Source organism: Novosphingobium sp. PC22D, from assembly GCF_002556635.1.
GTDB lineage: Bacteria > Pseudomonadota > Alphaproteobacteria > Sphingomonadales > Sphingomonadaceae > Novosphingobium.
Window position 1 is genome coordinate 1 of the sequence record NZ_MWMO01000014.1, and the last position, 110,548, is coordinate 110,548.

Below are 110,548 nucleotides of genomic sequence, written 5' to 3' on the forward strand. Positions count from 1 at the left end.
CCACAACAGCTCGCCACAGCCCGCCGCGAATGGCCCTGCGCCGTCCCAGAGCCAAAATCGCATTGTTCACGGACGACCATCTACTCCCCCCGTTCCAGCGCCGCTGGAAATCGCCGGCGATGTCTGACCATCCCACAGCATGCATCAACAAGGCGGCTTGGCATTCACCGTGTTTGATCCAGTAACAATCTCAATTCAGGCACGCAGTATTATACGAAAACCACAAAAATTACACCAAAAATGACGATGAATCGGCGACATTAAGTAGTTGTCCGTTCGCCAAGGCCAGTATTCACTGTGAAAATAGTGTGGATTGCCGGTTGAAGGGGCTCTTGGGTTACGGGCCAGACCCGAGGTTCAGGGGCGAATTATCTTCAACTCGCTTTTGCGCAATAGGGACAGCCCGAGAAGCCGGGCCGTTCCCGCCGACAATCCATGCTCCGTTTTACGGCCCAAAGGTTCGCGCTTGGGATTAGCTTTCATCACGTCTGCAGCTTCGCAATCCAGTGCTGCACGAAAGTTGCGCGCTCATCGGGCGACGCAAAGGGAAGGGGGACGAGGGTGTATCCCAGTTCCTGATAGACACGCGCCATCACGTCATGGGTCGCCACCGCCTCGTCCCAGTCCTGCTTGCGCTCGGTATCCTGGGCGTAGATCTCGGCCCAGGGCGGCGCGATAAACACATGTTGATTGTACCGATTGCTCTCCGCCGCGCGTGTGAGGTCGCCGGGTATGCCCAGCCCGCACAATATGCGGTAGCCGATGATGTCGGGAATGCCTCGGTCGAAGAACAAGACGCCCTCTTTCGTCCGTGCCTCCTCATAGGAGCTGAGGTCATGCGTAAGCATCCGCTCGGCAAAGGCGTCGCGGTCATCCCATGGTAGAGCGGTTCCGCCGGCGGCCACCTCGTCGCGGATCACCGCTCGTCCGGCCTCGGGCATATGCGGCAAGCCTTTTTCGGCCAGCGCCGCAAGGAGCGTGCTTTTGCCTGATCCCGGTCCGCCGGTTATGACGAAGAAGCGATCCATGCCGCCCCTCAACTTTCCCGCGCCTGCGCGAACGTGAGGACCAGCGTGTCCCGCCATGCGGGGGCGCCCGGTATCGCGGACTCGATCGGCGTCGTGCCGTGGCGGACGGTACGGTCATCCAGCAGCAGTGCTTCGCCGGGACGGGTTAGCCGATGTTCGAGGATGCAAGTATCGGAGCCATCCTCGACGCGGCTCTCGCCGCCGGCGTAATCGCTGCCGCCGACAAGCAGGATCAGCACCCAGTCGCGCCCGTCATGATGCATGCCCTCCGGCGTGGGAAGGCCGGGCTGTCCCGACAGCGCTTCGATGCGAAATTGATGCGCTTCCACCGTCCAGGAGTTCGGACCCCTCGCGCTCGCATCCGCGATCAGGGCGGCGGTGCCCAGCACCAGCGCCTGAAACAGCGGCGATCCGGTTCGAGCCTCGGCCATCGGCGCGAACCAGCGTTCGATGCCGCCATTCAATGGATTGTGATCGCGCTCCTGGTAATGCGCGCGATGCGGCAGGCGCATGCATTTCCCGTCTGCCACCTCAAAGGCGGCATAACGTCTGCGGCGATAGGTGCCGCCGTCGGCCATCCATGCGTCGCGCGGCAGATCATCCCAACTCCGCGCAAATGCTGTCCATTCCGGGTTGCCGGGATCAACCAGCTTACCCGGTGGCAGGAGCAGGGCGGGCGGTGTGGCGATGCACTCGCCGGAGGCAATAGCGAGCCGCCCGGTCATGTCTCGCCGTCCCAGTAGCCGACCGCATCGGCATAGCGCCCGACATGGTCCACCGAGCGGCTCGCCTTGTCGCCGCCGGGCGCAGCGCCTGCCATGACCGCGAACTTGCCGCTGTCGGGATAGTCGATCACGTCGGGCTCGTTCATCGTGCTGATGGCGAGATAACGCAGGTCCGTATCGCCGGTGTTGATGATCTGATGCGCACTTGCCGCGCCGCTTGCCGGGCACAGCGCGACATCGCCCGCCCGCAGCGCATGATCGCCATCTGCATAGCGCAGGCGGCCGCTGCCGGAGAGGATCACGAACAGTTCCTCATTCGCGTGATGGCCGTGGAACGGCCACGCCCGTTTGCCCGGCGGCACCACGACCAGCCTTCCGCCCAGCATGTGCGCACCCAGCGGCGAAGCGAAGGACGCCATACGCGCTTCGTAGAGATCGCCGTGCGCTTGTGTTTGCAGGTCGAGGGTATCCAGATGAAGAACGGGGAGTGTGATAACGGCCATGATTGAACCAATACAATATTTGATTTGATCGACGCATAATCTGATACAATGATGAGGCCCAAGGAGCAACCAGATGAGCACGAAGACCCCGGCCGATTTCTATTTCGATCCCGTCTCGCCCTTCGCCTTCCTGATGTGGAAGCGTCTTCGTGAAGACGATCTCGGACTGGAGATACGTCCGGTCCCGGTGCTTCTGGGGGCGCTGCTCAACCACTGGGGCCTGATCGGCCCGGCGGAAGTGCCGCCCAAACGGGCACAGACCTATCGTATGTGCCAATGGCTTGCCGACAGGAACGGTATCGCGCTGCGCTTTCCCGATACGCATCCGTTTCGTTCGGTCGAGGCCCTGCGACTGCTGATTGCGCTCGATGCCCGCGCGGATGTCGTCGATGCCGTGTTCGGGGCGGTTTTTGCGCAAGGCCGGGATCTGACCGACAGCGCTGAACTGGAGAGGCTTGGCGGCCAACTTGGTCTTTCCGATGTGCAGGATAGGATCGCAAGCGCGGATGTAAAGGACGGGCTCCGCGCCAACACCGAGGCGGCGATCGCGCGCGGCGTGTTTGGCGTGCCCACTCTCGCGATCGGGGAGGACCTGTTCTGGGGCTTCGATACGCTGGACATGGTGCGCGATTATCTGGCCGATCCCAAACTGTTCCAGACGGCTGAGATGCGACGCCTTGGCACTCTCGAATATGGTGTGCCCCGGAGGGCAGAATCGTGACCGGGGCCAATGACCCGCTTCTGCTCGAACGCGTTCGCGAGAGCTTCTCGCGTCAGAGCTTCATGGGGCTGATCGGGGCCGAGGTGATCCACGCCAGCCATGGCAAAGTGGTTCTCGATCTGCCGTTCCGGGCTGATCTTTGCCAGCAGAACGGCTTCCTTCATGGCGGCGTGATCGGTGCGATTGCCGACGTGGCGGGCGGCTATGCGGCCTATTCGGTCTTCGGGGATGGCGAGGATGTCCTGACGGTTGAATACAAGCTCAATCTTATCCGCCCGGCGGCGGGAGAACGCCTGCGCGCCACGGGCGAGGTGCTGCGCGCCGGACGCGCGCTGACGGTCTGCGATCTCAAGGTCGATGCGATGCGCGAGGGAGAGGAGGTGCTGTGCGCTTCCGGCCAGCAGACACTCATGCGCATGGAAGCACCCCGGCCATGACGCTCCCAATCCTTTTGCTTCCCGGCATAGGCGGTTCGGGACCGGACCATTGGCAAAGCCATTGGGAGCGGACCGATCCCGACATGACCCGCTTCGCGCCGTCCGATTGGGGGCGGCCGGAACTCGCCGACTGGTGCGAGGCGCTGGATCGGGCGGTGAAGTCCCTGGACCGCCCGCCCATTCTGGTCGCGCATAGCCTGGCCTGCCTGCTGGTGGCGCATTGGGCCGCCGCGCGAGGAGCTCCGGTAGCTGGCGCGATGCTGGTCGCCGTGCCAGACCCGTGCGGACGTGCGTTTCCGGATGAAGCGCGGTCCTTCGCGCAAGTGCCGGAGCTGCCCCTGCGGTTTCCCAGCCTGATCGTCGCCAGCGCGAACGATCCTTACGGAACAGTCGATTACAGCAAACGACGTGCCCGGCAATGGGGTTCGCGGCTGATCGCGTTGGGTCCGCTCGGCCATATCAACGCGGGCAGCAATCTGGGCGATTGGCCCGAGGGCCGGGATATCCTCTCTTCATTTCGCGCTGAAATCGAAGGGAATGGAGCATGACCATCTGGACTGCACTTGCCGGATTCACGCTGGCGGCCGGGCTTCTCGTCATCACACCCGGGCTCGACATGGCAGTGGTCCTGCGCACGCTCGCCGTCGAGGGGGCGCGTCAGGCTCTCGCAGCGGCGGCAGGCGTGGTCGCGGGCGTTCTTGCCTGGGGACTGGTGGTGGCGCTGGGGCTTGGCGCGCTGCTGGCACTGTCGGGCACTCTCTATAGGATCCTGCAATATGCAGGCGCCGCCTATTTGCTATGGCTTGGGCTGGGCATGGTCCGTGCGGCACTCAAATCGGGTGCGCCCTCCGATGCAGCAAGTCCGGCATTGCCGTCTGCTCCATCACGATCGGGCAACTGGTTCATGAAGGGCCTGCTCACCAATCTGCTCAATCCCAAGATGGGGGTCTTCTATGTGAGCTTCCTCCCGCAGTTCGTTCCGGCGGGAGCATCGGTACTGGCCTTCAGCCTGTTGCTGGCGGCGCTTCATGCCACGCTCGGCATGGCCTGGTTTGCGCTCCTGATCCTTGGCAGTCGTCCGCTGCGGCACTGGTTCGCGCAAGGGGTCGTAGCGCGCTGGCTCGATGGCCTGACCGGCGGCGTGCTCATCGCGCTGGGCCTGCGCATCGCCTTCCATCCGGCGCAGCGATAGCGCCGTTTCCATATCGAGAGAGACATGCAGATAGCCGTTCTGACTTTCGACGGGTTCAACGAGTTGGATTCGTTTATCGCGTCGACGATCCTCAATCGCCTCAGGCCGCTGGGCTGGAATGCCTGGATCACGTCGCCGACGGAGGAAGTGACGTCGATGAACGGTGTCACGATCCGCCGTCAGCGTCCGCTTGAATTTGCGGAAGAAGCAGACGCCGTCCTGATCGGCAGCGGTGTCCGCACGCGCGACGTGGCTCGCGATGACGCGCTGTTGGCGCGACTTCGGCTCGACCCCGAGCGCCAGCTGATCGGTGCGCAGTGCTCAGGCACGCTGCTGCTGGCGAAGCTTGGTTTGACTGGCGATCTGCCTGCCTGCACCGATCTGACGACAAAGCCATGGGTCATCGAGGCTGGCGTGAATGTGATCGACGCGCCTTTCGTCGCGCATGGCAATGTCGCCACAGCGGGCGGCTGCCTGGCCTCGCATTATCTCGCGGCCTGGATGATCGCGCGCGGTGGTTCAGTGGAACAGGCGCGCGAAGCGATCCACTATGTCGCGCCGGTCGGCGAAAAGGACATGTATGTCGAACGGGCGATGGCTGTCATTGCGCCGTCTTTGGCCGAGGCGGCTGCACCCGCCTGATCCGTCGCCTCAATCGCTTCCGGCCTGCTCGATCACCAGAATGCGCGCTTCGCCAAGGGGGCGGGCGACATGTTCATCGCCAGGTTCGGCGTGAAAAATGTCCCCTGTTTCAAGATGCAGAACCTGTTCGCCGCCAGCGGTCCGAACATGCATGTCGACACGCCCGTCGAGGATAGCGAAGACTTCCGGGCCATCGTTGATGTGCCAGCGGTAGGGCTGGTCGGTCCAGTGCAGCCGCACCGTCGCGTCGTCGATCCTCTCGATCGACAGCGCGTCCCAGGCTGATCTGCCGGTGAAGTCGCGGGCGCGGATAACCTGCATTTCTATCCTCTTGCTCACCGCTGTTGTGACGGAGATTTGGGATCAGTTACCAGGCGAAGTTTCCTGCGCGCTGTAGAAGCTCTCGCCTTCGACCTGCCGGTCGTCCACGAAGCGCATCGTTTCGAGCGCCCGCTTGGCCTTGCCTTTGCGCCGGGCCACATAGTGGACGCCGAGCACCTGGCGTTCGATATCGCAGACGGCAGCGATCAGGGTAAAATGCAGTTCAGACGAAGCCTCCAGCGCCTTTGACCAATAAGCGCGCAAACTGGCCTTGCCTTCGATGATGGGAGATCCCGTCAGTTCCGCGGCCAATGGGCTGATGAAGCGCGCGTCATCGGCAAAATGCGCCAGAATGGCGTCGAGATCGCGCGCGTTCCAGTTGGCGATCCAGTTCGCCGCAAACATCTCCATGTCTTTCCGGTTCATTGCGTTGTCCTTCAAATCAGAAACAGTAAAGCGGTGAGCGCGGTCAGAACCGCCATCACGCGTACGAACACGATCATGCCCTTGCGGCTTTCGAGCAGTTCGCGGGCCCCCGCGCCCATCGCCGCCCAGGATGCGATGGAAGGCAGGCCGACCAGCACGAAGGCCGCGACGATAACGCCGAGCTGCAGGGCGAGTGGCCGGCCGGGCACGGTAAAGCTGGCGATGGCGGGCATGGTGATCGCCCAGGCCTTGGGATTGACGAACTGGAAAGCAGCCGCCTGAAAGAAAGTCAGCGGATGCGCGCCCTCGCGGCGTTCGACGCCTTCCGATTGCCACAGTTTCACCGCCAGCCAGGCAAGATAGACAGCACCGAAGATCCGCACTGCCCAGCGCAGTACCGGCCATGCCTCGAACAGCGCGCCCAGACCCAGCCCGCTGAGCACCAGCATGAGCGCGCAACCGAAATTGATCCCGAAGATGTGCGGGATGGTCCGGCGGAATCCGAAAACCAGCCCCGATGAGGCGAGCATGATGTTGTTGGGGCCGGGCGTGGCCGTGCAGACGAAACTGTACAGCGCAAGCGAGGCAAGCAGACTCGTATCCATGATGTTCTCCTGCAAAGCTGGATGATCATCATTGAACTATGAGTCAAACGTGATATTGAACCGGTGCAATGTAGTGCAGGAAAGATGATGAAGGACTGGCAGCCGGATATCTCGAAGGGCAGCGTGCCGGTGTACGAGCGTCTCGTGACCGCACTGGAGGGCGATGTGCGCGATGGCCGCCTTGTGCCCGGCGACCGTTTGCCACCGCAGCGCGATCTGGCGCACCGCCTGTCCCTGAGTGTCGGGACGGTCAGCCGGGCCTATGTCGAGGCGGAGCGGCGGGGGTTCATTTCCAGCCATGTAGGCCGAGGATCGTTCGTCGCCGACCGCGCGCGGCCGCATTCCTCGCCGCATGACGCTGGCCCGCTCGACATGGCGCATAATGTGCCGCCGCTCGATCCCGCCGAGCGCTGGATCGGGGAGGGGCTGTCGCGCGTGCGCCAGCGGGCCGATCTCGCGACGGCGGTAAACTATGCGCCGCCCGAAGGCTTGCCCTCGATCCGCGAGGCCGGCGCATCCTGGCTGAAGCGCCGTCATGGCGTGACGCGCGCGACGGCGGATCGGGTCATTCAGTGCAACGGCGGGCAGCATGGCCTTGCGCTGGCCTTCGCGGCGCTGGCGCGGCCGGGCGATACGATCCTATGCGAAGCCGCGACCTATCCCGGCATCCGGACACTGGCCGATCATGCGGGCTACCGCCTGCGGGGCGTTGCCATGGATGCGCGCGGCATCGATCCCGAAGCGCTTGCCCGCTGTGCCCGCGAAACTGGCGCCAGGGTGCTGGTCATAATCCCGACCCTGCAGAACCCGACCACGATCACCCTCGATGCCGCGCGCCGCGCTGACATCATCGAGGTCGCCCGCGCCCATGATCTGATGATCGTGGAGGACGATGCCTATCGCGTCTTCGCCGATGCCGGGGCGGCGGACTGTTTTGCCGATCTTGCGCCGGAACGGACGTTGATGGTCGCGGGCGTTTCCAAGGCGGTCGCGCCCGGCTTGCGGCTCGGTTTCCTGTTGCCGCCTGATAATGAAGATGTTCGCGATCGACTGCTGTTGGGCGTCCGCGCTTTTGGCTACAGCCCGCCCTCGCTGGGCGGTCTGGTCTTCAGCCAGTGGGAACAGGACGGAACGGCCGACAGGATCGCCGACGATGTGATCGCCGAAAGCGAGACGAGGACGCAGTTGGCGTCGTCGATCCTCGGCAAGGCGATGGCAGTGCCGGGGGCGGGGCGCAGCCTCCACGTCTGGATGCCGATGCCCATGCTCGATGCCGAACGGCTGAGCGCCCGCGCCTTGCGTGCCTCCATCGCGCTGACGCCGCCTGACGGGCCGATTGTCGATGCCGTGGCTCCCTCTGGGGTTCGCCTGTGCCTTGGCGGCCTGCGCTCGCGCGATGCTCTCGAACAGGCGCTTCGCGATATCGCTGCCATGCTGTCGCCTGCCGGAGGCAGCGCCGCACGCGGCTTGGTCTGACATGCGGGGCCAGCCATGCACATGAAGCGATCCCCGGCGAGTGGTACGGCTCGCTGGTCTTACGCCACGCTCTGCATCGTGATCCTGTTCTGGTCGGGCAACTTCATTGTCGGTCGCGCGGTGAACGGTGTCGTTCCGCCATTCACCCTGGCGCTGGTCAGGTGGAGCGGTGCGCTTGCGATCCTTCTGCCTTTTGCGTGGCGGCATTTACGCGCCGATCGGCAACGGCTCCTGTCGCACTGGAAGGCGGTCCTGCTGCTTGGCCTGACGGGCGTGGCTGCCTTCAATGCCTTCATCTATTCGGGCCTGCAATTCACCACCGCCAGCAACGGGCTTTTGCTTCAGGCGGCGATCCCGGCGCTCGTCCTCCTGTTCAATCGCCTCTTTTTCGGCGACCGGGCGTCGGCTTTGCAGATCGTCGGCGTGACCCTCTCCATGCTGGGCGTGGCGGTCATCGTGCTTCGCGGCGACCTTGCGGCGCTGGCGCGGCTGACACTCAATTTCGGGGATTTCCTCGTGCTGTGCGGCGTCGTCTGCTGGGCGCTTTACACCGCGTTGCTGCGCCTTCGCCCCGATTGCCATCCGGCCAGTTTCCTGGCGGTGACATTTGCGATCGGCGCGGCGGCTATGGCGCCGCTCGCCGCGATGGAAGTGGCTGGCGGGGCGGGCATCCCGCTGCGGGCCGATGTGCTGGGCGCCTTTGCCTACGTCGCTCTCTTCCCGTCGCTGGTCGCCTATGTGCTCTACAACGCGGCTGTGAAAAATCTCGGAGCAGCACCCGCAGGCCAGATGATTACATTGATGCCTTTGTTCGGCGCCGGTCTCGCCGCCCTGCTATTGGGCGAGGCTCTTTTCCGGTTTCACATCATAGGAATGGTGCTGATCCTCGGTGGCATCGTGCTGGGCGCGGTGGGCGTGCAGCGCCAACTGCGGCGGATTGATGATTTTGGCTCGCCTGTGTCGCGCGGCCGAACCAGCTGAGTACGCATGTAATGTGGAATTACCGGCGGGTCGGAGCGATAGAACTGGCGTCGTGCGCAGGAAATGCTCTGCCGGATTTGCGCCTCCATTTTCACGAGACTGCCCAGCTCTGTCTGGTTCAGAGCGGGAAGCGCCGGGCGGAAACCCGTTACGGGATCGTCGAAGTGACCGCAGGCGAATGGCTTTACCTTCCCGCCGGTCTGCCGCATCGCTTTACCGATAGCGCAAGCGCCGAAGGGCGCTGCCTGAATGTCTATGCGCCCCTTGACCTGGGCGCCTATCCCCGCTGCCTTCCTGTCGAGAGCATTCGGCCAATGCTGCAATCACTGGCCTTGTCAGGATCCTCGCTGGCCGGATCAGAGCGGTCTGGCACGCAAAGCACCGGGCCCGGAAATGGTCCACTCCCAATACAGGCGCTGGCACGCGCGGCGGGGGTCTCGCGCGAGCATTTCAGCCGGACCTTTGTGCAGCAGCATGGTCTCCCCCCGCATCGCCATCGCATCATGTGCCGCCTCAACGGTGCGCGCCAGGCGATCGCTCGGGGAAATTCGCTGGCAGATGTCGCCGCCCGGTTCGACTTTGCCGATCAGAGCCACGTTGGTCGCCTGTTCCGCTAGGCTTTCGGGACGACGCCGGGAGCCTACCGCAAAGGCTGCTGCTGATCACAAACATTCCAGACTTGCTCGCGCCTCTGGTTCAGGCTCGCGGGCATGATCGACTGGACAACAGTAATCCTGATCCTTGCAGGCTTGGTCGGTGGGATCGTCAACGCCGTGGCCGGCGGCGCGACCCTGATCACCTTTCCGGCTCTGCTGGCTACAGGACTACCCCCCGTAGCGGCCAATATCGCCAATGCCATCGCCGTGTCGCCGGGGCATCTGCTGGCGGTGCTTGCGGATCGGCCGAGCCTGCCACTTGACTACCACCTTTGCCGGCTCCTGTTGCTTTCTGCCGTCGGAGGCCTGGCTGGCGCCGGACTTTTGCTCATTATTCCTGATCGCCTTTTCACCATGCCGATCCCTGCACTGATCGCAGGCGCAACGCTGCTGTTCGCGCTGGCGCCGCGCATTGCGAGGACGGCGGACAGCAGCGAAAGCAGGCACCATGGCGCAAAGCGGCGGAAAGCAGGGCTGCTGGCGTTGACGGCAATGTATGGCCGGTTCTTTGGCGCAGGCCCGGACGGAAATCGGAATCGATGGTGCGGCGTTATGCGCACACATGTCGGTGAAGCATCTCCAGCCCTATGCCGACCAGCTGACTTTACGGGCACTGAATAGCCCCTAGATTTCTGGACGCCTTCGATCCTAATTTTGAGGACAGGAGGCGATGATGGGGAAGTACAATTTCAGCGAAGAGTTCAAGCGCGATGCGGTGGCCCAGATCACCGAACGCGGGTATCCGGTAGCGGAGGTTTCGCAGCGGCTCGGCGTCAGCCCGCACCCGCTGTATGCGTGGAAGCGGCAGCTGGCGAAGGTCGTATCCGGCGATGGATTGCGTTGAACCGTTTAAACAAATCAGCTGTGGCAACTCCAATTATCGCAGTGCAGTGGAAGAATGCCTCAATCGTTTCCGCAAAATCCTCTATTTCTTGCTTTGGATCGGTGGCCCCTATGAAACCCTCCACATCGCCAGTTTCTTCGTTGGTCAATCGAATGGCCGCGTGCATGTGACGATTCGAAAAGTGAATCACGCCACTCGTATTCTTGTAAACCGCATCTACCCACGCGTTACGATCTTTAACCTTGTCGATCAGGTACCGATCCGACATTTGCTGGCCATCCGCTGCTTTGAGACGGTTGACCTGCTCGCCCGCAAAAACGCGTCCGGCGAATTCCTCTGGGTCAGATACCCAATACAAGGCGTAAAGCCGTAGAACTGTATCGAGCTGCAATCGAAGTAGGGCAGCGGCGACAAGCCAGTTAAGATCCTCGATACAAGAACGAAACGCTTTCGCCTGGGCGAGTGCGCGCCTCGCAATGCCCATCAGGTACAGATCTTGGTAACCAAATGGCCGGTTCGCCAAGTGGTGCTGGAACGTGTCTAGCAGCTCGCCTTCCGAACGTTTCAGGTTCATCAGCGACTGTGCGGCGGTAGATTCGGAGTCATCGACCATTGGGGCATACTTGCTGATCGCTGCTGTGCCGTCCAGCCGAACGCGCTAGCATAGTGCTAGCACAACTGGGCGGTCGCCTTTCGTAGCAGCCAGCCTTGTCGGTAAATGCTGCTATTGCTATGAAAAATGGTGGACGCACTAGGGCTCGAACCTAGGACCCGCTGATTAAGAGTCAGCTGCTCTACCAACTGAGCTATGCGTCCACTCTGGTGCCGCTTCCGGACCGTGGCCGCAGCGATTCGCTGCGGGAGGGGTCCGTATAGCGATTGTTCTTCCGATTTGAAGTGCAAATTTTCACGAATTTTCAGCCGAAGCGCGAAGGGGACCGGCGCCAGCGGTCGGCGGCCATGATCGCGCCGAGGCAGATCATGTTGGTCATCATCGAAGACCCGCCGTGGCTCATGAACGGCAGCGGAATTCCGACCACGGGCGCAAGGCCCATCACCATCATGAGGTTGATCGCGACGTAGAAGAAGATCGTCGCGGTCATGCCCGCGGCGAGCAGCGAGGTGAAGCGGTCCTCGCTCGCGCGCGCGACGCGCATGCCCCAGGTCATCACGATCGCGAAGACGAGAAGCACGAACAGTCCGCCCACCATGCCCCATTCCTCCGCCATCGTCGCGAAGACGAAGTCGGTATGGGCCTCGGGGAGGTATTCGAGGTGGCTTTGCGAGCCGTTGCCGAAGCCCTTGCCGAACAGCCCTCCCGATCCGATCGCGATCTTCGACTGAGTGATGTGGTAGCCCGTCCCGAGCGGATCGTTCTCGGGATTGAGGAAGGTGAGCACGCGCTTGCGCTGGTAGTCGTGCAGGAAGGCGAAGAAGGCGACCGGCGTGAGCAGCGCGGCGCCACCGCCCGCCAGCAGGAACCAGGTGAGCGGCAGACCGGCGAGAAACATGATCACCGCGCCGCCGAAGCAGATCGCGAGAGCGGTGCCGAGGTCGGGCTGGAGGATGACGAGGCCGGCGGGAATGCCGATCAGCATTCCGGCGGGCACGAGACCGCGCCAACTCGCCGTCATCGACGCGGGCAAGGTCTCGTAGAACCGGGCGAGGACCAGAATGATCCCCGGCTTCATGAGTTCCGAGGGCTGGAGCGTCATGAAGCCGAGGTCGAGCCACCGCTGGCTGCCCCCGCCAACCGCGCCGAGCAGTTCCACGAGAACCAGCAGCAGGCAGATCGCGGCGTAGACCGGGTAGGCGAGGAAGCGGTACCACTCACGCGGGATGTGCGACATCACGATCGCCATCGCCAGGAAGACCAGGAACCGGTAGACGTGCGAGGCCGCGTAAGGCTGGAGGTGGCCGCCCGCCGCCGAATAGAGCACCGCCGCGCCCAACCCGACGAGCGCGAAGAGCGGCACGATGACGAGCCAGGGCTGGCGCCCGATCGCCTCGGGCACGAGTTGCCGGTTTCTCATTGTCCGCTCCCGGCCGATCCGGGCGGTTGCAGTGGAATGAACGGAGCGCTTGCCGTCGCGGTCGTCGACGTGGCGTCGGCCGAGGGGGCTGGCGAGGGCGGGGCGCCGGTCGGCTCGGGCCGCGGCGATTGCGCGGCGTTGACGATCGGCTGATCCTCCTCCTGCGCCGCGTCGGCTTCCTGGACCTTCTTTTCCTCCTCGCTCGGAACGCGCGGCGCGTTGCCGCCATATTCGGCAGCGTAGGCCGCATAGCGCGCGTCGAGCCGCTGCTGCGCGGTTCCGCCCCAGCCTTCCTCGAACTCGTGGAGCTTCTCGAGCGCCTTCTTCGGGTCCCACAGGAAGGTCATGACATCGCGCGCGATCGGGTAGGCCGCGCCCGAGCCGCCGCCGTGCTCGACCACCACCGCGCAGGCATAGCGCGGCTTGTCGAAGGGCGCGAAGCAGATGAAGTGGCCATGGTCGCGATACTTCCACGGTCCGCCCTTGCCGCTCGAGACATTGAGGCTGACGACCTGCGCGGTGCCCGTCTTGCCCGCCATCAGCACGTCGTCGATCGGCAGACGCGCACGGCCGGCGGTGCCCGGGCCGTTGATCACGTCGGACATCGCCTGGTGGACGTAGTCGAGGTGTTCCTGCGGAATGCCCAGCGACGGCGCGTTCTGCGGCTTTTCGCTGTAGATCAGCCGCGGCATGAGCTTGCGTCCGCTCGCGATGCGCGAGGCCATGACCGCCTGCTGCAGCGGGTTCACCAGCATGTAGCCCTGGCCGATCGTGGCGTTGACCGTATCGAAAGTCTGCCACTCCTTGTCGTACTTGCGCAGCTTCCAGGCGGGATCGGGCACGGTCCCGTAGGACTGGCCGACCACCGGAAGATCGAATTCCTGCTGCAAGCCCAGGTGCTTGGCCATCTCGGCGATCTTTTCCATCCCGACCTTCTGGGCGAAGTGGTAGAAATAGACGTCGCAGCTCTGGTAGATGCCCTTGGCCATGTTGGTGCGGCCGTGGCCGCGCCGGTTCCAGCAGTGGAACACGCGGTTGCCCACGCGCAGGCCGCCGGTGCAGGTCACCGTCTCTTCCGGATCGAGACCCGCCTCAAGGAACGACAGCGCGACCATCGGCTTGACCGTCGAGCCTGGCGGATACAGCCCGCGCAGGACCTTGTTGCGCAGAGGCACATGGTCGTCGTCGGCCAGCATCTTCCATTCGAGGCGGCCGATGCCGTCGGAAAAGCTGTTCGGATCGAAGCATGGCATCGACGCCATCGCGAGGATGTCGCCGTTCTGGCAGTCCATCACCACGACCGCGCCCGATTCGGTCCCGAGGCGGCGCGCGGCATAGTCCTGCAATGGCCCGTTGATGGTCAGCTTGATCGGTGCGCCGGGATCATCCTCGCGGGTCTCGAGATCGCGCACGATGCGTCCGCCCGCGGTGACCTCGACGCGCCGCGCGCCGGGCTTGCCGCGCAGGCGGTGCTCGAAGACCTTTTCGAGTCCGTCCTTGCCGATCTTGTAGCCCGGCGTGACGAGCAGCGGATTGCGCTCTTTCTCGTAGTCCTCGGCCGAGGCCGTGCCGACGTAGCCGACAAGGTGGCCGACGGTGCATCCAGTGGGATAATAGCGTGAGAAACCGCGCTGGGTGACAACGCCGGGAAGGTCTGGCAGGCGGACGCTGACCGCCGCGAAGCGATCCCAGTCGAGCCCGGAGGCCACTTCGACCGGCGCGAAGCCGTGCGACTTCTCGAGCTTGTCCAGCAAGTCGCGGATCTCGACGTCGGACAGTTCGAGCAGGTCGCCCAGCGTGGCGATCGTTTCGTCGGTGTCGTCCATCCGGTCGGGAATGACGTCCACCCGGAAATCCGCCCGGTTGGATGCGAGCGGGGCCCCGTTGCGGTCTAGGATCCAGCCGCGCCGCGGGGGGATAAGCGACAGATTGACGCGATTGCTTTCGGCCTCGAGCTGATATTTCTCGTTCTGCGCGACCGCGAGATAGCCGAGCCGGCCCGCAAGCACGAGGCCGAGGCCGCCCTGCGCGGCACCGATGAACAGGCTGCGCCGGTCGAAACTGTTGCGCAGCGTCGCCATGCTGACATGGCGCGGTCGAAACAGTTTCATCGGATTTCCCGGAACGGGATCAGGCGAATCCGGTCAGCTATGGCGACGAGGCGGCCGACGAGGGGATAGCACAGGAGAGAAATGACGGTCTGCGGCACGATAACATGAATGGGCGCCGATGCGCCGGCGATATTGGCGACGAGGAGGCTCAGCACGATATAAGCCAGGATCAGTCCCATGGCCACCAGCCATTCGGTGAGAAAGTTGCGCCACGGCAGCCGTGCCTCGATTTCGTCGAGGACGATGGCCGCACCAGACCAGAGCATGACCGCCGAGCCGAACGGCTGTCCGGAATAGAGGTCGTCGACGAGGCCGAGCGGCAATCCGGCCCAGACCGGCATGAGCCCCGGGCGCAACTGGCGCCAGGCAACGAAGGCGAGGAACCCCAGGGGGGGAAGAACGGGCGCCGAGGCGATCGTCAGCAATCCGGGAAGGATCGAGCAGAACACCACGCTCAGCCAGGGCAGCCCACGGGCGAGGATCGGCGAGGGGACCCGGTTGATGCGTTTGCGCGGCCCCGCCTTGCCGAGGCTGAACGGCGCGCGCCTCACGTCTCCGGTTCCGGCTGCCCGGTCGAGGCGGCGCCGGGGCTGGTCGGTTCCTCGCGGTTCGAGGGAACGACGGGCGGCTCGGGGGCCCAGGTCTTTTCGACGATCACGTATTCGGCATGGCTGGGATTGCCGAGCACGCGGGCGATCGCGCCGTCGCGGGTCAGCGATGTGACGATCGCCATCGCCACGCCCGGACGGTAGAGCCCGCCCGAGCCCGAGGTGACCATGATGTCGCCCTTCTTCAGCGGATTGATGCCGAGGTTGATGAGGCGGATCTGGATCGTGCCGTCGCCCTTGCCCTGCGCGAAGGCGGGAACGCCGTCGGTGGCGCGGCGCACCGGCACCAGGCTTTCGGTGTCGGTGACGAGAAGCACGCGCGAACTGGTGATGCCCACTTCGAGCACGCGCCCGACGAGGCCCATCGTCGAGCGGACCGGCATGCCCTTCTCGATGCCGCTGGTCCGGCCCGCGCCGATCGTCGCGAAGCGGCGGATGCTCGCCGCGGTGGAACTGGTCATGCGCGTCACGGCAACTGGCGGAGGGTCGCGCTGCTCCAGCCCGAGCAGGCCCTTGAGCCGCCGGTTCTCCTCGCGCACGGCCTCGGCCTCGGCGAGGCGGACCCGCGCTTCCTTCACCTCGCGCTCCAGCTTGGCGTGGCTTGCACCGGCCTTGAAGTAGCCCGCGATCGTCTCGAAAATGTCCTGCCCGGCATGACGCGTGCGCGCCGCACCGCCGCTCACGGGCGCGACCGCGTCAGCGGCAAGCGCACGCGCGCCGGAAAACACGCTCGGCCCGAAAATCGAGACGACCAGCAAAGCCGCTCCCAGCAGCACGCCAGCGACGCCGGCGGCGTACGTGAAGAACGAATTGTACTGCGCCCTGCGCGAATGGCCGGAGCGCCGGTTCAAGGGCGGCGCCATGCGCTGTGCTCTCCTAGCTCGCGACGCGGATGGAAATGCGCCGCTTCCCCTAAGTCGCGCGTCAAGCGGTCATCAAGACGCCGCGATAGATCGGATCTTCCATGGCCCGGCCTGTGCCCAGCGCAACGCACGAGAGCGGGTCTTCGGCAACGCTCACGGGAAGGCCGGTTTCCTCGCGCAGGTAGACGTCGAGGCCCTGGATCATGGCGCCGCCGCCGGTCAGGACGATGCCCTGGTCGACGATGTCGGCGGCAAGCTCGGGCGCGGTGTTCTCGAGCGCGATGCGCACGCCTTCGATGATCGCACCGATCGGTTCGGACAGCGCCTCGGCGACGTTCGCCTGATTGATCGTGATCTCCTTGGGCACGCCGTTGACGAGATCGCGGCCCTTGATCTGGATCGTTTCGCCGACGCCGTCCTCCGGGATCATGGCGATGCCGTAATCCTTCTTGATCCGCTCCGCGGTCGAATCGCCGATCAGCAGGTTGTGATGGCGACGCACGTAGGAAACGATCGCCTCGTCCATCTTGTCGCCGCCGACGCGCACCGAGGTGGTGTAGGCGAGGCCGCGCAGCGAGAGTACCGCGACTTCGGTGGTGCCGCCGCCGATGTCGACGACCATCGAGCCGACCGGCTCGGTAACCGGCATGTCCGCGCCGATCGCGGCGGCCATCGGCTCGAGGATCAGGTAGACCTGGCTGGCACCCGCGTTGCTCGCCGCGTCGCGGATCGCGCGGCGTTCGACCGAGGTTGAGCCCGAGGGTACGCAGATCACGATCTCGGGATAGCGGAACATCGAGCGCTTGCCGTGGACCTTGCGGATGAAGTGCTTGATCATCTCTTCGGCGATCTCGATGTCGGCGATGACGCCGTCGCGCAGCGGACGGATCGCCTCGATGTTGTCGGGCGTCTTGCCCATCATCATCTTGGCGTCGTCGCCCACCGCCTTGACCTTCTTGACGCCGTGCAGCGTTTCGATGGCCACCACCGAGGGTTCATTGAGGACAATTCCGCGGTCCTGGACATAGACCAGGGTATTGGCCGTACCCAGGTCGATCGCCATGTTCTGGGAACCAAATTTGAAGAATCGCGACATCATCGAGGCCATCAAGGAATCCGTAAACTTTCCGGGCATTTGCACCGAGGATCGGAGCAGGTTTCTACCCATATGCTAGCATGGAAGGCGGCTCCTTAGCGTAGGCTTGTAACAAACGCCAAAAATTTGTGCGGATTTGGTCGGGGTTATTCCGTGGCTCTGTCTCGAATCCGGGCCATTTCGTCGATAGAGGTGTTCCATGCCCGAAATTCGCCGCCTCCCCGACGATCTCGTCAACCGCATCGCCGCCGGCGAAGTGGTGGAACGACCGGCCTCGGCGCTCAAGGAAATGGTCGAGAATGCGCTCGACGCGGGCGCCGGCGCGATCGACGTGCGGATCGTATCGGGCGGGCTGGACATGATCGAGGTGACGGACGACGGCTGCGGGATGAGCGCGGCAGACATCGCCCTGGCGCTCGAACGGCACGCCACCTCGAAGCTGCCCCACGGCGAGATCGAGCGCGTCGCCACGCTGGGCTTTCGCGGCGAGGCGCTGCCCTCGATCGCGAGCGTTTCGCGGCTGACGGTCGAGAGCCGTCCGCGCGAGGCGGGCGAGGGCTGGCGGCGCATCGTCGATCACTCGCAGCTTGCCGGCGACGGGCCAGCCGCGCTCCCGCCGGGCACGCGCATCCGTGTCGAGAACCTGTTCGGCAAGGTCCCCGCGCGGCGCAAGTTCCTGCGCACGCCGCGATCGGAATACGCCGCCTGCATCGACGTCGTGCGCCGCCTCGCGATGTCGCGGCCCGATGTCGCCTTCACTCTCGAGCACGACGGGCGGCGCACGCTCGGCGTCCAGGCCGGGGAGACGCTGGCGGCGCGCGTGGCAAGGCTCGTGGCCAGGGAACTGGCCGAGGATGGGGTGGTGATCGACGCCGAACGCGGCGCCTCGCGGTTGACCGGGGTGGCGGGGCTGCCCACGTTCAATCGGGGCGTCGCGGATCATCAGTACCTGTTCGTCAACGGCCGGCCGGTGAAGGACCGGCTGCTGATCGGTGCGGTGCGCGGCGCCTATGCCGATATGCTGGCGCGCGATCGCCATGCGGTGCTCGCACTGTTCCTCGAGGTTCCGCCCGAGGACGTCGACGTCAACGTCCATCCCGCCAAGACCGAGGTCCGCTTTCGCGACCCCGCCTTCGTGCGCGGGTTCCTGGTCGGCGCGCTGCGTCACGCGCTCGAAGCGGCCGGACAGCGTAGCGCGCAGGCGCCGGCGGCGGGGGCCATGGCGAACTGGCAGGTCGAGCCCTCCGCGCCCGATCCGGGGCGGGCCGCGCCCTCGCTCGGGTCGCTGTTCGCGCGGCAGTATTCGGCGCCGCAGACCCGCGTGAGCGAATCTGGTCCGGCCTGGCGCGCCTACGAACAGAACGTGATGACCTCGCCGTCCGGCCGGGCGGAAGCCGCCGAGCCGGCGGGCGATGATGCGCGAGACTATCCGTTGGGCGTGGCACGCGGACAAGTGGCCGAGACCTACATCGTCGCCGAGGCCGAGGACGGGCTCGTCATCGTCGATCAGCATGCGGCGCACGAGCGGCTCGTGCTCGAGCGGCTCAAGGCGGCGGGGGCGGGCGATGCGGTGGCCCGCTCGCAGGCCTTGCTGCTGCCCGAGGTGGTCGAACTCGAGGAAGTCGACTGCGACAGGGTCGAGGAGAAAGCCGCGCAGCTCGCCGAGCTTGGCCTCGCCATCGAGCGCTTCGGCCCCACCGCGCTGCTGGTGCGCGCGATCCCCGCCGCGCTGGGGCGGGCGGATGTCGGGGCGCTGGTGCGCGACATCGCCGACGATCTCGCACGCCACGGCGACGCGCTGCTGCTGGGCGAAAAGCTCGATCTCGTACTGGCTACGATGGCCTGCCATGGCTCGGTGCGGGCCGGGCGCACGCTTACGGTCGCGGAGATGAACGCGCTCCTGCGCGAAATGGAACGAACGCCGCGTTCGGGCCAATGCAACCATGGACGCCCGACGTGGGTTAAGCTCGCACACGAGGATATCGAAAAACTTTTCGGACGAAAGTGATGCGATGCGAAATGCGGTTGCCGTCGCGCTGATCGCGACGTTGATGCTGGGCGCTTGCGGCCAAGGCCCGGAGAAGAAGGCCCGCAAGGCCGCCGACGCGGAGCAGGACGTCGCCATGGTCGAGCGGATGAATCAGATTCCCTTCACGCCGATTTTGCCGCAGCCGTTCTCGCGCGCGGACATCGCCCGCTACGATCTGGCGCGCGGCTGCGTGTTTCGTCTCGAGAAGGGCGACGAGCCGATCTTCGTCGCGCAAAGCGATCGCGGTTACCTCAAGCTCGACGGAGAGCTGCAGCCGGTAGCGGCAAAGGCGGGCAGCGCGGAACTGCCGTCGGGCGCCCGCTCGATCTACATCGGGCTCGACCACTGGGTCGAACTCGTGGCGCAGGCCGGGGAGGGCGGCGATGCCGACAGTTGGCCGAGCCGTCTGGTCATCCACGACGCGCAGGAACGCGTCGCGTTCGACAAGCTCGGCCGGGTGACTTGCGCGGCGTGAACGCGCCTCAGGGGCGGGCAAGCATCCAGATCGCCATGCCGAGCATGGCCAGGTTCTCGGTCAGCGATACGAATCCCAGCGGCACGTTGCTGCCGCCGCCCACGCAGGCGCACTTGAGCTCGCGCTTCTGGACGTAGACCGCGCAGAACACAGATGCCGCTCCGATCGCGCCGATGAAGCCGGCGACGGGTATCGAGATCCACGGCAGCGCATGCGCCGTCATCAGCGCGCCCGCGAGCCACTCGCCGAAAGGATAGACGTAGGAATAGGGCACGTAGCGACGCGCGAGCAGATCGTAGCTCAGGAACATCGAGGAGAAGCTCTCGACATCCTGCAGCTTCAGCATGGCCAGCAGCATCATGGTGATCGAGACGAACCATTCGGCGGCGCGCACCGTAAACGGGGTACCGAAGGCGAGGAGGCTTACCGCGAGAGCAATCGCGGCTCCGGTCGCGAAGACGGCGAGAACGGGCTTGTAGCTCGTCGCGTCGGGGTCGGGCAGGGGCTTGCCGAAGTGTTCGCGCAGGTCGGTATAGCCGCCGATCCGTTCGCCGCCGATGAAGGTCTGCGGCGTCGTATCGACATCGTGTTCGCGCTTGAAGGCGTCGGTTTCCTCGCGCGTGCGCAGCCAGTGGTCCTCGATCTCATAGCCCTCGGATCTGAGCAGATGCTTGGACTTGAGGCCGAACGGGCAGACGTGTTTCTCCATGACCATGCGATAGAGCACGGCTTTGCGGGTCCGGTCGGATGAGGTCATCAGCATAAGCTAATCTCTGGCATCAGGCGTGGCTGGGATGTCCCTTTGGTGTGGGGTCGGGGATGACGCGATACCGCGCGACGATTACGCTGAAGACACCGAACATCAGCAGTCCGAGCGCGACCAGCGTGTAGAGCAGGCCCATATCGCGCAAGTCGGTGAGGGCGCTGCCGAGCGAGAGCACCTCGCTGCTCCGTTCGAACCAGGCGGAGCGCAGCAGCGACCAGCCCATCACCAGGAAGACGACGCCGCGCGCACCGTATCCGATGCGTCCGATCCAGCAAGTGGCCTGCGGCGCGCGAACCGAAACGCGGTTCATGAACTTGGCGGTGAGGGCGTCCTTGCCCTGCATGAAGCCGGCGACGAGCAACGCGAGGCCAGCGATCCCGAGCGCTACGCTCCCGAAGTCGATGGTGAGCACGGTGTTCGCCATGTCCTGCGTGCTGTCGTCCGCCTGCCGCTTGGCGCCGTAAGCGAACTGGGCGGCGGTCCAGGCGAGGAAGACGTGGATCAGGCCGCTGCAGAAGAAGGCGATACGGTGGCCGATGCCCTTGACGTCGGTGCCGTGCCGTTCGGTGTCGAACAGGGCGCAAGAGAAGCGGAAAAGTGCGTATCCGAGCAGGCCGATCGCCGCCACGAAGAGGATGACCGTGCCGCCGGGAACATGCTGGATCCACTCGAAGGCGCCGCTCGGGCCGTCCTGCGCGCGCGATGCTCCAGTGCTGCTCAGCGCGAAATAGCCCAGCAGCACGTAGACCACGCCGCGCGCCACGAAGCCCAGCCGCGCGAGCCAGACCACTTTTTCGGATTTGTCGACCATCGTGCCCGTCGTCCTGTCTTGCCCCCTGAAAAGGCAACGCACGGACGCGGAATTGGTGCCGGGCCGGTTCAGGCCCGCACCAGACGGGGCCTTCGGTCAGACGTTGAACTTGAAGTGCAGGACGTCGCCGTCGCGCACCACGTAGTCCTTGCCTTCCTGGCGCAGCTTGCCCGCCTCCTTGGCCGGTCCCTCGCCGCCGAGCGACACGTAGTCGTCGAAGGCGATGGTCTCGGCGCGGATGAAGCCGCGTTCCATGTCGGAGTGGATCTCGCCCGCCGCCTCGGGCGCCTTGGCGCCCGTATGGACTGTCCAGGCGCGCGCTTCCTTGGGGCCGACGGTGAAGAAGGTCAGCAATTCGAGCAGTTCGTAGCCGGCGCGGATGATCCGCGCGAGCCCGGTCTCGTGCAGGCCCATCTCCTCGAGAAAGGCGATCCGGTCCTCGGCGTCCATGCCGATCAGCTCCGCCTCGATCGCGGCCGAGACGATTACCGCGCTCGCGCCTTCGGCAGCCGCTTTCTCGAAGACCTTGGCGGAAAAAGCGTTGCCCTCCGCTGCGGCCTCTTCCTCGACGTTGCAGACGTAGAGCACCGGCTTCGCCGTAAGGAGTTGCGCCTGGCGGAAGATGCGCGCTTCCTCCTCGTCCCTGGGCTGGGTCAGCCGCGCGGGCTTGCCTTCGCGCAGCAGTTCGAGCGCCTGGCCGAGCACGCTTGCGGTGATCTTGGCCTCCTTGTCGCCGCCGGTCGCCTTTTTCTGAGCGGCGGGGACGCGCTTTTCGAGGCTTTCGAGATCGGAAAGCAGCAGCTCGGTCTCGACCGTCTCGGCGTCGGCGATGGGATCGACGCGGTTGTCGACGTGCTGGATGTCGTCGTTCTCGAAGCAGCGCAGAACGTGGATGATCGCGTCGACTTCGCGAATGTTGCCGAGGAACTGGTTGCCCAGACCCTCGCCCTTCGACGCGCCGCGCACCAGCCCGGCGATGTCGACGAAGGCGAGCTGGGTCGGGATGATCTTCGCCGAACCGGCGATTCCGGCGAGCTTTTCAAGCCGCGGGTCGGGCACGCCGACCTGACCGACGTTCGGCTCGATCGTGCAGAACGGATAGTTCGCGGCCTGCGCCGCCTGCGTTTCGGTCAGCGCGTTGAACAGCGTCGACTTGCCGACGTTGGGCAGGCCGACGATCCCGCAACGAAATCCCATGAATTCCTCCGGTGGTAAGTGAGCGCGCCCATAGCGCCCGCTTGCCCGGTTGGCCAGATTCGCGCGACGGTCATGCCGGTTTCATCCATTTTTCAGGCATCGCCGCTAGACCGGCGCCATGAAACTGACGACGCGCATCGCGATGCAGCTTCTGCCGATCGCCCTCGCGGCAGGGTGCCGGGACGATCCCGGCGCCGAGTTTTCGCGCGCGAAGGAGCGCTTCGCCGCGCAGGACTACGACGGCGCGCGCATCGCGCTCAGTGCCGCCCTGCGCGCCGAGCCGGACAATCGCGAAATGCTGGTCCTGCTGGCGAAGGCGCAACTGCGCGCCGGCGACGCGGACGGCGCGGGCTTCGCCATCGCGCGCGCCGGGCGTGCGGGAGTTCCGGCTTCCCGACTGGCGCCGCTCAAGGCGGAACTCGCGCTGATCGAGGGCAAACCCGCCGAAGCGCTCGATCACCTCGAAGCGGTGCCAGCCGCCCAGAGCCGCTATGTCCGCGCCGAAGCGCTGCGCAAGCTTGGAAGACGGGGCGACGCCATCGCCGAATTCGAGCGGGCACTGGCCGAGGGCAGGGATATTCGCGCGGCTACGGCCTATGCGCGCATGCTGCTCGTCGCCAACGACGTCTCGGGCGCGCGGCGTGTCTATCGCCGGATGCGCGAGGTCGCCCCCGCCGCCTACGCGACGCGCGTGCTCGAAGGCGATATCGCGATCGCTGCGAAGGATGGCGATGCGGCGATCAATGCGTTCGCGGGTGTCGTGCGCGATTTTCCCGATCGTGTCGCACCGAGGCTGGCGCTCGCCAGCCAGCTCGATGTCGCCGGCGACGTCGAGCGCGCGCAGGCAGAGCTGGAGAAGGCGGAAAAGCTCGCGCCCGACGATCCGCGCGTGATCGACCTGAAGATCCAGCTCCTGTCCGAACTCGGCCAGTGGCGGGAGATTCGCGATGCCCTGCAGGGCCGCGAAGCCGATCTCGACCCCGAGTCGGCCACCGGGATGAGCTATGCCGAGGCGCTGCTGCGGCTCGGCCAGGCCGAGCATGCACGGGTGCTGTTCGCACGCGCTGCCTTGCTCATGCCCGACAACCCCTATGCACAGATGATGCTGGGCGAAGCCCAGCTCGCGACTGGAGACGCGAAGGCTGCGTGGGAAACGCTCCGGCCGCTCACGACGCGGCCCGATCTCCCGCCCCGGCTGCTCGAACTGGCGATACAGGCGGCGCGGCAGGTCGGCGATCCCGCCGCCGCGAGCCTTGAAGCGGGGAGCAGGACCGCAAAAGGCGCCCCCGGCTGATCCCGACCGGCGGCGGCGCGTGGATGCAGCGTTCGGTCGCGCGCCGCGATCAGCGGCGCGGACGGCGGCGACGCGCGGCGGCAAGGCCGATGAAGCCGAGACCCATCATGCCCAGCATGCCCGGCTCGGGCACCGGATGACCGCCCGAACCGCCGGTCGTGGTCGAGCCGCCAGAGGTGGTGGTGGAGCCGCCCGTCGAACCGCCCGAAGTGGTGGTCGATCCGCTCGAAGAGCCGGTCGAGCCGCAGGAGTTCGATCCTGCCTGGTGTCCGCAGTTGCAGTAGTGGGTGTGATACCACTTGTTCTTGCTCCACGCCAGCGCGGGCGAGGCCGAGAGGAGCAGCGCGGCGGTGGCCGATGCGGCGGTCAGTGCGATCTTGCGGGTCATTACAGGTCCCCCCTGGGTTGGAATGGTTGATGGCTTATAAAGCAATCCCCATGCCAACCCAGGAATTCTGGGGCTTACAGTGGTTAACGGCTCTTCGAACGTCCGTGTGTTGTAATGATAACCGACGGTTAACCGCGATCTCCGGATGGTCGCCCGACGGGGTCAGGCACAAGCGGCGAGCTTCTCAACCCTGCTGGCGTAGCGCGACGTCGCTCATGAAACGGGCATCGTCGCCGCGGACGAGCCATTCGGCTTCGGCGGCGACGGCGCCCAGCATTTCGGCGAGATCGTCGGTCTCGGCCTTGGCGAAGTTGCCGAGGACATAGCCGGTCACCCGGTCCTTGTGTCCTGGATGGCCAATGCCGAGCCGAACGCGGCGGAAATCGGAGCCAAGGTGCTTGTCGATCGAGCGCAGGCCGTTGTGTCCGGCGGTGCCGCCGCCCTGTTTCACCTTGACCTTGAAGGGCGCGAGATCGAGTTCGTCGTGGAAGACGGTCAGCGCGTCGGGGCCGAGCTTGTAGAAGCGCATCGCCTCGCCGACCGCGCGGCCGCTTTCGTTCATGAAGGTGGCGGGCTTGAGCAGCAGCACTTTTTCGCCGCCGCCGGTCCCGGGGATGCGGCCTTCCTGGAGCCAGCCCTGGAATTTCTTCTGCACCGGCCCGAAGCCGTGAACGGCGGCAATCGCATCGAGCGCCATGAAGCCCACGTTGTGCCGCTGCATCGCATATTGCGGACCGGGATTGCCGAGGCCAACCCAGAGTTGCATCGTCCAGACCCGCTATACGAACCCGGCGGCCCCTCCCGCGCGAGAGGGGCCTGCCGCAATCAGTCTTCCGATTCGCCTTCTTCGGCGCCCTCGGCTTCGGCACGCTCGGCGCCCTCTGCCTTCTTGAGCGCCGACGGGGCGACGATCGTGGCGATCGTGAAGTCGCGGTCGGTGATCGCGCTTTCCGAACCGGTCGGGAGCTTGACGTGGCTGATGTGGATCGAATCGCCGACGTCGAGACCAGTCACGTCGATCGCGATCTCGTCGGGAATCTTGTCGGCATCGCAAACGAGATCGAGTTCGTGCCGCACGATGTTGAGCACGCCGCCGCGCTTGAGGCCGGGCGAGGCTTCCTCGTTGGCGAAGATCACGGGCACGTTGACCTGCACCGTCGCATCCTTGGCGAGGCGCATGAAATCGACGTGGAGCGCGCGGTCGCTGACCGGGTGGAACGCCACATCCTTGGGAAGCGTGCGCAGCTTCTTGCCGCCGACCTCGATCATGACGATCGAGTTCATGAAGTGGCCGGTGCCGAGCTGGCGGGCCAGTTCCTTGGCTTCGACGTGGATGGGCAGGGGGTCTTCCTTGCCGCCGTAGATGACGGCGGGGACACGGCCTTCGCGACGCAGTGCGCGGGAGGCTCCCTTGCCAGCCCGCTCGCGTGCCTCGGCCGGCAGGGTCAGCGAATCGCTCATGATCTCTACCTTTCGGGACGTATTGAATGAAATTACAATGCTCGCCCGTCGCGCCTCCAGGGATGACCATGACGGGAAGCGCGGGCCGTTAGCGGTAATTCGCGCGAAACGCAAGCGGAACGCTCGCGCGGGTGCCCGCCGGCTTGCCGAACGCACGCCCGACCTCAGCCGATCCGGGTAACCTTGAATCCCCGTGCCTCCAGCATCGCCGGAAGTCCGTCCGGCCCGGCCAGATGCGCGGCGCCGACGGCCACGAAGGGGTGGTGGCCCTCGCGGATCCGGCGTTCGATGGTGGCGGTCCAGCGCCGGTTGCGGCCCGTGTAGAGCGCGGCGCGCAGTTCCGGATCGGCGAGCAGTCCGCGCCGCGTCTCGCGCGTGATCGCGGTCATGTCGCCCCGGGCCCAACTGCGCACCAGCGACGCGTCCTCCGAGTTCTCCGCCCCATCGAGGACGGCGCCGAGCAGGTCGAATTGCTCCCGCTCGGGCAGTGCGTCGAAGATCCGGAGCTGCGCGTCCGCGCCCTCGAGTTCGCGCACCGGCTTGCCCGCGGCGGCGGCGATCACCGCGCGGTCGACGCCGTGATCCGGGTCCGCGTGGTCCGCGGCGGCGCGGGCAAGGGTGAGCGCGGCGGCCCAGGTCTCGACGCCCGCGAACGCCCCGCGCTCGATATCGAGATCCTCGAGCCGCGCGGCGAGCGCCGCCCGCTCTGGCGACGGAACGCGATCGATCAGCGGCGGCAGGCCAGATGTCCGCGACAGCGCGGCGAAGCGGCGCGCCAGGTTCGCCTGGTCCATGTCCGCCACTTCGACAATGATCTCGTCGGCGGCGACCAAGGCCGCATCGACGGGAGGTGAACGCCAGTTCAGCGGCCGGTCAGCGGCGTGGATCGTGCCGAAGAGCCAAGCCTTCTGTCCGTCCGGTCCCTCGACCCGCCAGATCGCCGGATCGGCGTCGAGCGGTTCCGGCGCGCAGGCGAAGAGCGCGAACGCCAGCAGCGCGGCGCGCAGGCCGGCTGTGAAGCGCGACACGGCTACTGGACCCGCTCGGTCTCGATCTCGGCGCGGGCGAGCTGTTCCTGAACGCTGCCGCTGCCGGCGAGATGTCCCGCGCCCACCGCGACGAACACGGTGCCCGGCTGCTCGAGGCGATCGGCGAGCCATTCGGCCCAGGCGCGGTTGCGGCCGAGCAGCAGCGCCTCGATCAGTTCGGGGTCGGATTCGTCCTCGTTCATCATCCGCGCGAGTTCTTCCGCGTTGCCGGCCTTCCAGGCCTCGATCATGGCCTTGAGCTCTTCGCGGATGCCCGGTAGCTGTTCGAGGACGTTGGCGAGATAGCGGCGCTGGACGGTCTCGGGCAGGGCGTCGAACAGGCCGATCTGCGCCTCGGGCGTTTCGAGCCCCTTCTGCGGCATGCCTTTCGCCACGGCGCGGGCGACGAGCGTGCGCTCGACGCCGTTCTCGGTCGCGAAGCCTTCCCGCATCAGCGGCAGCGTCGAAATGCCCACCGCAGCGTACCAGGGCTTGTAGGCGTCGAACATGGTCACAGGGGCGCCCAGATCGCCGAGCGCGCCTTCGTAGGCGGCGAGTTCGATCGGTGCGAAGGTGTCGCGCAAGTTGGTTCCGGCCGGGCGCATCGCCTTGTTCGCGATGATCGCGGCCATTTTGCCGGGCCCCGGATCGACGATCTCGGTGACGAGCGTGTCGGCGCTGTCGAACGCGGCGGCGACCGGGCCGTTGAACCAGTCGATCCCGGCCGGGAGGATATGCACCGTGCCGAAAAGCCAGATCGTCGTGTCCTCGTCGGCGATCTTCCACAGCGCGGGATGCGCGCTTGCCGTAGCGACGGTCTCGGCCTCCTGTGGATCGGCCGGAACGGTGAGGGGCAAGGCCGGCTTTTGGGCGACCGGGGGCTCCGCGTGCAGCGCGAAGCCGGGCGAAACCAGCAGGAACGCGGCCAGGAGGGCCGCCATGCGATTCAGCGTGAACATGGCGCGCCTTATAGCGCCGCGCCCCATGGCGTCGACCTGAACGCGGCGCTTCGCGGGCATTGCGATGTTGACCCACCTCCGCCCTTGGGTAAAGGCGCGAGCCTATGACCGGCAAAGATCCCTTGAGCTTTCAGGACATGATCCTCACGCTCCATTCGTTCTGGAGCCAGCAGGGGTGCGCGATCCTGCAGCCCTACGACATGCGCATGGGCGCGGGCACGTTCCATCCCGCGACGACGCTGCGCGCGCTCGGCCCCGAGCCGTGGAAGGCGGCCTACGTCCAGCCCTCGCGCCGCCCCACCGACGGCCGCTATGGCGAGAACCCGAACCGCTTGCAGCACTACTACCAGTATCAGGTGATCCTGAAGCCCAACCCGGAGAACCTCCAGGAGCTGTACCTTGCCAGCCTCGCCGCGATCGGCATCGATCCGCTGGCGCACGACATCCGCTTCGTCGAGGACGACTGGGAAAGCCCGACGCTGGGCGCCTGGGGGCTGGGCTGGGAAGTCTGGTGCGACGGCATGGAAGTGACCCAGTTCACGTATTTCCAGCAGGTCGGCGGGTATGACTGCAAGCCCGTGGCGGGCGAGCTGACTTACGGCCTCGAACGCCTGGCGATGTATATCCAGGGCAAGGACCGCTACCACGATCTCGCCTTCAATTCCGCCGGGGTGACTTACGCCGACGTCTTCCTCGAGAACGAGCGCGAAATGTCGAAGTACAATTTCGAGGTGGCCGACACCGCCGCGCTCTTCGACGGCTTCGCCAAGGCCGAAGCCGAGTGCGCCCGCTGCATCGAGGCGGGCGTGCCGCTCGCGGCCTACGAACAGGCGATCGAGGCCTCGCATCTGTTCAACCTGTTGCAGGCGCGCGGCGTGATCTCGGTGCAGGAGCGCGCGAGCTACATCGGCCGCGTGCGCGATCTCGCCAAGGGCTCGTGCGAGGCGTGGATCGGAAAGAACTCCGAACGCTGGGCTGCCGAGTTCGCGGGATGGTCGGCATGACGGTCAAGGTCTACAAGAACGCCACCCACCACAACGGCCACGCCAGCGCGCCCAAGCTGCTTCGCCGGGAAAAGCTGGAACAGCGCGGAACCGACACCGTGTTCGAGAACGCCGTACTGCGCGTCACCGCGCTCGGCGATCCCGACGCGCCGGGGGTGTTCGTGTGCTTCACCGGCACGCTGCTGGCAATGGGCGGGATCGACGCCGAGGAGTTCGTCGGCTCGACGCGCCTGCCCGGCTTCAGCGCGCTGTTCGTGAGCGATCTCGCGCGCTCGTGGTACAACGCCTTCGCGCCCGAGACCTTCACCGAGGCGATCGCCGACCGGATCGCGGGCAAGCGCGTGATCACGCTGGGCAACTCGATGGGCGGCTATGGCGCGATCTGGGCGAGCAAGTACCTGCCGGTCGAGACCGTGATCGCCTTCGCCCCGCAGTTCTCGATGCACCCCGAGGTGATGCCGGGCGAGAAGCGCTGGCGCAATTTCCGCCGCAAGATCGGCCAGTGGCGCCATCGCAGCATGGAAGACCACTTCCGCGAGGACGTGCGCTACTACACCATCAACGGCGACGCGCCCGAGGATCGCGAGCACTGGACGCAGTTTCCCTCGGGCGCGAACATGGAGCACCTGCTGGTCGCCGACACCGGCCACTATCCGGCAGCCCGGTTCAAGCAGGCGGGAATCCTGTCCGAAGTCATCGCCCAGTGCACCGAGGGCAACAGTCCGCTCGACGTGATCCGCGAGGGCGGTTTCGAGGTTTCGCGGATCGGAGACGGCAATGCCTGATTTTCTGTTGGAACTGCGCTCTGAGGAGATCCCCGCCCGGATGCAGGCGGGCGCGCGCGCCGATCTCGAAAGGCTGTTCCGCAAGGAGCTGGACGCCGCCGGGGTCGCCTGCGGCGCGGTCACCGTGTGGTCGACCCCGCGCCGCCTCGCGCTGATCGCGGAGGGCCTGCCCGAAGCCACCGAAGCCGTGCGCGAGGAAACCAAGGGCCCGGCCACCAGCGCGCCCGAACAGGCGCTCGCGGGCTTTCTCGGCAAGGTCGGGCTGACCAAGGACCAGCTCGAAGTCCGCGAGGTCAAGGGCAAGGAAACCTGGTTCGCGGTGGTCGAAAGGCCGGGCAGGGCCGTCGCCGAGGTGCTCGCCGAGGCGATCCCGGCGATCGCCCGCGCCTTTCCCTGGCCCAAGTCGATGCGCTGGGGCGCGCAGTCGCTGTCGAGCGCCTCGCTGCGCTGGGTGCGCCCGCTCTCGGGCGTGGTCGCGATCTTCGGCGAGGACCTCGTGCCCTGCGAGATCGGCGGCGTGCGCTCGGGCTATGCGACGCGCGGCCACCGCTTCCACCACCCCGACGAGATCACCATCGGCGGAGCGCACGACTATGCCGACAAGCTGCGCGCCTGCCACGTGCTGGTGAATCACGAGGAACGGCAGGACATCGTGCGCGAAAAGGCGCGCGCCGCCGCCGCCGAAGCGGGGCTGGTGCTCGTGGAGGACGAGGGGCTGGTGATCGAGAACGCCGGGCTCACCGAATGGCCGGTGCCGCTGCTCGGCCGCTTTGACGAAGCCTATCTCGAAGTGCCGCCCGAAGTCATCCAGCTCACCGCGCGGGTGAACCAGAAGTACTTCGTGTGCGAGGACTCGGCCGGAAAGCTCGCCAACGCCTTCGTGTGCACCGCCAATATCGAGGCGCACGACGGCGGCGCGGGCGTGGTCGACGGCAACCGCAAGGTCCTCGCCGCGCGACTTTCGGACGCGCGCTTCTTCTGGGATCAGGACCGTAAGGTGCCGCTCGCCGAGCAGGCGAAGAAGCTGGAACGGATCACCTTCCACGAGAAGCTGGGCACCGTCGCCGACAAGGTGGAACGCGTGGCCAGACTGGCGAGGTGGCTCGTCGAAGAGGGCATCGTGAAGGATGCCGATCCGGACATGGCCGAACAGGCCGCGCGGCTGGCCAAGGCCGATCTCGTGACCGAGATGGTCGGCGAGTTCCCCGAACTGCAGGGCCTGATGGGCGGCTACTACGCCCGCGCCGAGGGTCTGCCCGATGCCGTCGCCGATGCCATCCGCGATCACTACAAGCCGGTCGGGCAAGGTGATGAAGTGCCCACGGCGCCGGTGACGGTCGCGGTGAGTTTGGCTGACAAGCTGGATACGCTGGTTGGGTTTTTCGCGATTGACGAGAAACCGACGGGCTCGAAAGACCCATTTGCCTTGCGGCGTGCGATACTGGGGCTAGCCGCGCTCGTGTTGCAAAATGGACTTCGAGGAGAGTTTCGGAAGCTCGTACTTAGCAGTTATGAGGATTTTCCGGGGCATCGGGCGCACGATCTGACGCACGATCGTTATTCCGATCGAATGCGAGTGGCGGACGAGATTTTGGCTTTCGCCATTGACCGCCTCAAGGTCCAGCAGCGCGAAGCCGGTGTCCGTCACGATCTGATCGACGCGGTGTTCGCGCTCGGCGGCGAGGACGATCTGGTGCGCCTCCTCGCCCGTGTCCGCGCCCTGCAGGCCTTCGTCGAGACCGAGGACGGCAAGAACCTGCTCGCCGGCTACAAGCGCGCGGCGAACATCCTCAGGAAGGAGGACTGGCACGGGCTCGAGGGCGAGATCGCGCAGACCGGCGAGGAAGACCCGCTGGCCATGGTCGACGATCCCGATCTCGCACCGGTGATCGCGGCCAAGATGTCCGAGCGCCATGCGCACGAACTGTCCTACACCCCCGAACCCGCCGAAAAGGCGCTGCTGGAAGCGCTCGACAAGGCCGAGCCCGAGGCCGCGCGCGCGGTCGGCGCGGAGGATTTCGAGGATGCGATGAAGGCGCTCGCCTCGCTGCGCGCGCCGATCGACGCATTCTTCGACGAAGTGACGGTCAACGATCCCGATCCCGACAAGCGCCATGCGCGGCTCGCCTTGCTTGATCGTTTCCGTGTTGCAGTGCACAATGTCGCGGATTTCTCGCGGATCGAGAACTGAAAGACAAGCCTGCAACCTGTCAGGTTGCGGCCCATTCAACGATCCGGCAGGAAGTCGCGAAATCTATCCAAGGGCGGCGCCCGGCCGCCTCCAACAACCGCAGGTGAGGAACAATGGCAAGCGTCATGACCAAGCAGGTCTACACTTTCGGCGGCGACGCCCGGCACGATGATCCGCGCGCGCGCGACAAGGTCGTCACCGGCGGCAAGGGCGCCAACCTCGCCGAAATGGCCAGCATCGGTCTGCCGGTTCCGCCGGGCTTCACCATCACCACGGACGAATGCGTCAAGTATCTCTCGGAAGGCGGCGACTTCTCCGCCGAGCTTCGCGCCGACGTTGCCGAGGCGCTGACGCACATCGAGAAGACCGTGGGCAAGAGCTTCGGCGATGCCGCCGATCCGCTGCTCGTCTCGGTCCGCTCGGGCGCGCGCGTCTCGATGCCCGGCATGATGGACACCGTGCTCAACCTCGGCCTCAACGACGGCACCGTCGAAGGCCTCGCCGCGACCTCCGGCGACGAGCGCTTCGCCTGGGACTCCTACCGCCGCTTCATCCAGATGTACTCGGACGTCGTGCTCGGCATCGACCACCACCTGTTCGAGGACGCGCTGGAGATCGCCAAGGAAGATAACGGCTACCACACCGACACCGAGCTGACCGCCGACGACTGGCGCAAGGTCGTCGCGCAGTACAAGGGCATCGTCGAGAAGGCGCAGGGCAGTCCGTTCCCGCAGGACGTGCACGAGCAGCTCTGGGGCGCGATCCGCGCTGTGTTCGATTCCTGGGATTCGGACCGCGCCAAGGTCTACCGCCGCCTCAACGACATACCCGGCGACTGGGGCACCGCGGTCAACGTGCAGGCCATGGTTTTCGGCAACATGGGCGACACCTCGGCGACCGGCGTCGCCTTCACCCGCGATCCCGCCACCGGCGAGAAGGCCTACTACGGCGAGTGGCTGGTCAACGCGCAGGGCGAGGACGTCGTCGCCGGAATCCGCACCCCGCAGTATCTCACCAAGCGCGCGCGCGAAGCCGCCGGCGCCAAGCCGCTGTCGATGGAAGAGGCGATGCCCGAGGCCTACGGCCAGCTCGCCGAGGTCTTCGAACTGCTCGAGGCGCACTACCGCGACATGCAGGACATCGAATTCACCGTCGAGCGCGGCAAGCTGTGGATGCTCCAGACCCGCTCGGGCAAGCGCACCGCCAGGGCCGCGCTCAAGCTGGCGGTCGACATGGTCGGTGAGGGGCTGATCGACGAGCCGACCGCGATCAGGCGCGTCGATCCGATGGCCCTCGACCAGCTTCTGCACCCCACGCTCGACCCCGAGGCGCCGCGCGACGTGCTCGGGCGCGGGCTGCCCGCCTCGCCGGGCGCGGCCTCGGGCGCGATCGTGCTCGATGCCGACACCGCCGAGAAGCGCGCCGAGATGGGCGATGCGGTGATCCTGGTGCGGGTCGAAACCAGCCCCGAGGACATTCACGGCATGCACGCGGCCAGGGGCATCCTCACCGCGCGCGGCGGCATGACCAGCCACGCCGCGGTGGTGGCGCGCGGCATGGGCCGCCCCTGCGTTTCGGGTGCCTCGGGCATTGCGATCGACATGAAGACCCGCACCGTCAAGATCGGCAACCGCGATCTCAAGGAAGGCGACGTGATCACGCTCGACGGCGCTTCGGGCGAGATCATGAACGGCGAGGTGCCCACCGTGGAACCCGAGCTCGCGGGCGATTTCGCCACGCTGATGGAGTGGGCCGACAAGCACCGCCGGATGAAGGTGCGGACCAATGCGGAAACGCCCGCCGACTGCCGTATGGCGCGCCAGTTCGGGGCCGAGGGTATCGGCCTGTGCCGTACAGAGCACATGTTCTTCGACGCGGCCCGCATTTCCGCCGTGCGCCAGATGATCCTCGCCGAGGACGGGGCCGGCCGCCGCGCCGCGCTCGAGAAGCTGCTGCCCGAACAGCGCAGCGATTTCCACGAGATCTTCGACGTCATGGCCGGACTGCCGGTGACGATCCGCCTGCTCGACCCGCCGCTGCACGAATTCCTGCCCAACGGTGACGAGGAGTTCGCCGAGCTTTCCGAGGCGATCGGCATCGGCGCCGATACGCTCAAGCGCCGTGCGGGCGAGCTGCACGAGGCCAACCCGATGCTCGGCCATCGCGGCTGCCGCCTCGGCATCACCTTCCCCGAGATCTACGAGATGCAGGTGCGCGCGATCTTCGAGGCGGCCTGCGACGTCGCCGCGGCTTCCGGCGACGCGCCGGTGCCCGAAGTGATGATCCCGCTCGTCGCGACCCGGCGCGAGCTGGAAATCCTCAAGACGCTCGTCGACACGGTCGCCGCGCAGGTCTTCGCCGAGAAGGGCCGCACGCTCGACTATCTCGTCGGCACCATGGTCGAACTGCCGCGCGCCGCGCTGATGGCGGGCGAGATCGCCGAAGAAGCGATGTTCTTCTCGTTCGGCACCAACGATCTCACCCAGACGACGCTGGGCGTAAGCCGCGACGATGCCTCCAAGTTCCTCGGCCCCTACGTCGAGAAAGGCATCTATCCGCGCGATCCCTTCGTCAGCCTCGACATCGACGGGGTCGGCCAGCTCGTCGCGATGGGCGCCGAGCGGGGCAGGGCGACGCGCCCCGAACTCAAGCTCGGGATCTGCGGCGAGCACGGCGGCGATCCGGCGAGCATCGCGTTCTGCGAGGCACAGGGGCTCGACTACGTCAGCGCCTCGCCGTTCCGCGTGCCGATCGCGCGCCTCGCCGCGGCGCAAGCGGCGCTGGGCTAGGCCTCGATCCGCAGCTTGCCTTGCGGCGGCGGCCGCAGGCCGGAGAGTGTGAGGATGGTGAAGCGCTCGCGCGTGCGGCCATCCTCGCGCGCCGCTTCGAAGGCACTGCGGGCGCGGTCGCGCGCGGCCCGGCCCAGGGCGGGCGCACGGTCGGCGAGCACGCCGGTCAGGCCTTGCGCGCGCAAGTCGGCGATGAGCGTGTCGAAGGCGCGATAGGCGACGTCGATCTCGCGCAAGTCGGCGACGGGTTCGCCGAAGCCGATGCGCTGCACGAGCTGACCGCCCGCGCGCGCGTCGACCTGCGGATGGATGCGCGCCGCCGGGCGCTCGCCGTCGGCCGCGAGCATCGCGGCGCGCAGCGCCGGCAGGCTCCCCGCGCCGCAGAAGCTAGCGATCATCCGTCCGCCCACGGCAAGCGCCTCGCGAATGTGGACCAGCGCGCCGGGCAGATCGTTGACCGTGTCGAGCGTGCCGAGGCTGGCAATGACTTCGAACCCGCCTTGCGGGTAAGGACGCTCCTCGTCGAAGCCGTCGGCAGGCTCGGCCTGCGTAACGCGGCATCCTTGCGCATCGAGCGCGGCGGCGAGCGTGCCGGTCCAGTCACCGACGACGAGCGCGCTGCGCGGCTCGCAGCGCAGGAATGCGAGGCGTTCGCGAACGTCCTCGACCATGTCGGCGAGAATAAACGCCGGGGCGTTGCCGCGCGACTGGAGAGAAACCGCCCGGCGACGGACGGCGGCGCGCCGCGCTTTGTCGAAGATCCGGGGTGGGGCTGCGGCGGTCATGCGCGCCTCCTGCCGATCATCGCGCCGGGAAGCAACCGCTTGCGGTCATCACGCATTCGGCTAAGCATCATGCTTGTCATGAGCATCCTTTCGCCCATCATAGACAAGGTGCTTCCGCCGCGCTGTCCCTTGTGCGGCGAGGGCATCAGCGCGCAGACAGGCTTGTGCAGCGCGTGCTGGAACAAGCTGGTGATCCCAGGCGAACCTTGCTGCAAATTTTGCCAGCGCCCGTTCGACGAGGACGAGGTGAAAGACGATTCGATCTGCGCGGTCTGCACCGCCAAGCCGCCTCAGCACAACGGAATAGCAGCCGCGACGCTTTACAACGAGGCGTCGAAGCAGCTCGTGCTCGCGCTCAAGCACGGCAATCGCATCGCGCTGGCGCCGATGATGGCGCATCAGATCGCGGCGAAGCTGCCGGTGCTCAAGCCCGGCACGCTGATCGTGCCGGTGCCCTTGCACCGCTCGCGGCTCTGGTCGCGCGGGTACAATCAGGCGGCGATCCTCGCCGAGGAACTCGCGCGGCTGACCGGGATGATGCTGGTGGTCGACGGGCTGGTGCGGCGAAAGTCGACGCCGTTTCTCGGCAATCTCGACAGGCGCGCGCGCTCGAGCGCGCTATCGGGCGCGATCACGGTCAATCCGAATCGCCGGGAAATGATCAAGGGCGCCAACATCGTGCTTGTCGATGACGTGCTCACCAGCGGGGCGACGAGCGATGCCTGTATCTCCGCGCTCAAGCGGCGCGGCGCGAAGTCGGTGGTCATCGCCTGTTTCGCGCGCGTCCTCGACGAAATCTTCTGATCGTCCGCCCGGGTCGCTTGATGGGCCCCGCCGTTTCCGGAACAATTCGCTTGTGCTTGGCCAAGAAGGCCTGGCCAGGCACGCCCCTTCGCCGAACGCTCGGCAGCGGATACGAAAACGCCCGGGATCAGCGATCCCGGGCGTCCTCGTGACGAAACTTGCGAGGCCTTGCGTCTGCAATTCGGCGGTACCCCTGAAAACCGCCTGGCCCGATCCCTCATGTCTCGCATCGCCGATCCTGGACGGATCGAGGCGACTTTCTCCCTGAACCGTGGCGCCTATTGGTGAGCACCTTTTGGGTCCAGTGCAGCCCCCCCGAGCTGCGCCTTCTAATTCGACCGAAAACGCTCAGGTTAAAAGGGTGTTTGCGATACGGCCCCGATTTTGGTCTACGGCTGTTGTCAGTTTGCAACAATTTGCGCATTTGGCACTCAAGGAAGCTATCAAACGTCGCCATGACACCTGATTCGAAGACAGAAATTGAGCTGGGGACGGCTTTCCGGCCCCGTTTCGACGAGAAGGGCCTCCTAGCGGCGATCGCCGTCGACGCCGAATCAGGGGAAACCCTGATGTTCGCCTTCATGGATGCCGAAGCGCTGGCAAGGACGCGCGAGACCGGTCTGGCGCATTTCCATTCGCGCTCGCGCGGCAAGCTCTGGTGCAAGGGCGAAACCTCAGGCCATTTCCTGCGCATTCGCGAGATCCGGGTCGATTGCGATCAGGATGCGCTGGTCCTGCTCGTGAGCCCGGAGGGACCGGCCTGCCACACCGGCCGACGGAGCTGCTTTTACCGGCGCCTCGATGGCGAGACTCTCACGATGATTTGACCGCAGGATTGGCTCAATTCGTCGTGCCAAGGCTATATCGCTCGTTAACCCATTGATTTTCAATACTTTGTGCACTGCAATGAAGGCTTGCGGCGGGCGGCCGACTATGATCTAATATAAGGGAATTTACGGATTTGGACTTTCTTCAGTCCTTCAGGCCTAGAACCAAGCCGTGAATGACCGCCGCCATGCTCGGGCAAGGCTTATCCGGGAAGGGTGGCGGGAACCAAGCGCCTGGCAACAGGTTGAATAGTAGTAACCGAGCCGACACGTAACTCGTTTGATTTCAGGAGTGTCGATATGAAGCACGCCAAGACTCTCAAGCTGGCCGCATTCGCGACCGCTTTCGCTTCCGTTGCCGCGGTGCCCTTCGTCACTTCCGGCGTCGAGGCTGTTCCCCGTTATAGCCCGCGGGTCATCCGCCAGATCGTGTTCAATTACCGTCCGTCGCCGCCGCCGCTTACCCGCGCGGACCTGTGCCGGACCGGTCGGGCTGCGTTCTGCGGCGGCTTCAGCACGCGCGGACGTTAAGGTACCCGTGATCCTATAGAGCGGGCTTTCGGGTCCGTCAGCTAAATCGCTCCGGTGAGGCCTTCGCGGTCACTCCGGAGCGATTTCGCGTCTGGTGTCTCCGCGAACCGCACTTGCAAGGCGATTCCTTGGTCGCGAATGAGGTTGGATCAGGCCAAACCGTCATGACCGCTGCACAGAATCGCGGGGGAGGGTTGCGGCCGTTGGTCCGTTGGTCCGTGCAGCGCGCGAGCATATCGCGTCGCCGCAAGAACCGGTGAGCCTCGCCGGCGCATGGCGCGAATTCGCATGTCGGTCGATATATCTTGATCGATTCCGGTAGAATTCAGGCGAACCCGAAAAAACGCTCGTCTTATCGATAGTTACTGGTGCGGCTGGGATGAGGAGCTACCTCTGATGGTGACAGGGGGTAGCTAGATAGGAGCACCCGATGACCATCTATAAGACTCTCATTCGCACCGCCACCATCGCCGCGATCACGCCGCTCGCCATCGGCGCCGCCTATGCGCAGGACAGCACGATGGCCGAGCCCGAAGCGGCTCCGGCGGAAACAGCGCCTCCGGCGACGATGGACACGACCGGTGACGGCAAGATGGATGCCTGGGACCGCGACGCCAACGGCGTGGCCGACGCCTGGGACACCAACGGCGACGGCGCGCCCGATGCCGTCGATGACGACGGCGACGGTCAGCCCGACGCGGCTTCGCCCGAATAAGATCGACAGTCCATCGGGAGAGGCGGAGCGCCGCGAGAGCGGGTCGCCTCTCCCCATCGGCTGATCCGCTGCGATCGAATGCAAGAATGCACATCAAGGCCCTCGGCGCTGGTTTCCCTTACGCGAGTATTTCAGCGAGAAGCGATTGCATCGCGGCCCAGCTTTGCCGGTCCGCGCTTGCATCGTAGGCAACCGCATCGAAATCGCGCAGGTCGCTCGCGGGATCGGTGAAGCCGTGCCGGACCCCCGAATAGGCGTGAAAATGCCATTCGGCCCCCGCGCCATCCATTTCTTCGAAAAACGCGCGCACCTGGTCACGCGGAACGAGCGGATCGGCATCGCCGTGACAGACGAGGATCCGTGCCCGTACAGCGCCCGGCTCGGCCGCCCGACCGGTCGAAAGAATGCCGTGAAAGCTCACTGCGAGGACGAGGTCCTGCCCATCGCGAGCGGCTTCGAGGGCCGCCTGGCCGCCCAGGCAATAGCCGATGGCCGCCATGGGCAGACCCGCGGCGCTGTCGACTGTCCGTAGCGTATCGATCGCCGCCGCAATCCGCGCCCGGTAGTGCGCGGGCTCCGCCCGCAGGGCGCCGGCCAGAGCCGTGGCCTGCTCGTTGTCTTTCGGAGTCTCGCCGTAGTGATCCGCGATCATCGCCAGATAGCCGAGTTCGGCAAGCATGGTCGCGCGGCGCTCCATCGCCGGGTTGGCGTTGGCGATGGTCGGATAGATCACGATCGCCGCGCGTGGCGTGCCGGTGGGACGCGCCAGCCAACCGGTCAGCGCGACGTCGTCGTGGTGGTAGGAAACGGCCTCGAGGCCGCTCATTCGGGAAGGAAATCCGGCACCGAGAGATACCGCTCGCCGGTATCGTAGTTGAAGCCGAGCACGCGCGAACCCGCATCGAGATCGGGCAGCTTCTGCGCGATCGCCGCGAGCGTGGCGCCCGAACTGATGCCGACGAGCATGCCTTCCTCGCGCGCGCACCGGCGCGCCCACTCCTTGGCCTCGTCGGGCGGGACCTGGATCGCGCCGTCGATCGACTGGGTGTGAAGGTTGGAAGGAATGAAGCCCGCGCCGATGCCCTGGATCGGGTGAGGTCCGGGCTGTCCGCCCGAGATCACCGGCGAGAGCGTCGGCTCGACGGCAAAGGCCTTCATCGCGGGCCAGTCCTGCTTGAGCCGTTCGGCGCAACCCGTCAGGTGGCCGCCGGTGCCGACGCCCGTGATCAGCACGTCGATCGGCGTGTCGGAAAAGTCGGCGAGAATCTCCATCGCGGTGGTCGCGACATGGACAGCGACGTTGGCGGGGTTGTCGAACTGCTGCGGCATCCACGCGCCGGGCGTTTCCTGCACCAGCTCGCGAGCGCGCTCGATCGCGCCCCTCATGCCCTTTTCCTTGGGCGTGAGGTCGAACGTGGCGCCATAGGCGAGCATCAGCCGGCGCCGCTCGATCGACATCGATTCGGGCATGACGAGAACGAGTTTGTAGCCCTTGACCGCCGCGACCATGGCGAGACCGATGCCGGTATTGCCCGACGTCGGCTCGATTATGGTGCCACCGGGCTTGAGGCTGCCGTCGGCTTCCGCCGCCTCGATCATGGCAAGGCCGATACGATCCTTGATCGAGCCGCCGGGATTGGCGCGCTCGCACTTCACCCAGACTTCGTGGTCGGGGAACAGCCGCGCGAGGCGGACGTGCGGCGTGGCGCCGATCGTGGCGAGGATATTGTCGACTTTCATGTCTCGCTCTCCCTGAGTCGGTACTGCGGCGCGAAGCTGCGGGCCCGGAGTAGCTCGGGAAATAGCATCGCCCAGACAACGGTCACGAATATGGCGCCCGCGCCGCCGAATACAACCGCTCCGGTCGCGCCGAGCAGCGCCGCGGCGAAGCCGGACTGCAACTCACCGAGTTCGTTCGACGCGGAGATCGCCAGCCCGGAGATCGCCGAAACGCGGCCGCGCATGTCGTCCGGCGTGTTGAGCTGGATCAGCGAGCTGCGAATGAACACCGAGACCATGTCGGCGGCGCCCAACAAGGACAGCAGGCCTAGTGACAGCAGGAAGTGGCGCGAGAGCCCGAAGGCTAGCGTCATCGCCCCATAGGCGCCGACCGAGAGCAGCATCTTGAGCCCGACGTCGCGCGCGAGCGGCCGCCACGAGAGCACCAGCGCGACGATCGCCGCGCCGACGGCGGGCGCCGCGCGCATCTGGCCGAGGCCTTCCGGGCCGACATGCAGGATGTCGCGCGCGAAGACCGGCAGCAGCGCGGTCGCGCCGCCGAGCAGGACCGCGAAAAGGTCGAGCGAGATGCATCCGAGCAGGAAGCGCTCGGACCAGACGAACTGGAAGCCGCCGACGATTTGCCGGACCGGATGGGCGCGCCGCGCCTCGCTGGGCGGCGGGGGCATCGTGCTGATCGCGAGCACTGAGATGATGGCGAGGACAAGGAGCCCGGTCGAGGCCCAGTAGGGCAGGGCGCGATGGCTCGCGAAGAGAAAGCCGAAGCTGGCGGGCCCAGCCACCGCGCCCGCCTGCGTGCCGATCGAATTGAGCGCGATCGCGCGCGGGATCAGCCCGGCGGGAACGACGTTGGGAGCGATGGCGCCCATCGCCGGGCCGACGAAGACACGGACCGACCCGTGCAAGGCGGCGAGGGCGAAGAGCACCGGCAGGCTGCGCAGCTCGGTCGCGGTGACGATCGCCAGACCAAGCGCGACGAGGAAATCGACCGCCATGGCCGAGGCGGCGACCTTGCGCCGGTCGAACCGGTCCGCGACCACGCCGGCGACGGGCGTGAGCAGCATCAGCGGAACGAACTGCGCAAAGCCGAGCAGGCCGAGCTGGAATGAGGCCGCGGCGATGCTCATGCCGTAATCGGCGCGCGCGACATCGTAGATCTGGTAGCCGATGATCACTACCATGCCCGATGTCGCGAGCACCGAGGCGAAGCGGGCGAACCAGAACTTTCGGAAGTCGGCAATTCGAAGCGGAGACGCGGGCTCTTTCACTCGTGCCCCATGCCACCGGCGGGGCCGGTTTCCAAGTCAGTGTTACGCGATTGTCCGTGCCACGGCCTGTCTGCCTTCAGCCGCTTCTTGTCCCTCGCGTCAGCGGCGCGGGCGCAGACGGGGATTGGGCTGGAGGTTGTCGACCAGCTTGAGGAAATCGTCGAGCCGGATGATCCGCTCGAACTGGAAACCGGAGCGGTCCTCGTGCGACCAGATCAGGTGCGCCTCGATCCGGCCGATCACCGGGAGGCGCAGGTTGAGGCGCTCGCCGCGCTCGAGGGCCTCGCCGCCTTGCGCCATGAAGCCCTGGGCGGAGACGTTGACGATGTGCAGATGCACGTCCCCGAGCGTGCGATGCTCGGCGATCGCCTTGAAATCCACCGGATGACGTGCCGCCCGCCGCTTGTCAGTGACGGTCAGCTGTGCGCCTGCGACCATGCTTCGTTCCTGTTCTGGAGTAACCCTGCGCGATATCTTGCGCTCCAATGGGAAACAAAGGGTAAACCGGCAGTCCGTTGCCGTCCGGTCCCGGCAAAAAAATGCCGGGTCTGCCCGGAGCGATTGGTTATCCGGCCTGCAGCACGCCGTGCTTCTTCTTGCCCAGGCTGATCTTGGCGCTCTGCCCGGCGGTGATATCGATCAGATAGCTCGGATCGGTGATCACGATATCATCGATTCGCACCGCGCCTTCCGCCACCTTGCGCTTGGCTTCGCCGTTCGAGGCGGTGAAGCCGATCTCGGTGCAGGCCGCGACGATGCGGATGCCGCCCGGCGGCACGGTGAGCACCGGAAGGTCCTCGCCAAGACCGCCGCCGGCGAAGGTCGCGCGGGCGGTCTGCTCGGCGCCGCGCGCGGCGTCATCGCCCCGGCACAGACGCGTGACCTCGTTGGCGAGCACGACCTTGGCATCATTGATCTCGGCGCCTTCGAGCGCTTCGAGTCGGGCGATCTCGTCGAGCGGCAAGTCGGTGAAAAGACGCAGGAAACGGCCGACGTCGCGGTCATCGCAATTGCGCCAGTACTGCCAGAAATCGTAGGCCGGAAGCTGGTCCTCGTTGAGCCAGACGGCGCCATTCGCGGTCTTGCCCATCTTCGCCCCGTCGGCGGTGGTGAGCAGCGGGGTGGTGACGCCGAACAACTCGGCGCCGTCCATCCGGCGACCCAGCTCGATGCCGTTGACGATGTTGCCCCATTGGTCCGATCCGCCCATCTGCAACCGGCAGCCGTGCCGCTGCGACAGCTCGCGGAAGTCGTAGGCCTGGAGGATCATGTAATTGAATTCGAGGAAAGTCAGCGGCTGCTCGCGATCGAGCCTCAGCTTGACCGAATCGAAAGTTAGCATGCGGTTGACGGTGAAGTGCGGCCCCACCTCTCGCAGCAGTTCGATGTAGCCCAGTTGCGAGAGCCACTCGGCGTTGTCGATCATGACCGCGCCGGTCTCGCTATCGTCGAAGTCGAGCAGGCGCGCGAAGACGGTGCGGATCGATGCGATGTTGGCCGCGATCACTTCGGGCGTCATCAGCTTGCGGCTCTCGTCCTTGCCCGAGGGATCGCCGATAATGCCGGTGCCCCCGCCCATCACCGCGATCGGCTTGTGTCCGGCCTGCTGGAGCCGGCGCAGGAGCATGATTTGCACAAGACTGCCGACGTGGAGCGATGGCGCGGTCGGATCGAAGCCGATATAGCCGGGCACGATCTGCTTGCTCGCCAGCGCATCGAGCCCCTTGGCATCGGTGAGCTGGTGGATGTAGCCGCGCTCGTCGAGCAGGCGGAGCAGGGTGGAATCGTAAGTCATGGCAGCCTTCCTGAGCGAAGCGCGCGCCTAGCATGGAGAAACCGGCTTGCAAACGCAGAGCCTGCATCATCATCCCGCATTTCCGCCGCGTTCGGTGACTTCGGTCTCGGCGCGGATCACGCCCGAGGCCGAATGGATACGCCTGCGCTGGCGCATCGACGGCGCGCGCGACCTGGTGGTTCCGGCCTTCGCGGGCAAGGGCCGCGCGGACAATCTCTGGCGGACGACCTGCTTCGAGCTGTTCCTGCGCGCGCCCGGCGCTTCGGCCTACGTCGAGGTCAACTTGTCGCCCTCGGAGCGCTGGGCGATCTACGACTTCAGCGGCTATCGCGAGGGCATGGCCGAGCGCGCCTCGCCGCGCGAGCCGACCTGCGCGATGCGCAAGGGCGAGGCCATGGCGATCTTCGACGCCGCCGTGCCCGCCGCCGCGCTGCCACCGCTCCCGTGGGAGTGCCAGATGACCGCGGTGATCGAGGAAACGGGCGGGATCAAGAGCTTCTGGGCGCTCGGACGTGCCGACGACAAGCCGGACTTCCACGATCCGGCTTGCTTCACCTGGACGGTTGGGGCACCGGAAGAAGCATGAAATTCGGTATCGATCGGCTCCTTGGCGAGTCTGAATTGCGCGCTCCGCTCGAAGGCAAGCGCGTCGCCCTCGTCGCCCATCCGGCCTCGGTCACCGACCGCCTCGAACACAGCCTCGACGCGCTGATCGCCGCTGGGCTCAACGTGAGTTCCGCGTTCGGCCCGCAGCATGGGATCAAGGGCGACAAGCAGGACAACATGGTCGAGACCGCCGACGAGACCGATCCGGTCTACGGCATCCCCCTATTCAGCCTCTACGGCGAAGTGCGGCGGCCATCCGGTCAGATGATGTCGAGCGCGGATGTCTTCCTGTTCGACCTGCAGGACCTGGGTTGCCGCATCTACACCTTCGTGACGACACTGCTCTATCTGCTCGAGGAAGCGGCCAAGCACGGCAAGAGCGTTTGGGTGCTCGACAGGCCCAATCCCGCCGGACGCCCGGCCGAGGGAACGCTGCTGCAACCCGGACAGGAAAGCTTCGTCGGCGCGGGCCCCATGCCCATGCGGCACGGGCTGACGCTGGGCGAAATGGGGCGCTGGTTCATTCGCCATCTCGGTCTCGATGTCGACTATCGGGTGATCGCGATGGAGGGCTGGCGGCCCGGCGAGCGTCCGGGATACGGGTGGCCGGGCGAGCGCGTGTGGATCAATCCGAGCCCGAACGCCGCCAATCTCAACATGGCGCGCGCCTATGCCGGGACGGTCATGCTCGAAGGCACGACGCTGAGCGAGGGCAGGGGCACGACCCGCCCGCTCGAAGTGCTGTTCGGCGCGCCGGACATCGATGCGCTCAAGGTGCGCAAGACGCTCGATGAGATCGCCGGTCCCTGGACGCGCGGTTGCGCGATCCGCGAGTGCTGGTTCACGCCGACCTTCCACAAGCATGCCGGCGAGCTATGCCACGCGCTGATGATACACGCAGAGGGCCGCTTCTACGATCACGCGGCCTTCAACCCCTGGCGGCTTCAGGCTGCGACTTTCAAGGCGATCCGGCAGCTCTATCCGGACTACGAGATCTGGCGCGATTTTCCCTACGAGTACGAGTTCGAGCGGCGTGCGATCGACGTCATCAACGGCGGTCCCGGATTGCGTGAATGGGTCGACGATCCGCAGGCCCAGATGGGCGATCTCGATGCCATGGCCCTGCGCGACGAGACGGCCTGGAGCGAGGACGTGCGCGACCTGCTGCTCTATTGACCCTCCAGCCGTATCGGACGCCGGGTTTCTAGCGCTGCATGTTCCCGATCATCCGGTCGAGCGTGCGCTGCATCGTCGCGACGTCCTCGCGCAAGCGGATGAGGTTTTGGCGGCTCGCCTCGTCGGGGCTGAGCGCGGCCGGGCCGCGCACCCGCTCCACGATCGCACCGAACCATGCGCGCAGGCGCACCGTTATCGGCGTATCGGGGCCGATGAGCGAGCGATTGCGCGGCAAGGGCGCTGCGTCCTGCGTGCCGTCGTCCTGCCAGGGCGGGCTCGCGGATTGGCCCGACCCTGCGGCCACCTTCGGCGCATAGGTTTGTTCGGAGGACTGTTGGTTGTGTTGAGCCGAAGCGATGGCCTGCGCGGCGCGTTCGGCCCGCGCCCGTTCGCGCAGCGCCTTGCGGCGCGTCCGGCGATTATCGACGGCTCCGGTCACCAGCGGTTCCGATTGCTCGGGGAGCGGAACTCCGCGCAACTCGTTCGTCTGGCCGCGCGGCGGCGTGGTTGGCAGATTAGGCGGCGGAGGCAGGCAAATGACATCCTGCCGGGACGTGCGGTTGTGCTTGCGGCGACGCGAACGGCTCTTCCCCATGATCGTATCCTCCTGCTCTTGTGGTTATCGTCCTTCTTCCCGTTCGGTCCGCCCCGGCATGGCGCGTAGCCAGCCGGCATCCGAGTTAATGCCTGTCAACTCACAGTCATAACGGCGCGCCTGCGACTCGCGAATACGCGGGATCGCCCCGGCGCGCCGGTTTTCCACACTTTTACAATAGGTAGGAGTGCTTAGCTCTTCTTACGCGTGAGCTCGCGCATGGCGCCATCGAGGCCGTCCAGCGTTAGCGGGAACATCGCGTCGTGCATCAGTTCGCGGATCAGGCGGGTCGATGTCGAATAGTCCCACTGGCGCTCCGGCGTGGGATTGAGCCAGACCGTGGCCGGATAAGTCTGCCGCACGCGCTGAAGCCAGGTCGCGCCCGACTCCTCGTTCATGTGCTCGACCGAGCCGCCCGGGTGCGAGATCTCGTAGGGGCTCATCGCCGCATCGCCGACGAAGATCACCTTGTAGTCGTGCCCGTACTTGTGGAGCACGTCCCAGGTCTTGGTGCGCTGCGACCAGCGGCGGCGGTTGTCCTTCCACACGCCTTCATAGAGGCAGTTGTGGAAATAGAAGAACTCGAGGTTCTTGAACTCGGCGGTGGCGGCGCTGAACAGCTCCTCCACCAGCTTGATGAACGGGTCCATCGAGCCGCCGACGTCGAGGAACAGCAGCACCTTGACCGCGTTGTGCCGCTCGGGCCGCATCCGGATGTCGAGCCAGCCCTGCTTGGCGGTGCCCTCGATCGTCGCGTCGAGATCGAGCTCCTCGGCCGAGCCCTCGCGCGCGAAGCGGCGCAGGCGGCGCAGCGCGACCTTGATGTTGCGCGTGCCCAGGTCCCTGGTGTTGTCGAGATTGGCGAACTCGCGCTTTTCCCAGACCTTGATCGCGCGCCCGTGCTTGCCTTCGCCGCCGATGCGCACGCCTTCGGAGTTGTAGCCCGAATGGCCGAACGGCGAGGTGCCGTTGGTGCCGATCCACTTGTTGCCGCCCTGGTGGCGCTTTTCCTGCTCCTCGAGCCGCTGCTTGAGCGTCTCCATGATCTCGTCCCACGAGCCGAGCGACTTGATCTGCTCCATCTCCTCCTCGGAGAAATAGCGCTCGGCCAGCTTCTTGAGCCAGTCCTCCGGGATCTCGACGGGGGCCTGACCGTAGTCGGTGAGCACGCCCTTGAAGACCTTCTGGAACACCTGGTCGAAGCGGTCGAGCAGGCCCTCGTCCTTCACGAAGGTGGCGCGGCTGAGATAATAGAACGCTTCGGGCGTTTGCTCGATCACCTGCTTGTCGAGCGCCTCGAGCAGGACGAGGTGCTCCTTGAAACTGGCGGGGATTCCGGCCGCGCGAAGCTCGTCGACGAAGTTGAAGAACATGGCGGCAAGGCTAATCCAGCCCGTCGCCCACTTCAAACGCAATCGATGCGTGGCGGGCGATTGAGGGTGCGCGGCCCCCGGCTATAACGCCACGATGACCCTCACAGCGAATCAGGCGGCGCAGCTTCGCGAAGACGCCCAGCGCGCGCTGCAGCGCCGCGACGGCCGGGCCGCGCTCGCCGCGCTCGACCAGTTGCCCGACGCGCCCGAACTGACGCGTGCACAGGCGCACCTGATGCTCGGCGATCTCGCGGGCGGTGAAGCCGCGATCGACCGATTGCTCGCCGCCGAACCGCGCAACATCTGGGGCCTCATCATCAAGGGCGACTGCCGGGCGCAGCAGAGCGACAGCCGCGCCGCGACCGCCTTCTTCAAGGCCGCGCTCGATGCCGCCGCGCGGCTGCCTTCGCGCACGCCGGATCTCGAGACCGCGCTGGGCCGGGTGCAGCAGCGCCTCGCCAGCCTCGCCAACCGCTTCGAAGACGATCTGCGCGCACGGCTCGCCGAAGCGGGCGTGGGCGAAAGCGGTGCGAGCCCGCGCATCGCCGAAGCGCTCGACATTCTCACCGGCCGCCGCGAGGTCTTCTTCCAACAGCCGCAGAGCTTCTTCTATCCCGGCCTGCCGCAGATCCAGTTCTACGAACGCGAGCAGTTCGACTGGATTGCCGAATTGGAAAGCCGCACCGCGGCGATTCGCGGCGAACTCGAAGCGGTTCTCGCGCAGGATGGCGAGACGTTTCGTCCCTACGTCGAGAGCGATCCGAGCCGCCCCGCCAAGCAGAACGCGATGGTCGGCGATCCGCGCTGGGGCGCGTACTACTTGTGGAAGGCCGGTAAGCCCGTCGCCGAGCATGCCGTGGAGTGTCCCGCGACCATGGCCGCCCTCGAAAGGCCGCCGGTGCCGGTCATCGCGGGGCGATCGCCGCTCGCGCTGTTCTCGATGCTGCGCCCGGGCATGCATATTTCGCCGCACACCGGCTTTCTCAACACGCGGCTGATCTGCCACTTGCCGCTGATCGCGCCGCCCGGTTGCACGCTGCGCGTCGGCAACGAAACGCGGGCGTGGGACGAGGGCAGGGCGCTGATCTTCGATGACAGCATCGAGCACGAGGCGTGGAACCGCTCGGACCAGACCCGCGTCGTCCTGCTGTTCGAGATCTGGCGCCCCGAGATCGGCGAGGCCGATCGCGCCGCTCTGACCGTGATGTTCGAGTATATCTCCGCCTACGCCCACTGAGGCGGGATCAGGTCGCGGTCCCCGGCGCCGGTGGCTGGCGCGCGAACCGTTCGAGCGCGGGGTCGAGCAGGGCCCACGCAGGCGCCTCGTCGGTCCAGATGATCGAGGTCGGCGCCAGCTCGGCGGCCTCGTCGAGCACACCCAGGCGCACCACGCAGGCGATCGAGCGGGCCGAGTTCCTGCCGAGCAAGTGCGTTCCGCAGTTGGGGCAGAACCCCTGGCCGATCACGTTGCCGCTCTGTGCCTCATACTCCCACCAATGGATTTCGCCTCGCGTCGCCAGCTTGTCGGTCATGACGAGCGCGTTGCTGGTCGCCGAGCCGCCGGCGATCCGCTGGCACTGCCTGCACCAGCACTGGCGGACCCAGACCGGCTCCGCTTCGATCGAGAGCGTCACCGCCCCGCAGTTGCATCGGCCGTGATAGGGCGCGGGCATGGTCAGCCGGCCTCGACCAGCGGGCTGTCGGGACCACGGCCGTGGTGCGGCAGGCCGGGATCGAGGCAGGCCCACGAGGGCGCGCTCGAAACCCAGATCAGCGAGCTCGGCGCGATCAGTTCGGGGTCGTCGAGCGTTCCCGCGCGCACCCGCATCGGCATGCCCGAAGGCTCGACCGTCTTGCTGTAGAGCTGCGCCCCGCATTCCGGGCAGAATCCGCGTTCGACGGTGTTGCCGCTGTCGGCGGTCATGCGCAGTGTCGAAATTGCGCCCGAATAGACGACCGCCTCCTCGGCGAAGAGCACGTTGACCGTGGCCGAACCGCTGGCGATCCGCTGGCAGTCACGGCACCAGCACGCGCGCGCGCCCGAGGGCTCGGCGGTGACGGTAAAGCGGACCTGCCCGCACAGGCACTGGCCGGTGTGCACGGTCAATTGCCCCGCCGCGCCATGAAGGCGAGCCGCTCGAACAGCATGACGTCCTGCTCGTTCTTGAGCAGCGCGCCGTGGAGCGGCGGGATCGCCTTGGACGGGTCCTGATTCTGCAGCACGTCGAGCGGCATGTCCTCGTTCATCAGCAGCTTGAGCCAGTCGAGCAGCTCGCTGGTCGAGGGCTTCTTCTTGAGGCCGGGCACGTCGCGCAGTTCGTAGAAGATCTCCATCGCCTTGGTCACGAGCGTCTTCTGGATGCCGGGGAAGTGCACGTCGATGATCGCCTGCATCGTCTCGCGATCGGGAAACTTGATGTAGTGGAAGAAGCAGCGGCGCAGAAAGGCGTCGGGCAGCTCCTTCTCGTTGTTCGAGGTGATGACGACGATCGGACGTTCCTTGGCCTCGATGCGCTCCTGCGTCTCGTAGACGTCGAAGCTCATGCGATCGAGTTCCTGCAGCAGGTCGTTGGGAAACTCGATATCGGCCTTGTCGATCTCGTCGATCAGGAGGACGGGAAGCTGCGGCGCGGTGAAGGCCTCCCACAGCTTGCCCTTCTTGATGTAGTTGCGGATGTCGTGGACCCGTTCGTCGCCGAGCTGGCCGTCACGCAGCCGCGCGACCGCGTCGTATTCGTAGAGGCCCTGGTGCGCCTTGGTGGTCGACTTGACGTTCCATTCGATCAGCGGGGCGTTCACCGCCTTGGCGATCTCGTGCGCGAGCACGGTCTTGCCGGTGCCGGGTTCACCCTTCACCAGCAGCGGTCGGCGCAACAGCACCGCGGCGTTGACCGCGACCTTGAGGTCCTCGGTGGCGACGTAGTTGCTGGTGCCTTCGAAACGCTGCATGAAATGGTCCTGCCCGATTGATCGTTGGCGCGAACCTATGTTGTGCGTCGCAGCGAAGCAAGCACGGCGGACGGTCGCGCGGGGACTGTTCATGGTTTCGCGGGCGCGATGGACAGGGCGCGGGGTGGCATGCACAAGCCCTTCATGGCGATGGATTTCCTCAAGACGGCGCGCTGGCTTAACCGGGGCCGGGTGGCCGGCTATCTCGTGCTGCTCGCGCTGCTCAATGCGGCGACGCTGGTATTCCTCGTCGTCACCGCGAGGAACGGCGTCGATCGCAACGGCTTCCTCCTCGGCACCGATTTCCTCAGCTTCTGGACCTCGGGCCGGATGCTGGCGGACGGCGCTTCGGTTTATGACCAGGCGGCGCATATTGCCGCACAGCAGACCTACTGGGTGCAGCAGGACGAAGCCTTCACCGCGTTCTTCTATCCGCCCTCGTTCCTGCCGTTCTGCTATCCGCTCGGACTCGCGCCCTACTTCGTCTCATTGGCGCTCTGGCTGCTCGCGACGGGCGCGTTCTACGTCTGGACCGGCTCGCGGTGGCTGCGCGAATTCGCGCTGGACCGGCCCTCGCGCTGGATCCTGCTCGCCGGGTTTCCGCCGGTCCTCATCACGATCACGCATGGACAGACCTCGTTTCTGGTGGCTGGCCTGCTCGGCCTGGCGACGCTCTGGGTGCCGCGCAGGCCGATCGCCGCGGGCGTGTTGTTTGGGCTCGCGACGATCAAACCGCAGTTCGGCCTGCTGATCCCGCTCGCGCTGCTGCTCACCGGCGAGTGGCGCGTGATCGCGGCGGCGGTGGCATCGGCGCTGGTGCTGGCGCTGGTCTCGACGCTGGCGTTCGGGCTCGAGACCTGGAGCGCCTGGGCGGCGGTCAGTTCCTCCGCGCAGGCGGCGATGAGCGAAGGGGCGGTCGGCTTCGCCAAGATGATGAGCGTGTTCGCGGGGGCGCGACTGCTCGGCCTGCCGGTAAGCGCCGCCTATGCGCTGCAAGCGGTGACGAGCCTCGCGGTGGCCGGGGTAGTCGCCTGCGTCGCGTGGAAAGCGCGATGGCGCCACGGGCTCGGCGCGGCGGTGCTGGCGGGCGCGCCGCTCGCGACGCCGTTCGTGCTCGATTACGACTTGGTTCTGCTCGCCTTTCCGCTGATCTGGCTGGCGACGCGCGAGGATCGGCTGCCCTGGGAGCGGATCGCGATGTTGCTCACCTTCGCCGGCGCCGCCTTCGCTCGCCCGCTGGCGATGAACCTCGGCGTGCCGATCATGCCGATGATCCTCGCCCTGTTCTTCGCGGTCGTGGCGCGCCGCGCGCTCGCGCGCGGGTCAGAACCGCGCGAACAGGTTGGGATGACGGTCGACGAAGCGGCGTAGCCAGTGGTCGGTGCGCTCGTGCCGGGCACGGCGCATGTAGCGCCAGCCCGCCAGCGCCATGACCAGCGCGCCCAGCGTATCGACGATGAGGTCCCACATCGTGTCGGTGAGCCCGGAGGGATCGCCCCACATCGCCTTCTGCATGTCGGTGCCCGCGAGCTGATCCATCGTGAACTCGAAGATTTCCCACACCGCGCCGAGGCTGACCGCAAAGTGAAAAGCGAACAGCGCGACGAAGCTGGGCGGCATGCGCATGTCGACCAGTTCGTTCTCGTTGAGCACGTAGACCACGAGAAAGCCGAGCAGTCCGAGCAGGATCCCAGAGGTGCCGTGCAGCGCCAGGTCCCACCACCAGATGCGATGATAGAAGTCCCGCACCTCGCCAAGGAACAGCGTCGCGAACAGGAACAGGACGACGAAGATCTGGATTTCCGACGGGATCTGGATCGGCATCCTCGCCGGAAACAGCGCCGGAAACGCGATCATCGCCATCAGCAGGATCGTCACGAAAACGTGCATCCACTGCTGCGAGAAGCACAGCGCCACCGCCTCGGCCCCCATCACGAATTCGAGCACGGCCAGCAGCAACAGGTGCAGTCGGCTCGGAAGGAGCGTGCCGTGCCTGCCGTCCGGGTCTTCGCCTTGCGCCATTGCCTTGCCTTTTCACGATCTGCCGCCATCTCTCGGGGAACCGCGGCGCGGGTCATGCGCTACGACAGCCAGGGCCGCATGGCAAAGTCGCATTCCGGGGGAAGGGGTTCCACATGGCCGAAAAGGTTCGGCAAAATCGCAACATCGCGCTGCTCATCGACGCGGACAACGCATCTCCCGCCAGTCTCGAGGCGGCGCTCACCATTCTGGGCGATCTCGGCACCGTCAACGTCCGCCGGATCTATGGCAACTGGGCCAAGCCGGGGCTCAAGGGCTGGTCCAAGATCGTCCACCGCCACGCGATCGAGCCGCAGCAGCAGTTCGATCTGACCAAGGGCAAGAACGCCACCGACATGAAGATGACGATTGACGCCATGGATCTGCTCTACGGCGGCCATGTCGACGGCTTCGGCCTGATGACGAGCGATTCGGATTTCATGCCGCTCGCCATGCGCATTCGCCAGAACGGCACGCCGGTCTACGGCTTCGGCACCGACCGGACGCCCGAGGCGTTCCGGCAGGCCTGTACCCGCTTCATCGATATCGACTCGATCTATGAGGACGAGAACCGGCCCGATTCCAGGCCTTCGCCCAAGCCCGCGGTCGATGACGAAATGATCAAGCTGCTCGGCGACGCCTGGCGCGCCAGCAAGCGCGACGACGAGGGCTATGCCAGCCTTTCCGAAGTCGGCCAGCGCGTGGCCAACCGCTCGAGCTTCGATGCCAGGAGCTACGGCTTCTCGCGGCTCTCGGAACTGGTGCAGAGCCTCCCCAACTTCGCGACGCAAAAGCGCGAGAGCGGATTGTTCGTGAAGCGGCTGCGATAGCACGCTGGCATGAACCAGCGACTGTCGCGCCATGCGGTGATCGATCGAAACGGTTCGACAGGCTGGGTGAACGGACGCCCGAGCGGAATTGGCATGCGTTCGGCCAAGTGTCCACTTTCGGCAAACTTCTTAAGAGCCTGGAACGCCGCGAATGTCTTGGAAAACGGACAAGCGGCAAGCACCTCCACCCGCTCAGCCTGAGCTTGTCGAAGGCTCCGCGCTGAGGCCTTCGACAAGCTCAGGCTGAGCGGAGGTTGGGACTTTGCTCCGACCGCTTAGTCGTCGTGCCCGGAAAGTGCGCTTCCGAAGTAAATTGGCAAATTGCTGCCCGTCGAACAGGCCGACGTGCAATCACGCATCAATCATATCCGGATCGAGTTCACCGGCGCGGTTCTGGATGAACATGAAGCGGTGCTCGGGGTTGCGGCCCATGAGGCGGTCGACGAGGTCCTTCACCGCGGCGCGGCCTTCGTATTCGGGGGGCAGGGTGATCCGCACGAGCGAGCGGGTTTCGGGATTCATCGTGGTTTCGCGCAATTGCTGCGGGTTCATCTCGCCCAGGCCCTTGAAGCGCCCGACTTCGACCTTCTTGCCCTTGAACTGCGTCGCTTCCAGCTCGGCGCGGTGGGCGTCGTCGCGGGCATAGGCGGAGGTCGAGCCGGCGGTGAGGCGATAGAGCGGCGGCTGCGCGAGGTATAGGTGCCCCTTGCGCACGATCTCGGGCATCTCCTGGAAGAAGAACGTCATCAGCAGCGTGGCGATATGCGCGCCGTCGACGTCGGCGTCGGTCATGATGATGATGCGGTCGTAGCGCAGGTTGTCGGGGTTGCAGTCCTTACGGATGCCGCAGCCCAGCGCGAGCTGGAGGTCTGCGATTTCCTGATTGCCGCGAATCTTGTCGGCGCTGGCGCTGGCGACGTTGAGGATCTTGCCGCGGATCGGCAGGATCGCCTGGGTCTTGCGGTCGCGCGCCTGCTTGGCCGAGCCGCCCGCGCTGTCACCCTCGACGATGAACAACTCGGTCTCGCCGTCGCCTTCGCCCGAGCAGTCGGTGAGCTTTCCGGGCAGGCGCAGCTTCTTGGCGTTGGTCGCGGTCTTGCGTTTGACGTCGCGCTCGGCCTTGCGGCGCAGGCGCTCTTCCATCCGCTCCATGACGTGGCCGAGCAGGGCCTTGCCGCGCTCCATGTTGTCGGTGAGGAAGTGGTCGAAGTGGTCGCGCACCGCGTTCTCGACGAGCCGCGCGGCCTCGGGCGAGGTCAGCCGGTCCTTGGTCTGCGACTGGAACTGCGGGTCGCGGATGAAGACCGAGAGCATGATCTCGCTGCCCACGAGCATATCGTCCGGCGTGATGTCCTTGGACTTCTTCTGGCCGACGAGATCGCCGAAGGCGCGGATGCCCTTGGTCAGCGCGGCGCGCAGACCCTGCTCGTGCGTGCCGCCGTCGGGTGTCGGGATGGTGTTGCAGTACCAGGAATAGGCGCCGTCCGAATAGAGCGGCCAGGCGACGGCCCATTCGACGCGGCCCTGCTCCTGCCCGCCCTCACCGGCGGGAAAGGCCTGGGTCCCGGAAAAGAACTGGCTGGTCACGCATTCGCGCGCGCCGACCTGCTCTGCCAGGTGATCGGCCAGACCGCCGGGGAACTGGAACACCGCTTCGGCGGGAACTTCCTCGCTCGCCAGTTCGGGGGAGCACTTCCAGCGGATCTCGACGCCGGCGAAGAGATAGGCCTTGGAGCGCACCAGCTTGAATAGGCGCAGCGGCTTGAACTTCTGTTCGCCGAAGATCTCGGTGTCGGGAATGAACGAGACGCTGGTGCCGCGCCGGTTGGGCGCGGCGCCGATCTTCTGGAGGCCGCCCTGCGGCAGCCCGCGCGAGAATTCCTGCGCGTAAAGCTCCTTGTTGCGCGCCACCTCGATGCGCGTCAGCGTCGAGAGCGCGTTGACCACCGAGACACCGACGCCGTGCAGGCCACCCGAGGTCGCGTAGGCCTTGCCGGAGAACTTGCCGCCCGAGTGAAGCGTGGTGAGGATCACCTCGAGCGCCGACTTGCCGGGATATTTGGGGTGCTCGTCGACCGGAATGCCGCGCCCGTTGTCGACGATCGTCAGCCGGCCCGCCGCGCCCGGCTCGGCCTCGAGCGTGACTTCGATGCGGTTGGCGTGGCCGGCCACCGCCTCGTCCATCGCGTTGTCGAGCACTTCGGCGGCGAGGTGGTGGAGCGCGCGCTCGTCCGTCCCGCCGATGTACATGCCCGGCCGCCGCCGCACCGGCTCCAGCCCCTCGAGCACCTCGATCGCAGAACCATCGTAGGATTCCCCGCCCGGGGAGGGGAGCTTGTCAAACAGGTCGTCGGCCATGCCCAAGCCTATACCTGCGTGCGAATCCGCCGTGCAAGCGCGGGTTTTCGCTTATCCTCAGCGGCCGAACTTGGCGGGAGCGGGACTGACGACGGTGGTTCCGCCCGCTGTCACCTCGCGCACTTCGAAGGCGCGCTCGATCTTGCCGTCGCGGGAAAAGCGGAACGGCCCGTCGAGGCCGAGGAACCCGCCGGGATCGAGCAGGCTGCGCACCGGGAATACCGTTCCGGGCTTCCAGCTCTTCGCCACCCGCAGCGAAAGCAGCACGGCGTCGTAGCCGAGCGTCGCGATGCGGTAGGGCTGCGCGCCGAAGCGCGAGCGATAGCTCTTGGTGAAACGGGCGAAGTTCTGGTCGCTGACCGCCGCGAACCAGGCGCCGCGCAGCGCCGGCGAGGCGGCGACGTCCTTTTCGCCGCTCCACAGCTCGGTGCCGAGAATGCGCGGGCCGGCTTCTCCGGCAGGCTTGAGCTGGGGGGCGGCGCGCGCGGCGAGGCTGCCCCCGTCGGCGATCAGCACGCCGCCGTAGCCGCCCTTTTCGGCGAGCCGCTTGGCGGCGCTGACGATCGAGGTGTTGGATCGGTCGTAGGCCTCCATCGCCACCACGCTGCCCCCGCCGGCGCGGACCGAGGCCATCAGCGCGTCGGAAGCGCGCTGGCCGTATTCGCCGCGCGGCACGAGCGCGCCGAAGGCACGAACGCCCGTGCCGATCGCGTAGTCGATCGTGCGGGCGACCGACTGGCCCGGCAAGTTGCCCATGATGAACACGTCGCGCGCCGAAGCGGTTTCGTCGTTGGAGAACGAGATCAGCGGCACGTCGGCCGGGCGCGCCGCGGCGACCACGGCGGGAATGTCGCTCGAAAGCAGCGGGCCGAGGATCAGCTTGTTGCCGTCGGAAACCGCGCGCCGCGCGGCCTCGCCGGGATTGGCGCTGGTGTCGTAGGTCGTGACGCGCAGGTTCTGCGCGTTGGTATCGAGCACCGCCATCGTCGCGGCGTTGGCCAGTGACTGGCCGACCGCCGCGTTCGCGCCGCTCAGCGGCACGAGCAGGGCGACGCGGTGGCGCTCGGTATCGGTGGGCAGATCGGTCGGGGGGGGCGTCGGCGCGGGCGGCGGTGCCCGATCGACCGGGCCGGACTTGGGGATCACGCTACAGGCGCCCAGCAGGGCAAGCGCGCCTACCGCCATCAGCTTGCGCCGTTCAAGCCGCTTTCCGAACATCACTTGCCGCTCCCAGTCAAAATGCGCCATGGCATGAGGCCATGGACGAGCACCTTTCGCCGGGCCTCTACTTGGTGGCAACCCCTCTTGGCAATCTTGGCGACATCACGCGCCGGGCCGTGGAGATTTTGCAGCAGGTATCGATAGTTGCATGCGAGGACACGCGTGTGACGGGCCGCCTGCTGCATCATCTCGGCATCGACGCGAGGATGGTGCGCTATGACGATCACGCCTCGCCGGCCGACCGCGACCGTTTGCTCGAGACGATGCGCGGCGCGCCGGTCGCCCTGGTCAGCGACGCGGGGACCCCGCTGGTCTCCGACCCCGGCTACCGCCTGGTGCGGGCGGCGCGCGAGGCCGGGATCTACGTCACCGGCATTCCGGGGCCGAGCGCGGCGGTGCTGGCGCTCACGCTCTCGGGGCTGCCCAACGACCGGTTCCTCTTTGCCGGATTCCTCCCGGTGAAAGCCAAGGCGCGCGGCGACGTGCTGGCCGAACTCGGCGGGGTGCCGGCGACGCTGATTTTCTACGAGACCGCGCCGCGCCTGCTCGCCGCGCTCGCGGCGATCGCAGAGGTCTTGCCTGGTCGGGACGTCGTGGTGGCGCGCGAATTGACCAAGAAGTTCGAGGAGTGCCGCAAGGGCCCGCCTGCCGACCTGATCGCGCATTACGAGGCGCATCCGCCCAAGGGCGAGATCGTGCTGCTGGTCGCCCCTCCGTCCGACCAGCCTTCGGCCGAGGTCGACGTCGACGCCTTGCTGCGCGCGGCGCTGGCGGAGGCGAAACCGTCGCAGGCCGCCGCCTCGGTGGCGAAGGCGACGGGGCTCGAGCGCAAGACGCTCTACGCCCGGGCGCTCGACCTCAAATGACCAAGGCGCGGCGCCGGGCCGAAGCGCGGGGGCGGCGCGGCGAGACGCTGGCGGCATGGTTCCTGCGTCTTCAGGGCTGGCGCGTGCTCGGCCGCCGGGTGCGCACGCCGCGCGGCGAAGTCGATCTTGTGGTGCGGCGCGGACGCACCGTTTGCTTCGTTGAGGTCAAGTGGCGCCGCGACCCGACCTCGCGCGACCTGGCGATCGATTCGCGGCGCTTGCGGCGGGTGGAATCGGCGGTGGAGGTGATCGCGGCCCGCTATGCCAGGCCCGGCGACAGTGTCAGGATCGATGTCCTGCTGCTGTCGCCGGGGCGCTGGCCACGCCGCATCGAGAACGCGTCTCAATTCGGCGCATGACTCATGCGCGGGGGGACACGCGGCGGGGCGGGCCGCGAGGAAGGACGCATGGGTCGGCGGACTCGGTGACTGTCCGACCCGAAAGCTATCGCGATCTCGCGCGAATCCGATTAAGCGGCCCTCGGGCGAAACCCTCGGACGGGAATTGAGATGAAATTACGCATCGCGGTCCAGATGGACCCACTGGAAACGATCAATATCGCCGGCGATTCCTCGTTCGCGCTGATGCTCGCGGCGCAGGCACGCGGGCACGAGGTGTTTCACTACGACGTCCGCTCGCTCGCCTACGACACCTCGATCGGGGCGGCAGGCGCGCTCACCGCCTGGGCCGCGCCCGTGACTCTGCAGCGCGAGGAGGGCGACCACTTCACGCGTGGCGACTACCGCATCGTCGATCTCGCGCACGACATCGACGTGGTGCTGATGCGACAGGACCCTCCGTTCGACCTGGGCTACATAACCGGCACGCACCTGCTCGAACGGCTTGCCGGACGCACGCTGGTGGTCAACGACCCGGTCTCGGTGCGCAATGCGCCGGAGAAGGTCTTCGTGCTCGATTTCGCGCAGTTCATGCCGCCGACCTTCATTGCCCGAAGGATCGATGACGTGCGCCGATTCCATGCCGCGCATCCCGGCGAACTCGTGGTCAAGCCGCTCCACGGCAACGGCGGCAAGGCGGTGTTTCGCGTGCCCGCCGACGGATCGAACCTCGGCGCGCTGACCGAACTGTTCGGTCAGGTCTGGCCCGAGCCGTTCATGGTCCAGCCCTTCCTTCCCTCGGTCTCCGAGGGCGACAAGCGCATCGTGCTGGTCGACGGCGAATTTGCCGGCGCGATCAACCGCAAGCCGGGCGAGGGCGAGTTCCGTTCCAACCTCGCGGTCGGGGGCTATGCCGAGGCGGCAACGCTCACTTCACGCGAAGAGGAGATCTGTTCGACGCTCGGTCCGGAACTCAAGGCCCGGGGCCTCGTTTTCGTCGGTATCGACGTAATAGGCGGCCAATGGCTTACCGAAATCAACGTGACCTCGCCCACGGGCATCGTCGCGATAGACAAGTTCAACGGCACCGACACGGGTGCCGCGATCCTCGAGGCGATCGAGCGGCGCCACGCCGCGATGTGACCGGCGGGGCCGCCTGATGGACGGCCTCGTCATCCGATTCATCGAGATGGGCGGCTACTGGGGCATCGCGTTCCTGATGGCGCTGGAAAACATCTTCCCGCCGATCCCGTCCGAACTCATCATGGGCATCGGCGGGATCTCGGTGGCACGCGGCAACATGGATATCGTGCCTTTGCTCATCGCCGGAACCATCGGCGCGACGCTGGGCAACTACGTCCTGTTCCTCGCCGGAGACCGCCTGGGCTATGAGCGGCTGCATCCGCTGATCGACCGCTGGGGCCGCTGGCTGACGATGACCTGGGAGGATGTCGAGGGCGCAGGCCGATTCTTCCGCAAGCACGGCCAGTGGGTCGTATTCCTCATGCGTTTCATGCCGCTGTTCCGCACGATCGTGTCGATCCCTGCAGGCCTCGCGCACATGAACCACGTCCAGTTCCTCACCTATACCGCGCTGGGCTCGGCGATCTGGAACATCGCGCTGATCAAGGCGGGCGAGTGGCTCGGCGGGCAGTTCGCCGAGGCCGAGAAGTGGCTGGGCTGGGCGACCGTGGCGGTCGCGGTCGGGGCACTCGCCTGGTATCTGTGGCGCGTGATCCGCTGGCGCCCGGCGAACTGAGGCGCGCGTATCAGTCCGCCTCGCGCGGGTGCGCGCTGCGATAGACGTCGAGCAGCGTCGCCGCGTCCACCTTGGTGTAGATCTGCGTCGATCCCAGGCTGGCGTGACCCAGCAGTTCCTGCAGGCTGCGCAAGTCCGCGCCCGCGCCGAGCAGGTGCGTCGCGAAGGAGTGTCGCAACGCATGCGGAGTGGCGCTTTCGGGCAGGCCGAGCATCACCCGCGCCCGCGCCATCGCGCGCTGGACCATGCCTTGCGACAACGCGCCGCCCTTGGCGCCGCGGAACAGCGCCTTGTCGGGTTCGAGCGGCCAGGGGCACTTGGTGACATAGTCGGAAACCGCCTCGCGCACGACCGGCAGCACCGGAACCGCGCGCTGCTTGCCGCCCTTGCCGGTCACGACCAGCGTCTCGCCGATCGGATGTGCGCGGCCCTTGAGCGAAAGCGCCTCGGCAATGCGCATTCCCGCGCCGTAGAGCAGGAACAGCACCGCCCGGTCGCGCGCGCCGATCCAGGGCTCGCTGGCATCCTCGCCAACCGCGAGCATGAGGTTGACCGCCTCGTCGGGCGTCACCGGGCGCGGCAGCCCTTTCTTGACGCGCGGACCGCGCAGGCGCGGCCGGCTCTCGGCATCGCGCCCCGCCTGTTCGCGCGCGAAGGCAAGGAAGCCCTTGAGCGCGGACAGTTCGCGCGCCGCCGAGACGTTGCCGATCCCCTCGCCGCGCCGGGTGGCGAGCTGCCGGCGCAAGTCGCCCGTACCGAGCCGGGCCAGCGCGTTCCAGTCGGTCTCGCCCAGCGCATCGAGGAGGCGCGCGGCGGTCGCGACATAAGCGCGCACCGTGTGCGGGCTGCGGCGGCGCCCCTGCGCCAGATGCGCGCCCCAGGCTTCGAGAATGTCTGCCCGCGTCATGCCGCGAGCAGGTCGGCGGGGACCAGTTCGCCGAGCAGTGCGTCGAGCAGCGGCATGCCCGCCCCGGTCACGCCGAGCCGCGAGCCCTCGCGCCAGATCAGTCCCCGCGCGGCGTAGAACGCGGCCTTGTCCCCGTCGACGAGCGCGGTGGACGCCACGCCGAGGCGGAGGGCGAGACGGTCGAGATCGACGCCTTCGGCAAGCCGCAGGCCCATCAGCATGGCTTCGGAGGCCTGTTCGCGGGGATGCAGCGGTCGCGTCTTGCTGGTGCCGTGGCCACTCGCGGCGATTGCCTCGAGCCAGTTCTCGGGCTTGCGGTGGCGCTGCGTGGCGAGGCCGCCGCGGCGTCCGTGCGCGCCGGGTCCGATCCCGAAATAGTCGTGATAGCGCCAGTAGGTGAGGTTGTGCCGGCTCTCCTCGCCCGGGCGCGCATGGTTGCTGATCTCGTAGGCGGGCAGCCCCGCTTCGGCGGTGACCGCGCGGGTCAGGTCGAACAGGTCGGCGGCGGCATCGTCGTCGAGCGGCGCGAGCGCGCCCGTACGCGCCAGCGTGGCGAAGCGGGTCCCCGGCTCGATGGTGAGCTGGTAAAGCGAAAGGTGCCCCGTGCCGAACCCCAGCGCGCGGTGGAGCTGGGCTTCCCAGTCGGCGGAGGACTGGCTTGGAAGCGCATAGATCAGATCGAACGAGACCCGCGCGAAGTGGCGCTGCGCCACCTCGAGCGCGGCAAGTCCTTCGGCGGCGTCGTGCACCCGGCCGAGAAAGCGCAGCGCCGCGTCATCGAGCGACTGGAGCCCGAGCGAGACGCGATTGACCCCGGCGCTCGCCAGCGCGGCGTAGTTCGCCGCCTCGACCGAGGAGGGATTGCCCTCCAGCGTGATCTCGATGCCCGGCGCGAACCCCCAGAGCCGCTCGGCCTCGGCAAGCAGTCCGGCGACGAGGGCAGGGGGCATGAGCGAGGGCGTGCCGCCGCCGAAGAACACCGAGCCGAGCGGCGCGCCGTCCGATAGGGCGGCTTCGTGGCGCATGTCCGCGATCAGCGCGTCGCGCCAGCGCGCATGATCGACGCTCTCGCGCACATGGCTGTTGAAGTCGCAGTAGGGGCACTTCGCCAGGCAGAACGGCCAGTGGATATAGAGGGCGCCCCGGGGCGGCGATTCGCGTGTCATCGCGGCCTTATGCCCGATCGCAGATCGCGCGGGAAATCGGCGCGGATCGACAAGCCGTGCGGGCCTGCGGCGGCGTGCCCGGCGAAGCGGTCAGAAATTCGCGGCGACGAGCTTGGCGAAGGCGTCGGCGCGGTGGCTCATCGCCTGCTTCTCGGCCGGGTCGAGCTCGGCGAAGGTGACGTCGCGGCCCCTGGGGACGAACACGGGATCGTAGCCGAAGCCCATCGTCCCGCGCGGCGGCCAGGAGAAGGTGCCGTCGATCCGCCCCTCGTAGACCGCCTCGTCGCCCTCGGGCCAGGCGATCGCGAGAACGCAGGAGAACCAGCACGAGCGGTCGGTCTGCGGCCCAAGCTCGCACAGCATGCCCTCGACCTTGCCCATCGCCATGTACCAGTCGCGCCCCTGCGGCCCCTCGAACCATTGCCGCTCGGCCCAGTCGGCGGTGTAGACCCCCGGCCGGCCGTCGAGCGCCGCGACCGAGAGGCCGCTGTCGTCCGCAAGCGCCGGAAGCTGCGAGGCCTTCGCCGCCGCGTGCGCCTTGATCAGCGCGTTCTCGACGAAGGTCGTGCCGGTCTCGGCGGGCTCGGGCAGGCCGAGCGCGCCCGCCGAGAGACACTCGATCCCGTAGGGCGCGAGCAAGGCGCCGATTTCGCGCAGCTTGCCCGCGTTGTGCGTGGCGATGACCAGCTTGCCGCCGCCGAGCCGCCGTGTCACTGGCCCACCGCCTTGGCCTGCTCCGCGAAGATCTTCTCGCAGCCGATGCGCGCGAGCCGCAGCAGGCGCAGCAGGTTCTCCTCGTCGTATGGCGCGCCCTCGGCGGTGGCCTGCGCCTCGGCGATCAGGCCGCCCTCGATCAGCACGAAGTTGGCATCGGCATCCGCCGAGCTGTCCTCGATGTAGTCGAGATCGAGCACCGGGGTGCCCTCGTGGATGCCACAGGAGATGGCGGCGACGCGGCCCGAAAGCGGGTCGTCCTTGATCTTCCCCTCCGCGATCAGCTTGTCGACCGCGAGGCGCAGCGCGATCCATGCGCCAGAAATCGAGGCGGTGCGAGTGCCGCCGTCGGCCTGGATCACGTCGCAGTCGAGCACGATCTGGCGTTCGCCCAGCTTCTTCATGTCGCAGACCGCTCGCAGCGAGCGGCCGATCAGGCGCTGGATCTCCTGAGTGCGGCCCGACTGCTTGCCCTTGGCCGCCTCACGGCTGCCGCGCGTATGCGTGGCCCGCGGCAGCATCGAGTATTCCGCGGTAACCCAGCCTTCGCCCTTGCCGCGCAGGAAAGGCGGTACCTTCTCCTCGACGGACGCGGTGACGAGCACGCGCGTTTCGCCGAAGGAGATCAGCACCGATCCCTCGGCGTGCTTGGTGAAGCCGGTCTGGATTTCGATGGCGCGCATTTCGTCAGGCGCGCGGCCGGAAGGTCGCATGGGCAATACTCGTTGTGGATGTCGCGCGGCTCCTTCGCGCATTGCTCTTGAGGCTGCAAGACCGATGCTTAAATTGGCGGGCATGGCGAGCCTCCCGATTTCAGACCTCAACGATCGCGCTCGCGAAGTCTTCCGGCTCGTGGTCGAGGGCTATCTCAGCACTGGGCAGCCGGTCGGCTCGAAGGCGCTCGCGGGCGGGGGCGGGCTCAATCTTTCGCCCGCCTCGATCCGCTCCGTGCTCGCGGACCTTGAACGTATCGGCCTGCTCGCGGCGCCGCATACCAGCGCCGGGCGGATGCCGACCGAGTCCGGCCTCCGACTCTTCGTCGATGGAATGATGCAGGTGGCCGAGCCCACCAAGGAAGAGCGCGCGGTCATCGAAAGCCGCCTGTCGGAGCCCGGCCCCATCGAGGCGGCGCTCGAAGCGACCAGCGCGATCCTGTCCGATCTTTCGGCCTGCGCGGGCGTCGTGATGGTGCCCCGGCGCGAATCGCGCATCTCGCAGCTCTCGCTCGTGCCGATCTCGGACAACCGGGTGCTCGCGGTGCTGGTCGGGTCGGACGGGTCGGTGGAAAACCGGATCGTCGAACTCTCCGGCCCGCCGCGTTCCGGCGCGCTCGAGGAAGCCTCGAACTACATCACCGCCCATCTTTCCGGCAAGACGCTGGTCGAGGCCGCGCGGGCGATGCACGCGGATCTCACCTCGGGCCGCTCGGCGCTGGACTCGGCGAGCAGCGATCTCGTCGCGCGCGGCCTCGCGGTGTGGAGCGAGGACGCGGCCAATCGCCCCGTGCTGATCGTGCGCGGGCAGGCCAACCTGCTCGACGAATCGGCGATTTCAGACATCGAGCGCGTACGCTCGCTGATCGAGGATCTCGAAAGCAAGCAGTCGATCGCGGAACTGCTCGACCTCGCGCGCGAGGCCCGTTCGGCGCGGATATTCATCGGATCGGAGAACCGCCTCTTCGCGCTTTCGGGCTCGTCGGTGATCGCCTCGCCGTTCCACGACCGCAACGGCAGCGTCGTCGGCGTGGTGGGGGTTATCGGGCCGACGCGGTTGAATTATGCGCGAGTCGTCCCCATGGTGGACTACACCGCCCAGAGCCTGGGCAAGCTCATTGGATAGCTGGAATTCGCAGGAAATGACCGAAAACAAGACGCAGCCGCAGGACGATCCGGCGGTCGCCGAGGAATTGAAGGGCGTCCCCGAGGATCTCATCGAGGAAACCACCACCGCCGAGATCGGCGGCGAGCTCGAGCGCCTCAAGGAAGAACTCGAGAAAACGAAGCAGGACGTGCTCTACGCACGCGCCGAAACGCAGAACGTGCGTCGCCGCCTCGAGAAGGACATCGCCGATGCGCGCACCTATGCCGCGACCGGCTTCGCGCGTGATATCCTCTCGGTCGCCGACAATCTCTCCCGGGCGCTGACCGCGATTCCCGACGAGATGCGCGAGGACGAGAAGATGAAGGGCCTCGTCGCCGGGATCGAGGCGACGGGACGCGAGATCGACAAGGTGTTCGGCACGCACGGCATCAGCCGCATCGCCGCGATGGGCCTGCCGCTCGATCCGAACCAGCACCAGGCGATGCTCGAAGTCCCCTCAGCCGATGCCGAACCGGGAACCGTCGTCCAGGAACTGCAGGCGGGCTACATGATCAAGGACCGCCTGCTGCGCCCGGCGATGGTCGCGGTGGCGAAGAAGCCCGACTGACAGAGGCGACGTCCCTGAGCTTGGCGGCGATGGCCTCGACCGTCGCCGTCAGCTCGCCGAACTGCCTGTAGTTGAGCAACCGGAACGTGGGATAGGGGTGCCAAAGCACGGCCGCGTTCGCGAACCGAGCATGCACGTCCCCGTCGATCGTGACGATTTCCATCCGGGCATGCACGATGTCGGCGCGGACGCAGAGCAGCGGCCGCAACTTCTCGAGCTCTCCATCGACCGTCTTCTTGGCGTTATTCGAGTAGGTCGGGTCCGGCTTGAGCTTCGCGAGCGCTTCCACTTTCGCGCCCAGCGGCACGGTCAGGTTGCTCTCGCCGGTTCGCGCCATGATCATGACGACCGCCGCCTCCGCTCCGGCGAAAGCATCGAGGCAGCGGCTTCGCGCGCGGTGGAACGCGTCGATTCCCGGTCCCGGCGGCGAAGGCTTGATGGTGGAAACGGCGTTCATGATCGTCCGGGAGAATGGGCCTATAATTGTTCGTAAACCGTAAATCGCGCGACGTCTCGCCCCGGGGGAAAGACGAACGATGCATCGCATCTGGAACAATCTGCTGGATCGAAGCGTTCCGCCGGGGAGAGAGCCACCTGATTCGACGGAGATTTTCAATGCGTAAGCTCATCGTTCCCACACTCGCCGCCGGAGCCCTCGCGCTGGGTGGCTGTGCGAGCAACTATTCGGGCGAAGGCGCCCTTGCCGGCGGCGCGCTCGGCGCGGGTGTTGGCGCGGTGACGGGTGGCGATGTCGGCACCGGCGCGGCGATCGGCGCCGCGGCGGGTGCCGCGGTCGGCTCGCAGGTCAAGAAGGACAAGTATGGCGGCTGCTACCGCTACGACCGTCGCGGCGACCGCTACTACGATCGCGACTGCTGATAACGCCTGGCCGTTACGGTCAGTATTTCAGAGGCGCGTCCTTGCCGGCCGGCGGGGCGCGCCTTTCCTGTTGGGGCGGCTCCTCGTCAGCACGGCACGGTCAGCGCGGCGGCCCGAACGGGATGATGCCGCGATAGCTTCCGCGCGGCGGCGCGCCGGGCAGGTGCAGCCCCCGATCGAGCAGGAAGACGTGCCGCACGATCTCGGCCTGCTGCTCGATGCCGTAACGTTCGAGCCGCCAGCCCGGCCGCAGCGCATAGTCATAGCGGCAGAAAGGGTGGCGCATGACCGGCAGATACCAGCGGCCGCGCTGCTGGGACTGCCAGACGTGAGTCATCTCGTGGACGAACAGTCCCTGACGGCTGATCGAGGCCTTGCTGAAATCGTCGCAGTAAAGCTCGGTGCGCGGGTGGAAGTGGACATGCCCGGTCGGCGCCATCAGCGTGCTCACCGGCTGAAAGGGAAACCAGCGCCGTCGCTTCATCCGCACCGGCGCATAGTCAATCGCCTCGCCGAAAACCGAGCGCAGCAATTCGGTTTCGCCCGGCGTCAGCGGCCGTTCGCCGCCTGCGGGGCAAGCGTGGACGGTTGCGGGCCGGCTCAGTGCTCGCCCTCATGGTCCATGCCCGCCATGCCGCCGGACATCCCCGAGCCCATCGCTTCGATCGGGACCGGCACCGAAAGCTTGTCGCCGCCCTCGAAGGTGATCGTCATTTCGGTCGTGCCGCCCGCCGCCAGCGCCTCGCCGATGTCGAAGGCCATGACATGCAGGCCGCCGGGCGCGAAGGTGACGTCACCACCGGCAGCGACCGGGACCGTCTCGACCGACGCCATCTGGCCGCCTTCGGTCCGGTGCATCTCCGTCTTGCCGACCCCGTCGATGTGGATCGCGGCGATCGAGGTCGGCTTGCCGCTGCCGTTGTGAAGGCTGAAATAGACGACGCCGGGGCGGCCCGGAACCGCCGGCAGAACCAGGCGGCCCTCGCTTGCCGAAAGGCCGGGCTTGGCGTCGGGCTCGGCGGTGAAGGCTCCGCTCTCGGCCGGTTCGGGGCTCTTGGCCTCCTGACACGCGCCAAGCGCCGCAAGCGCGGCGGCAAGAATAAGCGCGGAGCCTGTGCCGGACCGGATCATGTCGGAAATCCTCTCTTCTGCATTGCCGGAAATTGGCGTGTGTAATGCCGTCAGGCGGCTCTTGTGCCAAGCAAAACCACACCTATATCGCCCCTCGACGACTTGGAACGTCATCGAGCCGCCAAGCCGCCTTGCCGAGTTGCGGGAGGCGATCCGCGCGGTGTCACCAACTGACGTGAGGAATGGGGATAATGGCAAAAGTAATCGGTATCGACCTCGGCACGACCAATAGCTGCGTGGCCGTCATGGACGGCGGCAAGCCCAAGGTCATCGAGAACGCGGAAGGCGCGCGCACGACGCCTTCGATCGTCGCCTTTACGAAGGACGGCGAGCGTCTGATCGGCCAGCCGGCCAAGCGCCAGGCGGTCACGAATCCGGACAACACGATTTTCGCGGTGAAGCGCCTCATCGGCCGCCGCTTCGACGATCCCATGACCAAGAAGGACATGGAACTCGTCCCTTACACGATCGCCAAGGGCAAGAACGGCGACGCCTGGGTCAACGCCGGGGGCGAGGATTACAGCCCCTCGCAGATCAGCGCGTTCATCCTGCAGAAGATGAAGGAAACCGCCGAGAGCTATCTCGGCGAATCCGTCTCGCAGGCCGTGATCACCGTGCCCGCCTACTTCAACGACGCCCAGCGCCAGGCGACCAAGGACGCCGGCCAGATCGCGGGCCTCGAAGTGCTGCGCATCATCAACGAGCCGACCGCGGCCGCGCTCGCCTATGGCCTCGAGAAGAACGACGGCAAGACCATCGCGGTCTACGACCTCGGCGGCGGCACCTTCGACATCTCGATCCTCGAGATCGGCGATGGCGTGTTCGAGGTGAAGTCGACCAACGGCGACACCTTCCTGGGCGGCGAGGACTTCGACACCAAGCTGGTTGAATGGCTCGCGGACAAGTTCAAGGCGAAGGAGAACATGGACCTTCGCAGCGACAAGCTTGCCCTGCAGCGCCTCAAGGAAGCGGCCGAGAAGGCCAAGATCGAGCTGTCGAGCACCGCTTCGACCGAGATCAACCTGCCCTTCATCACCGCGCGCATGGAAGGCGGCAGCACCACGCCGCTGCACCTCGTCGAGACCGTGACTCGCGCCGACCTCGAAAAGATGGTCGCCGACCTGATCAAGCGCACGATCGAGCCCTGCAAGAAGGCGCTCGCCGACGCGGGCGTTTCGGCCGGCGAGATCGACGAAGTCGTGCTCGTGGGCGGCATGACCCGCATGCCCAAGGTCCGTGAGACGGTGAAGGACTTCTTCGGCAAGGAGCCGCACACCGGCGTGAACCCGGACGAAGTCGTCGCCATGGGCGCGGCGATCCAGGCGGGCGTGCTTCAGGGCGACGTCAAGGACGTGCTGCTGCTCGACGTGACCCCGCTTTCGCTGGGCATCGAGACGCTGGGCGGCATCATGACCAAGATGATCGACCGCAACACCACGATCCCGACGAAGAAGAGCCAGGTCTACTCGACCGCCGAGGACAACCAGCAGGCGGTGACGATCCGCGTGTTCCAGGGCGAGCGCGAAATGGCGCAGGACAACAAGCTGCTCGGCCAGTTCGACCTCGTCGGCATTCCGCCGGCGCGACGCGGCGTGCCGCAGATCGAGGTGACCTTCGACATCGACGCCAACGGCATCGTCAACGTCTCGGCCAAGGACAAGGGCACCGGCAAGGAGCAGCAGATCCGCATCCAGGCTTCGGGCGGTCTTTCGGAAACCGACATCGACCAGATGGTCAAGGATGCCGAGAAGTTCGCCGATGAAGACAAGAAGCGGCGCGAGGCGGCCGAGGCCAGGAACAACGCCGACAGCCTCGTCCATGCCACCGAGCAGCAGCTTGCCGAGCATGGCGAGAAGATCGACGCATCGCTCAAGTCCGAGGTCGAGGCCGCGATCGCCGCGACCAAGACCGCGCTCGAGAGCGAGGACAGCGCCGAGATCACCGCCAAGTCGCAGGCCCTGACCGAAGTCGCGATGAAGATGGGTCAGGCCATCTACGAGAAGGAGCAGGCCGCGGCCGGATCGCCGGAAGGCGAAGCGGCGGGCACCTCGGGCGGCGACGAGGATGTCGTCGATGCCGAGTTCTCCGAAGTCGACGACAGCAAGAACTGATCGACCTGATGAAAACCGCGGCCGCCCCGGTGCGTTACGCGCCGGCGGCGGCTAGGTTGTCATAATGGGTGAAGACATTGTCCGCTGCTGAAATAGATTTCTACGAGCTGCTCGAGGTGGATCGCACCGCTGACGACAAGACGATCAAGTCGTCTTATCGCCGGCTGGCGATGCGCTACCATCCCGATCGCAATCCCGGCTGTCAGGATTCGGAAGCCAAGTTCAAGGCGATCAGCCAGGCTTACGAGTGCCTCAAGGACCCGCAGAAGCGGGCCGCCTACGATCGCTTCGGCCACGCCGCCTTCCAGCAGGGCGGTCCCGGCGGGGGCGGGGGCGGCGCCGAGTTCAGCGATATCGGAGACATCTTCGAATCGATCTTCGGCAGCGCCTTTGGCGGCGGCGGGCGCCAGCAGGCGCGGCGCGGCGCCGACTTGCGCTATGACCTCGAAGTCTCGCTCGACGACGCGTTCCACGGCAAGCGCGCCGAGCTGAACATCGAGGTCTCACAGACCTGTGACCCTTGCGGCGGGTCGGGGGCCGAGCCGGGCACCGGCACGCGGCGCTGCAACATGTGCGGCGGCCACGGCAAGGTCCGGGCGCAGCAGGGCTTTTTCGTGGTCGAACGCACCTGCCCGACCTGTCATGGGCGTGGCGAGGTGATCGAAACGCCATGCCGCGCGTGTCGCGGCGAGGGACGGGTCGACCAGCCCCAGCAGCTCGAGGTCAATGTCCCGGCGGGCGTCGATTCGGGCACGCGCATCCGCGTGACCGGGAAGGGCGAGGCCGGGCCGTTCGGGTCGCCTCCGGGCGATCTCTACATCTTCATCCACGTCAAGCGCCATGCGGTGTTCGAACGCGAAGGGACCACGCTGATCACGCGTGTGCCGATCACCTTCACCACCGCCGCGCTGGGTGGTTCGATCGAGATCCCCGGCATCGACGGCGAACGCATCGCGCTCGAAATCCCCGCCGGCATCCAGTCCGGCAAGCAGTTGCGCAAGCGCGGGCAAGGCATGCCGGTGCTGCAGGGCCGCGGCCGCGGCGACCTCGTCATCGAGATCACGGTGGAGACGCCGACCAAGCTCTCGAGCCGTCAGAAGGAACTGCTGCGCGAATTGCAGGAAACCGAGACCGGCGACGAATGCCCGCAGTCGAAGGGTTTCTTCGAGCGCATCAAGGACGCCTGGAGCGACTTGACCGAATAGGCCGGCTCAGCGCCGCATTGCCAGCACTTCCTCGCGGATCGCGCCGATCAGCGCGGGATCGGCTGTGAGGCGGTCTTCCTCCTCGTCGAGGATCGCCAGGAACGCATCGTGGCGGAAGCGGTCGAACGCGCGGTCGTGTTCGGGCCCCTCCGCGTCGTCGAGCATCGAGGTGATCAGGTCGATCATCCGCTCCGCGCCGTGAAGCCGTCCCCACAGATAGTCGTTCTCGCGATAGGCGCGGCTGAAGAAGGCACCGAAGTTGTGGAATTCGATCCCCCGCAACGTCGCCTTGGCGCCGCCCGAGCGGATCGCCGAGCAATCGTCGGGCGATATCCGGTCGACCTTGACCGGGTTGAACTCGTTCATCGTGTCGCCGCGCAGGAGCGGCATCGTCACCGTGTCGTAGAACGGGAAGCCGAGATAGCCGAGCAGCAAGCGGCGGCGAAAACTCGCCGGAAGTTCGCCGAGCACGTCGGACAGCATCGCATCGACCTGGCCGTCGGCCTCCGCGAGCGCGCGCCGCTCGGCGATCCGCGCCGTCACCGCGCCCGTGTCGGTCATGACATCGCGCGCCAGCAGCGCGAAATCGTCGCCCAGAACCGCCGTCGATTGCCGGTCGATGTAGAGCGACAGCGCGTCGAAGATTACGTCGCGGGTGTGATCGCGCATCGCCTCGTCCGCTTCGTCGTCGTCCTCGCGCTCGTGCGTTACCTGCCGTGCAAGGAGACGCAACCGGCGCACGCGGAAATCGATGTCGAACGAGCGGAAGAAGGTGATCGCCTCGCTCGAGGCGCCGCCACGCAGCGAGGACATGCGGTCGAGCCCGCGCCCGGCGAAGTAGGCGTGGAGCCTCGCGACGATCGTCTGCCACGACAGATCGCTGTCGGACGCGAACGCCTGCGCGACCTCTCGTCCCATGCTCTCGACGATCGCCATGTACTTGAGTTGCGAATAGCCGTGATAGGCGAAACCGGCCTGCTCCCACGCGGCCTGCTGCGACTTGGCGCGCCAGTTCGCGAGGCGCTTGGGCGTGGGCCGATCGAAAAACAGCGTGCGGCCGAACAGCTTTTCCACCGCGTCCTCGACTTCGGGCCGTACGGCGTCGATCACCGCGCGCAGCGTTGCCGTTTCGCGCGAGCGTTTTTCGAGCGCCTCGAGGTTGTCGCGGATCGGCTGCTCGCGCGGGATCGCCGAAAGTGAACCGAAGATCGTGGTGAAGAACCCCGGCGCTTCCGCGCGGGACGAGCGGTCGGGGTCGGTATCGGCCGGCACCGGATCGATATAGACGAAACGCCGGTCGAGTTCGCGGTGCGCGGGCCTTTCGCGCAACACCGAAATCGCGTCTCCGAAGGGCGCATTGACCAGCACCGATCCGTCGATCAGCGCGATCGCATCGACATCGCCGACGCGGACGTGCTCGGGCATCGTCCGCTTGAGGAACGAGGTTCTGGTCGGCCAGCCCTTGCCGGTCTCCTCGGCGAGACGATCGATCTCGGCGAGCATCAGCGGCGGGAACGCGCCGGGAAAGCTCGCGGTGGCGCGCGCGGCGAGCACGAGTTCGAACGGAGGCGCGAGCCGCCGTCCCGCCTCGGGGGGCACGTGCGCGCGAAAGCCGATCGTCAGGCGATGTTCGCTTTCGAGCACCAGCGGCGGGCTGTGGAGATACAGCGGCTGCAATTGCCCGGAAAAATCGGTCGCGGTGGCGAACAGGTCGAGCGGATGACCGGGCGGCAGAAGCGGCGGGCCCTCGGGGCTTGCCGCCATCGCCTCGAGCGCTTCGAAGATGAGGCGCGAAAAGCCGATGCCGCTGAACGGCGGCTCGAACCAGCGCGATCGGATCAGCCGCGAGAGCTTTTCGCGCACCTCCGCCGCGGTTTCGGGCGCCACGCTGCGCGACACTTCATTGCCGGGGCGATTGAGCAGATAGGAGACGAGAGGCGTCGCCCAGAACTTGGCCGCGCGCGAGACCGGCCGCGCGTCCGGATCGAGCAGCACGTCGACATCTGCTTTCGACAGCCACAGCTCGGTCAGCGGTTCGAGCGACTCGCCCGAATGGATCGCCTGGGCGAGGAACACCGAATTGATGCCCCCGGCGCTCGCCCCCGCGACGATGTCGGTCATCACTCGCAGGCGCAGGCCGTGCTCGTCCCGCAGCGTCTCGAACAGGCGGTTGTAGACTTGCTCGACCCCGCCACCGGGATTTCCGCCCGACCAGCTCGCCCGGCTCGCGCGCAGCACCTTCCACAATTCCTTGGTGACGCCGTGCATGTAAACCGCGAGGCTGATGCCGCCGTAGCAGACGAGTGCGATCCTCAGTTCCTTCTGGCGCATCCGCGATTCTTGGCGCATCTGTCCGCCGCTGGCAATTGCGTTCGTGCAATGTTCCGGTTAGGAACGCGCCCATGGCGAAACCGAAACGGCGATATGTATGCCAGGCCTGCGGCGGCGTGAGCACCCGCTGGCAAGGCCAGTGCGGCGATTGCGGCGAATGGAATTCGCTCGTCGAGGACGCGCCGCAGACGGTCTTTTCGGCCAAGCACGACTTGTCGAGCGGAGGCCGTCCGATCGCCTTCGAACCGCTCGACGCGCCCGGCGAAAAGCTCGAGCGGCGCACCAGCGGGCTCGCCGAATTCGACCGCGCTCTCGGCGGCGGGCTGGTGCCCGGATCGGCGATCCTGATGGGCGGCGATCCCGGCATCGGCAAGTCGACGCTACTGCTTCAGGCCGCCGCGCATGTCGCCAAGAGCGGCGCCGACGCGGTCTATGTCAGCGGCGAGGAAGCCGCCGGGCAAGTGCGGATGCGCGCCGAGCGGCTCGGGCTTTCCGACGCGCCGATCCGTCTCGCCGCCGCGACCTCGGTGCGCGATATCCTGACGACATTGGGGAGCATGGAGGCGCCCGCGCTGCTGGTGATCGATTCGATCCAGACGATGCATTCGGACCAGATCGAGGGCGCGCCCGGAACCGTCAGCCAGGTGCGCGGCTGCGCCTTCGAACTGATCCGCTACGCCAAGGAGAACGGCACGACGCTGGTGCTCGTCGGTCACGTCACGAAGGACGGCACGATCGCGGGACCGCGCGTGCTCGAACACATGGTCGACGTGGTGATGAGCTTCGAAGGCGAACGCAGCCACCAGTACCGAATCCTGCGCAGCATCAAGAACCGCTTCGGGCCGGTCGACGAAATCGGCGTCTTCGCGATGGAAGGAGCCGGCTTGCAGGAAGTCGCCAATCCCTCCACGCTGTTCCTTTCGGGCCGCGAGGAGCCGGTGCCCGGCAGCGCGGTGTTTCCGGCTATGGAAGGGACGCGCCCGGTTCTGGTCGAGATCCAGGCGCTGATCGTTCGCCTGCAGAGCGGGGCGACGCCGCGCCGCGCCGTCGTCGGTTGGGACAACGGCCGCCTCGCAATGCTCCTCGCCGTGCTCGAATCGCGCTGCGGGCTCAACTTCTCGAGCGCCGAGGTCTACCTCAACATAGCCGGAGGCTACCGCCTCGCCGATCCGGCCGCCGATCTGGCGGTGGCCGCCGCGCTCGTTTCCGCGCTCACCGACAAGCCGCTTCCGGGCGACGGCGTCTGGTTCGGCGAAATCTCGCTGGCCGGCGAAGTGCGCCCCGTCGCCCATTCATCGATCAGACAGCGCGAAGCGGCCAAGCTCGGGTTCGGCAAGGCCTTCGGTCCGGCCGGGCCGTCGGCGGTCGAGAAGGGGGTGCGCTTCACCGGCCTCGATCTTCTGCCCAAGCTCGTTGACCGAATATTGGCGAGTGCATAGTTGTCCTGACAATGGCTGGTTTCGACATTGCCGCATTCCTCTTCGTCGGACTCGGCGCGATTACCGGGTTCTTTCGCGGATTCGTTCAGGAAGTTCTGGGACTTGCCGCCTGGTTCCTGGCGATCGTCGCGATCCGCTATGGCCACGAGCACCTGACTGCCGCGATCGCGCCCGGTTTCGGATCGGACTCCGGCGCCGCCGTCCTCGCCTTTGCGATCCTGCTGCTGGTGCCCTACGCTGCGGTCAAGTTCCTGTCGCGCTGGGCGGGCCAGCGCAGCCGCTCCTCGGTGCTGGGCCCGGTCGACCGCGTGCTCGGCTTCGGGTTCGGCGCGGTCAAGGGCGTGATCATCGTCGTTCTTGCCTTTTCGGTGCTCGTGCTCGGGTACGACACCGTCTGGGGCGTTGCGGGGCGTCCCGACTGGATCACCCGGGCGCGGACCTATCCCTTCGTCAACGCGGCGAGCGAGGCGATGGTAACGATGATCGCCGAACAGCGCCGGGAGGGCGCCGACAACGCCATCGGCGTGAAGGGCGAATGACGGAATGAGCGCCACGGTCCTCTACACCCCCGACGTGCTGATGCTCGCGACCGAACTGTCGCGCTGGCGGCTCGAACCCGGCTTCGTCCTCGCGGGCGAGGCGCGCTCGCGCAGTTGCGGCAGCATGCTGCGCATGGGCGTCGATCTCGACGACCAGAACCGCATCGCCCGGCTCGGGATGCAATGCCAGGCCTGCGCGGTGGGCCAGGCGGCGGCCGCGATCTTCGCCGGGGCGGCCGTGGGACGCTCGCTCGAAGCGGTCGCCGACAGCGCCGATGCGATCGCGCGCTGGCTGCGCGGCGAGGGCGAACGCCCCGACTGGCCCCGGCTCGAAATCATAGACGCCGCCGCCGCCTATCCGGGACGCCACGGCGCGATCATGCTGCCGTGGACGGCGGCAAGCAGGCTGCTTCCCTCCGACTGACGAGCCGTTTAAAGGCTCGAGGCAGGGGACGCGAGGGAGCGACGATGCAACAAGGCACTGCGCACGACACCACCAAGGACCTGAGCACGTCCGACATCCGCCTTGTCATCGCGGCGAGTTCGGCGGGCACGATCTTCGAGTGGTACGACTTCTTCATCTACGGGACGCTCGCGGCCTTCGTCGGCAAGGCCTTCTTCCCGCAAGTCGGACCGACGCTGCAACTCCTGCTCGTATGGGCGGGCTTCGCCGTCGGGTTCGGCTTCCGCCCGCTCGGCGCGATCCTGTTCGGTTACTGGGGCGACAAGCTCGGGCGCAAGTACACCTTCCTCGTCACCGTCACGCTGATGGGCATCTCGACCGCGGGCGTCGGACTGGTTCCCACCGCCGAGTCCATCGGACTGTGGGCGCCGTTCATCGTGCTCGTGCTGCGCATCCTGCAGGGCCTGGCGCTCGGCGGCGAATACGGCGGCGCGGCGATCTACGTCGCCGAGCACTCGCCGCCAGACCGGCGCGGCTACTACACCGGCTATATCCAGGCGAGCGTCGTGGGCGGCTTCGTCCTGTCGATCGCGGTGGTTCTGCTCAATCAGGCGGTGTTCTCCGAAGCGGCGACCGCCGAGTGGGCCTGGCGCGTTCCCTTCCTGCTGAGCCTCGCGCTGCTCGCGATCTCGCTGTGGATGCGCCTGAAGCTGTCGGAAAGCCCGGTCTTCAAGGCGATGCAGGAAGAGGGCGAGATCTCGGGCAATCCCTTCCTCGAGAGCTTCAGCTATCCCGGCAACAAGAAGCGCATCTTCATCGCGCTGTGCGTCACCGGCATCCTGACGACGATCTGGTATACCGCGTTCTTTTCGGCGCTGACCTTCCTCAAGGGGCCGATGCGCGTCGATCCGACGACGGTCGAGGTCGTGATCGGCATTGCGGCGCTGCTCTCCATGGGGCTTTACGTGGTGGTCGGCCACTGGTCGGACCGGATCGGGCGAAAGCGACCCTTGGTGCTCGGCGCGATCCTCGCGCTCATTGCGCTGTTTCCGATATTCTGGGGCATGGGCGCGCTGGCCAATCCGGGCCTCCAGGCGAGCGCCAGGGCGGCGCCGGTCGTCGTGTCCGGCGCCGACTGTTCGACCGATCCCTTCGCCGACCTTTCGGGCAGCAGCATGAGCGATTGCGGCCGCCTGCTCGAGACGCTGACCGCGAGCGGCGTGCCCTACTCGATCGAGCAGGGCTCCGCGCTCGGTCTCACCGTCGGCGGCGAAAGCGTGGCACTTGCGCCCGCGTGGTTCGCCGCCGACGAGGCGAGCCGCAAGGCCGCCGACAAAGCGCGCAAGCAGGGCATCGAGGCGGCGCTGACCCGGCGCGGCTTCGACTTCGGCGTGCAGCATCCGGGCCTTCCGGCGCTGCTTGGCATCGGCGCGCTGCTGCTCTCGCTCGGCGGGCTGTCGGCACTCACCTACGGCAGCGTCGCCGCGCTTTTGACCGAGATGTTTCCGGCGCAGATCCGCTATAGCTCTATGTCGATCCCCTACCACATCGGCGCGGGCTACCTCGGCGGCTTTCTTCCGCTGATCGCCAGCTACATCAACGCGCTCACCGGCGATGCCTATGCCGGGATCTGGTACACCTGGGTGGTTGTCGCCGTCAGCCTGGTCGTTGTCGTCTTCGGCCTGAAGGGCGGTCCGCCGCGCGACTTCGAAGACGATGCCGCCTGACCCGCCGCCCGCGGCGCTGCGGCTCGAAATCGACGGCGATGCGCTCGCGGCCAACTGGCGCGGTCTCGATGCCCTGTCCGGCGAGGCGCGCGCCGGGGCGGCGGTCAAGGCCAATGCCTACGGCCTCGGCGCGCGCCGTGTGGTGGAACGGCTCGCGAACGAAGGCTGTCGCGATTTCTTCGTCGCGCACTGGGGCGAGGCCGGGGACCTACTCGGCGTCGTCGAGCCCGCCTCGATCGCCGTGCTGCACGGGCCGATGACCGATCGCGACTGCGCCTACGCCAGGGCAACGGGCGTGCGGCCGGTCATCAATTCGCTGGCCCAGGCGCGGCGCTGGACCGCCGCGGGCGGCGGGGCCTGTGACCTGATGATCGATACCGGCATGAACCGCCTCGGTCTCGCCGCAAGCGAAATCGGCGACGAGGCGGTGGGCGCGCTCGATATCGAGGTCCTGCACTCGCACCTCGCCTCGGCCGACGAGGACGTGCCGCTCAACGACCTGCAGCAACGGCGCTGGGCGCAGGCGCGCGTGCATGTCCCGCATCGCCGTGCCGCGCTCGCCAACAGCGCGGGCATTGTGCTGGGAGAACGCTTCCACGGCGAGCTCACGCGGCCGGGAATCGCGCTCTACGGAGGCGTCCCGTGCGTCGCGCTGTCAGGGGCGATCCGGCAAGTGGCGCGGCCGGCGGCGGCGGTGATCCAGGTGCGCGAAATCGAGGCAGGAGAGGGCGTGGGCTATAACACGGTGTTCGTCGCGCCTCGCGCCATGCGGATCGGCACGATCGCGGTCGGATATGCCGACGGATATCTTCGCTGTTGGTCGAACCGGGGAGAGATGCGTTCGCGCGATGGCACCGTACCGGTGATCGGCCGCGTCAGCATGGACATGACCATCGTCGACCTCAGCGACGCGCCGACGGTCGGCGAGGGCGACTGGCTCGAAATCGCCTACAACCTGCCTCGCGCGGCCGCCTCCAGCGGCCTCTCGCAGTACGAATTGCTCACGCTTCTCGGGAGCCGCTTCGCGCGTTGAAAGTCGAGGAGAATCCGCCTTTGCTGCGCAGCACAATGTTGCGTTGCGGCAACGGCTGGTGCTATACTCACCGATTATACAAATGGGGATATGCGATGGCTGAGGCAAAAGGCAAAGACGACGACACCGTCATTATCAAGAAATACGCCAACCGGCGACTCTACAATACCCGCTCTTCGAGCTATATCACGCTTGACCACCTGGCGAAGATGACGCGCGAGGGCGTGGAGTACAAAGTGCTCGATGCGAAGAGCGGCGCGGACATCACTCATACCATTCTGACGCAGATCATCATGGAGGAGGAATCGAACGGCGAGCAGATGCTGCCGGTCAATTTCCTGCGCGAGCTGATCAGCATGTACGGCAATTCGATGCAGTCGCTGATCCCGCACTACCTCGAGGCGTCGATGGACAATTTCCGCGCCAATCAGGTGAAGCTGCACAAGGCGTTCGAGGACAGCCTCGGCAACAATCCGCTCGCCAAGCTGGCCGAGCAGAACATGGCGATGTTCAAGGTCGCCGCGTCCGCGTTCATGCCCGGCGCGGAAAAGGGCGAGGGTGGCGCGGCGTCCGCTACGCCCGCCACGGCGCCGGCCGAATACGAGAGCGGCAGCGACCTCGCCACGCTCAAGGAACAGATGGCGGCGATGCAGAAGAAGCTTGACGAACTGGGCAAATAGCCGCCAGCGCTTCCCGCCTCGAAACCGTCAGCCCACCCCGATTCAGAAAGCGCCTGTCCGTGTCCGCCATCCGTCACGCCCTCTCGATCAAACGCGAGGACGACTTCGCCCAGTGGTATCAGGAAGTCATTTCCGAAGCGGAGATGGCCGAGGAGTCCGGCGTGCGCGGCTGCATGGTGATCAAGCCGTGGGGCTATGGTATCTGGGAGCGCATCCAGCGCCTGATGGATGACCGGATCAAGGCCGCCGGCGTCCAGAACTGCTATTTCCCGCTGTTCATCCCGCTCTCCTACTTCGCCAAGGAAGCCGAGCACGTCGAAGGCTTCGCCAAGGAAATGGCGGTGGTCACGCACCATCGCCTGATCGGCGACGGCGAGGGTGGTCTGGTGCCCGATCCCGAGGCCAGGCTCGAGGAACCGCTGATCGTACGGCCGACCTCGGAGACGGTGATCGGATCGGCCATGTCGCGCTGGGTCCAGTCGTGGCGCGACCTGCCGCTGCTCACCAACCAGTGGGCCAACGTCGTGCGCTGGGAGATGCGCACGCGCATGTTCCTGCGCACCAGCGAGTTCCTCTGGCAGGAAGGCCACACCGCCCATGCGAACCGCGACGACGCGATGGCCGAAACGCTGCGCGCGCTCGAGATGTACCGCGATTTCGCCGAGACCGAACTGGCGATGCCGGTGATCGCCGGGGAGAAGCCGGAGAACGAGCGCTTTCCCGGCGCGGTCGCGACCTACTCGATCGAAGCGATGATGCAGGACGGCAAGGCGCTCCAGGCGGGCACCTCGCACTACCTCGGCACCGGCTTCGCGCACGCCGCCGGGATCCAGTACCAGGACCGCGAGGGCACCCAGCAGTTCTGCCACACCACGAGCTGGGGCACCTCGACGCGGATGATCGGCGGCGTCATCATGACGCATGGTGACGACGACGGGCTGCGCGTCCCCCCGATGATCGCGCCCCAACAAGTCGTGATCCTGCCGATGCTGCGCGACAACGACGAGGACGAGGCGCTGCTCGCCTATTGCGAGGAATTGCGCGCGGCGATAGCGGCGCAGTTCGCGCTCGGCGAACCGGTGCGCGTGCTGCTCGACAAGCGTCCCGGCAAGGCGACGCAGAAGCGCTGGTCCTGGGTGAAGAAGGGCGCCCCGCTCGTCCTCGAGATCGGCGGGCGCGACGCGGCGGCGGGACAGGTCTCCATGCTGCGCCGCGACCGGCTGTGGAACGAGGCGGGCAAGCCGAATTTCCAGGCGCTCGGCCGGGACGAGTTCCTGACCCGCGTCATCAGCGAGATCGAGCAGTTCCAGGCCGTGCTCTACGAGGAGGCGCTCGCTCGCCGCGACGCCAATATCGTGCGCGACATCGACAGTCTCGATGCGCTCGCGGCGTTCTACGCCGAGGACAAGCGCTATCCGGGCTGGGCCGAAGTCTCGTGGGCGCGTCCGACCGGCGAGGAGCTCGAAGGCGTGGTCAAGACGCTCAAGGAGCACAAGCTCACCGCGCGCAACGTGCCGATGGACGATCGCCCGGTAGAAGGCACCTGCATTTTTACGGGACGTCCGGCTATCGAAAGGATATACATCGCTCGCGCCTATTGAGGGCCGGGAGATGATCCATGCTCGCAGCGGTGAAATACAATCTTGCCCACCTCGTCAATTTCGAGGGTCGGGACGCACGTCAGACGTTCTGGTACTACGTGCTGTTCCTGTTCATCATGCAGTACATACTCGGCTTCGTGGTGGCGATCCCGGTTTTCGGCTCGATGTTCGGTGAGATCATCAACGCGGCCACGAGGGGGGCCTCCGAGGTCGAGACCGAGGCCATGTTGATGGGCCGCATGGCATCGTCGCTGCGCATGACGATGAACGTGCAACTGGCGCTGGGCTTCGTGTTCTGGCTGCTGCTCGTGGCGGCCTTCGCGCGCAGGCTGCAGGATTCGGGCAAGCCCGGCTGGATCGCCTTCGCGACCTTCGCCCTCGCCATCGCCGGCCAGCTCTACGGCTTGTGGTACGCTGGCAGGTTGATCGACAGGATGGCCGTGCCCCCCGGCGGCGGCAACCCGGTCATGGCAATGAATGGTATGCGCGGGCAGGTTCTGGGTATGAGCCTGTTCGGCTGGCTCCCCACGATCCTGGTCGTCGGTTTCGGCATCCTGCGCTCCGACGAAGGTCCCAATCGTTACGGTGACGAGCCCGTGCGCTTCTGAGCCGTTTCGCCCCGCACTTCGGGTTCGCGCCGGGACGAGACGGTCTCGCCCCGGCGCGAACCATCCCGCGCTACTTGTCCTTGGCGATTTCGGCCTTGTAGGCGTCGAGCGTGACATCGCGCCCGAGGAAGTCGTGCACCAGTATCGCCGCGGGCTTGGCGCCGCCCTGCGACAGGACCGCATCGCGATAGGCGCGCGCGGTCGCCGTGTCGCGCAGCCCTGCGCTCGCGAAGCGGGTGAACAGATCGTCGGCGATCACTTTCGACCAGCGGTAGGTGTAATAGATCGCCGAATAGCCGTTGAGGTGGCCGAACGCATCCTGCATCTGCACGTAGTCGGGCATCTCGATCAGCGCATAATCGGCGTACCACTTGCGCGTCGCGGCGCCGAGATCATCGGGCACGGGGTTCTTGTGGAACTGCAGCGAGATGTTCGAGTAGCCGAGCTGCACCATGTCGCCGAGGCCGAGATTGAAATAACGCGCCTTGTTCATCTTCTCGACCAATTCGCGCGGGATCGTGTTGCCGTCCTCGTCCACCGCGAACTTGGCGAGCGTATCGTAGTCGTAGACCCAGTTCTCGAGCATCTGCGAGGGGGCCTCGACGAAATCCCACTCGGTCGCGACGCCCGATTGCCCGAACCAGCGGTGCGTCCCGCCGAACATGGCATGGAGCATGTGGCCGAACTCGTGGAGGAAGGTCTCCACGTCGCTGTGTTCCATCAGTCCCGTGGTGTGATCTCCCTTGGGCAGGTTCATCACCAGCGCGCCGAGCGGCGCGGCGGCGCCGTCCACGCCCGGACGCAGCGGGATCATGTTGGCGTGGCTGTATTTGCCGGGGCGGGGATGGGAATCGAAGTAGAAACGGCCGATGACCTTGCCGTCCTCGACCATTTCGTAAGTCTCGACCTCGGGGTCCCAGACCGGGGTGTCCCAGGGCCGGATCTCGACCCCGAACAGGTCTTCGGTGAGCCGCAGGATACCGTCGCGCACGTTGTCGTAGGCGAAGTACCGCCGCGCTTCCTGCGGATCGTAGTCGTAATACTTCTGCTTGACCTTGGGGCTGAGCCATCCGGTCTGCCAGTACTTCACGTCGGTCGCGCCGGGCTTCAGCTCCTGAAGCACCGCGAGGTTCTTGGCATAGTCGCGCTGCGCCGCGGGTCGGGCCGCCTCCGCCATCTCGGAGATCAGCGCCTGCACCTTCGCGGGCGTATTGAGCATCTTGTCCTCGAGCACGAGCGCGGCGTAGTTCTCGCGGCCCAGCATCTCGGCCAATTCCTGCCGCAGCGAGAACAGCTCCTTGAGCAGCGGATCGTTCTCGGGATAGGCGCGCCGGTTGTAGACCTCGCTGAAGCGGCGACGCAGGTCGTCGCTCTCGGCGTAGGACATCACGGGCTTGTAGTCGGTATAGTCGGTCGAGATCTCGACCAGTCCATCCTCGCCGGGTTGGTGCGCGGCAATGAAGTCCTTCGGCAGACCGGCGAGTTCCTCGGGCTTCACCTTCAGGACTTCGCGGCCGTTGGCGATGTTCGTCTCGAACTGGGTGCCCACTTCGGAAATGCGCTCGTTGATCTGCTGCACCTTGGCCCGGCCTTCCTCGTCGAGCGAGACGCCGCTGCGCTCGAAATCCCCGAGCGTCTTCTTGAGGTAGAGCGCGGTCTCGGCATCGGCGCCGCTCGCGTCGATCGCCTTGAGGCGGTCGTAGATCGGCCGCGACAGGCTGAGCTTGCTGGCGAGCTTGCTCAGTTCGACGGTGCACGACGAGCCCGCCTCGCGCCGTTCCTCGTCGGCCATGACCTGGTGGTAGAGCTCGAACTCGCCCGAACCCGCGGCGATCAGGGCGGTGATGGCGTCAAACCGCGCGAGCGTGCCGTCGATCGTGGCTTTGCCGGTTTCACCGGCCAGCGCGTTTTGCCGCTTGCGGATCTCGTCGAGATAGACCGCGCACTTGGCGTTGAGCGTCTGCGCATCGGGCGCTTCGGCGAGGATCGGCCCCGCCGTTTCGAGAACCTCGGTCTTCGCGGCGAGTGCCGGCGACGCGGCGAGCGTGGTTGCGGCAAGCAAACCACCGGCCAAAGTGCGTTTCATCAACTGTGTCTTCCCTGAGCTTGATCGCATCTCTTAAGCAAATTCGCGCCTCGCGTTAAAGGGTGGCTTTCAGGGCCATCAGGATAACTTCCGCGCCAGCGAGCGCCATTGCGGCTCGGCGGCGCGAGGCCTAGATCGTCGTGATGAAGCCCACGCGTCCCCAGCCCGGCCTGCCGTCCCGGCAGCAGATTCTCGAGTTCATCCGCGACAGCGCGGACCCCGCCGGAAAGCGCGAGATCGCGCGCGCCTTCGGGCTCAAGGGACAGGAGAAGATCCAGCTCAAGGCGCTGCTCAAGGACATGGCCGAAGAGGGGCTGATCGACGGCAAGCGCACCGCCTATCATCGCATGGGCGGCGTGCCCAAGGTGACGGTGCTGCGCGTCGTCGATGTTGACGAGGGCGACGCGATCGCGGTGCCCGATACCTGGCAGCCCGACGACGCGACGCCTCCGCCGCGCATCCGCCTGATCGAGAAGAAGGGCAGGGGCGGCGCGCTGAGCAAGGGCGACCGGGTGCTGGCGCGCACCGAGGAATCGAACACGGGCTGGCGCGCCTACCCGATGAAGAAGCTCGCCGTGCGCGAGGAGCAGGTGCTCGGCGTCGTCGAGATCGACGCCGCGGGCAAGGCCTGGCTCGCGCCGGTCGATCGCCGCATCCGCCACGCCTCGCCGATCGCCGATCTCGGTGGGGCCGAGAAAGGCGAACTCGTGCTGGCCGAGCCGGCCGGACGTTCGCCGCGCTCGGGCGTGAAGGTGACCGAGGTGCTCGGCGAACCGCTCGCGCCGCGCGCCTTCAGCCTCATCGCCATTCACAAGCACGGCATCCCGCACGTCTTCTCTCAGGAAACGCTCGACGAGGCGCAACGCGCCGCGAAACTGCCTCTGAGCGCGGAGCACCGCGAGGACCTGCGCCACCTGCCGATCGTCGCCATCGACCCGGTCGACGCGCGCGACCATGACGACGCGATCTGGGCCGAGCCCGACGGCGAGGGCGGTTTCCGCGCGCTCGTGGTCATCGCCGACGTCTCGTTCTACGTCCGTCCGGGCGGTGAGATCGACCGCGAGGCGCGCAAGCGCGGCAACTCGGTCTACTTCCCCGATCGCGTCGTGCCGATGCTGCCCGAAGTGCTGTCGGCCGACGTGTGCTCGCTGCGCGCGGGCGAGGACCGCGCGGCGATGGCGTGCCACATGCGGATCGACGCGCTCGGCAAGGTTACCGACTGGCGGTTCACCCGCGCGCGGGTGCGGATCGCCGAGGTGATCGCCTACGAGGATGCGCAGGCGCGGATCGACGAAGGCCGGGCCGAAACGCACCTCACCCGCTTGTGGGACTGCTGGCGCCTGCTGGAAAAGGCGCGCGAGGACCGCGACCCGCTCGAACTCGAATTGCCCGAGCGGCGCGTGGTGCTCGACGAGAAGGGCCGCATCGCCGAGATTGCCTTGCGCGAGCGGCTCGACGCGCACCGCGTGGTCGAGGACTTCATGATCGCGGCCAACGTCGCGGCGGCAAAGGCGCTCGAGGCCAAGGTCGCGCCGGTGGTCTACCGCGTCCACGAGCCGCCGAGCCGCGAGAAGCTGATCGCGCTCAAGGACTATCTCTCCACGTTCGGGCGCAAGCTGGCGATGGGGCAGGTGATCACGCCGGGCCTGTTCAACCGCATGCTCAAGGATGTCGCCGACGATGCCGAGAAGGCGCTGATCATGGAGGCGGTCCTGCGCAGCCAGACGCAGGCCTACTACGGACCGCGCAACGCCGGACACTTCGGCCTCGCGCTCGCCTCCTATGCGCACTTCACGTCGCCGATCCGGCGCTATGCCGATCTGCTCGTGCACCGCGCGCTGGTCGACGGGTATCAGCTCGAACAGCCCGTGCCCAAGGCGGACCTGCCCAGGACATCGGGCCTTTCGGATCGCGATCGCGATGACCTCGGCCGCGTTACCGACGCCATCAGCAAGGCCGAGCGCCGCGCGATGGAGGCCGAGCGCGATACGATCGACCGCTATGTCGCGGCGTGGCTCTCGGCGCGGGTCGGCGAGGTGTTCGAAACGCGGATCACCGGGGTGCAGAAATTCGGCTTCTTCGCGACGATCCTGGGGCTGGGCGGTGACGGGCTGGTCCCGGTCTCGACGCTGGGCAGCGAGCGCTTTCACTACGATGAGCGCACGCAAGCGCTCTCGGGCGAGGAGACCGGCACGCAGTATGCGGTCGGCGACCGCCTGCGGCTGCGGCTCGCCGAGGCCAATCCGCTCACCGGTGCGCTCAAATTCGAGCTGGAGGAAGGCGGCAGCGCCCCGGTCGAACCGCGCGGGCGGCCGTTGCCGCTCAAGAAGCGCGGCGGGCACATGGTCGGCAAGCGCGGTCGGCCTGCGAACATTCGCCACAAGGGCAAGGGCAGGGGCAAGCGCTAAGCCAGATACGCAAGGGACGAAGTCGGGCCCGACCGCGCGGCACGGACGGCAGTCCGGCGTCAGTCGGCCAGGCGCTCGAGATCCTCGGCGCCGAGATGGCCTGGGATGACGAAGACCGGGCAGGGCATCTTCGAAGACGCCGCGCTGGTGAAGTGCGAGACGAGCGGACCGGGGCCGCCTTCCTTCGCCGCGCCGAGCACCAGCGCGGAGACTTCGGGATGCTCGGCGAGATATTCACGCACGATCTTCACGTCCTCGCCCATGCGCACCGAGATGAGCGGCATCTTTCCGCCTTGCGAAAGCAGGTTGCCGGCGGCGGCGGTAGCAAGCGTCTCGGCACGGGAGCGCGCTTCTTCCTCGATCGTCGCCTGGACGCCTCCGAAGGCATTGAACGGCTGCGGCGGAACGAGCGAGAGCAGATGGACGGTGCCGTCGGTCTTGGCGGCGCGGCGCGCGGCGAAACGCAGGGCGACGAGCGCTTCCTCCGTATCGTCGACGATGACCAGATAGACGCGCATTGCCACCCCTCCCTTTGAGCGCGCTATATCGCGGCTATCGAATGGCGACGCAAGGGACCAGCGACGAGGCGGTCTTAGCTGGGTGCTTGCCCCGGGCGGTCGAATTGTCCAAATGAGCCCTGACCCAGCATCGCAATGCCGGCCAAGAGGGATTCCGAACCGATCATGCCCATCGAGATCAAGATGCCCGCGCTTTCCCCAACGATGGAGGAGGGCAAGCTCGCGAAATGGCTCGTCAAGGAAGGCGACGAAGTCTCTTCCGGCGACATCATGGCCGAAATCGAAACCGACAAGGCGACCATGGAATTCGAAGCCGTCGACGAGGGCACGATCGGTAAGATCACCGTTTCCGAGGGTACCGAAGGCGTGAAGGTCGGCACGGTGATCGCGCTGCTCGCCGGCGAAGGCGAGGATGCATCGGAGATCGAGGCGCCTGCCGCGAAGGCTCCGGAGCCCAAGCCGGAAGCGGCCAGGAGCGAGGCGCCCGAAGCAGAAGCTCCAAAGGCTCAGGCTCCGAACGCGGAGGCGCCAAAGGCGGAACCGGCTCCCGCGCCTGCTTCCAAGCAAACCCAGGAGGGACGTATCCTGGCCTCACCGCTCGCCAAGCGCCTCGCCGCCGAGAAAGGCGTCGACCTCGAAGCCGTCTCGGGCAGCGGCCCGCACGGGCGGATCGTCAAGGCCGATATCGAGGCCGCGAAGGCAGGCACCGCCAAGGCCAAGCCCGCGTCCGCGCCGGTCGCCGCCAGCGGCGCGGCCGAAAAGCCCGCGACCGTCGAGATGGCCGCCGACACCCGCGCGCTGCTCGACGATCGCATCCCGCACGAGGTCGTCTCGCTTTCGGGCATGCGCAAGACGATCGCCAAGCGGCTGGCTCAGTCGATGCAGCAGGCGCCGCACATTTACCTCACCGTCGACATCCGGCTCGACAAGCTCATGGCGATGCGCGCCGAACTCAACGCCGCGCTCGAAAAGCAGGGCGTGAAGGTCTCGGTCAACGACATGCTGGTAAAGGCGCTCGGCAAGGCGCTGATCGACGTGCCCGAATGCAACGTGACTTTCGCGGGTAACGAGATGATCAAGTATGCGCGGGCCGACATCTCGGTCGCGGTCTCGATCCCCGGCGGGCTCATCACCCCGATCGTCCAGGACGCCAACGGCAAGTCGTTCTCCGAAATCGCCAGGGCGACCAAGGACCTCGGCCAGCGCGCCAAGGACGGCAAGCTCAAGCCCGAGGAATACCAGGGCGGCACCGCCTCGATCTCGAACATGGGTATGATGGGGATCAAGCAGTTCACCGCGGTGATCAATCCGCCGCAGTCGACGATCGTCGCGATCGGCGCGGGCGAGAAGCGGCCCTGGGTCATGCCCGACGGGTCGCTCGGCGTCGCCACGGTGATGAGCGCCACCGGCAGCTTCGATCACCGCGCGGTCGACGGCGCCGATGGCGCGCGCCTGATGGCCGCATTCCGGGAATACGTCGAAAGCCCGCTGGGGATGGTCGCCTGACGATGGAAACGGTCGGCGGCGAACTGGTGATCCGCGTCACGGCGATGCCGACCGACCTCAATCCCTATGGCGGCGTGTTCGGAGGCTGGTTGATGTGCCAGCTCGCGCTGGGCGCGAGTTCGCTGGTAACACGGCGCACGGGCCTCAAGGCGGTGGTCGTCGGGGCCACCGATTTCGGCTTCCCGGGAGTGATGCAGGTGGGCGACGAGCTCAACGTCTATGCCGAAGTGACGCGGACCGGGCGGACCTCGATCGAGGTGCGCACGCGCGGGTTCGGCCGCGCGCGGGCGAGCGAGGCGCAGACCGAGGTCGCCAACGGCAGCTTCACGTTCGTCGTGCTCGACGCGCAGGACCGGCCTTGCCCGGTCGACGCGGCGATGCGGGTGGCCTGAGATGAGCGTCGGCAGCCTCGAGGATGCGAAGCGCGATCCGGTGATCCGCGTGACCGCGATGCCCGCCGACACCAATGCCTATGGCGACATCTTCGGCGGCTGGCTGCTCAGCCTGATGGATTCGGGCGCGGGGCTGATGGCCGCGCGTCATTCGCGCGGGCGTGCGGTCACCGTCGCGCTCGACGGGATGACGTTCCACCTTCCGGTCGGCGTCGGCGACGAAGTCTCGGTCTATGCCGAGATGGTCAGGCTCGGCCGCACGTCGATGACCATCGGCGTCGAGGCCTGGCGGCGGCACAGGACGGAAGACGAAGCAGTCAAGGTAACCGAGGCGACGTTCACGTTCGTCGCGATCGACGATGCGGGCCAGTCCCGCGTAATTCAGCAGGAGAGTTAATCAGTGGCAGATTCCTACGACGTCATCGTCCTCGGCTCGGGCCCCGGCGGCTACGTTTCGGCGATCCGCTGCGCCCAGCTCGGGCTCAAGACCGCGATCGTCGAGCGCGAGCTGCTCGGCGGCATCTGCCTCAACTGGGGCTGCATCCCGACCAAGGCGCTGCTGCGCTCGGCCGAGATCATGCACTACATGCAGCACGCCAAGGACTACGGACTCAAGGCCAAGGAAATCGAGGCCGATCTCGAGGCGGTGGTGAAGCGTTCGCGCGGGGTCGCGGCCCAGCTCAACCGCGGCGTCACGGGACTGATGAAGAAGAACAAGATCGCGGTGCACATGGGCACCGGCAAGCTCACCGCGCCGGGCAAGATGACCGTCACCGACTCCGAGGGCAAGACCAGCGAGCTCGAAGCCAAGCACATCATCATCGCGGTCGGCGCGCGCGCGCGCGACCTGCCCAAGGCCAAGGCCGACGGCGAGCGCATCTGGACCTATCGCCACGCGATGACGCCCAAGGAAATGCCGAAAAAGCTGCTGGTGATCGGCTCGGGCGCGATCGGCATCGAGTTCGCGAGCTTCTACAACGACATGGGCGCGGACGTCACCGTGGTCGAGATGATGGACCGCATCGTCCCGGTCGAGGACGCGGAGGTCTCGGCGTTCCTCGAAAAGGCGCTGAAGAAGCAGGGCATGACGATCATGACCAAGGCCAGCGTCGGCGACATCAAGCCGGACGGCAAGGGCGTGAAGGTTTCGATCAAGGACAAGGACGGCAAGGAAGAAACCACCGAGTTCAGCCACGTCATCGTCGCGATCGGCATCGTTCCCAACGTCGAGAACATCGGCCTGGAAGATCTCAACATCGAGCCCGACAAGCGCTTCCACATCAAGACCGACGGCTATGGCCGCACCAACGTCAAGGGCGTGTGGGCGATCGGCGACTGCGTCGACGGGCCCTGGCTGGCGCACAAGGCAAGCCACGAGGGCGTCACCGCTGCCGAGGCGATCGCGCAGGAAATGGGCAACAAGGAGGTCCACCCGCACGCGCTCGACAAGGCCAACATTCCGGGCTGCACCTACTGCCATCCGCAGATCGCCTCGGTCGGCCTCACCGAAGCCAAGGCCAAGGAGGCGGGCTACGAGATCAAGGTCGGCAACTTCCCCTTCATCGGCAACGGCAAGGCGATCGCACTCGGCGAGCCCGAGGGTTTCATCAAGACCGTTTTCGACGCCAAGACCGGCGAACTGCTTGGCGCGCACATGATCGGCGCGGAAGTGACCGAGCTGATCCAGGGCTATGTCGTGGGCAAGACGCTCGAGACCACCGAGGCCGAGCTGATGGACACCGTGTTCCCGCACCCGACGCTCTCGGAAATGATGCACGAATCGGTGCTCGCCGCCTACGGGCGCGTGCTGCACATGTGAGGCGAGGGGCGGGGGCGCCCGGCGTCCCTGCCGCGCGGTTCAGCCCGCGCGCGAGGCGCGCACGATGTGCTCGAAGACCGCGACGTGAAGCGGCTCGGCGAACTCGCAGCCGACCGCGCCGTCGCGAACCCAGCGGATCTGTGCGCTCAGCAACTGCAGGCCGGGAATGCGCACGCGTAGCGGCACTTCTGGCCGCGCGTCCGGCAGGCTCGCTATGCGGAAGCCGGCCGGCGAGAGGTCGTCGAGGCGCGCGCGCTTCCAGGGCCGGGTGCCCTGCCGCACCTCGCAGATCAGCGCCACGCCGACACGCGGCGAACGCGGCGAAACCGCTTCATCGTGCGCCTTGATCGACTGGTGCTTCAACGGTTCCTCCTGCCTTGCGCCACGGGTTAGGCCGGGTAGATTACGATGGCGTTAGCAGGAGCGGCTAAGCGGGCCTGTCGACGGCCCTAGGGTCTTTACCTAGGAGCCGCTCACAAGGCTTCGAACTTGCCGATCGTATCGTGATCGAGCATCGCCGCGCAAACGCGCAGCATGTTCGCGGTGTTGACGGTTTCGGGCTGGTAGCGCGATTCGGTCGTCATCCATATGAAGTGCCCGTAGAGCAGGAACACCGCATACTGGTGCATCGCGTCCTCGAATGCCGGCGGGGCAACGCCGTTACGCTCGAGTTCGGCGAGATAAAGCCTGACGAGTTCGCCTTCCCAGGCTTGCCGATCTGCGACGTCGACCGAGGCGGAGACGTGGTAGGAAACCTCGAGCATGCCAGCGCCGATGCTCGCGAGCGTGTCGAGGAAACCGGGCGTGCCGTCGGGCTCGATATAGAGATTGCCGAGGTGGGTGTCGCCGTGAAGCAGGCACTGCGCCTGTCGTTTGCCGTAGGCCATCATCTTCGGCCAGCACTCGACCATCCAGTCGCGATCGCGGAAGCGCCACGACGTCGCCACCCCGCGCGGGAGGTCGCAGAAGCGCGCCCAGTTCTCGGGCGAGGATTTCTCGTCGAAGAAGTGCTGCATCACTTCGAAGAAATCGAAGAAATCGCCGAACCGGCCGCCGGGGCGGATCGCGTCGCTCTCCCAGGTTCCGGCGTGGAAGCGCGCGAGCACGGTCAGCCGCCGGGCCATCTGCTCGAAGCTCTGCGGTTTGGTGGCGTGGCAGAACTCGACGCCCTTGGCGACGAGGTCTTCCATGATGATGATCCCCTGCCGCCGCTCTTCGTCGGTCTCGGCGAAGAAGCAGCGCGGATGGGGCAGGGGCACGTGGGGATAGACGTCGCGATAGCCGCGCACTTCGCGCTCGTGCATCTGGTAGTAGCGCCGGCCGTGCTCCTCGAACCCGCCCTTGACGATGACCAGTTCGGGGATGCCCGCCGCGATCGCGGCCGGGTTGCGATCGAGCCTGAGCCTGATCTTGCTGCAGGTGGTGAAGACGGCGTCGACCACTTCGATGCCCTCGACCGCCGCGCCTTCGGCCCGCGTCCGCAGCGCCGCGCTCACCCACTCTGGCGTGATCTCCTCCACCGTGACGGGCAGCGGCAGATACGACGGATCAGGCATGCGAAGTCTCCCGGGTGGCGTCGTTCGTGACGGTCCGTATCTGGGCTAGCTGTCGGGGTGACGGGGTAAAAGGGCGCAAGCTCGAACGCCCCGGCGCATCGTTCTCGTGGACAATGCGCCGGGGCGACGCGTCATGCGAAGGTGATGAAGTTCCAGCCCGCCGCGGCTTCGGCGGTCTGTTCGCTGTAGATCGCGTCGCTCGGCTGGACGACGTCCTCGAGCACGATCTGCGCAAAGTTGGAACCGTTGTTGAACGTGATCCGCAAGTCGTTGCTCACGCCGTCGCTGCCCTCGGCATAGCTCCCGTACGAGAACTTCGACGCGTCGGCGTTGTCGACGATGATACGATCATCAGCGTCGAAATTGACCAGCACCACGTCGGTCGAGCCGTTGGCATCGTAGGTAATGTCGAGCGCCGCGTCGGGATCGAGTTCGAGCGTCGAAACGGTGTTGGCGCCATAGCTTTCGAGTGCGATGTCGCCCGAGACCGGAACGCCCCCATCGCCCGCTCCGGTACCGTCGAGCGCTGTGGCCGTGACCTCGCTCGTGCCCGAGATCGTGCGGTCGCCGATCATCGCGCTGCCGGTATCGGTGTCGATCCGTAATTCGAGCGTGATGCCGCCGAAGTCGATGTCCATGCCCACCGGCCCGATCGGGATGCTCGCCTCGACACTGTCGGAAAACAGCACCACCGTGGAGCCGTCGAGATAGGCCGAGAACGCTTCGGGCCCCTCGAGCAGGTGCAGCGTATCGCCGCCCTGGTTGAACGAGGGATCGAACTCGAGGTCGCCATGGGAATGGCTGATGTCTTCCGCGCCCGCCTTAGTGCCGAAGACCGAAACGTCGCCGCTGGTGGCCACTTCGGCGCCCGCCGCGAGCGTCAGCGTGCCTTCGGCCTGCGGATCGATCGTTCCTTCGAACGTGACGGTCTGGGCCGGTGTGTCGATCACGAGCAGCGAGCTCGTTACCGCTTGCGTGCCGATCAGCACCACGCCCGCGTCGACATCGTAGACCAGTTCGCGTGTGCCGTCGGCGAAACCGAGAATATTGGCCACCGGTCCGATCGGGATCGCCACTTCGGAATCGCCGTCGGAAATGACGACGCTCGATCCGACGAGCTTGACCGCATAGTGCGAAGCGTCGCGCGTGAAGCGGATCACGTCGCCGCCACGGTTGAACGAGGGGTCGAAGGTGATTTCGCCGGCAACGTCGAACAGGGTGATATCCTGGTGGTCCGGCGTGCCGAAGATCTTGCCGGTGCCGCCGATCATCGCGGTGTAGCCGTCCTCGCCGATGAGCGAGAAGCCCGGCTCGTCCGCATAGACCGCGGGCGAACCCGGGACCGTGCCAGGCAAGAAGACGTCACCAGACCCGGCATCGTCGCCGCCCGTGTCGGAGCCATCGCCACCTGTGCCGGAGCCATCACCGCCCGTGTCGGACCCGTCATCGCCCGCGTCGGAGCCGCCGTTGCCCGGGTCGGACCCGTCGTCGCCGGTGTCCGATCCATCATCGCTTCCCGGCGCGCCTCCGTCATCCGGATTCGATCCGTCGTCCGCCTCGCTCCCGGCGCCCGCGACCAGCGCGGCCGACGCGGCGCTCCAGTGATAATCGCCGTCGGCAAAGCGCAGCGTCTCGATGTCCTCCAGCGTATCGGTGCCGTCCGCGCTGCTCGATACCGTGAGCGTCGTGCCGGTCATGGTGACCGTGTAGAGGCCGTGCGCGCCCGAAAAGATCGCGACGTCGGTGCCCGCGCCGCCGTCGAACCTGTCGCTGCCAGAGGTGCCTTCGAAGGTCTGGCTGCCCGCGCCGGCCGAAAGCGTCAGGCCTTCGATTCCGAGCGCCTTGATCGCGCCCTCGAACCCGTCGACCGCGATCGAGCCCGAAGTGAGCAGGGTGTTGCCGTCGACGACGTCGAGCTTGAGGTTCTCTGAGATCGTCGTGTTGACGGTCACTTGCGAGGAAAGCCCCGCGCCCGAGAGCACGATCGCCTTCGCGCCGGTGCCGGATTGAAGCGAATATCCGCCGGAGGCGTACGTCGTGACCGAGGAACTGCCAATCGAGACGACCAGGTCGCCCCGGCCCTCGCCGACCGAATAGAACCCGTCATCGTCGAGGTCGGAGTAGGCGACGCCCGTCACGAAGGTATAGCCGCGATTGCCGAAATCCTGCGTGATCACGTATTCGCCGACGTCGGTGCGCGAATCCGTCTCGCGGGTGACCGCGATGCCGACTTCGGTGAAGCCGCCCGACATGATGTTCTGGCGGTGGCCGGCGGGGTCCTGGATGCCGTCGCCGATCTCGTCGTAGTCGCTGTCGACGCGGCCATCGACGACGTCCTCGTCGTCATAGCCCCAGTCGACCATGAACCCGGCGTGGCCGTAGAGAAGACTATCGGCGAATGCGTAGATGTTTTCGCCCGCCGAGCGGTAGGGATAGCCCGCGTCGGTGAGCCGCTGGCCGAACCCCGGCTCGTTGGGGAGCTGGTGCGCCTGCTGGTCGGCGCGGATCATCGCGGCGTTGTGATATTCGGCGGCATCGCCGAGCGCCTCGTTCCAGGCGAGCGGCGCGGCCGGGTTCAGCGCTTCGTACTGGGCGAGCAGCGCGTTCGCATCGACCCCGAAAGCGCGAAAGGCGTTGCGGATCGCGCTGTCCTCTATCGAGAGCGGATCGTAGGATGCGATGTAGCGGGCGGCGTTTCCAAGCGGATCGAGCCGCGCGTCGTTGATCAGTTCGAGCAAGTATTGTTCTTGGGCGCTGGGCGCAACCATGATCAAAGAGTCCCTTAAATGTCAGCGATTTCGCTTTCGGCCGGATAAACCGCTATCATGAATAAAGCCTTACTCGGGACATTCGGCCGACCCGGGAATGCGGCCGAACCGGTACTGCGGGAGATGGTCCGGACCCACTTGTCCACAGCTCGCTGGCACGGTTCGTCGCAATGGCGAGACGGGCGCATGTGCAATCGGCGCGTGAAACGCTATCGCATTTTTCTTGCAACGCAGATTTAGCTGTGATTCAAGATAGTTCATGGGCGTTATGCGGCACGAACCTAAACTGGCGAGGGAAACGGTTAAGCAGGGCGTCGCGCTCGTCTGCCTGCTGTTCCTGGGCGGTGTGGCGATCGCCGGACCGAGCGGCCTGATCGCGCTGGGCGAACAGCGCCGTATGCTCGAACAGCGTGAGCAGCAGGTCGCCGCGCTCTCGCAGGAACGCGATCGTCTGCGCAATCGCGTCGACCTGCTCGACCCGAAGCATGCCGATGCCGATCTCGCCGGCGAACTGCTGCGCAGCGAGCTGAACGTCGCGCATCCCGATGAAATGGTCATGCTTCTCCGCTGAGCGGTCATCGCGCGCTGGCCAAACTCGCAGTTTTGCCTTCGCGACGCTTCCGTGCGGCGGCGCTAGCGCCTATATGGCCTGCCAGCATTCCAAGCGACCAGAGGGGAGCGCCATTGCCGAAAGCCGCCAAGAGCGACGTACCGACCGCATTGTCCATCGATGACGAGGATTTCGCGCTGCGAAACCTTCAGAAGGCTCTCGAGGCTGATCGGCGATACAAGGCCAGCAAGGAAGAGCTTCTCCACTTCTACGAGCAGATGCTGCTCATCCGTCGTTTCGAGGAGCGCGCTGGCCAGCTCTACGGTCTCGGCCTGATCGGCGGGTTCTGCCACCTCTACATCGGCCAGGAAGCCGTCGCGGTCGGGCTCCAGTCGGCGCTCAAGAGCGGGCTCGATTCGGTCATCACCGGCTATCGTGACCACGGCCACATGCTCGCTTACGGGCTCGATCCGAAGGTGATCATGGCCGAGCTGACCGGCCGCCACTCGGGCATCTCCAAGGGCAAGGGCGGTTCGATGCACATGTTCAGCGTCGAGCATGGGTTCTACGGCGGTCACGGCATCGTCGGCGCGCAAGTGCCGCTCGGCACCGGGTTGGCCTTCGCGCACAAGTACCGCGAAGACGGCGGCGTGACACTGGCCTACTTCGGCGACGGCGCCTCGAACCAGGGTCAGGTCTACGAGGCCTTCAACATGGCCAGCCTGTGGAAGCTGCCGATCATCTTCGTGATCGAGAACAACCAGTACGCGATGGGCACCTCGATCAAGCGCGGTTCGGCCGAGACGCACTTCTACCGGCGCGGCACCGCGTTCCGCATTCCGGGCATGGACGTGAACGGCATGGACGTGCTCGAAGTGCGTCGCGCCGCCGAGATCGCCATCGAGTTCGTGCGCGGCGACAACGGCCCGGTGCTCATGGAACTCAACACCTATCGCTATCGCGGCCATTCGATGTCCGACCCGGCCAAGTATCGTACCCGCGAGGAAGTGCAGGGCGTGCGCGAGAAGCGCGATCCGATCGAACACGCCAAGGCGGAGCTGATCGAAATGGGCGTGAGCGAGGCGAGCCTGAAGGAGCTCGACAAGCGCGTGCGCGCGACCGTCACCGAGGCGGCCGACTTCGCCGAAAGCTCGCCCGAGCCCGACGCGTCCGAACTCTACACCGACGTCCTGGTGGAGCGCTACTGATGGCGATCGAACTGAAAATGCCCGCCCTCTCACCGACGATGGAAGAGGGCAAGCTCGCGAAATGGCTCGTCAAGGAAGGCGACGAAGTCACCTCGGGCGATATCCTCGCCGAGATCGAGACCGACAAGGCGACGATGGAATTCGAAGCGGTCGACGAAGGCACGATCGGCAAGATCGTCGTCGCCGAAGGCACTGAGGGCGTGAAGGTCGGCACTGTGATCGCGGTGCTCGCCGGCGAGGATGAAGACGTCTCGGCGGTCGCGGAGAAGACGCAAAAGGCCGAGGCGCCCGAAGTCGAGCAGAAAGCCGAGGAATCAGAGGCGCCCAGGAAGGAGCCCTCGGCCAGCGGAACCGCGCAGCTTTCCGCCGAGACCGCGCCGAAGCAGCCCGAGGTTCCCGCGGGCACCAATATGAAGAGCGTGACGGTGCGCGAGGCTCTGCGCGACGCCATGGCCGAGGAAATGCGCCGCGACGAGCGTGTCTTCGTGATGGGCGAGGAAGTCGCCGAATACCAGGGCGCCTACAAGGTCACGCAAGGGCTGCTCGACGAGTTCGGGCCCAAGCGTGTGATCGATACGCCGATCACCGAGTACGGCTTCGCCGGCATCGGCACCGGCGCCGCCATGGGCGGCCTGCGCCCGATCGTCGAGTTCATGACCTTCAACTTCGCGATGCAGGCGATCGACCACATCATCAACTCGGCGGCCAAGACGAACTACATGTCGGGTGGCCAGATGCGTTGCCCGGTCGTGTTCCGCGGCCCCAACGGCGCGGCGGCGCGCGTGGGCGCGCAGCACTCGCAGAACTACGGCCCGTGGTACGCGAGCGTGCCGGGCCTGGTGGTGATCGCGCCGTACGATTCCTCGGACGCCAAGGGCCTGCTCAAGGCGGCGATCCGCTCGGAGGACCCCGTGGTCTTCCTCGAGAACGAACTGGTCTACGGCCGCTCGTTCGAATTGCCCGAACTCGACGATCACGTCCTGCCGATCGGCAAGGCGCGCACCGTGCGCGAGGGGAACGACGTGACCATCGTCAGCTACTCGATCGGCGTCGGCATCGCGCTCGATGCGGCCGAGACGCTGGCCGGGGAGGGCATCGAGGCCGAAGTCATCGACTTGCGCACGCTGCGTCCGCTCGACAAGGCCGCCGTGCTCGAAAGCCTGGCGAAGACCAACCGCGTGGTCGTGGTCGAGGAGGGTTTCCCGGTCTGCTCGATCGCCTCGGAGATCATCGCGATCTGCATGCAGGATGGCTTCGACGATCTCGATGCGCCCGTCCTGCGGGTCTGCGACGAGGACGTGCCGTTGCCTTACGCGGCCAATCTCGAAAAGGCCGCGATCGTCGACAAGGACCGAGTCATAGCGGCGGTGAAGAAGGTCTGCTACCGCGACTGAGCCGGAGCCGCGGCCTGGGCTCACGCCGCGTCGGCGAAGTCGTTGGTATAGCGCGAACACCGCGCAACCGTGTCGGGCCTGCGCGGGTCACGCTGGTAGATCCGCGAAAGATCGCGGTTGGCGCGGACGGTGAAGGAGGCGATCGCGTGGATCGTGTCCTCGCCGATGAACTGGTTCGAGACGAGCGGGTCGTAGTCGTAGGCGATCTCCACGAAGATCACCGCGTCGCCTTCGTCGGCGAAGACCTCTTGCCCGCTCGGGCCCATCCCGACGGGCAAGACGTCGCCGACGCGCCCGTAGCGCGAGCCCTGGTGCTTGGTGCCCATGCACCGCTGCCAGTGAATGTACTGCTCGCCGGTGGTGGTGCCGGGCACCGCTTCGAGGCTCGAGACGATCACGCGCCCGCGATCGTAGATCGGCAGGCGGCGCCCTGCCTGGATGCTCGATCCGAGGAGCAGGTCGTTGATGTCGGATTCGAAGATCTTCTTGTTTTCGAGCACAGAGGATTCGCCGATCCGCGAGGCGTTGTCCGAGATGTGGATCGCGAGCTGGTTGATCCGCATGGTGACGACCGTGTAGTTCGCCAGTTCGACGCCCCACAGTCCCGCGAGGAGGAAGAACGGGATTACCAGCGCCGTCTCGAGCATGGCCAGGCCCCCGGTGTCGCGGCGCAGCGCGCGCAGCAGCCTGCCGATCCGCATCACGCGCAGTTCCCCACCGATGGTTCGGCTTCGAGTCCGCCATAGGGCTGATTGCGCAGCACGGTGCGCGCGACCATGTGCGACGTCGACGCGAATCCGAGCAGTTCTGCCACGGGAAATGGCCGCGGATAAGTGATCGTCACCTCGTAAAGCACGGCGTCGCGCGCCGCGCCCTGGCCGGCGCGGCCGCGATCGGCGTCCCACTGACCATTACCGTTGGCATCCTCGAAGACCTCCCCGTCGTCGCATGCGCCGCTGCCGTTGACGTCGTCGAAATCCTCGGGCTCGCCCACGTCGCTGAACGAGCTGTAGGCGGTGCGGCGGAATTCGAGGGTGGCGTTCGGAACCAGGTTCTGGACGGATCGCGACACCTCGGCATCGAGTTCGGCGGACTTGGTGCCGGCACCCTCGATCGTCGAATCACGCGCGGTCTGCTGCACCGAGCCTTCGAGCAGCGCGTTGGTGTACATGTTGTAGGACATGTCGAAGATCCCCATGAGGATCATCAGCAGCACTGGCGCGACGAGCGCAAACTCGACCGCGCTCACGCCGCGCGTATCACGCCCGAGGCGTTGGGCCGGCTGGACCATCATTTCGAGATCCTCAGGTCACCCATGGCGCGGGCGATGGCGCTGAAGGCGGCGTTGAGATCGTCCGCATCGTCGGCCTGGAACCAGTGCCCGTCGCCCGCGCAGTTCTTGAGCATGCTGGTCATCGTAGTGCCGAAGCCGATCACCCACACCGTGATGTTCCGCTTGCGCACTTCCTTGCAAGCGAACGAAAAGCGGTTCTCGACCGTCTGCGTGAGCGTCAGCGGGCTGGACGGGCTCCAGCGTCGCCGGCTGAGAGGCTCGATGCCGTATGTCGCATAGGACAGATCGAGCGGTGCGGTCTCGCCGTCGGTGAGGAAGATGAGGTGGCGCCGGGTCGGAGCCGAATCGAGATCGGCGTTCTCGGCGGCGAACAGGCCGGTGGGCGAAAGCAGCCGTCCGCCCCAGATCATGCCGATGTCGTGGTAGGTGCTGCCTTCGACCTTGAGGCCGTCGACATAGCTGGCGATTTCGGTCTCGGTCATTTCCTCCAGCTTGCGCGCCGGGCTCGGGCAGGCGGACAGGCCGAAGTCTTCGGCCTTGAGGTAATTTCCCGAATATTGGATCGGAGTCCTGTGAAACTGCCCCGTGCCGTTGGACTTTACCGCGCGGACGAACGAGATCTGGTGCAGCATCGGTCGCCACTGGGTTTTCTTGTCCGCGCTCGGCACGAGGTCGATGTCGAGGTCGAGCGCCTTTGACAGGTCGACATTCGAGAAATCGGTGATCTCGTAGGTGTCGCGCTCCTCGATGCAGCCCTTGTAATTCGCCACCAGCGGGTCGGGCAGGGGCTGGGGATTGCCCGCCATCGGCACCGAGATTGATCCGCCGTCCGATGCAAGCGAGCTGAGGTCGACCTTCACGCTCTTGTACTGCCAGGAATAGACTGACTGCTGCTCGCTTCCGGCCGGCGTCTTGGTCCAGTCGTAGACGTAGTTGTCGTAGATCGTGCCGTCGATCACATAGTTGCCGTCGCCATAGCTGCAACTGATGCTCGTGCCGGTGACGGTGGTCCGCCCCGATTGCGTGCCATCAGGGGCGGTCTGCACGTTGGACTGGTTCCATTGCGCCGTCGAAGCGGGACAAGCCGGCCCGGTCGTCTGGATCATCGCGGCCTGCGAGCCGCTGACGTGAGTGTAAGTCCAGGTATACTTGGGGACCGTGACCGTGTTGCTCGTCTCGATCGACTTGCGCCCTTCGTACTCCCAGGAGTCCACGAGCCATTCGCGCTTGAGCAGGCCGCCCACGTTGACGTTCGTCGAATAGGGTACGAAGCCGTAACGGATACGCGTGCCCGGCGCCTTGGCGGCGTCGAGTTCCTTGTGGAAGTCCTTCACCACTTCGCGCAGGATCGAGATCTTCGGAGCGCTGTCGCCGGAATTGGTCTGGTTCATCGAACCGGTGGTGTCGAGCACCATCATGATGTCGGTGTTGGAGAAATTCAGTCGCGCCTCGCAGGCGACCCGCAGAGCGATATGGCTCTGGCCGAAGACGCGCATGATCGTGGTCGGCATTTCGACCGTGGCGACGCCGCTGACCGCGTAGTCGCTCTCGAGCGACATGCTGAAGCTGCGGTCGCGGCTGCCGTAGGCGCCCGAGCGGAAATTGAGATTGAAGAAACGCATCCCGGCGGAATTGGCATCGGTCGGAAGCATGCCGTCGCTGGCCACGGCCGAACCGACCCGCTTGCGCGCGGCGAGCACGCCGGAATCGCAGGCCTGCTGCAGCCGGCTCTCGGCGAGATAGGTGCGCCCCATGTCGACCCCGCCGCCCACGAGCGCGAGCATCGGCGCCAGCGCGGCGGCAACGATCATGAGCGTGTTGCCCGCGCGATCGCGCATGACGCCCGCCACGAATTCGCAGCAGCGCCTCGCCAGGAAGTGCGCGCGGGACAGGGGCATGGATCTGGACGAACTCCGCTTGCTCGTTTGCGCGGCTTAGCTGCCGCCGGTAAAAACAATGCTCAACGCGATTGGTTAATTTGACCGTGAGAACCGCTCCGAGCGCTTCCAGAGCGAGCATCTTCGGGCACATTCGTCGTTACCGAGCCACGCGCCAGGGATTGCACCGCTACGGACCATTACCTTCGGTGATTTTCCTGAGAGATGTGCGGTCAGGTCAGCCTTGGATGCGTTGAGGAACGCGTCCGCCGGATTCGCCACCCTCGCTCAGCGAAGCGGCGCCGCAGCCATCGAAATCCAGCTTCCCACCGCGATACAAGACGGCGCCCCTGGCTGCAGGACTGCGACTGATGAGGCAACTCGCCTCGTGGTCAGACCAGCCGAAGATGGCAGAAGCTTCCGCGCGAACCGTCGTGGCCGAGCGGGAAATGAGGCTGGAGAACAGCAGCCTGTCACTGACCGTCGCGCTGACGATGACGAGGTTCTGGCGGCCCTTGCCGTAGTCATTCAGTTCGATCGTCGGCTTGGACACGATGTCCTTGATAAGTCCGAGATTCGCGCCGAACGCGCGCGCCGCATGGACCTTGTAGGCCTGCGCCGTGCGAGCATCGGCCCGGGCCTCGGCGCCCGCCACCGCCGCGTTGTCGACCGCCTGTTGCAGTTCGCTCTTCCACAGATACCACTGGGCCGTATCGATCCCGAAACCGGTCGCGCCGATCAGCGCGGGCAGCCCGAGCGCAATCGTCAAAACCGAATTTCCGCGGCCGTCCCGGCCAAGTCGCTGCAGTAGTCTGAACATCAATTCGAACATCTCACGATGCTCCTATGATGATAGATTGAGATATCTTCCGATTGTGTTTCTGCTGCGACCTGTAATGTTTTTCGACAATGACTTGGCGCCAGTTAAAGACAGGTTAGCAATACGCCCGTTTCGGTCCATTCGACCCTGGTGCCGCCGCGCCGGGCGATCACAAGCGACCGACGGCTTCAGTCGGCCCGGCAAGAGCCGCGTCGCGGGGTTTGCCTCGGCGGCGCGGCGATGTAGGGCAGGGCGGTGGCGCCGCTCGACCATCTCCTGCCAACGCTTCCCACGCTCGAACGCCTGGCGCTTGCCTATGCGCCGCGGTCGGCGCGCGATCCCTGGCTCGCGTTCCTTGCGCTCGATGCTCGGCTGGCGAGCCTTCTGCGATCGGCCAGCGAGCCGATGCTGGCGCAATTGCGGCTTGCCTGGTGGCGCGAGACGCTCGGCGGCGCGGCGCACTGGCCCGCGGGCGATCCGGTACTGGCCGCGCTCGGCTCGTGGCGGGGCCGGCACGCGGCGCTTGTCCCGCTGGTCGAGGGTTGGGAAGCGCTGACGGCCGCACCGCCGCTCGAGGCGCGGGCGATGACCGAGCTGGCGCAGGGCCGGTCGCGCGCGCTCGCGGCGCTGGCCAAGATCCTCGGCGAAGCAGGCAGCGCGCCCGCCGCCCGTCAACTCGCGACCGATTGGTCGCTCGCCGATCTCGCGATGCGCCTCTCGCGACCCGATGAGAGGGATCTCGCCGCGTCGCTTGCGAAGGGAGCGGCGGGCCCGGTGCCCCGCGTACCGCGCGCGCTGCGCCCGCTGGCGGTGCTGCGCGCGCTGTCATGGCGCAGGCTGCGACGCGACGACGAGGCCGCGGCGCGCTCTCCGGCCGCCCTCGCGGTGGCGATGCGCGCGGGATTGTTCGGGCGATAGCGAATACGATAAGGGTTTCTCCTGAGGGAGAACGGGTATGAATCGGGTGCTGCTGGGCGCGTTCACCGCGCTGCTGTTCGTCGCCGCCGGACTGTTCTGGTGGCAGGGACGCGCGGAAATGGAGACGGGCGCGCCGCCGCCTATCCCCGCGCCCGGGGAGGAGACCGACGAGCCCGATACGCTGCCGAGCGCCGACGTCGCCGACATGATCGGGCCGCAGCCGCCCGAGGCGACCAAGCTGACTCGCGAGGAACGCCGTTTCGCGCGCTACGACAGGGATCTCGACGGCCGGATCACGCGCAACGAGATGCTCTCCAGCCGCACCGGCGCCTTTCGCAAGCTCGACAAGGACGGCAACAACCTGCTGACGTTCGAGGAGTGGGCGCACACCACGGTCGACAAGTTCGCCGAGGCGGACGCAAACAAGGACTTGTGGCTCTCGCGCGCCGAGTTCCTCACGACCGCGCCGCCGCCGCCAAAACCCAAGCCGAAGTGCAGTTGCTGAGCCGGTCACGCGCACTGAGACGGCGAGGTTGAGCGATCAGGCCGCCTCGGCGATCCAGGCGGACAGATCCTGCTTGGCGCGCGCGGTGTAGGCTTCCTTGCGCTGCTTCTTCTTCACGTCGTGGAGGGGCGGAAAGAGCCCGAAATTGACGTTCATCGGCTGGTAGCTGTCCGCCTCGGCATCGCCGGTGATGTGCGAGAGAAGGGCCCCCATGGCGGTCGTCGCGGGAGGAGCCCGCCATTCGTGTCCGGCAATTTCGGCCGCAGTCATGAGGCCGGCGAGCAGGCCCACGGCTGCGCTTTCGACATAGCCTTCGCAGCCGGTGATCTGCCCGGCAAAGCGGATATGCGGCGCCGTCTTGAGACGGAACTGGCGGTCGAGCAGAACCGGCGAGTTGAGGAAAGTGTTGCGGTGCAGCCCGCCGAGCCGTGCGAACTCTGCCTGTTCGAGCCCGGGAATGGTGCGGAACAGTCGCACCTGCTCGCCATGCTTGAGCTTGGTCTGGAAGCCGACCATGTTCCACAAGGTGCCCAGCTTGTTGTCTTGGCGGAGCTGGACGACGGCATAGGGCCAGCGGCCCGACGGGTGCTCGGGGGTCGCCCAGTGCGGATTGTCGAGCCCGACCGGCTTCATCGGCCCGTAGCGCAAGGTATCAACCCCGCGCTCGGCCATGACCTCGATCGGCATGCAGCCGTCGAAATAGGGCGTGTCGGCTTCCCACTGCTTGAATTCGGTCTTTTCGCCTTCGATCAGACCGGCATGGAACGCGAGGTACTGGTCCTTGTCCATCGGGCAATTGATGTAGTCCTTGGTCTCGCCCTTGTCCCAGCGCGAGGCCATCCAGCACACGTCCATGTCGATTGTCTCGCGATAGACGATCGGGGCGATGGCATCGAAGAAGGCGAGGCTCTCCGCGCCGGTGGCGGCGCCGATGCTCGCGGCGAGCGCCTCGGCGGTGAGCGGGCCGGTGGCGACGATCGTCAGGCCCGCTTCGGGCAGAACGTCGACCCGCTCGCGCGCGATCTCGAGCGAGGGCAGGGCGGCCAGCGCCTTTTCGACCTCGGCGGAGAACACGTCGCGATCGACCGCAAGCGCGCTGCCGGCGGGCACCTGCGCCCTGGCGGCGGCGGCCATGGTCAGCGAATCGCACTGACGCATCTCGTGGTGAAGGAGGCCGACGGCATTCTTCTCGTCGTCGTCCGAGCGGAACGAATTGGAACAGACCAGCTCGGCCAATCCGTCGGTCTGGTGCGCGGGCGAGCGTTCTCCGGCCCCGCGCATCTCGGACAGGCGCACCTTGAGCCCGCGCCGCGCGAGCTGCCACGCGGCCTCGCTGCCTGCGAGGCCGCCGCCGATAATGTGAACATCGTGGATCATTGCGCGCGCCTAACGCTTGTGAGGGTAAGCCGACAAGGGCAAAGCGGCTGCGAGGAGACGAACGGACGATGCCCAAACGCGCCCTGACCGAGCGCAGGCCCTGGCTCCTGGCGAGCCTCATCCTGGCGATCCTGTTCTGGTTCGCCAAGGACGGCCGCGTGCCCGGCCTCTACCTGCTCGCGCTCGAGGCGGCGCCGCTGCTGCTGCTGGGCGCCTATGCATGGCTGCGCCTGCCGGGTGGCGAGGGGCGGATGCTGGCGGGCATGATGGCGACGATGGGCGTCGGGGTCGCGCTGGTCGAGTTCTTCACCTGGATCGGCGCGACGACGCTGATGCTCGGCGCCGCGCTCGGCATCGCCATGGTCGTGAGCCATCGCCGGCCGGTGCTCCATCCGATCCAGAAGGCGGCGGCGCTGGCGCTGATGCTGCTCACGCCGGCTTCGTGCTATCTCCTCGCGGATGGTCCGGAAAAGCTGACGGCGGGGTTCTACGGCCTCGCCGTGGGTGCGCTGGCGGCAGGAGCCTGGACCAGCAGCCTGCCGCGCGCGCAAGTCGGGCTGGGCGCGCTGCTGCTGGTGGCCGCGAGCCTCGTGGCGATCGCGGGCGCGGGGCCGCTCTATCCCAGCCGCCTTCCCGGCCAGCTCAACTGGCCGCTGTTCTATTTCGGCAATTTCCTGTTCTGCACCGGCATGGTTCAGACGCTACGTCCACGTCCGCAACCGCGTCTGGTGCGGTAACCGGGCTCAGCCCGGCAGCTTGACCGCACCATCGGCATCGCGCTCGAGCGGGCCGTGGGCGAGCACGGCGGTCAGCGGGAGCGGCGCATAGAGATGCGGGAACAGCGCGCCGCCGCGCGACTCCTCCCAGCGGACCGCTTCTCCGAGACCGGCAAGGTCGACCGCCAGCACGACGAGATCGTTCTGCCCGGCGAAATGCTTGTCGACGGTCTCGGTCAGTTGCTCGGCACTCGAGAGGTGCACGTAGCCATCGGCGAGATCCACCGGCGCGCCATCGAAGCGCCCCTTTTCCTGCATTTGCGCCATCTCGGCGCGAGTCAGGACCTTGTAGGCGGTTTCGGGCCGGCCGCTCACGCCTCGTCCTCGCCTTCGCCTGCCTCGTCCTGATCGTCGCGGTCGATCGTGGTGGGAATCTCGGTGTCTTCCGCCGTGCGGCCGATCATTTCCTCGACGATGGCTTCCTCGGCGTCGTTCTCCGGCGCGGCGGTGTCGTCGACGCGGACGGCGCTGACGACGTGCTCGTTGTCGGCGACGTGGAACAGGCGCACGCCGGCGCTGTTGCGGCCGATCACGCGCAGCGAATCGAGGCCGATGCGGATCAGCTTGGCCTGGTCGGTGACGAGCATGAGTTCGTCGTCCTTGGTCGCCGCGAAGCTGGCCACGACCGGACCGTTGCGCGCGATGTTGTCGATATTGGTGATGCCCTGGCCGCCGCGGCCGATCCGCCGGTATTCGTAGGCCGACGACAGCTTGCCGTAGCCCTTGTCGCACACGGTCAGGATGAACTGCTCCTTCTCGGCCATTTCGGCGAAACGTTCGGGCGAGAGGTCGGGTTCGCCTTCCTTCTCGGCCTTCCACGGCGCGAACCGCAAGTAGGCCTCGCGCTCCTCGGCGCTGGTGCCGACGCGGTGCAGGATCGAGAGCGAAACGACTTCGTCATCGCCCTTGAGGTTCATGCCGCGCACGCCGGTGGAGGTGCGGCTCTGGAACTCGCGCACGTCGTCGCCGGCGAAGCGGATCGCCTTGCCCTCACGCGAGGCGAGCAGCACGTCGTCGTTGCCGTCGAGCAGGGCCACGCCGATCAGGCGGTCGTCCGAGCCCTCGTCGAAGCGCATCGCGAACTTGCCGTTCGAGGGGATGTTGGTGAACAGGTCCATCGAGTTGCGCCGCACCGAGCCCTTGGCGGTGGCGAACACGACATGGAGCGCGCCCCAGGTGTCCTCGTCCTCGGGCAGCGGCAGGACCGTGGCGATGGTCTCGCCCTGGTCGAGCGCGGGCAGGAGATTGATGATCGGGCGTCCGCGCGTGGTCGGGCCGCCCTCGGGCAGTTTCCAGACCTTGAGCCGGTAGACCTTGCCCGCGGTGGAGAAGAACAGCACCGGGTTGTGCGTCGAGGTGACGAAGAGGTCGGAGATCGCATCCTCTTCCTTGGTCGCCATGCCCGCGCGGCCCTTGCCGCCGCGATGCTGCGCGCGGAAGGTGGAGAGCGGCGTGCGCTTGATGTAGCCGTCGAGCGTGACGGTAACGACCATGTCCTCGCGCTCGATGAGGTCCTCGTCGTCAATTCCGTCGATGGCGCCGGTGATCTCGGACATGCGCGGCGTGGCGTAGGCCTCGCGAACCGCGACCAGTTCCTCGCGCATCACGCCATAGAGCTTGGCGCGGTCTGACAGGATCGCGAGGTATTCCTCGATCGCGGTGGCCAGCTCCTTGAGTTCGTCGCCGATCTCGTCGCGGCCGAGCGCGGTCAGGCGGTGGAGCCTGAGGTCGAGGATCGCTTTCACCTGGGCTTCCGAGAGACGATAGGTGCCGCCCGACTCCTCGGCGGTGGGCTCGATCGCCTCGACGAGCCGGATATATTGCGCGATGTCGCCGATCGGCCATTCCTTGGCGAGCAGCTTGGCACGGGCATCCGCCGGGTTCGAGGCGCTGCGGATCATCGCCACGACTTCGTCGAGGTTCGAAACCGCGACGACGAGGCCAAGCAGGATATGGGCCCGGTCGCGCGCCTTGTTCAGCTCGAACTTGGTGCGGCGGGTGATGACCTCCTCGCGGAACTGGACGAAGGCCTGAATGATGTCGCGCAGCGCGAGGATTTCGGGCCGTCCGCCGCGGATCGCGAGCATGTTGGCCGGGAAGCTCGATTGCGCGGGCGTGTGCCGCCAGATCTGGTTGAGCACGACTTCGGGAGTCGCGTCGCGCTTGAGGTCGACGACGACGCGCACGCCTTCGCGGTTCGATTCGTCGCGAATGTCCGAAACGCCCTCGATCCGCTTGTCCTTGGCGGCTTCGGCGATCTTCTCGACCATGCCTGACTTGCCGACCTGGAAAGGTATCGAGGTCAGCACGATCGAGCGGCGGTCGCCCCGGCCTTCCTCGATCTCGTGGCGGCAGCGCATCAGGATCGAGCCGCGGCCGGTCATGTAGGCGGCGCGGCTGCCGGCCTGCCCGAGAATCAGCGGCGCGGTGGGAAAGTCGGGCCCCGGAATGATCTCGAAGAGCTGTTCGGTGGTGATCGTCGGATCGTCGATGAAGGCAAGGCAGCCGTCGATCACTTCGCCGAGGTTGTGCGGCGGAATGTTGGTCGCCATGCCGACCGCGATGCCGCCGGCGCCGTTGACCAGCAGGTTGGGAAAGCGGGCGGGCAGCACGGTCGGCTCGCGGCGCGAGCCGTCATAGTTGTCGGCGAAATCGACGGTGTCCTTGTCGAGATCGTCGAGCAGCGAATTGGCCACGCGCGCCAGCCGCGCCTCGGTGTAGCGCATCGAGGCCGGCGGATCGGGGTCCATCGAGCCGAAGTTGCCCTGGCCGTCGACCAGCGGCAGGCGCATCGACCACGGCTGGGTGAGGCGGGCGAGCGCGTCGTAGATCGCGCTGTCGCCGTGCGGGTGGTAGTTGCCCATGACGTCGCCGACGATCTTGGCCGACTTGCGGTAGGGCCGCCCGGCGACGAAGCCGCCTTCCTGGCTGGCGAAGAGAATGCGCCGGTGGACCGGCTTGAGACCGTCGCGCACGTCGGGCAGCGCGCGCGAGACGATCACGCTCATCGCGTAGTCGAGATAGCTCGACTTCATTTCGTCGACGATGTCGACCCTAGGAAATTCTCCGCCCGAGGCCGGGTCGATCAGTGTGTCGTTGTCGTCGCTCACGCGGGTTCTATCGTCTGTTCTGCTATGGTCAGGGTTTGGTCACAAGGCCCTAGGCCATGCGGCCGCGCAAAACCAGCCCGGGGGTTCGCGAGGCCGGGAACCAACGGGCTTTTTCCACATTTGGGACATTGCCGGGCGATTGCCCGCGTCGAACCGCATTCAAGGGGCGTTCAGCGCGGAAGTTATAGGTGTTGCATGGTTGCCAAAGCCGCCCGAGAACGTCATCAAGCGGCTCAATGCGGTTCCCCCACCCGGTCCGGCCTTTCGGCTAGTGGCCGCGAATTGAATTGAGAGGAGTTCGCCGGAATGGCTCGTAAGTATCTGATTTCCCGTGTCGCGCTTGCCGTTGCCTTGTCGACTGGAATGGCCGCCACGGTGGCCGTGCCGACGGCGTCCGCCGCCAAGAAGGACAGCGCGCCCAAGATCGAATTCTCGAAGGAATTCTCGCAGGCCGCCATCGAACTCGACAAGACGCTGAGCGAGGCGAAGAGCAATCCCGCCGTCACCGCCGCGAGCGACAAGGCGCGCGCGGCCAAGACCGACGCCGAGAGGGCGGCCGCGGCCGCCGAAGTCGATGCCGCGCTGGGTGGCGCCAAGGCGAAGCTGGCCGAAATCGAGGCAGTCACCACGACCTCGGGCGACAAGGTCAAGCTGGGTGAGATGATGCGCACATACGGGGTGCTCACCGCCGATCCGGCGTTGCAGAACAAGGGCCTCAAGCTGATGATCGACAGCGGTGCGCTCCAGCCCGACAGCCTGCCGCAGATCTACTACCTGACCGGCATCTCGTCCTATCAGATGGCCGATTACGCCGGCGCCGCGCAGTACCTCAAGCAGGCCAAGGACGCGGGTTACAGCGACCAGCAGGGGCTGCTCGACCGCGTGCTGGCCGACGCCTACAAGCGGACCGGCAACACCGACGCCGCGCTCCAGGTCGCCCAGCAGGAAATCGAGGCCGCGCGCGCGGCGGGCACCAAGCCCAGCGAAGGGGCGCTGCGCGCCGCGCTGCAGGCCGCCTACGACGCCAAGCAGACGTCGACCGCCGTCGATCTCGCCGCCGAACTCGGCAAGGATTATCCGACGCCCTCAAGCTGGGGCGCGGCGATCAATGTCGTGCGTTCGCTGGCGCAGCTTCCCTCGAACGAGAACCTCGATCTGATGCGGCTGATGGCGCGCACCAATTCGATGGCCGACAAGCGCGACTATCTCGAATACATCGAGAATGTCGATCCGCGCCGCTTCCCGGGCGAGGCACTCAAGATCATCGATCGCGGGATTGCGGCCGGCAAGCTGACGCCCGGCGAAGTCGCCGAGGCCAAGCAGATGGCGGGCGGCCGTGTCACGGCGGACAAGGCCTCGCTCGAAGGGTCTTCGACCTCGGGCTCGGCCAACTCGGTCACCGCCACCGGCGATGCGTTCCTCAGCTACGACATGCCGGCCAAGGCAGAGGAATTCTATGCCGCCGCGCTGACCAAGCCCGGCGTCGAGAAGGACCGGGCAACGCTGCGCCTCGGCATCGCGCAAGTCGATCAGGGCAAGTACGCCGAAGCGCAGCAGACCTTCGCCAAGGTCGGCGGCAACCGCGTGCCCGTGGCCAAGCTGTGGTCGGCCTATGCCGCGAGCAAGGGCGGCTCGACGGCCGCTGCAAGCACCACGGCTCCGGCGTCGCCTGCCGCGGCGCAGTAAGCCGCACACGCCAACCGTAAAGAGAAAAGGGGCGGTGCGCTTCGAGCGCGCCGCCCCTTTCTTGTTGGCCGTCTTCCCTCACTCGGGCTCGGGTCAGTAGACCGCGTCGAAGTGTCCGGTTTCGCTGTCGAGAACGTGAAGCACCCCGTCCGAGATCGCGAAGAACGCGCCGCGCAGCTTCAGCTTGCCTTGTCCGACCTTCCGCTTGATGCAGGGGAAGGTCATCAGGTTGTCGAGGCTGACTCTGACCGCGGCCTGCTCCATCTCGCGCTCGGCATGGCGACTCTCGGTGCCGTGCGCCTGCGCCACTTCGTCGCGGGCTTCGTCGAGCATGCTGATCCAGTCGGCGATGAATCCGCCTTCGCCGGGCTGGTTGCCGTGCAGCTCCTGCGTCAGCGCCGCCTTGCAGCCGCCGCACATGCCGTGGCCCATGACCACGATCTCCTTCACCTTGAGGACCTGCACCGCGAACTCGAGCGCGGCCGAAACGCCGTGGTGCCCCGGCGTCGTCTCGAACGGCGGCACCAGCGCGGCGACGTTGCGCACGACGAAGATCTCGCCGGGATCGACGTCGAAGATCTGCGAGGGATCGACCCGGCTGTCAGAGCACGAAATGATCATCACTTCGGGCTGCTGGCCATCGCGCAGGCGCGACCAGCGCTCGCGGTAGGGCGTCCAGCCGATGTCGCGGAAACGGCGATAGCCGTCGATGAGGTGTTCGAGCGAGGGGGACAGGTTCGTGGTCATGGTCCTCTCCATGGCGCGGGATATTGGCACTGGCAAGGCCGGGCGGTTGCGACTATCTGGGCGGGCATGAACGATCTATCAGCCGCCCCCAAGCCGGAACGTCAACGCAAGCCCGACTGGATTCGCGTGCGCGCGCCGACCTCGAAGGGGTACGGTGAGACGCGCCAGCTGATGCGCGATCTCAATCTCAATACCGTTTGCGAGGAAGCGGCCTGTCCGAACATCGGCGAGTGCTGGACGAAGAAGCACGCGACGGTGATGATCCTGGGCGACACTTGCACCCGCGCCTGCGCCTTCTGCAACGTCAAGACCGGCATGCCCGGCCGCGTCGACGAGAGCGAGCCTGCCCACGTCGCCGAAGCGGCCGCCAAGATGGGGCTGGAGCACATCGTCATCACCTCGGTCGACCGGGACGACCTGCCCGACGGCGGCGCCGGCCAGTTCGTCCGGGTGATCGAGGAGCTGCGCCGCACGACGCCTTCGACCACCATCGAGATCCTCACGCCCGACTTTCGCGGCAAGATGCGCCCCGCGATCGAGGCGATCGTCGCCGCGCGGCCCGACGTCTACAACCACAATCTCGAGACCGTGCCCCGGCTCTATCCCACAATCCGGCCCGGCGCGCGCTACTACGCCTCGCTGCGCCTGCTGGAAGAAGTGAAGGCGCACGATCCGTCGATCTTCACCAAGTCCGGCGTCATGCTGGGCCTGGGCGAAGCGCGGCTCGAGGTGCACCAGGTGATGGACGACATGCGCTGCGCCGACATCGATTTCCTCACCATGGGCCAGTACCTGCGCCCGACGCCCAAGCACGCCGAGGTCAAGGAATTCGTCACTCCGCAGGCGTTTGACGCCTACGGCGCGATCGCGCGGGCCAAGGGCTTCCTGCAGGTGGCCTCGTCGCCGCTGACGCGTTCGAGCTACCACGCGGGCGAGGACTTCGCCGAGATGCGCGCGGCGCGCGAAGCCAAGTTGGCGCGTCGGAAGGCCGGAGCCGCCTAGAACCGATGCCGGGTATCCACGAAGTCAGACAGCTCCCTTACAGCGCCGAGCAGATGTTCGATCTCGTCGCCGACGTCGATCGCTATCCCGAGTTCCTGCCCTGGGTCGTCGCGACGCGGGTCAAGTCAGACAGCGAGACCGAGATGATCGCCGACATGCTGGTCGGGTTCAAGGCGTTGAAGGAGAAATTCACCTCGCGCGTCGAGAAGCGCCGGGCGGAGGAAATCCGCGTCCACTACGTCGACGGCCCGCTCAAGGACCTCGACAACCTCTGGCGCTTCCGCGCGCTGGGCGAGAACGCCTGCGAGATCGAGTTCGACGTCGATTTC

At 66.4% G+C, this 110,548-nt stretch carries 111 protein-coding genes, 1 tRNA gene and 1 pseudogene (1 of these 113 cut by a window edge); 57 read left to right on the forward strand and 56 right to left on the reverse strand.

The window, feature by feature from the left end:
* Positions 1–482: 482 nt before the first annotated feature.
* From B2G71_RS17760 to B2G71_RS17770, 3 genes are read right to left on the reverse strand one after another with little or no spacing between them, the layout of a single operon-like run.
* The gene (locus tag B2G71_RS17760) at positions 483–1,028 is read right to left on the reverse strand and encodes an AAA family ATPase (protein WP_206049444.1); all 546 of its coding nucleotides are present in this window, start codon (positions 1,026–1,028) and stop codon (positions 483–485) included.
* Positions 1,029–1,036: 8 nt separating this feature from the next.
* Positions 1,037–1,753 carry a 2OG-Fe dioxygenase family protein gene (locus B2G71_RS17765; protein ID WP_098108061.1) on the reverse strand — a complete coding sequence of 239 codons (717 nt, stop codon included), beginning with the start codon at positions 1,751–1,753 and terminating at the stop codon, positions 1,037–1,039.
* Positions 1,750–2,256 carry a cupin domain-containing protein gene (locus tag B2G71_RS17770; RefSeq protein WP_098108062.1) on the reverse strand — a complete coding sequence of 169 codons (507 nt, stop codon included), beginning with the start codon at positions 2,254–2,256 and terminating at the stop codon, positions 1,750–1,752. The genes B2G71_RS17765 and B2G71_RS17770 overlap by 4 nt, the downstream gene beginning before the upstream one ends.
* A gap of 73 nt (positions 2,257–2,329) precedes the next feature.
* On the opposite strand from B2G71_RS17770, the gene B2G71_RS17775 reads away from it, so the two are divergent.
* Genes B2G71_RS17775 through B2G71_RS17795 form a run of 5 tightly spaced genes read left to right on the forward strand, consistent with a single transcriptional unit; the run spans position 2,330 to position 5,248 of the window.
* Entirely contained in the window at positions 2,330–2,977 is a 648-nt protein-coding gene (locus tag B2G71_RS17775; protein ID WP_098108063.1) for a 2-hydroxychromene-2-carboxylate isomerase, read from the forward strand.
* Positions 2,974–3,414: a PaaI family thioesterase gene (locus B2G71_RS17780; RefSeq protein ID WP_206049445.1), complete on the forward strand. Its 441-nt coding sequence runs from the start codon at positions 2,974–2,976 to the stop codon at positions 3,412–3,414. Before B2G71_RS17775 ends, B2G71_RS17780 begins: the two co-directional genes overlap by 4 nt.
* Positions 3,411–3,962 (forward strand): alpha/beta hydrolase, encoded by a 552-nt coding sequence (locus tag B2G71_RS17785; protein ID WP_098108064.1) that lies wholly within the window; start codon positions 3,411–3,413, stop codon positions 3,960–3,962. The genes B2G71_RS17780 and B2G71_RS17785 overlap by 4 nt, the downstream gene beginning before the upstream one ends.
* Positions 3,959–4,606: a LysE family translocator gene (locus B2G71_RS17790; protein ID WP_098108065.1), complete on the forward strand. Its 648-nt coding sequence runs from the start codon at positions 3,959–3,961 to the stop codon at positions 4,604–4,606. The genes B2G71_RS17785 and B2G71_RS17790 overlap by 4 nt, the downstream gene beginning before the upstream one ends.
* A gap of 24 nt (positions 4,607–4,630) precedes the next feature.
* Entirely contained in the window at positions 4,631–5,248 is a 618-nt protein-coding gene (locus B2G71_RS17795) for a DJ-1/PfpI family protein (RefSeq protein WP_098108066.1), read from the forward strand.
* A gap of 9 nt (positions 5,249–5,257) precedes the next feature.
* On the opposite strand, the gene B2G71_RS17800 is transcribed toward B2G71_RS17795, so the two are convergent.
* Genes B2G71_RS17800 through B2G71_RS17810 form a run of 3 tightly spaced genes read right to left on the reverse strand, consistent with a single transcriptional unit; the run spans position 5,258 to position 6,600 of the window.
* Positions 5,258–5,569 carry a cupin domain-containing protein gene (locus B2G71_RS17800; protein ID WP_098108067.1) on the reverse strand — a complete coding sequence of 104 codons (312 nt, stop codon included), beginning with the start codon at positions 5,567–5,569 and terminating at the stop codon, positions 5,258–5,260.
* A 42-nt stretch (positions 5,570–5,611) separates the two neighbouring features.
* The gene (locus tag B2G71_RS17805; RefSeq protein WP_206049446.1) at positions 5,612–5,995 is read right to left on the reverse strand and encodes a nuclear transport factor 2 family protein; all 384 of its coding nucleotides are present in this window, start codon (positions 5,993–5,995) and stop codon (positions 5,612–5,614) included.
* Positions 5,996–6,006: 11 nt separating this feature from the next.
* Complete coding sequence (locus B2G71_RS17810) at positions 6,007–6,600, reverse strand: LysE family translocator (protein WP_098108069.1); 594 nt, start codon at positions 6,598–6,600, stop codon at positions 6,007–6,009.
* A gap of 87 nt (positions 6,601–6,687) precedes the next feature.
* Here B2G71_RS17810 and B2G71_RS17815 point away from each other — a divergent pair, with 87 nt between their 5' ends.
* From B2G71_RS17815 to B2G71_RS17835, 5 genes and pseudogenes are all read left to right on the forward strand, one after another.
* Positions 6,688–8,076: a PLP-dependent aminotransferase family protein gene (locus B2G71_RS17815; RefSeq protein ID WP_206049447.1), complete on the forward strand. Its 1,389-nt coding sequence runs from the start codon at positions 6,688–6,690 to the stop codon at positions 8,074–8,076.
* Positions 8,077–8,097: 21 nt separating this feature from the next.
* Complete coding sequence (locus B2G71_RS17820) at positions 8,098–9,057, forward strand: DMT family transporter (RefSeq protein WP_098108071.1); 960 nt, start codon at positions 8,098–8,100, stop codon at positions 9,055–9,057.
* 11 nt (positions 9,058–9,068) lie between these two features.
* A complete protein-coding gene (locus tag B2G71_RS17825) occupies positions 9,069–9,674 on the forward strand; it encodes a helix-turn-helix transcriptional regulator (protein ID WP_098108072.1) in 606 nt (201 codons plus the stop codon).
* 93 nt (positions 9,675–9,767) lie between these two features.
* Positions 9,768–10,334, forward strand: a complete 567-nt coding sequence (locus B2G71_RS17830; protein ID WP_206049448.1) for a TSUP family transporter — start codon at positions 9,768–9,770, stop codon at positions 10,332–10,334.
* 52 nt (positions 10,335–10,386) lie between these two features.
* Positions 10,387–10,524 (forward strand): annotated as a pseudogene (locus B2G71_RS17835) (transposase); the annotation flags it as partial.
* Here B2G71_RS17835 and B2G71_RS23805 read toward each other — a convergent pair.
* The 7 genes from B2G71_RS23805 to B2G71_RS17865 all read right to left on the reverse strand — a co-directional run bounded on the left by B2G71_RS23805 (position 10,487) and on the right by B2G71_RS17865 (position 17,280).
* On the reverse strand, positions 10,487–11,170 hold the full coding sequence (locus tag B2G71_RS23805; RefSeq protein WP_141521603.1) for a hypothetical protein: 684 nt from the start codon (positions 11,168–11,170) through the stop codon (positions 10,487–10,489). The pseudogene B2G71_RS17835 and the gene B2G71_RS23805 overlap by 38 nt on opposite strands.
* A gap of 127 nt (positions 11,171–11,297) precedes the next feature.
* Positions 11,298–11,373, reverse strand: a tRNA-Lys gene (locus B2G71_RS17840).
* 101 nt (positions 11,374–11,474) lie between these two features.
* A complete protein-coding gene (gene rodA, locus B2G71_RS17845; RefSeq protein ID WP_098108074.1) occupies positions 11,475–12,590 on the reverse strand; it encodes a rod shape-determining protein RodA in 1,116 nt (371 codons plus the stop codon).
* Positions 12,587–14,701 (reverse strand): penicillin-binding protein 2, encoded by a 2,115-nt coding sequence (mrdA, locus tag B2G71_RS17850; RefSeq protein ID WP_098108075.1) that lies wholly within the window; start codon positions 14,699–14,701, stop codon positions 12,587–12,589. The genes rodA and mrdA overlap by 4 nt, the downstream gene beginning before the upstream one ends.
* A complete protein-coding gene (gene mreD / locus B2G71_RS17855; RefSeq protein WP_240530211.1) occupies positions 14,698–15,252 on the reverse strand; it encodes a rod shape-determining protein MreD in 555 nt (184 codons plus the stop codon). The genes mrdA and mreD overlap by 4 nt, the downstream gene beginning before the upstream one ends.
* Positions 15,249–16,172 (reverse strand): rod shape-determining protein MreC, encoded by a 924-nt coding sequence (gene mreC, locus B2G71_RS17860; RefSeq protein WP_098108076.1) that lies wholly within the window; start codon positions 16,170–16,172, stop codon positions 15,249–15,251. Before mreC ends, mreD begins: the two co-directional genes overlap by 4 nt.
* 61 nt (positions 16,173–16,233) lie before the next feature.
* Positions 16,234–17,280 (reverse strand): rod shape-determining protein, encoded by a 1,047-nt coding sequence (locus tag B2G71_RS17865; protein ID WP_098108077.1) that lies wholly within the window; start codon positions 17,278–17,280, stop codon positions 16,234–16,236.
* A 187-nt stretch (positions 17,281–17,467) separates the two neighbouring features.
* On the opposite strand from B2G71_RS17865, the gene mutL reads away from it, so the two are divergent.
* Positions 17,468–19,276, forward strand: coding sequence for a DNA mismatch repair endonuclease MutL (gene mutL, locus B2G71_RS17870; protein WP_098108078.1), 1,809 nt, complete (start codon positions 17,468–17,470; stop codon positions 19,274–19,276).
* Between the two features lie 4 nt (positions 19,277–19,280).
* Positions 19,281–19,772 carry a hypothetical protein gene (locus tag B2G71_RS17875; protein WP_098108079.1) on the forward strand — a complete coding sequence of 164 codons (492 nt, stop codon included), beginning with the start codon at positions 19,281–19,283 and terminating at the stop codon, positions 19,770–19,772.
* Positions 19,773–19,779: 7 nt separating this feature from the next.
* On the opposite strand, the gene B2G71_RS17880 is transcribed toward B2G71_RS17875, so the two are convergent.
* The 3 genes from B2G71_RS17880 to ychF all read right to left on the reverse strand — a co-directional run bounded on the left by B2G71_RS17880 (position 19,780) and on the right by ychF (position 22,546).
* Positions 19,780–20,535: a glutaredoxin gene (locus tag B2G71_RS17880; RefSeq protein ID WP_240530212.1), complete on the reverse strand. Its 756-nt coding sequence runs from the start codon at positions 20,533–20,535 to the stop codon at positions 19,780–19,782.
* Positions 20,536–20,551: 16 nt separating this feature from the next.
* Positions 20,552–21,349, reverse strand: coding sequence for a DUF1206 domain-containing protein (locus B2G71_RS17885; protein WP_098108080.1), 798 nt, complete (start codon positions 21,347–21,349; stop codon positions 20,552–20,554).
* A gap of 96 nt (positions 21,350–21,445) precedes the next feature.
* On the reverse strand, positions 21,446–22,546 hold the full coding sequence (gene ychF, locus B2G71_RS17890) for a redox-regulated ATPase YchF (RefSeq protein ID WP_098108081.1): 1,101 nt from the start codon (positions 22,544–22,546) through the stop codon (positions 21,446–21,448).
* Positions 22,547–22,664: 118 nt separating this feature from the next.
* On the opposite strand from ychF, the gene B2G71_RS17895 reads away from it, so the two are divergent.
* A complete protein-coding gene (locus B2G71_RS17895) occupies positions 22,665–23,840 on the forward strand; it encodes a tetratricopeptide repeat protein (protein ID WP_098108082.1) in 1,176 nt (391 codons plus the stop codon).
* A gap of 49 nt (positions 23,841–23,889) precedes the next feature.
* On the opposite strand, the gene B2G71_RS17900 is transcribed toward B2G71_RS17895, so the two are convergent.
* The 5 genes from B2G71_RS17900 to B2G71_RS24555 all read right to left on the reverse strand — a co-directional run bounded on the left by B2G71_RS17900 (position 23,890) and on the right by B2G71_RS24555 (position 27,676).
* Positions 23,890–24,228, reverse strand: a complete 339-nt coding sequence (locus B2G71_RS17900; RefSeq protein WP_098108083.1) for a PEP-CTERM sorting domain-containing protein — start codon at positions 24,226–24,228, stop codon at positions 23,890–23,892.
* A 184-nt stretch (positions 24,229–24,412) separates the two neighbouring features.
* Complete coding sequence (pth, locus tag B2G71_RS17905; RefSeq protein ID WP_098108084.1) at positions 24,413–24,994, reverse strand: aminoacyl-tRNA hydrolase; 582 nt, start codon at positions 24,992–24,994, stop codon at positions 24,413–24,415.
* A gap of 59 nt (positions 24,995–25,053) precedes the next feature.
* Complete coding sequence (locus B2G71_RS17910) at positions 25,054–25,689, reverse strand: 50S ribosomal protein L25/general stress protein Ctc (protein WP_098108085.1); 636 nt, start codon at positions 25,687–25,689, stop codon at positions 25,054–25,056.
* 164 nt (positions 25,690–25,853) lie between these two features.
* On the reverse strand, positions 25,854–26,717 hold the full coding sequence (locus B2G71_RS17915) for a TraB/GumN family protein (RefSeq protein WP_240530213.1): 864 nt from the start codon (positions 26,715–26,717) through the stop codon (positions 25,854–25,856).
* A gap of 2 nt (positions 26,718–26,719) precedes the next feature.
* Positions 26,720–27,676, reverse strand: a complete 957-nt coding sequence (locus B2G71_RS24555) for a TraB/GumN family protein (RefSeq protein WP_240530214.1) — start codon at positions 27,674–27,676, stop codon at positions 26,720–26,722.
* A gap of 104 nt (positions 27,677–27,780) precedes the next feature.
* Between B2G71_RS24555 and B2G71_RS17925 the strand changes: the two genes are divergently transcribed.
* The 4 genes from B2G71_RS17925 (at position 27,781) to ppdK (ending at position 34,445) form a co-directional block, all read left to right on the forward strand.
* On the forward strand, positions 27,781–28,680 hold the full coding sequence (locus B2G71_RS17925; RefSeq protein WP_098108087.1) for a glycine--tRNA ligase subunit alpha: 900 nt from the start codon (positions 27,781–27,783) through the stop codon (positions 28,678–28,680).
* The gene (locus tag B2G71_RS17930) at positions 28,677–29,465 is read left to right on the forward strand and encodes an alpha/beta hydrolase (RefSeq protein WP_141521605.1); all 789 of its coding nucleotides are present in this window, start codon (positions 28,677–28,679) and stop codon (positions 29,463–29,465) included. Before B2G71_RS17925 ends, B2G71_RS17930 begins: the two co-directional genes overlap by 4 nt.
* Entirely contained in the window at positions 29,458–31,656 is a 2,199-nt protein-coding gene (gene glyS, locus B2G71_RS17935) for a glycine--tRNA ligase subunit beta (RefSeq protein WP_098108089.1), read from the forward strand. The genes B2G71_RS17930 and glyS overlap by 8 nt, the downstream gene beginning before the upstream one ends.
* Before the next feature lie 125 nt (positions 31,657–31,781).
* A complete protein-coding gene (gene ppdK / locus B2G71_RS17940) occupies positions 31,782–34,445 on the forward strand; it encodes a pyruvate, phosphate dikinase (RefSeq protein WP_098108090.1) in 2,664 nt (887 codons plus the stop codon).
* Here the strand turns inward: ppdK and B2G71_RS17945 are convergent.
* Positions 34,442–35,230 (reverse strand): methyltransferase domain-containing protein, encoded by a 789-nt coding sequence (locus B2G71_RS17945; protein ID WP_098108091.1) that lies wholly within the window; start codon positions 35,228–35,230, stop codon positions 34,442–34,444. The two genes, ppdK and B2G71_RS17945, sit on opposite strands and share 4 nt — an antisense overlap.
* A 78-nt stretch (positions 35,231–35,308) precedes the next feature.
* Here B2G71_RS17945 and B2G71_RS17950 point away from each other — a divergent pair, with 78 nt between their 5' ends.
* The 4 genes from B2G71_RS17950 to B2G71_RS17965 all read left to right on the forward strand — a co-directional run bounded on the left by B2G71_RS17950 (position 35,309) and on the right by B2G71_RS17965 (position 38,107).
* Positions 35,309–36,034 carry a ComF family protein gene (locus B2G71_RS17950; protein WP_346426947.1) on the forward strand — a complete coding sequence of 242 codons (726 nt, stop codon included), beginning with the start codon at positions 35,309–35,311 and terminating at the stop codon, positions 36,032–36,034.
* 455 nt (positions 36,035–36,489) lie between these two features.
* Positions 36,490–36,861 carry a phosphoribosyl-AMP cyclohydrolase gene (gene hisI, locus B2G71_RS17955; protein WP_098108093.1) on the forward strand — a complete coding sequence of 124 codons (372 nt, stop codon included), beginning with the start codon at positions 36,490–36,492 and terminating at the stop codon, positions 36,859–36,861.
* Positions 36,862–37,161: 300 nt separating this feature from the next.
* Positions 37,162–37,392, forward strand: coding sequence for a hypothetical protein (locus B2G71_RS17960; protein WP_098108094.1), 231 nt, complete (start codon positions 37,162–37,164; stop codon positions 37,390–37,392).
* 430 nt (positions 37,393–37,822) lie between these two features.
* Positions 37,823–38,107 (forward strand): hypothetical protein, encoded by a 285-nt coding sequence (locus B2G71_RS17965; protein WP_098108095.1) that lies wholly within the window; start codon positions 37,823–37,825, stop codon positions 38,105–38,107.
* 118 nt (positions 38,108–38,225) lie between these two features.
* On the opposite strand, the gene B2G71_RS17970 is transcribed toward B2G71_RS17965, so the two are convergent.
* From B2G71_RS17970 to tyrS, 5 genes are all read right to left on the reverse strand, one after another.
* Positions 38,226–38,933 (reverse strand): dienelactone hydrolase family protein, encoded by a 708-nt coding sequence (locus B2G71_RS17970; protein ID WP_098108096.1) that lies wholly within the window; start codon positions 38,931–38,933, stop codon positions 38,226–38,228.
* The gene (cysK, locus tag B2G71_RS17975) at positions 38,930–39,847 is read right to left on the reverse strand and encodes a cysteine synthase A (protein ID WP_098108097.1); all 918 of its coding nucleotides are present in this window, start codon (positions 39,845–39,847) and stop codon (positions 38,930–38,932) included. Before cysK ends, B2G71_RS17970 begins: the two co-directional genes overlap by 4 nt.
* Entirely contained in the window at positions 39,844–41,115 is a 1,272-nt protein-coding gene (locus B2G71_RS17980; RefSeq protein ID WP_098108098.1) for an MFS transporter, read from the reverse strand. Before B2G71_RS17980 ends, cysK begins: the two co-directional genes overlap by 4 nt.
* A gap of 99 nt (positions 41,116–41,214) precedes the next feature.
* A complete protein-coding gene (locus B2G71_RS17985) occupies positions 41,215–41,553 on the reverse strand; it encodes a PilZ domain-containing protein (protein WP_098108099.1) in 339 nt (112 codons plus the stop codon).
* Between the two features lie 127 nt (positions 41,554–41,680).
* Positions 41,681–42,910, reverse strand: coding sequence for a tyrosine--tRNA ligase (gene tyrS, locus B2G71_RS17990; RefSeq protein ID WP_098108100.1), 1,230 nt, complete (start codon positions 42,908–42,910; stop codon positions 41,681–41,683).
* A gap of 46 nt (positions 42,911–42,956) precedes the next feature.
* Between tyrS and B2G71_RS17995 the strand changes: the two genes are divergently transcribed.
* Positions 42,957–43,496 (forward strand): DOMON-like domain-containing protein, encoded by a 540-nt coding sequence (locus tag B2G71_RS17995; RefSeq protein WP_098108101.1) that lies wholly within the window; start codon positions 42,957–42,959, stop codon positions 43,494–43,496.
* Positions 43,493–44,692 (forward strand): DUF1343 domain-containing protein, encoded by a 1,200-nt coding sequence (locus tag B2G71_RS18000; RefSeq protein ID WP_098108102.1) that lies wholly within the window; start codon positions 43,493–43,495, stop codon positions 44,690–44,692. The genes B2G71_RS17995 and B2G71_RS18000 overlap by 4 nt, the downstream gene beginning before the upstream one ends.
* Before the next feature lie 28 nt (positions 44,693–44,720).
* Here the strand turns inward: B2G71_RS18000 and B2G71_RS18005 are convergent, their stop codons facing one another.
* Together B2G71_RS18005 and B2G71_RS18010 are read right to left on the reverse strand one after the other, a co-directional pair.
* Positions 44,721–45,287, reverse strand: coding sequence for a hypothetical protein (locus tag B2G71_RS18005; RefSeq protein WP_141521606.1), 567 nt, complete (start codon positions 45,285–45,287; stop codon positions 44,721–44,723).
* A 191-nt stretch (positions 45,288–45,478) separates the two neighbouring features.
* Positions 45,479–46,660 carry a VWA domain-containing protein gene (locus B2G71_RS18010; protein WP_098108104.1) on the reverse strand — a complete coding sequence of 394 codons (1,182 nt, stop codon included), beginning with the start codon at positions 46,658–46,660 and terminating at the stop codon, positions 45,479–45,481.
* 94 nt (positions 46,661–46,754) lie between these two features.
* On the opposite strand from B2G71_RS18010, the gene B2G71_RS18015 reads away from it, so the two are divergent.
* Positions 46,755–47,897, forward strand: a complete 1,143-nt coding sequence (locus B2G71_RS18015) for an aspartyl/asparaginyl beta-hydroxylase domain-containing protein (protein WP_098108105.1) — start codon at positions 46,755–46,757, stop codon at positions 47,895–47,897.
* 7 nt (positions 47,898–47,904) lie between these two features.
* On the opposite strand, the gene B2G71_RS18020 is transcribed toward B2G71_RS18015, so the two are convergent.
* From B2G71_RS18020 to B2G71_RS18030, 3 genes are read right to left on the reverse strand one after another with little or no spacing between them, the layout of a single operon-like run.
* Positions 47,905–48,333: a GFA family protein gene (locus tag B2G71_RS18020; RefSeq protein ID WP_098108106.1), complete on the reverse strand. Its 429-nt coding sequence runs from the start codon at positions 48,331–48,333 to the stop codon at positions 47,905–47,907.
* 2 nt (positions 48,334–48,335) lie between these two features.
* Entirely contained in the window at positions 48,336–48,761 is a 426-nt protein-coding gene (locus tag B2G71_RS18025; RefSeq protein ID WP_206049451.1) for a GFA family protein, read from the reverse strand.
* 2 nt (positions 48,762–48,763) lie between these two features.
* A complete protein-coding gene (locus tag B2G71_RS18030) occupies positions 48,764–49,609 on the reverse strand; it encodes a MoxR family ATPase (protein WP_098108108.1) in 846 nt (281 codons plus the stop codon).
* Between the two features lie 129 nt (positions 49,610–49,738).
* Here B2G71_RS18030 and B2G71_RS18035 point away from each other — a divergent pair, with 129 nt between their 5' ends.
* Positions 49,739–50,980 carry a glycosyltransferase family 87 protein gene (locus B2G71_RS18035; protein ID WP_240530215.1) on the forward strand — a complete coding sequence of 414 codons (1,242 nt, stop codon included), beginning with the start codon at positions 49,739–49,741 and terminating at the stop codon, positions 50,978–50,980.
* Here the strand turns inward: B2G71_RS18035 and B2G71_RS18040 are convergent.
* Positions 50,933–51,631, reverse strand: a complete 699-nt coding sequence (locus B2G71_RS18040; RefSeq protein WP_206049449.1) for a hypothetical protein — start codon at positions 51,629–51,631, stop codon at positions 50,933–50,935. The genes B2G71_RS18035 and B2G71_RS18040 overlap by 48 nt on opposite strands.
* Positions 51,632–51,744: 113 nt before the next feature.
* Here B2G71_RS18040 and B2G71_RS18045 point away from each other — a divergent pair, with 113 nt between their 5' ends.
* The gene (locus tag B2G71_RS18045; protein ID WP_098108109.1) at positions 51,745–52,458 is read left to right on the forward strand and encodes an NYN domain-containing protein; all 714 of its coding nucleotides are present in this window, start codon (positions 51,745–51,747) and stop codon (positions 52,456–52,458) included.
* Between the two features lie 351 nt (positions 52,459–52,809).
* Here B2G71_RS18045 and parE read toward each other — a convergent pair whose 3' ends face one another.
* Together parE and B2G71_RS18055 are read right to left on the reverse strand one after the other, a co-directional pair.
* Positions 52,810–54,816, reverse strand: a complete 2,007-nt coding sequence (gene parE / locus B2G71_RS18050; protein WP_098108110.1) for a DNA topoisomerase IV subunit B — start codon at positions 54,814–54,816, stop codon at positions 52,810–52,812.
* 57 nt (positions 54,817–54,873) lie between these two features.
* The gene (locus B2G71_RS18055) at positions 54,874–56,064 is read right to left on the reverse strand and encodes a penicillin-binding protein activator (RefSeq protein ID WP_240530216.1); all 1,191 of its coding nucleotides are present in this window, start codon (positions 56,062–56,064) and stop codon (positions 54,874–54,876) included.
* 11 nt (positions 56,065–56,075) lie between these two features.
* Between B2G71_RS18055 and rsmI the strand changes: the two genes are divergently transcribed.
* From rsmI to B2G71_RS18075, 4 genes are all read left to right on the forward strand, one after another.
* Complete coding sequence (gene rsmI, locus B2G71_RS18060) at positions 56,076–56,903, forward strand: 16S rRNA (cytidine(1402)-2'-O)-methyltransferase (RefSeq protein ID WP_098108111.1); 828 nt, start codon at positions 56,076–56,078, stop codon at positions 56,901–56,903.
* Complete coding sequence (locus B2G71_RS18065; protein WP_098108112.1) at positions 56,900–57,262, forward strand: YraN family protein; 363 nt, start codon at positions 56,900–56,902, stop codon at positions 57,260–57,262. Before rsmI ends, B2G71_RS18065 begins: the two co-directional genes overlap by 4 nt.
* 150 nt (positions 57,263–57,412) lie before the next feature.
* A complete protein-coding gene (gshB, locus tag B2G71_RS18070) occupies positions 57,413–58,384 on the forward strand; it encodes a glutathione synthase (protein ID WP_098108113.1) in 972 nt (323 codons plus the stop codon).
* A gap of 16 nt (positions 58,385–58,400) precedes the next feature.
* Complete coding sequence (locus tag B2G71_RS18075; RefSeq protein WP_098108114.1) at positions 58,401–59,000, forward strand: DedA family protein; 600 nt, start codon at positions 58,401–58,403, stop codon at positions 58,998–59,000.
* A gap of 10 nt (positions 59,001–59,010) precedes the next feature.
* On the opposite strand, the gene B2G71_RS18080 is transcribed toward B2G71_RS18075, so the two are convergent.
* From B2G71_RS18080 to rph, 4 genes are all read right to left on the reverse strand, one after another.
* A complete protein-coding gene (locus B2G71_RS18080) occupies positions 59,011–59,907 on the reverse strand; it encodes a tyrosine recombinase XerC (protein WP_098108115.1) in 897 nt (298 codons plus the stop codon).
* A complete protein-coding gene (gene hemW, locus B2G71_RS18085) occupies positions 59,904–61,073 on the reverse strand; it encodes a radical SAM family heme chaperone HemW (protein WP_098108116.1) in 1,170 nt (389 codons plus the stop codon). The genes B2G71_RS18080 and hemW overlap by 4 nt, the downstream gene beginning before the upstream one ends.
* 90 nt (positions 61,074–61,163) lie before the next feature.
* Positions 61,164–61,787, reverse strand: a complete 624-nt coding sequence (rdgB, locus tag B2G71_RS18090) for an RdgB/HAM1 family non-canonical purine NTP pyrophosphatase (RefSeq protein WP_098108117.1) — start codon at positions 61,785–61,787, stop codon at positions 61,164–61,166.
* A complete protein-coding gene (gene rph / locus B2G71_RS18095; protein ID WP_098108118.1) occupies positions 61,784–62,500 on the reverse strand; it encodes a ribonuclease PH in 717 nt (238 codons plus the stop codon). Before rph ends, rdgB begins: the two co-directional genes overlap by 4 nt.
* An 82-nt stretch (positions 62,501–62,582) precedes the next feature.
* Between rph and hrcA the strand changes: the two genes are divergently transcribed.
* Both hrcA and grpE read left to right on the forward strand, forming a co-directional pair.
* A complete protein-coding gene (gene hrcA / locus B2G71_RS18100; RefSeq protein ID WP_098108119.1) occupies positions 62,583–63,626 on the forward strand; it encodes a heat-inducible transcriptional repressor HrcA in 1,044 nt (347 codons plus the stop codon).
* Positions 63,627–63,642: 16 nt separating this feature from the next.
* On the forward strand, positions 63,643–64,215 hold the full coding sequence (grpE, locus tag B2G71_RS18105; RefSeq protein WP_098108120.1) for a nucleotide exchange factor GrpE: 573 nt from the start codon (positions 63,643–63,645) through the stop codon (positions 64,213–64,215).
* Here grpE and B2G71_RS18110 read toward each other — a convergent pair.
* Complete coding sequence (locus B2G71_RS18110) at positions 64,160–64,771, reverse strand: hypothetical protein (protein ID WP_168176407.1); 612 nt, start codon at positions 64,769–64,771, stop codon at positions 64,160–64,162. The two genes, grpE and B2G71_RS18110, sit on opposite strands and share 56 nt — an antisense overlap.
* A gap of 59 nt (positions 64,772–64,830) precedes the next feature.
* Here B2G71_RS18110 and B2G71_RS18115 point away from each other — a divergent pair, with 59 nt between their 5' ends.
* Positions 64,831–65,094, forward strand: coding sequence for a glycine zipper domain-containing protein (locus B2G71_RS18115; protein WP_098108122.1), 264 nt, complete (start codon positions 64,831–64,833; stop codon positions 65,092–65,094).
* Between the two features lie 100 nt (positions 65,095–65,194).
* On the opposite strand, the gene B2G71_RS18120 is transcribed toward B2G71_RS18115, so the two are convergent.
* Both B2G71_RS18120 and B2G71_RS18125 read right to left on the reverse strand, forming a co-directional pair.
* Complete coding sequence (locus B2G71_RS18120; RefSeq protein WP_240530217.1) at positions 65,195–65,626, reverse strand: vgr related protein; 432 nt, start codon at positions 65,624–65,626, stop codon at positions 65,195–65,197.
* A gap of 68 nt (positions 65,627–65,694) precedes the next feature.
* Positions 65,695–66,225: a copper chaperone PCu(A)C gene (locus B2G71_RS18125; protein ID WP_098108124.1), complete on the reverse strand. Its 531-nt coding sequence runs from the start codon at positions 66,223–66,225 to the stop codon at positions 65,695–65,697.
* A 191-nt stretch (positions 66,226–66,416) separates the two neighbouring features.
* Between B2G71_RS18125 and dnaK the strand changes: the two genes are divergently transcribed.
* Positions 66,417–68,336, forward strand: coding sequence for a molecular chaperone DnaK (dnaK, locus tag B2G71_RS18130; RefSeq protein ID WP_098108125.1), 1,920 nt, complete (start codon positions 66,417–66,419; stop codon positions 68,334–68,336).
* Between the two features lie 77 nt (positions 68,337–68,413).
* Positions 68,414–69,541 (forward strand): molecular chaperone DnaJ, encoded by a 1,128-nt coding sequence (dnaJ, locus tag B2G71_RS18135; protein ID WP_098108126.1) that lies wholly within the window; start codon positions 68,414–68,416, stop codon positions 69,539–69,541.
* Between the two features lie 6 nt (positions 69,542–69,547).
* On the opposite strand, the gene B2G71_RS18140 is transcribed toward dnaJ, so the two are convergent.
* The gene (locus B2G71_RS18140) at positions 69,548–71,872 is read right to left on the reverse strand and encodes a patatin-like protein (protein ID WP_098108186.1); all 2,325 of its coding nucleotides are present in this window, start codon (positions 71,870–71,872) and stop codon (positions 69,548–69,550) included.
* A gap of 71 nt (positions 71,873–71,943) precedes the next feature.
* Between B2G71_RS18140 and radA the strand changes: the two genes are divergently transcribed.
* The 8 genes from radA to B2G71_RS18180 all read left to right on the forward strand — a co-directional run bounded on the left by radA (position 71,944) and on the right by B2G71_RS18180 (position 79,902).
* Entirely contained in the window at positions 71,944–73,311 is a 1,368-nt protein-coding gene (gene radA, locus B2G71_RS18145) for a DNA repair protein RadA (RefSeq protein WP_098108127.1), read from the forward strand.
* Positions 73,312–73,322: 11 nt separating this feature from the next.
* On the forward strand, positions 73,323–73,850 hold the full coding sequence (locus B2G71_RS18150) for a CvpA family protein (protein WP_098108128.1): 528 nt from the start codon (positions 73,323–73,325) through the stop codon (positions 73,848–73,850).
* 4 nt (positions 73,851–73,854) lie between these two features.
* The gene (locus B2G71_RS18155; RefSeq protein WP_098108129.1) at positions 73,855–74,274 is read left to right on the forward strand and encodes an iron-sulfur cluster assembly scaffold protein; all 420 of its coding nucleotides are present in this window, start codon (positions 73,855–73,857) and stop codon (positions 74,272–74,274) included.
* A 44-nt stretch (positions 74,275–74,318) separates the two neighbouring features.
* Positions 74,319–75,980, forward strand: coding sequence for an MFS transporter (locus B2G71_RS18160; protein WP_098108130.1), 1,662 nt, complete (start codon positions 74,319–74,321; stop codon positions 75,978–75,980).
* A complete protein-coding gene (alr, locus tag B2G71_RS18165) occupies positions 75,970–77,013 on the forward strand; it encodes an alanine racemase (RefSeq protein ID WP_098108131.1) in 1,044 nt (347 codons plus the stop codon). Before B2G71_RS18160 ends, alr begins: the two co-directional genes overlap by 11 nt.
* 95 nt (positions 77,014–77,108) lie before the next feature.
* Positions 77,109–77,693 (forward strand): polyhydroxyalkanoate synthesis repressor PhaR, encoded by a 585-nt coding sequence (gene phaR, locus B2G71_RS18170; RefSeq protein WP_098108132.1) that lies wholly within the window; start codon positions 77,109–77,111, stop codon positions 77,691–77,693.
* A 59-nt stretch (positions 77,694–77,752) separates the two neighbouring features.
* Positions 77,753–79,294 carry an aminoacyl--tRNA ligase-related protein gene (locus B2G71_RS18175; RefSeq protein ID WP_098108133.1) on the forward strand — a complete coding sequence of 514 codons (1,542 nt, stop codon included), beginning with the start codon at positions 77,753–77,755 and terminating at the stop codon, positions 79,292–79,294.
* A gap of 17 nt (positions 79,295–79,311) precedes the next feature.
* Positions 79,312–79,902 carry a DUF805 domain-containing protein gene (locus tag B2G71_RS18180; protein ID WP_098108134.1) on the forward strand — a complete coding sequence of 197 codons (591 nt, stop codon included), beginning with the start codon at positions 79,312–79,314 and terminating at the stop codon, positions 79,900–79,902.
* Positions 79,903–79,972: 70 nt separating this feature from the next.
* Here B2G71_RS18180 and B2G71_RS18185 read toward each other — a convergent pair whose 3' ends face one another.
* On the reverse strand, positions 79,973–81,988 hold the full coding sequence (locus tag B2G71_RS18185; protein ID WP_168176408.1) for a M3 family metallopeptidase: 2,016 nt from the start codon (positions 81,986–81,988) through the stop codon (positions 79,973–79,975).
* Between the two features lie 143 nt (positions 81,989–82,131).
* Here B2G71_RS18185 and rnr point away from each other — a divergent pair, with 143 nt between their 5' ends.
* Positions 82,132–84,396: a ribonuclease R gene (gene rnr / locus B2G71_RS18190; protein WP_098108136.1), complete on the forward strand. Its 2,265-nt coding sequence runs from the start codon at positions 82,132–82,134 to the stop codon at positions 84,394–84,396.
* Between the two features lie 59 nt (positions 84,397–84,455).
* Here rnr and B2G71_RS18195 read toward each other — a convergent pair whose 3' ends face one another.
* Complete coding sequence (locus B2G71_RS18195) at positions 84,456–84,914, reverse strand: universal stress protein (protein WP_098108137.1); 459 nt, start codon at positions 84,912–84,914, stop codon at positions 84,456–84,458.
* Positions 84,915–85,079: 165 nt separating this feature from the next.
* Between B2G71_RS18195 and B2G71_RS18200 the strand changes: the two genes are divergently transcribed.
* The 4 genes from B2G71_RS18200 to lpdA are packed head-to-tail and all read left to right on the forward strand — an operon-like array spanning position 85,080 to position 88,631.
* On the forward strand, positions 85,080–86,420 hold the full coding sequence (locus tag B2G71_RS18200) for a pyruvate dehydrogenase complex dihydrolipoamide acetyltransferase (protein ID WP_098108187.1): 1,341 nt from the start codon (positions 85,080–85,082) through the stop codon (positions 86,418–86,420).
* Between the two features lie 2 nt (positions 86,421–86,422).
* Positions 86,423–86,812 (forward strand): hotdog domain-containing protein, encoded by a 390-nt coding sequence (locus tag B2G71_RS18205; RefSeq protein WP_098108138.1) that lies wholly within the window; start codon positions 86,423–86,425, stop codon positions 86,810–86,812.
* 1 nt (position 86,813) lies between these two features.
* The gene (locus B2G71_RS18210; protein WP_098108139.1) at positions 86,814–87,209 is read left to right on the forward strand and encodes an acyl-CoA thioesterase; all 396 of its coding nucleotides are present in this window, start codon (positions 86,814–86,816) and stop codon (positions 87,207–87,209) included.
* Positions 87,210–87,212: 3 nt separating this feature from the next.
* Entirely contained in the window at positions 87,213–88,631 is a 1,419-nt protein-coding gene (lpdA, locus tag B2G71_RS18215; RefSeq protein WP_098108140.1) for a dihydrolipoyl dehydrogenase, read from the forward strand.
* Positions 88,632–88,670: 39 nt separating this feature from the next.
* Here the strand turns inward: lpdA and B2G71_RS18220 are convergent, their stop codons facing one another.
* The 3 genes from B2G71_RS18220 to B2G71_RS18230 all read right to left on the reverse strand — a co-directional run bounded on the left by B2G71_RS18220 (position 88,671) and on the right by B2G71_RS18230 (position 92,955).
* Positions 88,671–88,994, reverse strand: a complete 324-nt coding sequence (locus tag B2G71_RS18220) for a PilZ domain-containing protein (protein ID WP_240530218.1) — start codon at positions 88,992–88,994, stop codon at positions 88,671–88,673.
* A 110-nt stretch (positions 88,995–89,104) separates the two neighbouring features.
* Complete coding sequence (locus tag B2G71_RS18225) at positions 89,105–90,187, reverse strand: phosphotransferase (protein WP_098108141.1); 1,083 nt, start codon at positions 90,185–90,187, stop codon at positions 89,105–89,107.
* A 131-nt stretch (positions 90,188–90,318) separates the two neighbouring features.
* Positions 90,319–92,955, reverse strand: coding sequence for a CAP domain-containing protein (locus B2G71_RS18230; protein ID WP_098108142.1), 2,637 nt, complete (start codon positions 92,953–92,955; stop codon positions 90,319–90,321).
* A gap of 259 nt (positions 92,956–93,214) precedes the next feature.
* On the opposite strand from B2G71_RS18230, the gene B2G71_RS18235 reads away from it, so the two are divergent.
* The 3 genes from B2G71_RS18235 (at position 93,215) to B2G71_RS18245 (ending at position 96,107) form a co-directional block, all read left to right on the forward strand.
* Positions 93,215–93,526 carry a septum formation initiator family protein gene (locus B2G71_RS18235; protein ID WP_098108143.1) on the forward strand — a complete coding sequence of 104 codons (312 nt, stop codon included), beginning with the start codon at positions 93,215–93,217 and terminating at the stop codon, positions 93,524–93,526.
* Between the two features lie 113 nt (positions 93,527–93,639).
* A complete protein-coding gene (gene pdhA / locus B2G71_RS18240) occupies positions 93,640–94,713 on the forward strand; it encodes a pyruvate dehydrogenase (acetyl-transferring) E1 component subunit alpha (protein WP_098108144.1) in 1,074 nt (357 codons plus the stop codon).
* On the forward strand, positions 94,713–96,107 hold the full coding sequence (locus B2G71_RS18245; protein ID WP_098108145.1) for a pyruvate dehydrogenase complex E1 component subunit beta: 1,395 nt from the start codon (positions 94,713–94,715) through the stop codon (positions 96,105–96,107). Before pdhA ends, B2G71_RS18245 begins: the two co-directional genes overlap by 1 nt.
* Before the next feature lie 20 nt (positions 96,108–96,127).
* Here the strand turns inward: B2G71_RS18245 and B2G71_RS18250 are convergent, their stop codons facing one another.
* The 4 genes from B2G71_RS18250 to B2G71_RS18265 form a co-directional block, all read right to left on the reverse strand.
* The gene (locus B2G71_RS18250) at positions 96,128–96,808 is read right to left on the reverse strand and encodes a tight adherence protein TadE (RefSeq protein WP_098108146.1); all 681 of its coding nucleotides are present in this window, start codon (positions 96,806–96,808) and stop codon (positions 96,128–96,130) included.
* The gene (locus B2G71_RS18255; protein ID WP_098108147.1) at positions 96,808–97,401 is read right to left on the reverse strand and encodes a TadE family protein; all 594 of its coding nucleotides are present in this window, start codon (positions 97,399–97,401) and stop codon (positions 96,808–96,810) included. The genes B2G71_RS18250 and B2G71_RS18255 overlap by 1 nt, the downstream gene beginning before the upstream one ends.
* Positions 97,398–99,299: a Tad domain-containing protein gene (locus tag B2G71_RS18260; RefSeq protein ID WP_098108148.1), complete on the reverse strand. Its 1,902-nt coding sequence runs from the start codon at positions 99,297–99,299 to the stop codon at positions 97,398–97,400. Before B2G71_RS18260 ends, B2G71_RS18255 begins: the two co-directional genes overlap by 4 nt.
* Positions 99,300–99,516: 217 nt before the next feature.
* Positions 99,517–100,110: a pilus assembly protein TadG-related protein gene (locus tag B2G71_RS18265; RefSeq protein ID WP_098108149.1), complete on the reverse strand. Its 594-nt coding sequence runs from the start codon at positions 100,108–100,110 to the stop codon at positions 99,517–99,519.
* Between the two features lie 243 nt (positions 100,111–100,353).
* Between B2G71_RS18265 and B2G71_RS18270 the strand changes: the two genes are divergently transcribed.
* Both B2G71_RS18270 and B2G71_RS18275 read left to right on the forward strand, forming a co-directional pair.
* Positions 100,354–101,016, forward strand: a complete 663-nt coding sequence (locus B2G71_RS18270) for a hypothetical protein (RefSeq protein ID WP_098108150.1) — start codon at positions 100,354–100,356, stop codon at positions 101,014–101,016.
* Between the two features lie 37 nt (positions 101,017–101,053).
* On the forward strand, positions 101,054–101,521 hold the full coding sequence (locus B2G71_RS18275; protein ID WP_098108151.1) for an EF-hand domain-containing protein: 468 nt from the start codon (positions 101,054–101,056) through the stop codon (positions 101,519–101,521).
* 36 nt (positions 101,522–101,557) lie between these two features.
* On the opposite strand, the gene trmFO is transcribed toward B2G71_RS18275, so the two are convergent.
* Positions 101,558–102,898: a methylenetetrahydrofolate--tRNA-(uracil(54)-C(5))-methyltransferase (FADH(2)-oxidizing) TrmFO gene (gene trmFO, locus B2G71_RS18280; protein ID WP_098108152.1), complete on the reverse strand. Its 1,341-nt coding sequence runs from the start codon at positions 102,896–102,898 to the stop codon at positions 101,558–101,560.
* A gap of 68 nt (positions 102,899–102,966) precedes the next feature.
* On the opposite strand from trmFO, the gene B2G71_RS18285 reads away from it, so the two are divergent.
* Positions 102,967–103,635, forward strand: coding sequence for a hypothetical protein (locus B2G71_RS18285; RefSeq protein WP_098108153.1), 669 nt, complete (start codon positions 102,967–102,969; stop codon positions 103,633–103,635).
* 6 nt (positions 103,636–103,641) lie between these two features.
* Here B2G71_RS18285 and B2G71_RS18290 read toward each other — a convergent pair whose 3' ends face one another.
* Positions 103,642–103,989, reverse strand: coding sequence for a DUF952 domain-containing protein (locus B2G71_RS18290; RefSeq protein WP_240530219.1), 348 nt, complete (start codon positions 103,987–103,989; stop codon positions 103,642–103,644).
* Entirely contained in the window at positions 103,986–106,784 is a 2,799-nt protein-coding gene (gyrA, locus tag B2G71_RS18295) for a DNA gyrase subunit A (RefSeq protein WP_098108154.1), read from the reverse strand. The genes B2G71_RS18290 and gyrA overlap by 4 nt, the downstream gene beginning before the upstream one ends.
* Before the next feature lie 306 nt (positions 106,785–107,090).
* Here gyrA and B2G71_RS18300 point away from each other — a divergent pair, with 306 nt between their 5' ends.
* A complete protein-coding gene (locus tag B2G71_RS18300; RefSeq protein ID WP_098108155.1) occupies positions 107,091–108,470 on the forward strand; it encodes a hypothetical protein in 1,380 nt (459 codons plus the stop codon).
* 93 nt (positions 108,471–108,563) lie between these two features.
* Here the strand turns inward: B2G71_RS18300 and B2G71_RS18305 are convergent, their stop codons facing one another.
* On the reverse strand, positions 108,564–109,217 hold the full coding sequence (locus tag B2G71_RS18305) for a carbonic anhydrase (protein WP_098108156.1): 654 nt from the start codon (positions 109,215–109,217) through the stop codon (positions 108,564–108,566).
* A 66-nt stretch (positions 109,218–109,283) separates the two neighbouring features.
* Here B2G71_RS18305 and lipA point away from each other — a divergent pair, with 66 nt between their 5' ends.
* Both lipA and B2G71_RS18315 read left to right on the forward strand, forming a co-directional pair.
* Positions 109,284–110,219 (forward strand): lipoyl synthase, encoded by a 936-nt coding sequence (gene lipA / locus B2G71_RS18310; RefSeq protein WP_098108157.1) that lies wholly within the window; start codon positions 109,284–109,286, stop codon positions 110,217–110,219.
* A gap of 5 nt (positions 110,220–110,224) precedes the next feature.
* On the forward strand, positions 110,225–110,548 hold the 5' portion of the coding sequence (locus tag B2G71_RS18315) for a type II toxin-antitoxin system RatA family toxin (protein WP_098108158.1). Its footprint extends 138 nt past the window's final position; only the first 324 of its 462 coding nucleotides appear in the window; the start codon lies at positions 110,225–110,227; its stop codon lies beyond the right edge, outside the window.

Bases quoted from the DNA above. Each gene is read 5' to 3' on its own strand.
- B2G71_RS17760 (WP_206049444.1), bottom strand. From the start codon at position 1,028: ATGGATCGCTTCTTCGTCATAACCGGCGGACCGGGATCAGGCAAAAGC.
- B2G71_RS17765 (WP_098108061.1), bottom strand. From the start codon at position 1,753: ATGACCGGGCGGCTCGCTATTGCCTCCGGCGAGTGCATCGCCACACCG.
- B2G71_RS17770 (WP_098108062.1), bottom strand. From the start codon at position 2,256: ATGGCCGTTATCACACTCCCCGTTCTTCATCTGGATACCCTCGACCTG.
- B2G71_RS17775 (WP_098108063.1), top strand. From the start codon at position 2,330: ATGAGCACGAAGACCCCGGCCGATTTCTATTTCGATCCCGTCTCGCCC.
- B2G71_RS17785 (WP_098108064.1), top strand. From the start codon at position 3,411: ATGACGCTCCCAATCCTTTTGCTTCCCGGCATAGGCGGTTCGGGACCG.
- B2G71_RS17790 (WP_098108065.1), top strand. From the start codon at position 3,959: ATGACCATCTGGACTGCACTTGCCGGATTCACGCTGGCGGCCGGGCTT.
- B2G71_RS17795 (WP_098108066.1), top strand. From the start codon at position 4,631: ATGCAGATAGCCGTTCTGACTTTCGACGGGTTCAACGAGTTGGATTCG.
- B2G71_RS17800 (WP_098108067.1), bottom strand. From the start codon at position 5,569: ATGCAGGTTATCCGCGCCCGCGACTTCACCGGCAGATCAGCCTGGGAC.
- B2G71_RS17805 (WP_206049446.1), bottom strand. From the start codon at position 5,995: ATGAACCGGAAAGACATGGAGATGTTTGCGGCGAACTGGATCGCCAAC.
- B2G71_RS17810 (WP_098108069.1), bottom strand. From the start codon at position 6,600: ATGGATACGAGTCTGCTTGCCTCGCTTGCGCTGTACAGTTTCGTCTGC.
- B2G71_RS17815 (WP_206049447.1), top strand. From the start codon at position 6,688: ATGAAGGACTGGCAGCCGGATATCTCGAAGGGCAGCGTGCCGGTGTAC.
- B2G71_RS17820 (WP_098108071.1), top strand. From the start codon at position 8,098: ATGAAGCGATCCCCGGCGAGTGGTACGGCTCGCTGGTCTTACGCCACG.
- B2G71_RS17825 (WP_098108072.1), top strand. From the start codon at position 9,069: ATGTGGAATTACCGGCGGGTCGGAGCGATAGAACTGGCGTCGTGCGCA.
- B2G71_RS17830 (WP_206049448.1), top strand. From the start codon at position 9,768: ATGATCGACTGGACAACAGTAATCCTGATCCTTGCAGGCTTGGTCGGT.
- B2G71_RS23805 (WP_141521603.1), bottom strand. From the start codon at position 11,170: ATGGTCGATGACTCCGAATCTACCGCCGCACAGTCGCTGATGAACCTG.
- rodA (WP_098108074.1), bottom strand. From the start codon at position 12,590: ATGAGAAACCGGCAACTCGTGCCCGAGGCGATCGGGCGCCAGCCCTGG.
- mrdA (WP_098108075.1), bottom strand. From the start codon at position 14,701: ATGAAACTGTTTCGACCGCGCCATGTCAGCATGGCGACGCTGCGCAAC.
- mreC (WP_098108076.1), bottom strand. From the start codon at position 16,172: ATGGCGCCGCCCTTGAACCGGCGCTCCGGCCATTCGCGCAGGGCGCAG.
- B2G71_RS17865 (WP_098108077.1), bottom strand. From the start codon at position 17,280: ATGGCCTCGATGATGTCGCGATTCTTCAAATTTGGTTCCCAGAACATG.
- mutL (WP_098108078.1), top strand. From the start codon at position 17,468: ATGCCCGAAATTCGCCGCCTCCCCGACGATCTCGTCAACCGCATCGCC.
- B2G71_RS17875 (WP_098108079.1), top strand. From the start codon at position 19,281: ATGCGAAATGCGGTTGCCGTCGCGCTGATCGCGACGTTGATGCTGGGC.
- B2G71_RS17880 (WP_240530212.1), bottom strand. From the start codon at position 20,535: ATGCTGATGACCTCATCCGACCGGACCCGCAAAGCCGTGCTCTATCGC.
- B2G71_RS17885 (WP_098108080.1), bottom strand. From the start codon at position 21,349: ATGGTCGACAAATCCGAAAAAGTGGTCTGGCTCGCGCGGCTGGGCTTC.
- ychF (WP_098108081.1), bottom strand. From the start codon at position 22,546: ATGGGATTTCGTTGCGGGATCGTCGGCCTGCCCAACGTCGGCAAGTCG.
- B2G71_RS17895 (WP_098108082.1), top strand. From the start codon at position 22,665: ATGAAACTGACGACGCGCATCGCGATGCAGCTTCTGCCGATCGCCCTC.
- B2G71_RS17900 (WP_098108083.1), bottom strand. From the start codon at position 24,228: ATGACCCGCAAGATCGCACTGACCGCCGCATCGGCCACCGCCGCGCTG.
- pth (WP_098108084.1), bottom strand. From the start codon at position 24,994: ATGCAACTCTGGGTTGGCCTCGGCAATCCCGGTCCGCAATATGCGATG.
- B2G71_RS17910 (WP_098108085.1), bottom strand. From the start codon at position 25,689: ATGAGCGATTCGCTGACCCTGCCGGCCGAGGCACGCGAGCGGGCTGGC.
- B2G71_RS24555 (WP_240530214.1), bottom strand. From the start codon at position 27,676: ATGTTCACGCTGAATCGCATGGCGGCCCTCCTGGCCGCGTTCCTGCTG.
- B2G71_RS17925 (WP_098108087.1), top strand. From the start codon at position 27,781: ATGACCGGCAAAGATCCCTTGAGCTTTCAGGACATGATCCTCACGCTC.
- B2G71_RS17930 (WP_141521605.1), top strand. From the start codon at position 28,677: ATGACGGTCAAGGTCTACAAGAACGCCACCCACCACAACGGCCACGCC.
- glyS (WP_098108089.1), top strand. From the start codon at position 29,458: ATGCCTGATTTTCTGTTGGAACTGCGCTCTGAGGAGATCCCCGCCCGG.
- ppdK (WP_098108090.1), top strand. From the start codon at position 31,782: ATGACCAAGCAGGTCTACACTTTCGGCGGCGACGCCCGGCACGATGAT.
- B2G71_RS17945 (WP_098108091.1), bottom strand. From the start codon at position 35,230: ATGACCGCCGCAGCCCCACCCCGGATCTTCGACAAAGCGCGGCGCGCC.
- B2G71_RS17950 (WP_346426947.1), top strand. From the start codon at position 35,309: ATGAGCATCCTTTCGCCCATCATAGACAAGGTGCTTCCGCCGCGCTGT.
- hisI (WP_098108093.1), top strand. From the start codon at position 36,490: ATGACACCTGATTCGAAGACAGAAATTGAGCTGGGGACGGCTTTCCGG.
- B2G71_RS17960 (WP_098108094.1), top strand. From the start codon at position 37,162: ATGAAGCACGCCAAGACTCTCAAGCTGGCCGCATTCGCGACCGCTTTC.
- B2G71_RS17965 (WP_098108095.1), top strand. From the start codon at position 37,823: ATGACCATCTATAAGACTCTCATTCGCACCGCCACCATCGCCGCGATC.
- B2G71_RS17970 (WP_098108096.1), bottom strand. From the start codon at position 38,933: ATGAGCGGCCTCGAGGCCGTTTCCTACCACCACGACGACGTCGCGCTG.
- cysK (WP_098108097.1), bottom strand. From the start codon at position 39,847: ATGAAAGTCGACAATATCCTCGCCACGATCGGCGCCACGCCGCACGTC.
- B2G71_RS17985 (WP_098108099.1), bottom strand. From the start codon at position 41,553: ATGGTCGCAGGCGCACAGCTGACCGTCACTGACAAGCGGCGGGCGGCA.
- tyrS (WP_098108100.1), bottom strand. From the start codon at position 42,910: ATGACTTACGATTCCACCCTGCTCCGCCTGCTCGACGAGCGCGGCTAC.
- B2G71_RS18000 (WP_098108102.1), top strand. From the start codon at position 43,493: ATGAAATTCGGTATCGATCGGCTCCTTGGCGAGTCTGAATTGCGCGCT.
- B2G71_RS18005 (WP_141521606.1), bottom strand. From the start codon at position 45,287: ATGGGGAAGAGCCGTTCGCGTCGCCGCAAGCACAACCGCACGTCCCGG.
- B2G71_RS18010 (WP_098108104.1), bottom strand. From the start codon at position 46,660: ATGTTCTTCAACTTCGTCGACGAGCTTCGCGCGGCCGGAATCCCCGCC.
- B2G71_RS18015 (WP_098108105.1), top strand. From the start codon at position 46,755: ATGACCCTCACAGCGAATCAGGCGGCGCAGCTTCGCGAAGACGCCCAG.
- B2G71_RS18020 (WP_098108106.1), bottom strand. From the start codon at position 48,333: ATGCCCGCGCCCTATCACGGCCGATGCAACTGCGGGGCGGTGACGCTC.
- B2G71_RS18030 (WP_098108108.1), bottom strand. From the start codon at position 49,609: ATGCAGCGTTTCGAAGGCACCAGCAACTACGTCGCCACCGAGGACCTC.
- B2G71_RS18035 (WP_240530215.1), top strand. From the start codon at position 49,739: ATGCACAAGCCCTTCATGGCGATGGATTTCCTCAAGACGGCGCGCTGG.
- B2G71_RS18040 (WP_206049449.1), bottom strand. From the start codon at position 51,631: ATGGCGCAAGGCGAAGACCCGGACGGCAGGCACGGCACGCTCCTTCCG.
- B2G71_RS18045 (WP_098108109.1), top strand. From the start codon at position 51,745: ATGGCCGAAAAGGTTCGGCAAAATCGCAACATCGCGCTGCTCATCGAC.
- parE (WP_098108110.1), bottom strand. From the start codon at position 54,816: ATGGCCGACGACCTGTTTGACAAGCTCCCCTCCCCGGGCGGGGAATCC.
- B2G71_RS18055 (WP_240530216.1), bottom strand. From the start codon at position 56,064: ATGGCGCATTTTGACTGGGAGCGGCAAGTGATGTTCGGAAAGCGGCTT.
- rsmI (WP_098108111.1), top strand. From the start codon at position 56,076: ATGGACGAGCACCTTTCGCCGGGCCTCTACTTGGTGGCAACCCCTCTT.
- B2G71_RS18065 (WP_098108112.1), top strand. From the start codon at position 56,900: ATGACCAAGGCGCGGCGCCGGGCCGAAGCGCGGGGGCGGCGCGGCGAG.
- gshB (WP_098108113.1), top strand. From the start codon at position 57,413: ATGAAATTACGCATCGCGGTCCAGATGGACCCACTGGAAACGATCAAT.
- B2G71_RS18075 (WP_098108114.1), top strand. From the start codon at position 58,401: ATGGACGGCCTCGTCATCCGATTCATCGAGATGGGCGGCTACTGGGGC.
- B2G71_RS18080 (WP_098108115.1), bottom strand. From the start codon at position 59,907: ATGACGCGGGCAGACATTCTCGAAGCCTGGGGCGCGCATCTGGCGCAG.
- hemW (WP_098108116.1), bottom strand. From the start codon at position 61,073: ATGACACGCGAATCGCCGCCCCGGGGCGCCCTCTATATCCACTGGCCG.
- rph (WP_098108118.1), bottom strand. From the start codon at position 62,500: ATGCGACCTTCCGGCCGCGCGCCTGACGAAATGCGCGCCATCGAAATC.
- hrcA (WP_098108119.1), top strand. From the start codon at position 62,583: ATGGCGAGCCTCCCGATTTCAGACCTCAACGATCGCGCTCGCGAAGTC.
- grpE (WP_098108120.1), top strand. From the start codon at position 63,643: ATGACCGAAAACAAGACGCAGCCGCAGGACGATCCGGCGGTCGCCGAG.
- B2G71_RS18115 (WP_098108122.1), top strand. From the start codon at position 64,831: ATGCGTAAGCTCATCGTTCCCACACTCGCCGCCGGAGCCCTCGCGCTG.
- B2G71_RS18125 (WP_098108124.1), bottom strand. From the start codon at position 66,225: ATGATCCGGTCCGGCACAGGCTCCGCGCTTATTCTTGCCGCCGCGCTT.
- dnaK (WP_098108125.1), top strand. From the start codon at position 66,417: ATGGCAAAAGTAATCGGTATCGACCTCGGCACGACCAATAGCTGCGTG.
- B2G71_RS18140 (WP_098108186.1), bottom strand. From the start codon at position 71,872: ATGCGCCAGAAGGAACTGAGGATCGCACTCGTCTGCTACGGCGGCATC.
- radA (WP_098108127.1), top strand. From the start codon at position 71,944: ATGGCGAAACCGAAACGGCGATATGTATGCCAGGCCTGCGGCGGCGTG.
- B2G71_RS18150 (WP_098108128.1), top strand. From the start codon at position 73,323: ATGGCTGGTTTCGACATTGCCGCATTCCTCTTCGTCGGACTCGGCGCG.
- B2G71_RS18155 (WP_098108129.1), top strand. From the start codon at position 73,855: ATGAGCGCCACGGTCCTCTACACCCCCGACGTGCTGATGCTCGCGACC.
- B2G71_RS18160 (WP_098108130.1), top strand. From the start codon at position 74,319: ATGCAACAAGGCACTGCGCACGACACCACCAAGGACCTGAGCACGTCC.
- alr (WP_098108131.1), top strand. From the start codon at position 75,970: ATGCCGCCTGACCCGCCGCCCGCGGCGCTGCGGCTCGAAATCGACGGC.
- phaR (WP_098108132.1), top strand. From the start codon at position 77,109: ATGGCTGAGGCAAAAGGCAAAGACGACGACACCGTCATTATCAAGAAA.
- B2G71_RS18180 (WP_098108134.1), top strand. From the start codon at position 79,312: ATGCTCGCAGCGGTGAAATACAATCTTGCCCACCTCGTCAATTTCGAG.
- B2G71_RS18185 (WP_168176408.1), bottom strand. From the start codon at position 81,988: ATGAAACGCACTTTGGCCGGTGGTTTGCTTGCCGCAACCACGCTCGCC.
- rnr (WP_098108136.1), top strand. From the start codon at position 82,132: ATGAAGCCCACGCGTCCCCAGCCCGGCCTGCCGTCCCGGCAGCAGATT.
- B2G71_RS18195 (WP_098108137.1), bottom strand. From the start codon at position 84,914: ATGCGCGTCTATCTGGTCATCGTCGACGATACGGAGGAAGCGCTCGTC.
- B2G71_RS18200 (WP_098108187.1), top strand. From the start codon at position 85,080: ATGCCCATCGAGATCAAGATGCCCGCGCTTTCCCCAACGATGGAGGAG.
- B2G71_RS18205 (WP_098108138.1), top strand. From the start codon at position 86,423: ATGGAAACGGTCGGCGGCGAACTGGTGATCCGCGTCACGGCGATGCCG.
- B2G71_RS18210 (WP_098108139.1), top strand. From the start codon at position 86,814: ATGAGCGTCGGCAGCCTCGAGGATGCGAAGCGCGATCCGGTGATCCGC.
- B2G71_RS18225 (WP_098108141.1), bottom strand. From the start codon at position 90,187: ATGCCTGATCCGTCGTATCTGCCGCTGCCCGTCACGGTGGAGGAGATC.
- B2G71_RS18230 (WP_098108142.1), bottom strand. From the start codon at position 92,955: ATGGTTGCGCCCAGCGCCCAAGAACAATACTTGCTCGAACTGATCAAC.
- B2G71_RS18235 (WP_098108143.1), top strand. From the start codon at position 93,215: ATGGGCGTTATGCGGCACGAACCTAAACTGGCGAGGGAAACGGTTAAG.
- B2G71_RS18245 (WP_098108145.1), top strand. From the start codon at position 94,713: ATGGCGATCGAACTGAAAATGCCCGCCCTCTCACCGACGATGGAAGAG.
- B2G71_RS18250 (WP_098108146.1), bottom strand. From the start codon at position 96,808: ATGCGGATCGGCAGGCTGCTGCGCGCGCTGCGCCGCGACACCGGGGGC.
- B2G71_RS18255 (WP_098108147.1), bottom strand. From the start codon at position 97,401: ATGATGGTCCAGCCGGCCCAACGCCTCGGGCGTGATACGCGCGGCGTG.
- B2G71_RS18260 (WP_098108148.1), bottom strand. From the start codon at position 99,299: ATGCCCCTGTCCCGCGCGCACTTCCTGGCGAGGCGCTGCTGCGAATTC.
- B2G71_RS18265 (WP_098108149.1), bottom strand. From the start codon at position 100,110: ATGTTCGAATTGATGTTCAGACTACTGCAGCGACTTGGCCGGGACGGC.
- B2G71_RS18275 (WP_098108151.1), top strand. From the start codon at position 101,054: ATGAATCGGGTGCTGCTGGGCGCGTTCACCGCGCTGCTGTTCGTCGCC.
- trmFO (WP_098108152.1), bottom strand. From the start codon at position 102,898: ATGATCCACGATGTTCACATTATCGGCGGCGGCCTCGCAGGCAGCGAG.
- B2G71_RS18285 (WP_098108153.1), top strand. From the start codon at position 102,967: ATGCCCAAACGCGCCCTGACCGAGCGCAGGCCCTGGCTCCTGGCGAGC.
- B2G71_RS18300 (WP_098108155.1), top strand. From the start codon at position 107,091: ATGGCTCGTAAGTATCTGATTTCCCGTGTCGCGCTTGCCGTTGCCTTG.
- B2G71_RS18305 (WP_098108156.1), bottom strand. From the start codon at position 109,217: ATGACCACGAACCTGTCCCCCTCGCTCGAACACCTCATCGACGGCTAT.
- lipA (WP_098108157.1), top strand. From the start codon at position 109,284: ATGAACGATCTATCAGCCGCCCCCAAGCCGGAACGTCAACGCAAGCCC.